Origin of the sequence: Bittarella massiliensis (ex Durand et al. 2017) (genome assembly GCF_001486165.1) — a bacterium.
Taxonomy (GTDB): domain Bacteria; phylum Bacillota; class Clostridia; order Oscillospirales; family Ruminococcaceae; genus Bittarella; species Bittarella massiliensis.
The window spans coordinates 115344-227409 of record NZ_LN908975.1 but is presented as its reverse complement, the minus strand read 5'-3'; the positions used below and the strand labels follow the sequence as shown (position 1 = coordinate 227409).

Annotated in this window: 113 protein-coding genes, 1 tRNA gene and 2 pseudogenes (2 of these 116 only partly in view); 50 read left to right on the top strand and 66 right to left on the bottom strand. The window is 62.2% G+C overall.

All coding sequences use genetic code 11. The features are described from left to right. From BN3266_RS01505 to BN3266_RS01475, 7 genes are all read right to left on the bottom strand, one after another. A protein-coding gene (locus BN3266_RS01505; RefSeq protein WP_059003216.1) for an alanine/glycine:cation symporter family protein crosses the window boundary here: on the bottom strand, positions 1–97 show its start. 1346 nt of this gene lie to the left of the window's left edge; the window shows 97 of its 1443 coding nt (coding positions 1–97); it begins with the start codon at positions 95–97; the stop codon falls past the left edge of the window. Between the two features lie 34 nt (positions 98–131). Next, positions 132–629 (bottom strand): GNAT family N-acetyltransferase, encoded by a 498-nt coding sequence (locus tag BN3266_RS01500; RefSeq protein WP_059003214.1) that lies wholly within the window; start codon positions 627–629, stop codon positions 132–134. Positions 630–811: 182 nt separating this feature from the next. Beyond that, positions 812–1321 (bottom strand): CD225/dispanin family protein, encoded by a 510-nt coding sequence (locus tag BN3266_RS13385; RefSeq protein ID WP_052537698.1) that lies wholly within the window; start codon positions 1319–1321, stop codon positions 812–814. A 63-nt stretch (positions 1322–1384) separates the two neighbouring features. Continuing rightward, entirely contained in the window at positions 1385–1816 is a 432-nt protein-coding gene (locus BN3266_RS01490) for a zinc-ribbon domain-containing protein (RefSeq protein WP_059003213.1), read from the bottom strand. Positions 1817–1974: 158 nt separating this feature from the next. After that, on the bottom strand, positions 1975–2562 hold the full coding sequence (locus BN3266_RS01485) for a hypothetical protein (protein WP_059003211.1): 588 nt from the start codon (positions 2560–2562) through the stop codon (positions 1975–1977). Next, positions 2555–2764 carry a YwbE family protein gene (locus BN3266_RS01480; protein WP_059003209.1) on the bottom strand — a complete coding sequence of 70 codons (210 nt, stop codon included), beginning with the start codon at positions 2762–2764 and terminating at the stop codon, positions 2555–2557. Before BN3266_RS01480 ends, BN3266_RS01485 begins: the two co-directional genes overlap by 8 nt. Next, positions 2761–3519, bottom strand: coding sequence for an NAD-dependent protein deacylase (locus BN3266_RS01475; protein ID WP_059003207.1), 759 nt, complete (start codon positions 3517–3519; stop codon positions 2761–2763). Before BN3266_RS01475 ends, BN3266_RS01480 begins: the two co-directional genes overlap by 4 nt. A gap of 155 nt (positions 3520–3674) precedes the next feature. On the opposite strand from BN3266_RS01475, the gene BN3266_RS01470 reads away from it, so the two are divergent. Then, positions 3675–4172: a DNA-deoxyinosine glycosylase gene (locus tag BN3266_RS01470; protein WP_059003204.1), complete on the top strand. Its 498-nt coding sequence runs from the start codon at positions 3675–3677 to the stop codon at positions 4170–4172. Between the two features lie 86 nt (positions 4173–4258). Here the strand turns inward: BN3266_RS01470 and BN3266_RS01465 are convergent, their stop codons facing one another. Continuing rightward, a complete protein-coding gene (locus BN3266_RS01465) occupies positions 4259–4438 on the bottom strand; it encodes a hypothetical protein (protein ID WP_044993048.1) in 180 nt (59 codons plus the stop codon). 179 nt (positions 4439–4617) lie between these two features. On the opposite strand from BN3266_RS01465, the gene BN3266_RS01460 reads away from it, so the two are divergent. The 7 genes from BN3266_RS01460 to gpmI all read left to right on the top strand — a co-directional run bounded on the left by BN3266_RS01460 (position 4618) and on the right by gpmI (position 11425). Then, positions 4618–5484: a pyridoxamine kinase gene (locus tag BN3266_RS01460; protein WP_021660574.1), complete on the top strand. Its 867-nt coding sequence runs from the start codon at positions 4618–4620 to the stop codon at positions 5482–5484. A gap of 55 nt (positions 5485–5539) precedes the next feature. Beyond that, positions 5540–6103: an ECF transporter S component gene (locus BN3266_RS01455; RefSeq protein WP_021660573.1), complete on the top strand. Its 564-nt coding sequence runs from the start codon at positions 5540–5542 to the stop codon at positions 6101–6103. 27 nt (positions 6104–6130) lie between these two features. Further along, positions 6131–6637 (top strand): tRNA (cytidine(34)-2'-O)-methyltransferase, encoded by a 507-nt coding sequence (locus BN3266_RS01450; protein WP_021660572.1) that lies wholly within the window; start codon positions 6131–6133, stop codon positions 6635–6637. A gap of 44 nt (positions 6638–6681) precedes the next feature. Beyond that, entirely contained in the window at positions 6682–7551 is an 870-nt protein-coding gene (locus tag BN3266_RS01445; protein ID WP_059003202.1) for a DegV family protein, read from the top strand. 177 nt (positions 7552–7728) lie between these two features. After that, on the top strand, positions 7729–8919 hold the full coding sequence (locus BN3266_RS01440; RefSeq protein WP_059003200.1) for a phosphoglycerate kinase: 1191 nt from the start codon (positions 7729–7731) through the stop codon (positions 8917–8919). 140 nt (positions 8920–9059) lie between these two features. After that, entirely contained in the window at positions 9060–9827 is a 768-nt protein-coding gene (gene tpiA / locus BN3266_RS01435; protein ID WP_059003198.1) for a triose-phosphate isomerase, read from the top strand. Positions 9828–9910: 83 nt separating this feature from the next. Further along, on the top strand, positions 9911–11425 hold the full coding sequence (gene gpmI, locus BN3266_RS01430) for a 2,3-bisphosphoglycerate-independent phosphoglycerate mutase (protein ID WP_059003196.1): 1515 nt from the start codon (positions 9911–9913) through the stop codon (positions 11423–11425). A 58-nt stretch (positions 11426–11483) separates the two neighbouring features. Here the strand turns inward: gpmI and BN3266_RS01425 are convergent, their stop codons facing one another. The 12 genes from BN3266_RS01425 to BN3266_RS01370 are packed head-to-tail and all read right to left on the bottom strand — an operon-like array spanning position 11484 to position 23588. After that, positions 11484–12926: a lipopolysaccharide biosynthesis protein gene (locus BN3266_RS01425; RefSeq protein ID WP_059003194.1), complete on the bottom strand. Its 1443-nt coding sequence runs from the start codon at positions 12924–12926 to the stop codon at positions 11484–11486. 6 nt (positions 12927–12932) lie between these two features. After that, on the bottom strand, positions 12933–13481 hold the full coding sequence (gene rfbC, locus BN3266_RS01420; RefSeq protein WP_059003192.1) for a dTDP-4-dehydrorhamnose 3,5-epimerase: 549 nt from the start codon (positions 13479–13481) through the stop codon (positions 12933–12935). A gap of 14 nt (positions 13482–13495) precedes the next feature. Then, on the bottom strand, positions 13496–14554 hold the full coding sequence (gene rfbB, locus BN3266_RS01415; RefSeq protein WP_059003190.1) for a dTDP-glucose 4,6-dehydratase: 1059 nt from the start codon (positions 14552–14554) through the stop codon (positions 13496–13498). Beyond that, positions 14551–15447 carry a dTDP-4-dehydrorhamnose reductase gene (rfbD, locus tag BN3266_RS01410; protein WP_059003188.1) on the bottom strand — a complete coding sequence of 299 codons (897 nt, stop codon included), beginning with the start codon at positions 15445–15447 and terminating at the stop codon, positions 14551–14553. Before rfbD ends, rfbB begins: the two co-directional genes overlap by 4 nt. A gap of 11 nt (positions 15448–15458) precedes the next feature. Next, a complete protein-coding gene (gene rfbA / locus BN3266_RS01405; RefSeq protein ID WP_059003186.1) occupies positions 15459–16340 on the bottom strand; it encodes a glucose-1-phosphate thymidylyltransferase RfbA in 882 nt (293 codons plus the stop codon). Between the two features lie 24 nt (positions 16341–16364). Next, positions 16365–17873, bottom strand: coding sequence for an O-antigen ligase family protein (locus BN3266_RS01400; RefSeq protein ID WP_059003183.1), 1509 nt, complete (start codon positions 17871–17873; stop codon positions 16365–16367). Positions 17874–17891: 18 nt separating this feature from the next. Next, positions 17892–18860 carry a glycosyltransferase gene (locus BN3266_RS01395; RefSeq protein WP_195891589.1) on the bottom strand — a complete coding sequence of 323 codons (969 nt, stop codon included), beginning with the start codon at positions 18858–18860 and terminating at the stop codon, positions 17892–17894. Positions 18861–18882: 22 nt separating this feature from the next. Further along, positions 18883–19875: a glycosyltransferase family 2 protein gene (locus tag BN3266_RS01390; protein ID WP_059003180.1), complete on the bottom strand. Its 993-nt coding sequence runs from the start codon at positions 19873–19875 to the stop codon at positions 18883–18885. 32 nt (positions 19876–19907) lie between these two features. Continuing rightward, a complete protein-coding gene (locus BN3266_RS01385; RefSeq protein WP_059003177.1) occupies positions 19908–20921 on the bottom strand; it encodes an alcohol dehydrogenase catalytic domain-containing protein in 1014 nt (337 codons plus the stop codon). Continuing rightward, complete coding sequence (locus tag BN3266_RS01380; protein WP_059003174.1) at positions 20914–21627, bottom strand: IspD/TarI family cytidylyltransferase; 714 nt, start codon at positions 21625–21627, stop codon at positions 20914–20916. Before BN3266_RS01380 ends, BN3266_RS01385 begins: the two co-directional genes overlap by 8 nt. A gap of 3 nt (positions 21628–21630) precedes the next feature. Further along, positions 21631–22506, bottom strand: a complete 876-nt coding sequence (locus BN3266_RS01375) for a LicD family protein (protein ID WP_059003172.1) — start codon at positions 22504–22506, stop codon at positions 21631–21633. A gap of 41 nt (positions 22507–22547) precedes the next feature. Then, positions 22548–23588: a glycosyltransferase family 2 protein gene (locus BN3266_RS01370; protein ID WP_021659730.1), complete on the bottom strand. Its 1041-nt coding sequence runs from the start codon at positions 23586–23588 to the stop codon at positions 22548–22550. Between the two features lie 230 nt (positions 23589–23818). Between BN3266_RS01370 and galE the strand changes: the two genes are divergently transcribed. From galE to BN3266_RS01350, 4 genes are all read left to right on the top strand, one after another. Continuing rightward, a complete protein-coding gene (galE, locus tag BN3266_RS01365; protein WP_044992716.1) occupies positions 23819–24832 on the top strand; it encodes a UDP-glucose 4-epimerase GalE in 1014 nt (337 codons plus the stop codon). Positions 24833–25429: 597 nt separating this feature from the next. Continuing rightward, positions 25430–26167, top strand: a complete 738-nt coding sequence (locus BN3266_RS01360; RefSeq protein WP_243148173.1) for an AAA family ATPase — start codon at positions 25430–25432, stop codon at positions 26165–26167. A 30-nt stretch (positions 26168–26197) separates the two neighbouring features. Further along, positions 26198–26542 (top strand): PAS domain-containing protein, encoded by a 345-nt coding sequence (locus tag BN3266_RS01355; RefSeq protein ID WP_021659736.1) that lies wholly within the window; start codon positions 26198–26200, stop codon positions 26540–26542. Positions 26543–26602: 60 nt separating this feature from the next. Continuing rightward, positions 26603–27379, top strand: coding sequence for a hypothetical protein (locus tag BN3266_RS01350; protein WP_059003168.1), 777 nt, complete (start codon positions 26603–26605; stop codon positions 27377–27379). A gap of 64 nt (positions 27380–27443) precedes the next feature. On the opposite strand, the gene BN3266_RS01345 is transcribed toward BN3266_RS01350, so the two are convergent. From BN3266_RS01345 to BN3266_RS01330, 4 genes are all read right to left on the bottom strand, one after another. Beyond that, a complete protein-coding gene (locus BN3266_RS01345; protein ID WP_082671577.1) occupies positions 27444–28667 on the bottom strand; it encodes an ABC-F family ATP-binding cassette domain-containing protein in 1224 nt (407 codons plus the stop codon). A 266-nt stretch (positions 28668–28933) separates the two neighbouring features. Next, on the bottom strand, positions 28934–29089 hold the full coding sequence (locus tag BN3266_RS13660) for a P-loop NTPase family protein (RefSeq protein WP_154668921.1): 156 nt from the start codon (positions 29087–29089) through the stop codon (positions 28934–28936). A gap of 319 nt (positions 29090–29408) precedes the next feature. Continuing rightward, complete coding sequence (locus BN3266_RS01335; RefSeq protein WP_021660219.1) at positions 29409–30356, bottom strand: nucleoside hydrolase; 948 nt, start codon at positions 30354–30356, stop codon at positions 29409–29411. Between the two features lie 20 nt (positions 30357–30376). Further along, positions 30377–31309: a nucleoside hydrolase gene (locus BN3266_RS01330; RefSeq protein ID WP_059003160.1), complete on the bottom strand. Its 933-nt coding sequence runs from the start codon at positions 31307–31309 to the stop codon at positions 30377–30379. 230 nt (positions 31310–31539) lie between these two features. On the opposite strand from BN3266_RS01330, the gene BN3266_RS01325 reads away from it, so the two are divergent. After that, positions 31540–32538, top strand: a complete 999-nt coding sequence (locus BN3266_RS01325; protein ID WP_059003158.1) for an NAD-dependent epimerase/dehydratase family protein — start codon at positions 31540–31542, stop codon at positions 32536–32538. A gap of 85 nt (positions 32539–32623) precedes the next feature. On the opposite strand, the gene BN3266_RS01320 is transcribed toward BN3266_RS01325, so the two are convergent. From BN3266_RS01320 to BN3266_RS01300, 5 genes are all read right to left on the bottom strand, one after another. Beyond that, positions 32624–33229: a nucleoside 2-deoxyribosyltransferase gene (locus tag BN3266_RS01320; protein ID WP_021660223.1), complete on the bottom strand. Its 606-nt coding sequence runs from the start codon at positions 33227–33229 to the stop codon at positions 32624–32626. 93 nt (positions 33230–33322) lie between these two features. After that, positions 33323–33928: a nucleoside 2-deoxyribosyltransferase gene (locus BN3266_RS01315; RefSeq protein ID WP_059003156.1), complete on the bottom strand. Its 606-nt coding sequence runs from the start codon at positions 33926–33928 to the stop codon at positions 33323–33325. Next, complete coding sequence (locus tag BN3266_RS01310) at positions 33929–34447, bottom strand: nucleoside 2-deoxyribosyltransferase (protein ID WP_059003155.1); 519 nt, start codon at positions 34445–34447, stop codon at positions 33929–33931. A gap of 243 nt (positions 34448–34690) precedes the next feature. Then, the gene (locus BN3266_RS01305; RefSeq protein ID WP_059003153.1) at positions 34691–34873 is read right to left on the bottom strand and encodes a hypothetical protein; all 183 of its coding nucleotides are present in this window, start codon (positions 34871–34873) and stop codon (positions 34691–34693) included. Next, positions 34860–38804, bottom strand: a complete 3945-nt coding sequence (locus BN3266_RS01300) for a hypothetical protein (protein ID WP_195891588.1) — start codon at positions 38802–38804, stop codon at positions 34860–34862. Before BN3266_RS01300 ends, BN3266_RS01305 begins: the two co-directional genes overlap by 14 nt. Before the next feature lie 230 nt (positions 38805–39034). Here BN3266_RS01300 and BN3266_RS01295 point away from each other — a divergent pair, with 230 nt between their 5' ends. Next, on the top strand, positions 39035–40264 hold the full coding sequence (locus BN3266_RS01295; protein WP_195891587.1) for an RNA polymerase sigma factor: 1230 nt from the start codon (positions 39035–39037) through the stop codon (positions 40262–40264). 70 nt (positions 40265–40334) lie between these two features. On the opposite strand, the gene carB is transcribed toward BN3266_RS01295, so the two are convergent. The 7 genes and pseudogenes from carB to pyrB form a co-directional block, all read right to left on the bottom strand. Next, the gene (gene carB / locus BN3266_RS01290) at positions 40335–43526 is read right to left on the bottom strand and encodes a carbamoyl-phosphate synthase large subunit (protein ID WP_021658486.1); all 3192 of its coding nucleotides are present in this window, start codon (positions 43524–43526) and stop codon (positions 40335–40337) included. Between the two features lie 3 nt (positions 43527–43529). Next, positions 43530–44648, bottom strand: coding sequence for a carbamoyl phosphate synthase small subunit (locus BN3266_RS01285; protein ID WP_059003147.1), 1119 nt, complete (start codon positions 44646–44648; stop codon positions 43530–43532). Between the two features lie 46 nt (positions 44649–44694). Then, entirely contained in the window at positions 44695–45600 is a 906-nt protein-coding gene (locus BN3266_RS01280) for a dihydroorotate dehydrogenase (protein ID WP_059003824.1), read from the bottom strand. A gap of 5 nt (positions 45601–45605) precedes the next feature. After that, on the bottom strand, positions 45606–46349 hold the full coding sequence (locus BN3266_RS01275; RefSeq protein ID WP_059003146.1) for a dihydroorotate dehydrogenase electron transfer subunit: 744 nt from the start codon (positions 46347–46349) through the stop codon (positions 45606–45608). Beyond that, complete coding sequence (gene pyrF / locus BN3266_RS01270; protein WP_438819057.1) at positions 46324–47202, bottom strand: orotidine-5'-phosphate decarboxylase; 879 nt, start codon at positions 47200–47202, stop codon at positions 46324–46326. Before pyrF ends, BN3266_RS01275 begins: the two co-directional genes overlap by 26 nt. Before the next feature lie 56 nt (positions 47203–47258). After that, positions 47259–48455, bottom strand: coding sequence for a dihydroorotase (locus BN3266_RS01265; protein ID WP_059003145.1), 1197 nt, complete (start codon positions 48453–48455; stop codon positions 47259–47261). A gap of 203 nt (positions 48456–48658) precedes the next feature. Then, positions 48659–49573 (bottom strand): annotated as a pseudogene (gene pyrB / locus BN3266_RS01260) (aspartate carbamoyltransferase); the annotation flags it as partial. A gap of 501 nt (positions 49574–50074) precedes the next feature. On the opposite strand from pyrB, the gene BN3266_RS14020 reads away from it, so the two are divergent. The 5 genes from BN3266_RS14020 (at position 50075) to BN3266_RS01235 (ending at position 53942) form a co-directional block, all read left to right on the top strand. Further along, the gene (locus BN3266_RS14020) at positions 50075–50845 is read left to right on the top strand and encodes a TatD family hydrolase (RefSeq protein ID WP_195891586.1); all 771 of its coding nucleotides are present in this window, start codon (positions 50075–50077) and stop codon (positions 50843–50845) included. A gap of 87 nt (positions 50846–50932) precedes the next feature. Continuing rightward, positions 50933–51232 carry a hypothetical protein gene (locus tag BN3266_RS01250; RefSeq protein WP_021658477.1) on the top strand — a complete coding sequence of 100 codons (300 nt, stop codon included), beginning with the start codon at positions 50933–50935 and terminating at the stop codon, positions 51230–51232. Between the two features lie 89 nt (positions 51233–51321). Next, positions 51322–51398: transfer RNA gene (locus BN3266_RS01245), tRNA-Met, on the top strand. A gap of 404 nt (positions 51399–51802) precedes the next feature. Further along, positions 51803–52477 carry a hypothetical protein gene (locus BN3266_RS01240; protein WP_059003143.1) on the top strand — a complete coding sequence of 225 codons (675 nt, stop codon included), beginning with the start codon at positions 51803–51805 and terminating at the stop codon, positions 52475–52477. Positions 52478–52670: 193 nt separating this feature from the next. Next, positions 52671–53942 (top strand): HD-GYP domain-containing protein, encoded by a 1272-nt coding sequence (locus BN3266_RS01235; RefSeq protein WP_059003142.1) that lies wholly within the window; start codon positions 52671–52673, stop codon positions 53940–53942. A gap of 69 nt (positions 53943–54011) precedes the next feature. On the opposite strand, the gene BN3266_RS01230 is transcribed toward BN3266_RS01235, so the two are convergent. After that, complete coding sequence (locus BN3266_RS01230) at positions 54012–54959, bottom strand: 2-hydroxyacid dehydrogenase (RefSeq protein ID WP_059003140.1); 948 nt, start codon at positions 54957–54959, stop codon at positions 54012–54014. Between the two features lie 138 nt (positions 54960–55097). Next, a complete protein-coding gene (gene glpK, locus BN3266_RS01225; RefSeq protein ID WP_021658472.1) occupies positions 55098–56594 on the bottom strand; it encodes a glycerol kinase GlpK in 1497 nt (498 codons plus the stop codon). Positions 56595–56853: 259 nt separating this feature from the next. On the opposite strand from glpK, the gene BN3266_RS01220 reads away from it, so the two are divergent. After that, positions 56854–58125, top strand: a complete 1272-nt coding sequence (locus BN3266_RS01220; protein WP_059003137.1) for an FAD-dependent oxidoreductase — start codon at positions 56854–56856, stop codon at positions 58123–58125. Positions 58126–58222: 97 nt separating this feature from the next. Here BN3266_RS01220 and BN3266_RS01215 read toward each other — a convergent pair whose 3' ends face one another. The 9 genes from BN3266_RS01215 to deoD (BN3266_RS01175) all read right to left on the bottom strand — a co-directional run bounded on the left by BN3266_RS01215 (position 58223) and on the right by deoD (BN3266_RS01175) (position 66405). Then, complete coding sequence (locus tag BN3266_RS01215; RefSeq protein ID WP_059003135.1) at positions 58223–59395, bottom strand: phosphoglycerate dehydrogenase; 1173 nt, start codon at positions 59393–59395, stop codon at positions 58223–58225. A 144-nt stretch (positions 59396–59539) separates the two neighbouring features. Continuing rightward, entirely contained in the window at positions 59540–60637 is a 1098-nt protein-coding gene (serC, locus tag BN3266_RS01210) for a 3-phosphoserine/phosphohydroxythreonine transaminase (protein WP_059003133.1), read from the bottom strand. A 321-nt stretch (positions 60638–60958) separates the two neighbouring features. Then, positions 60959–61435: a GNAT family N-acetyltransferase gene (locus BN3266_RS01205; protein WP_242861697.1), complete on the bottom strand. Its 477-nt coding sequence runs from the start codon at positions 61433–61435 to the stop codon at positions 60959–60961. Next, positions 61432–61992 carry an ATP-binding protein gene (locus BN3266_RS01200; protein ID WP_059003132.1) on the bottom strand — a complete coding sequence of 187 codons (561 nt, stop codon included), beginning with the start codon at positions 61990–61992 and terminating at the stop codon, positions 61432–61434. The genes BN3266_RS01205 and BN3266_RS01200 overlap by 4 nt, the downstream gene beginning before the upstream one ends. 2 nt (positions 61993–61994) lie before the next feature. Continuing rightward, positions 61995–62570, bottom strand: a complete 576-nt coding sequence (locus tag BN3266_RS01195) for a hypothetical protein (protein ID WP_059003130.1) — start codon at positions 62568–62570, stop codon at positions 61995–61997. Between the two features lie 111 nt (positions 62571–62681). Beyond that, on the bottom strand, positions 62682–63902 hold the full coding sequence (locus tag BN3266_RS01190; protein ID WP_154668918.1) for an FUSC family protein: 1221 nt from the start codon (positions 63900–63902) through the stop codon (positions 62682–62684). Then, a complete protein-coding gene (locus BN3266_RS01185) occupies positions 63895–64389 on the bottom strand; it encodes a YbhB/YbcL family Raf kinase inhibitor-like protein (RefSeq protein WP_059003125.1) in 495 nt (164 codons plus the stop codon). The genes BN3266_RS01190 and BN3266_RS01185 overlap by 8 nt, the downstream gene beginning before the upstream one ends. Positions 64390–64967: 578 nt before the next feature. Continuing rightward, positions 64968–65672 (bottom strand): purine-nucleoside phosphorylase, encoded by a 705-nt coding sequence (gene deoD, locus BN3266_RS01180; RefSeq protein WP_059003122.1) that lies wholly within the window; start codon positions 65670–65672, stop codon positions 64968–64970. Between the two features lie 28 nt (positions 65673–65700). Further along, entirely contained in the window at positions 65701–66405 is a 705-nt protein-coding gene (gene deoD, locus BN3266_RS01175) for a purine-nucleoside phosphorylase (RefSeq protein WP_044991917.1), read from the bottom strand. A 583-nt stretch (positions 66406–66988) separates the two neighbouring features. Here deoD (BN3266_RS01175) and BN3266_RS01170 point away from each other — a divergent pair. After that, the gene (locus BN3266_RS01170) at positions 66989–67369 is read left to right on the top strand and encodes a RidA family protein (RefSeq protein ID WP_021658312.1); all 381 of its coding nucleotides are present in this window, start codon (positions 66989–66991) and stop codon (positions 67367–67369) included. Between the two features lie 289 nt (positions 67370–67658). Here BN3266_RS01170 and BN3266_RS01165 read toward each other — a convergent pair whose 3' ends face one another. Genes BN3266_RS01165 through BN3266_RS01155 form a run of 3 tightly spaced genes read right to left on the bottom strand, consistent with a single transcriptional unit; the run spans position 67659 to position 69674 of the window. Next, a complete protein-coding gene (locus BN3266_RS01165) occupies positions 67659–68411 on the bottom strand; it encodes a hypothetical protein (protein ID WP_059003120.1) in 753 nt (250 codons plus the stop codon). 43 nt (positions 68412–68454) lie between these two features. Beyond that, positions 68455–69126, bottom strand: coding sequence for a rhomboid family protein (locus BN3266_RS01160; protein ID WP_059003118.1), 672 nt, complete (start codon positions 69124–69126; stop codon positions 68455–68457). Next, positions 69123–69674: an NUDIX domain-containing protein gene (locus BN3266_RS01155; RefSeq protein WP_021658309.1), complete on the bottom strand. Its 552-nt coding sequence runs from the start codon at positions 69672–69674 to the stop codon at positions 69123–69125. Before BN3266_RS01155 ends, BN3266_RS01160 begins: the two co-directional genes overlap by 4 nt. Before the next feature lie 98 nt (positions 69675–69772). On the opposite strand from BN3266_RS01155, the gene BN3266_RS01150 reads away from it, so the two are divergent. The 14 genes and pseudogenes from BN3266_RS01150 (at position 69773) to aspS (ending at position 84103) form a co-directional block, all read left to right on the top strand. Beyond that, positions 69773–70675, top strand: a complete 903-nt coding sequence (locus BN3266_RS01150) for a M14 family zinc carboxypeptidase (RefSeq protein ID WP_059003117.1) — start codon at positions 69773–69775, stop codon at positions 70673–70675. A 190-nt stretch (positions 70676–70865) separates the two neighbouring features. Continuing rightward, entirely contained in the window at positions 70866–71210 is a 345-nt protein-coding gene (locus BN3266_RS01145; RefSeq protein WP_059003115.1) for a cell division protein ZapA, read from the top strand. Then, positions 71210–72466, top strand: a pseudogene (locus BN3266_RS14490) (peptidase U32 family protein); the annotation flags it as partial. The gene BN3266_RS01145 and the pseudogene BN3266_RS14490, both read left to right, overlap by 1 nt. A gap of 73 nt (positions 72467–72539) precedes the next feature. Next, positions 72540–73301: a hypothetical protein gene (locus BN3266_RS13365; RefSeq protein WP_059003110.1), complete on the top strand. Its 762-nt coding sequence runs from the start codon at positions 72540–72542 to the stop codon at positions 73299–73301. A 28-nt stretch (positions 73302–73329) separates the two neighbouring features. Beyond that, positions 73330–73779, top strand: a complete 450-nt coding sequence (dut, locus tag BN3266_RS01125) for a dUTP diphosphatase (protein ID WP_059003108.1) — start codon at positions 73330–73332, stop codon at positions 73777–73779. Positions 73780–73803: 24 nt separating this feature from the next. Then, complete coding sequence (locus BN3266_RS01120; protein ID WP_059003106.1) at positions 73804–74388, top strand: Maf family protein; 585 nt, start codon at positions 73804–73806, stop codon at positions 74386–74388. A 242-nt stretch (positions 74389–74630) separates the two neighbouring features. Beyond that, a complete protein-coding gene (locus BN3266_RS01115; protein ID WP_021658302.1) occupies positions 74631–75650 on the top strand; it encodes a rod shape-determining protein in 1020 nt (339 codons plus the stop codon). Between the two features lie 160 nt (positions 75651–75810). After that, the gene (mreC, locus tag BN3266_RS01110; protein ID WP_059003104.1) at positions 75811–76638 is read left to right on the top strand and encodes a rod shape-determining protein MreC; all 828 of its coding nucleotides are present in this window, start codon (positions 75811–75813) and stop codon (positions 76636–76638) included. Positions 76639–76701: 63 nt separating this feature from the next. Then, entirely contained in the window at positions 76702–77220 is a 519-nt protein-coding gene (mreD, locus tag BN3266_RS01105) for a rod shape-determining protein MreD (protein WP_059003102.1), read from the top strand. A 43-nt stretch (positions 77221–77263) separates the two neighbouring features. Further along, positions 77264–79342: a penicillin-binding transpeptidase domain-containing protein gene (locus BN3266_RS01100; RefSeq protein WP_021658299.1), complete on the top strand. Its 2079-nt coding sequence runs from the start codon at positions 77264–77266 to the stop codon at positions 79340–79342. Between the two features lie 149 nt (positions 79343–79491). Beyond that, on the top strand, positions 79492–80223 hold the full coding sequence (locus BN3266_RS01095) for a nucleotide-binding protein (RefSeq protein ID WP_059003100.1): 732 nt from the start codon (positions 79492–79494) through the stop codon (positions 80221–80223). Positions 80224–80249: 26 nt separating this feature from the next. Continuing rightward, a complete protein-coding gene (locus BN3266_RS01090) occupies positions 80250–80651 on the top strand; it encodes a methylglyoxal synthase (protein ID WP_021658297.1) in 402 nt (133 codons plus the stop codon). 398 nt (positions 80652–81049) lie between these two features. Continuing rightward, positions 81050–82306, top strand: coding sequence for a histidine--tRNA ligase (gene hisS / locus BN3266_RS01085; RefSeq protein WP_059003816.1), 1257 nt, complete (start codon positions 81050–81052; stop codon positions 82304–82306). Between the two features lie 12 nt (positions 82307–82318). After that, positions 82319–84103, top strand: a complete 1785-nt coding sequence (aspS, locus tag BN3266_RS01080; protein WP_242861695.1) for an aspartate--tRNA ligase — start codon at positions 82319–82321, stop codon at positions 84101–84103. Positions 84104–84160: 57 nt separating this feature from the next. Here aspS and BN3266_RS01075 read toward each other — a convergent pair whose 3' ends face one another. After that, positions 84161–85306, bottom strand: a complete 1146-nt coding sequence (locus tag BN3266_RS01075; protein WP_059003098.1) for a GGDEF domain-containing protein — start codon at positions 85304–85306, stop codon at positions 84161–84163. Positions 85307–85523: 217 nt separating this feature from the next. Between BN3266_RS01075 and BN3266_RS01070 the strand changes: the two genes are divergently transcribed. The 7 genes from BN3266_RS01070 to BN3266_RS13030 all read left to right on the top strand — a co-directional run bounded on the left by BN3266_RS01070 (position 85524) and on the right by BN3266_RS13030 (position 89580). Further along, positions 85524–86276, top strand: coding sequence for a MerR family transcriptional regulator (locus tag BN3266_RS01070; protein WP_059003096.1), 753 nt, complete (start codon positions 85524–85526; stop codon positions 86274–86276). Positions 86277–86704: 428 nt separating this feature from the next. After that, entirely contained in the window at positions 86705–87082 is a 378-nt protein-coding gene (locus BN3266_RS01065) for a TnpV protein (RefSeq protein ID WP_002586617.1), read from the top strand. 127 nt (positions 87083–87209) lie between these two features. Continuing rightward, positions 87210–87518: an ArsR/SmtB family transcription factor gene (locus tag BN3266_RS13040; RefSeq protein ID WP_002586618.1), complete on the top strand. Its 309-nt coding sequence runs from the start codon at positions 87210–87212 to the stop codon at positions 87516–87518. A gap of 88 nt (positions 87519–87606) precedes the next feature. Further along, positions 87607–88620, top strand: a complete 1014-nt coding sequence (locus BN3266_RS01060; RefSeq protein WP_059003095.1) for a permease — start codon at positions 87607–87609, stop codon at positions 88618–88620. 18 nt (positions 88621–88638) lie between these two features. Further along, positions 88639–89016 carry a thioredoxin family protein gene (locus tag BN3266_RS01055; protein ID WP_059003093.1) on the top strand — a complete coding sequence of 126 codons (378 nt, stop codon included), beginning with the start codon at positions 88639–88641 and terminating at the stop codon, positions 89014–89016. Between the two features lie 2 nt (positions 89017–89018). Beyond that, positions 89019–89411, top strand: coding sequence for an arsenate reductase ArsC (locus BN3266_RS13035; RefSeq protein ID WP_070090297.1), 393 nt, complete (start codon positions 89019–89021; stop codon positions 89409–89411). Position 89412: 1 nt separating this feature from the next. Then, entirely contained in the window at positions 89413–89580 is a 168-nt protein-coding gene (locus BN3266_RS13030) for a cysteine-rich KTR domain-containing protein (RefSeq protein ID WP_074141147.1), read from the top strand. Between the two features lie 53 nt (positions 89581–89633). Here the strand turns inward: BN3266_RS13030 and BN3266_RS01050 are convergent, their stop codons facing one another. After that, positions 89634–91070, bottom strand: a complete 1437-nt coding sequence (locus BN3266_RS01050) for a MobA/MobL family protein (RefSeq protein ID WP_002586622.1) — start codon at positions 91068–91070, stop codon at positions 89634–89636. 234 nt (positions 91071–91304) lie between these two features. Continuing rightward, the gene (locus BN3266_RS01045) at positions 91305–91520 is read right to left on the bottom strand and encodes a helix-turn-helix domain-containing protein (protein ID WP_002586623.1); all 216 of its coding nucleotides are present in this window, start codon (positions 91518–91520) and stop codon (positions 91305–91307) included. 172 nt (positions 91521–91692) lie between these two features. Here BN3266_RS01045 and BN3266_RS01040 point away from each other — a divergent pair, with 172 nt between their 5' ends. Next, positions 91693–92367: a helix-turn-helix domain-containing protein gene (locus BN3266_RS01040; protein WP_225363674.1), complete on the top strand. Its 675-nt coding sequence runs from the start codon at positions 91693–91695 to the stop codon at positions 92365–92367. Positions 92368–92474: 107 nt separating this feature from the next. After that, positions 92475–93773 carry a tyrosine-type recombinase/integrase gene (locus BN3266_RS01035; RefSeq protein WP_002586625.1) on the top strand — a complete coding sequence of 433 codons (1299 nt, stop codon included), beginning with the start codon at positions 92475–92477 and terminating at the stop codon, positions 93771–93773. 253 nt (positions 93774–94026) lie between these two features. Here the strand turns inward: BN3266_RS01035 and BN3266_RS01030 are convergent, their stop codons facing one another. The 3 genes from BN3266_RS01030 to BN3266_RS01020 all read right to left on the bottom strand — a co-directional run bounded on the left by BN3266_RS01030 (position 94027) and on the right by BN3266_RS01020 (position 95999). After that, the gene (locus tag BN3266_RS01030; protein WP_154668917.1) at positions 94027–94437 is read right to left on the bottom strand and encodes a hypothetical protein; all 411 of its coding nucleotides are present in this window, start codon (positions 94435–94437) and stop codon (positions 94027–94029) included. Next, positions 94421–94684 carry a helix-turn-helix transcriptional regulator gene (locus tag BN3266_RS01025; protein ID WP_059003088.1) on the bottom strand — a complete coding sequence of 88 codons (264 nt, stop codon included), beginning with the start codon at positions 94682–94684 and terminating at the stop codon, positions 94421–94423. Before BN3266_RS01025 ends, BN3266_RS01030 begins: the two co-directional genes overlap by 17 nt. 175 nt (positions 94685–94859) lie before the next feature. Then, positions 94860–95999, bottom strand: a complete 1140-nt coding sequence (locus tag BN3266_RS01020) for an iron-containing alcohol dehydrogenase (protein ID WP_059003087.1) — start codon at positions 95997–95999, stop codon at positions 94860–94862. A 400-nt stretch (positions 96000–96399) separates the two neighbouring features. On the opposite strand from BN3266_RS01020, the gene BN3266_RS01015 reads away from it, so the two are divergent. Both BN3266_RS01015 and BN3266_RS01010 read left to right on the top strand, forming a co-directional pair. Next, positions 96400–97233, top strand: a complete 834-nt coding sequence (locus BN3266_RS01015; RefSeq protein ID WP_021661476.1) for a phosphatase PAP2 family protein — start codon at positions 96400–96402, stop codon at positions 97231–97233. Positions 97234–97268: 35 nt separating this feature from the next. Further along, on the top strand, positions 97269–98258 hold the full coding sequence (locus tag BN3266_RS01010; protein WP_059003085.1) for a 3-oxoacyl-ACP synthase III family protein: 990 nt from the start codon (positions 97269–97271) through the stop codon (positions 98256–98258). 73 nt (positions 98259–98331) lie between these two features. Here the strand turns inward: BN3266_RS01010 and BN3266_RS01005 are convergent, their stop codons facing one another. Then, the gene (locus BN3266_RS01005; protein WP_059003084.1) at positions 98332–99657 is read right to left on the bottom strand and encodes an ABC transporter permease; all 1326 of its coding nucleotides are present in this window, start codon (positions 99655–99657) and stop codon (positions 98332–98334) included. Next, positions 99654–100382, bottom strand: coding sequence for an ABC transporter ATP-binding protein (locus tag BN3266_RS01000; RefSeq protein ID WP_021661473.1), 729 nt, complete (start codon positions 100380–100382; stop codon positions 99654–99656). Before BN3266_RS01000 ends, BN3266_RS01005 begins: the two co-directional genes overlap by 4 nt. Before the next feature lie 226 nt (positions 100383–100608). Here BN3266_RS01000 and BN3266_RS00995 point away from each other — a divergent pair, with 226 nt between their 5' ends. Further along, a complete protein-coding gene (locus BN3266_RS00995) occupies positions 100609–101721 on the top strand; it encodes a DUF3048 domain-containing protein (RefSeq protein WP_059003082.1) in 1113 nt (370 codons plus the stop codon). Positions 101722–101790: 69 nt separating this feature from the next. Further along, positions 101791–102495, top strand: coding sequence for an ATP-binding cassette domain-containing protein (locus tag BN3266_RS00990; protein ID WP_059003080.1), 705 nt, complete (start codon positions 101791–101793; stop codon positions 102493–102495). 119 nt (positions 102496–102614) lie between these two features. Here BN3266_RS00990 and BN3266_RS00985 read toward each other — a convergent pair whose 3' ends face one another. The 3 genes from BN3266_RS00985 to rplM form a co-directional block, all read right to left on the bottom strand. Next, complete coding sequence (locus tag BN3266_RS00985) at positions 102615–103667, bottom strand: resuscitation-promoting factor (RefSeq protein WP_082671571.1); 1053 nt, start codon at positions 103665–103667, stop codon at positions 102615–102617. Positions 103668–104147: 480 nt separating this feature from the next. After that, on the bottom strand, positions 104148–104549 hold the full coding sequence (gene rpsI, locus BN3266_RS00980) for a 30S ribosomal protein S9 (RefSeq protein WP_021659011.1): 402 nt from the start codon (positions 104547–104549) through the stop codon (positions 104148–104150). Positions 104550–104566: 17 nt separating this feature from the next. Beyond that, positions 104567–104995 (bottom strand): 50S ribosomal protein L13, encoded by a 429-nt coding sequence (gene rplM, locus BN3266_RS00975; RefSeq protein ID WP_044992274.1) that lies wholly within the window; start codon positions 104993–104995, stop codon positions 104567–104569. Positions 104996–105632: 637 nt separating this feature from the next. On the opposite strand from rplM, the gene BN3266_RS00970 reads away from it, so the two are divergent. Beyond that, the gene (locus BN3266_RS00970; protein WP_059003077.1) at positions 105633–106346 is read left to right on the top strand and encodes a tRNA 2-thiocytidine biosynthesis TtcA family protein; all 714 of its coding nucleotides are present in this window, start codon (positions 105633–105635) and stop codon (positions 106344–106346) included. Between the two features lie 162 nt (positions 106347–106508). Here BN3266_RS00970 and BN3266_RS00965 read toward each other — a convergent pair whose 3' ends face one another. Continuing rightward, positions 106509–107195 carry a Crp/Fnr family transcriptional regulator gene (locus tag BN3266_RS00965; RefSeq protein WP_059003074.1) on the bottom strand — a complete coding sequence of 229 codons (687 nt, stop codon included), beginning with the start codon at positions 107193–107195 and terminating at the stop codon, positions 106509–106511. A 104-nt stretch (positions 107196–107299) separates the two neighbouring features. Here BN3266_RS00965 and BN3266_RS00960 point away from each other — a divergent pair, with 104 nt between their 5' ends. Further along, positions 107300–107842, top strand: coding sequence for an ECF transporter S component (locus BN3266_RS00960; RefSeq protein WP_059003072.1), 543 nt, complete (start codon positions 107300–107302; stop codon positions 107840–107842). A gap of 154 nt (positions 107843–107996) precedes the next feature. On the opposite strand, the gene BN3266_RS00955 is transcribed toward BN3266_RS00960, so the two are convergent. The 4 genes from BN3266_RS00955 to nuoF form a co-directional block, all read right to left on the bottom strand. Continuing rightward, on the bottom strand, positions 107997–109265 hold the full coding sequence (locus tag BN3266_RS00955) for an MDR family MFS transporter (protein WP_154668916.1): 1269 nt from the start codon (positions 109263–109265) through the stop codon (positions 107997–107999). A gap of 202 nt (positions 109266–109467) precedes the next feature. Then, entirely contained in the window at positions 109468–109809 is a 342-nt protein-coding gene (locus BN3266_RS00950) for a magnetosome magnetite crystal formation protein family (RefSeq protein ID WP_021659018.1), read from the bottom strand. Between the two features lie 196 nt (positions 109810–110005). Then, positions 110006–111742 carry an NADH-dependent [FeFe] hydrogenase, group A6 gene (locus BN3266_RS00945; RefSeq protein WP_021659020.1) on the bottom strand — a complete coding sequence of 579 codons (1737 nt, stop codon included), beginning with the start codon at positions 111740–111742 and terminating at the stop codon, positions 110006–110008. A gap of 18 nt (positions 111743–111760) precedes the next feature. Further along, a protein-coding gene (gene nuoF, locus BN3266_RS00940; RefSeq protein ID WP_059003068.1) for an NADH-quinone oxidoreductase subunit NuoF crosses the window boundary here: on the bottom strand, positions 111761–112066 show its 3' end. 1482 nt of this gene lie beyond the right edge of the window; only the last 306 of its 1788 coding nucleotides appear in the window; its start codon lies off the right edge, out of view; it ends in the stop codon at positions 111761–111763.

Genomic DNA, 112066 nt, shown 5'->3' with positions numbered 1-112066 from the left:
AGATGAGGATGAAGCTGTACAAAAAGTCGTTGGCAGCCCCCAGAAAACTGCGAAAGGCCTGGGAGACGGCGTCAAAAAAGGCGAAGAGGGCGCTCATAGAAAACTCCTTTGCAAGATGATTTGGGCAAAGCTCAGAGGGCGAGCTGGTAGATGCAGAGCCCCTCCCCCTCCATGTCGGGGAAATGGAGGGTCTCGGTGTGGGAGAAGTCGTTTTTTTCAAGCACCCGGCGCGACCCCCGGTTTTCGGCCACCACGTGGCCCACCAGGGTGATCCCCGGCAGCGCCTCCCTCGCCAGGCGGACGATCTCGCCCAGCACCTCGCTGGAATAGCCCTGGTTCCAGCAGTCCTTGGCGGTGAAGGTGCTCATGTCCCAGCGGGCGGGGTCGCCCTCGCTGGGGCGGACGGCGTAGACCCCCACAAACCGCCCGTCTGCCTTTCGCTCGATGGCGAAGGCCCAGCCGCCCGAGGCGAGGTAGTCCCGGATGAGCTGGACCGCCTCGCCCCGCTCCCGCTGCTGCGAAAAGCGCATAAAGCGGGCCACCTCGGCGTCGCTGGTCAAAGAGAACACCGCGTCGGCGTCCGACTCGGCCAGGGGGCGCAGCCGCAGCCGCGCAGTCTCTCCTGTCACTGCAAACACTCCCTTTCCGCCCGGCAAAACCGGCCGCCGGGCCCAAAAACATACCGTGTTAGTATACCCGAAAGTGCGCCGTTTTGGCAACTCCCCCGTCCTTTCAGGGACAAACGGGCGCAAAAATGCCGCGGCGGAAACCCGCCGCGGCATCTGCCGAGGGGCCCAACGGCCCCGGGTGTTTAGTAGTAGTAATAGCTGCCGCCGACCGCAGCGCTGATGACGGCCACGTAGAAGATGATCGAGACGATGATCACCACCACGCCCACGATGCCGCCGATGATGGAGAACATCTTCGACTTCTTGGCCGCGTCCTGCGCGCCGGCCAGGTCGCCCATGGCGGCCAGCTTGTCGATCTTCGAGGCGAAGACGATGCCGGGGATGCCCAGGGGCAGGCAGCAGAAGATGGTCACGATGATGGACCACACCAGGTAGGCGGTGCCGCTGACCGGGGGAACGTTGGCGTAGACCGGAGAGGCCTGGGGCTGAGGCGCGCCGTAGCTGTAGCTCGCGTCCTGCTGGGGGGCGCCGTAGTTGTAGGTGGGCTGCTGCTGAGGCTCGGGCTGAGGGGCACTCTGGTAGGGCTGCTGGGCCGCGCCGTCGCCCTCGGGGGCCTGGGGGACCGGTTCGCCGCAGACGGCGCAGAACTTGGCGCCGCTCTCCAGCTCACTGCCGCATTTGTTACATTTCATCTGCATTTTCTCCTTTCAAAAGCCACCGCCCCATTGGCGGCGGGTGTCTGACAGTCAATCTCCCTACAGAGCTCCGTCGGTGAGCCAGGAGGGGAGAACGTCCAGGTGGTAGAGGATAAAGCCGATCTTGATGGCGATGGCCAGCAGCGAGATGATGATGCCCGCCACGGCCAGGCCCCTGGTGCGGTTGCCCCGGTACCCCAGGCAGCTGGTGAGCAGACCCATGGGGCAGAGCACCACCCAGAAGGTGAACAGCCCCGCAATGGAGCTGATGAACCCGACAATGGTGCAGATGTCTTTCCAGGTGTACTCCCGCCGGGGGGTCGGCAGGTAGGGGGCGTACATCGAGTAGACCGGCGGCTGGTAGGGCGAGGGCACCGCCTCGCCCTGGTGCGCCGCCTGCGATTCGGGCTGCTCTCCGGTGAGGGAGGCGCCGCAGGCCTTGCAGAAGGCGCTGTTTTCGGCGTTGTCAACGCCGCAGTTCGGGCAAGTCAAAAAATCGACCTCCTTTTCCCCAAAGCGGGGGCGATCGCCGCCAAACCCGCTTTAGAATACCTTTATTATACACAAGGAAGGGCCTTTTCGCAACAATATTCCCGCTTTCGACAAACCTTTGTCAGAAATTTGACAGACACTTTCCCAAAGCGGCGGGGTCAGACCGCCCGCAACTCGTAAAAGACCAACTGGGCCGGGCCGATGGGCCGCTTCTGCAGGTCGCTCTTGCAGGCGTAGCTCCACTCCAGATAGAGGGCGCTGGCCCGACCCAGCTCCCCCCGAAAGCGGCGGCGGGCCCGCAGGGCGCAATCGGCCAGCTCGTCGAGTTCGGCGGGGGAGAGAAAGCCCTCGTCCCCCATCACCTCCACGTCCTCGTCGGTGATGACCACCGTCTCGTCGTGCTCCCCCCCGGTGGCCAGGTTCCAGAGGTCCCCCCGCACCGCCTCGATGACGGTGCGAAAGGGGGAGAGCTCGATCACCCCGCTCTTCTCCGCCACGAAATAGGGGTAGTAGACCACCAGGCCGCCGGGGCCCAACTCCCCCAAGAGCCCCTGGGCAAAGGTCTCCGCCTCGGCGGCGGAGGCCCCCACCAGCCGGGGCAGGTTCTGGTCGTCCCCCCGCTCGACGGCGCTGCGCACCGTCCAGAGGATGCCCTCCTCCAGCCGGGTGTCGGGGGCGAAGGTCTGCCAGGGCACGGCGGGCAGACCGCCCTGGCGCAACCTGTAAAAACCCTGCAGCTTATTCATCGCTCTCCTCCAAAATCGCCTGTACCCGACCCACCTGGTCGCCCTCCCGCAGCATCACCTTGATGCCGTGGGGGTGGGTGGCGCTGCCCGTCAATATCCGCTTGACGTGTCCCCTGGTCAGGCGGCCGGTGCGCTGGTCTTTTTTGAGGACGATGTCCACTAGGGCCCCGATGCGGATGTCCGCCCGGCGCTGCCCGTTCACAGGGCCGCCTCCCCGCCCAGGGGGCGGATGGCCTCGGTGAGGATCGGGCCGATGGAGCCCCGCAGGAGCAGGTCTGCCCGCCCGTCCTGGGGGGTGGGACTCTTGTTGATGAGCACCAGCCGGTGGCCCCGGTAGTACTGCAGCAGCCCCGCCGCCGGGTAGACCGCCAGGGAGGTGCCCCCCACGATCAGCATCTCACAGCGAGAGATGGCGTCCACCGCCCCCTGCAGGGTCGCCCCGTCCAGCGACTCGCCGTAGAGGACCACCTCCGGTTTGATGAGGCCCCCGCAGCTGCAGCGGGGCAGGCCGCTCTTCCCCAGTCCCTCCGGCCCGCAGAGGGCCCCGCAGGAGAGACAGCGGTTTTGGTAGATGGTGCCGTGCAGCTCGTACACCCGGCGGCTGCCGGCCTTCTGGTGCAGCCCGTCGATGTTCTGGGTGATCACCGCCCGCAGCTTGCCCCGCCGCTCCAACTCGGCCAGTGCCAGGTGGGCCGGGCCGGGCTGGGCGCCGGTGACCAGCATCTTCTCCCGGTAAAAGCGGTAGAACTCCTCCGGGTGGGCGGCGAAGAACCCGGCGCTGAGGATGGTCTCAGGGGGCCAGTCGTAGTGCTGGCGGTAGAGGCCGTCCTCGCTGCGAAAATCGGGGATGCCGCTCTCGGTCGAAACCCCCGCTCCCCCAAAAAAGACGATGTTGTCGCAGCCGTCGACCCAGCGGCGCAGCCGCTCGACCCCGTCTCTCTCATTGTGCTCGCTCATCCGATCCCCTCCCATGGCGTTTTTCCCATTATACCCCGGCGGGGCGGTTTGCACAATCGCCCTTCGCCAATTGCGCGGGGACAGAAAGGGGGGTATACTACTTCTATGTGAGGGCCAGGGCGAATAGACAGCCCCGGCAGAGGGAGGGCTTTTTTGTGGGACAGTTGGTGGAACACACCTTTTTGCCGGTCTGGTCGCCCGAGAGCGAGGTGCTGATCCTGGGGACCATCCCCTCGCCCAAATCGAGGGAAAACGGCTTTTACTACGGCCACCCCCAAAACCGCTTTTGGCGGGTGGTGGCCGGGGTGCTGGGGGAGCCCGTCCCCGAGGGGAACGCGGCGAAGGAGCAATTCTGTCTGCGCCGGCACATCGCCCTCTGGGACGTGCTGGCCGCCTGCGAGATAGAAGGGGCGGCGGACGCCACCATCCGCCGCCCCCGGGCCAACGACATCGCCGGGCTGCTCCAAAAGACCCGGGTGCGCACCGTCTTCACCACCGGGGCCAAGGCGCACGCCCTCTACCAGCGCCACTGTCTGCCCCAGACCGGGGTGGAGGACATCCCCCTCCCCTCCACCAGCCCCGCCAACGCCCGCTTCACCTTGGAGCGGCTGATCGCCGCCTACCGCCCTCTGGGGGAGGCGCTGGGGCGCTGACTGGCGCGGTTTTTCCCATTTTGCCAAAAAAGAGGGCCGGGTGACATGTCACCCGGCCCTCTCTCGCCCGTCCCTCGGCAGTGTAACTACCGCATCATGGTGGAGATTTCCCCCACCACGTTGCCCATGGTCTTCATGGCGCGGTTGGCTGTTTTTTTCAGCTGCCGCTTGTTGGTGTGCATCAGCTCGGTGCCAACGGTGGCCGCCACGGCGCCCAGCGCCATGCCGATGGCCACGTTGCGGGCGGTGTGTCCGCTGTGTTTCATAGAAAATGCCTCCCCACGTTCCTTCATTTGTACCTGCGGCCCCGCGCCGGCAGAGCCGGCCGAGGTCGAGATACAACTAGTATTGCCCACCCCTTTTGTGATATACTGGCTGTGTATGAAAGAGTCTCGCCGCCCGCCAAGGGCAGGCAAATTTTGGAATAAAAGGAAGGAGGCGCCCTATGGAACACCTGGTTTCCCCGCCCAAGCGGGTGCTGGCCATTCACGATTTGTCGGGGTTTGGGCGCTGTTCTCTGACCGCCATCACCCCGGTGCTCTCGGTGATGGGGGTGCAGGTCTGCCCGGTGCCGACCGCCATCCTCTCGACCCATACAGGGGGGCTGGGGGACCCGGTCATCACCGACTTGACCGACTCCCTGCTGCCGGCCCTGCGCCACTACCAGTCCCTGGGGCTGGACTTCGACTGCATCTACTCGGGCTTTCTGGGGGACAGTCGCCAGATCGAGTGCTGCAAGGCCTTTTTTGAGGCCTATCCCAAGGCGCTCAAGGTGGTGGACCCGGTGATGGGGGACCACCAAAAGCCCTACCGCACCTGCACCCCGCCGCTGCGGGCCAAGATGAAGAGTTTGGCCCGGGCGGGGGACGTGATCACCCCCAACGCCACCGAGGCGGCCATGCTGCTGGGGATGGACTTCACCCGGCCGGTCCGCTTCACCCCCCTCAGCGCCAAGAAATGGCTGCGCACCCTCTGCGCCCAGGGGGCGGGCCGGGCGGTGATCACCAGCGCCGAGATGGACGGTGGCCGCTACAACCTGCTCTTTGACGGGGAGACTTTTTTCCGCATCCGCGGGCGGTATGCCTCCGGCTCCTATCCGGGCACCGGCGACATCTTCACCGCCGTGCTCACCGGCGGGCTGCTGGCGGGGCAGAGCCTGGCCGAGGCCGCCCAGCGGGCCACCCAGTTCGTGGAGGAGGCCATCTCCCTCACCGCCGCGGCGGGCACCGACCCCCGGCACGGGGTGCTGGTGGAAGCCGCCCTCCCCAAGCTGCTGGAGCCGCTGGGCCCCTCTCGGGCCGAGCCCTTTTAGCATTCCCGGCCGCGGGGCGGCCGACCCTATCTCTGCACGAAAAGAAGGAGTAAGAATGAAGCGCAAGAGTTCGATCTACACTGTGACCCTGGTGGGGCTGATGGGGGCCATGTGCTTTGTGGCCACCTTTTTGCACATCGACATCCCCACCCCGCTGGGCAAGACCATGATCCACCTGGGCAACGTGATGTGCCTGCTGTCGGGGATGATCCTCGGCCCCCTGAAGGGCGGCCTCTCGGCCGGCCTGGGTTCGGCGGTCTACGACCTGTTCGACCCGGCCTACATCGCCGAATCGCCCATCACCTTTTTGATGAAATTCGCCATGGGCGCCACCTGCGGCGCCATTGCCAAGCGGGGCGGAAAGGGCAGCCGCGCCGCCGGGGCCGTTGTCGGCGCCGGGCTGTACGTGGTCCTCTACACCGTCAAAAACATCCTCATGGGGACCCTGCTCCAGGGCAAGATGCTCGACTCGGTGCTGGTGGCTGCGGGGACCAAGGCCCTCACCTCGGGGGTCAACGCGATCATTGCGGTGGTGGTCTCGCTGCTGCTCTACTCGCTGCTGGAACCCATCCTCAAAAAGGCCGGCATCTTTGAGCGGCTGGGGAAGACCGGCGACTGATTTGCCGAGAGGAGAGGAGGGACGGCCATGGCCGAGCTGAACATCGTGCTGGTGGAACCGCAGATCCCACAAAACACCGGAAACATCGCCCGCACCTGCGCGGCGACCAACGCCCGGCTCCACCTGGTGGGGCCGCTGGGCTTTCAAATCGACGACAAAAAACTCAAGCGGGCGGGGCTGGACTACTGGCATCTGCTGGACATCCGCCACTACGACGGCTGGGCGGACTTCACCGCCCAAAACGAGGGCCCCTTTTACTACTTCACCACCAAGGGGCAGACCGTCCACAGCGACGTTGCCTACCCGGACGGCTGCTACCTGGTCTTTGGCCGGGAGGACGCCGGGCTGCCCGAAGAGCTGCTCTTCGCCCACCCCGACGCCTGTGTCCGGCTGCCGATGCTGGCGGCGGCGCGGAGCCTGAACCTGTCAAACACGGTGGCCATCGGGGTATATGAAGTCCTGCGCCAGTGGGGCTACCCCACCCTGCACTCGCAGGGGAAGCTGACCCGCTACAACTGGGAGGACGCCCGCTAGGCCCCCTCCCCACCACGAGAACCGATTGCGAAAGGTTGTGCCAAATGGAAAAACTGCTGATCCTCACCGACACCGCTTGCGACATCCCCCAGGAGACTGCCGAGGAGCTGGGCATCCGCATCCTCCCCATCCCCCTCGAGGTGGACGGGATGGGGTATTTGGAGGGGGTGGACTTCACCAAGGAGGAGTTCTACGACGTGCTCAACCGCTGCGTCAAGATCCCCACCACCAGCCACATCCCCGCCCACCAGTTTTTGGAGGAGTACGAGCGGGCCGCCCAGGAGGGGTACACCCACGTGATCCATGTGACCATCAACTCCAAGGGCTCGAACATGTACCAGGCGGCCCTGCAGGCCAAGGCCATGTTCAAAGAGGAGCCCGACGCCCCGCAGATAAAAATCAAGGTCATCGACTCCAAGACCTACTCCCTGGGCTACGGCTTCCCGGTGACCGAGGCGGCGCGGATGGCGCAAAAAGGGGTGGGCTACGCCGCGGTGCGGGACTACCTGCTGGACTGGTTTGACACCGCCGAGGTCTACTTTTCGGTCTACACCCTCCAATTTGCCAAAAAGTCGGGGCGCATCAGCTGCGCGGCCGCCTTTGTGGGCGAGCTGCTGGGGCTGCGGCCCATCCTCCAGATCTCCCAGGGGGAGATGAACATCGTGGAGAAGGTGCGGGGGGACGCCAACGTCATCCCCGGCCTCTGCCGCTGGGCCGAGAAGCGGATGGCCGAGCGCAGCCCCTTTGTGGTCATCAGCGGGGAGCTGGACGCCCCCGGGGACGAACTGACCGAGCAGTTGGAGAAGAAATTCCACTACGGCTGCTCCGGCCGCTACAAGGCCGGGGCCAGCATCGCCATCAACGCAGGGCCCAAGGTGGTGGGGGTGCTGGTCAAGGGCGCCAAAAAGCGGTGAGCCCGGCCCTCCGGGATCCCCGAAAAAAGCCCCTCTTTCGAGGGGAAAACCGCCTTGAAAAGCCCACTGATATCGTGTAAAATAGAAAAGGACAAGCCTGCCCCGGCGGGCTGCCCTATATCTCAGTTTGTTTTTTTATTCACAATAAAAAAGAAAAGACGAAAGGGTGGCAAACACATGACCTCTCTGAACAAAAAGACCATCGAAGACATCGATGTAGCCGGCAAGAAGGTTCTCGCCCGCTGCGACTTCAACGTTCCCCTGAAAGACGGCGTCATCACCAATGACAAGCGGATCGTCGCCGCGCTCCCCACCATCAAATACCTGGTGGACCAGGGCGCCAAGGTGATCCTCTGCTCCCATCTGGGCCGTCCCAAAGAGGGCTGGGAGCCCGAGTTCTCCCTGGCCCCGGTGGCCGCCCGCCTCAGCGAGCTGTTGGGCAAAGAGGTCAAGATGGCCAAAGACGTCATCGGCGACGACGCCAAGAAGCTGGCTTCCGAGCTGAAAGACGGCGACGTGATGTTGCTTGAAAACGTGCGCTACCACAAAGAGGAGAAGAAGAACGACCCCGCCTTCGCCAAAGAGCTTGCCTCTCTGGCCGACGTCTACGTCAACGACGCCTTCGGCGCGGCCCACCGGGCCCACGCCTCCACCGCCGGTGTGGCCGAGTACCTGCCCGCCGTCTGCGGCTACCTGATCCAGAAGGAGATCAACTTCATGGGCGGCGCCCTGGAGAGCCCCAAGCGCCCGCTGGTCGCCATCCTGGGCGGCGCCAAGGTCTCCGACAAGATCGGCGTCATCAACAACCTCCTCGAAAAGGTCGACACCCTGATCGTAGGCGGCGGCATGGCCTACACCTTCTTTAAGGCCAAGGGCTTCACCATCGGCGACTCCCTCTGCGAGGACGACAAGGTCGAGCTGGCCAAAGAGATGATGGCCAAAGCCGAGGCCAAGGGCGTCAAGTTCCTGCTGCCCATCGACAACCAGGTGGGCGACCACTTCGCCGAGGACTGCGGCAAGAAGCTGGTGGATTCCGACAACATCCCCGACGGCTGGATGGGCATGGACATCGGCCCCAAGAGCATCGCCCTCTTCTGCGACGCCGTGAAAGACGCCGGCACCGTGATTTGGAACGGGCCCATGGGCGTGTTTGAGTTCGCCCAGTTTGCCGACGGTACCCTGGAGATCGCCAAGGCCGTGGCCGACAGCGGCGCCATCTCCATCATCGGCGGCGGCGACTCGGTGGCGGCTGTCACCAAGTTGGGCTTTGCCGACAAGATGAGCCACATCTCCACCGGCGGCGGCGCCTCCCTCGAGTTCCTGGAGGGCAAAGAGCTGCCGGGCATCGCCTGCCTCAACGACAAATAAATCGACAGATATCCCGCCGCCCTTGCGGCGGGGGAGCACCGCGGCCCAACCGGCCGGCTTGTGCTGTGCGAAGAGATGGCACGAGGGATTTCCTTCGTGCCATTTTCTCAGAGGAAAACCGCCAGAAAGGAATTTGCTGTATGAATAAGAACCTGCGCACCCCGGTCATTGCCGGGAACTGGAAAATGAACAAAAACCGCGCCGAGGCCAAGGCCCTGTTGGAGGAGCTCTGCCCCCTGGTGAAAGACGCCGGCTGCGGCGTGGTGGTCTGTGTGCCCTTCACCGATTTAGAGACCGCCCTGGCCGCCACCGCCGGCACCAACGTCAAGGTGGGCGCCCAGAACTGCCACTTTGAGAAGTCCGGCGCCTTCACCGGCGAAATCGCCGCAGACATGCTCGCCGAGATGGGGGTCGAGTACGTGGTGCTGGGCCACAGCGAGCGCCGCCAGTACTTCGCCGAGACCGACGAGACGGTCAACCTGCGCACCAAGGCCGCCTTGGCCGCCGGGCTGAAGCCCATCGTCTGCGTGGGCGAGCTGCTGGCCCAAAGGGAGCAGGGCATCACCGCCGAGGTGGTGTCGCTGCAGACCAAAGTCGCCCTGCAGGGGATCGACGCCGAGGGCCTGCGGTCCATCATCATCGCCTACGAGCCGGTCTGGGCCATCGGCACCGGCAAGACCGCCACTGCCGAGCAGGCCGGTGAAGTCTGCGCCGTCATCCGCGCCACCGTGGCCGGGCTCTACGGCGAAGAGGCCGCCAGCCACCTGGTGGTGCAGTACGGCGGCTCGATGAACGCCGGCAACGCCGCTGAATTGCTGGCTCAGTCCGACGTGGACGGTGGCCTGATCGGCGGCGCCTCCCTGAAGGCCGACGCCTTCAGCCAGATCGTGGAGGCCGCCAGCAAATAGGATCCCCCGCGGGGAAAGCAACAAAGAGCGGATTGCGGCCGCGCCGTCGGCGCGGCCGCAATCCATTGAAAAGGAGCACAACTATGAAAAAACCTCTGGCCCTCATCATCATGGACGGCTTTGGTATCAACGGCAGCGATTACGGCAACGCCATCAAAGCCGCCAAGACCCCCAACCTAGACAAGATTTTCTCCACCTACCCCACCACCGAGATCGGCGCCTCCGGCATGGACGTGGGCCTGCCGGACGGGCAGATGGGCAACAGCGAGGTGGGACACACCAACATCGGCGCCGGGCGGATCGTCTACCAGGAGCTGACCCGGATCACCAAGTCCATCGCCGACGGCGACTTCTTTGAAAACGAGGCCCTGGTGGGCGCCATGGACAACTGCCTACAAAACGGCAGCGCCCTGCACGTGATGGGGCTCCTCTCGGACGGCGGGGTCCACAGCCACAACGAGCACCTCTACGCCATCATCGAGCTGGCCAAGAAGAAGGGGCTCAAAGAGGTCTGGGTCCACTGCTTCATGGACGGGCGGGATGTGCCCCCCTCCTCCGGCGCCGACTACGTGAAGGCCCTGGACGAGAAGCTGCGGGAAATCGGCGTGGGCAAGATCGGCACCATCATGGGCCGCTACTACGCCATGGACCGCGACAACCGCTGGGAGCGGGTGGAGAAGGCCTACCAGGCCATGGTGGACGCCAAGGGGGTCACCGCCGACGCCCTGGAAGTGATGCCCAACTCCTATAAGGACGAGGTGACCGACGAGTTCGTGATGCCCGCCGTCTGCACCGGTTACACCGGGATGAACGCCGGCGACTCGGTGATCTTTTTCAACTTTCGTCCCGACCGGGCGCGGGAGATCACCCGCACCCTGGTAGACGAGAAGTTTGACGGCTTTGCCCGCGCCAAGGGCTGCTTTCCCCTCTACTACGTCTGCATGACCCAGTACGACGCCACCATGCCCGGGGTCCATGTGGCCTTTAAGCCCCAGTCTCTGGCCAACACCTTTGGCGAGTACATCTCCCAGAAGGGGCTGACCCAGCTGCGGATCGCCGAGACCGAGAAATACGCCCATGTCACCTTCTTCTTCAATGGCGGGGTGGAAAAGGTCTGTGAAGGGGAGGACCGGGCCCTGATCAACTCCCCCAAGGTCGCCACCTACGACCTGCAGCCCGAGATGAGCGAGCCGGAGGTCACCAAAGAGGCCCTGGCCCGGATCGCCTCGGACAAGTACGACGTGATCATCCTCAACTACGCCAACTGCGATATGGTCGGCCACACCGGCGTCTTTGACGCGGCCGTCAAGGCGGTCGAGGCGGTGGACGACGGCGTGGGCCAGCTGGTGGACGCCATCCTGCAAAAGGGCGGCGCGGTGCTGTTGACTGCCGATCACGGCAATGCCGACAAGCTCTACGACACCGACGGGTCCCCCTTCACCGCCCACACCACCAACCCGGTGCCCTTTACGGTGATCGGGTGCGGCGACTGCAAGCTGCGGGAGGGCGGCCGCCTGGCGGACATCGCCCCCACCATGCTAAAGATCCTGGAGCTGCCCCAGCCCGAAGAGATGACCGGGGAGAGCATCATCCTGTAAATTGCAGCAATCAGAGAAAAAAGGAGCTGGACAGATTTGTCCAGCTCCTTTTCATCTTCTATTCCGCAGCTGCCGAAGGGCGAAATGTCTCTTTTACAATGCGAAATGTTCCAGTAATGTCTTTTCGCTTTAAGAAAAGATAAACCACGTAGGCTCCAAGGTAGATGCCAACACCGGCCCATCCTCTGACGATCCAACTGCTCCAGATAAAGATGACCGTCATTGCCACTTCAAGAAGAATGTCTGTGCTGACCCTAATTTCCAAAATGCGGGCGAGAAACACCTCTGCCAAAATACTGCGAAATGCCAGTAGGCCTAAAATAGATACCACTGCCAAGGGCAGATCTTTCATGGAATAGACGATGATTCCGGTCGTCAAAAGACTCAAGCAAACAGAAATCAGATTCACGGCCAACATTAAGTTTTCTCGGCGCAGAGCTTTTAAATAGGTGCTGATAATCATGGACATCTTCCCCTCATACATACACATGGGGAACATCAGCGCCATATAGGATAGGCTCTCTGCATATTGGGGCAGCCAGGCAGATAAAATGACCTTCGCGGGATAGTAGGCCATTAAGATTGCCAACATGGGAACCACCAGCGTAGTGCGCAGGAAGATATAGTTATCAGCCCATTTCTCCTGCGGCGTTCTTTTGAGCAGGGGAAACATGACCACACTGACCGCACTGATAAAGAGCATCAGCATATTTGAAATGCTGAGGGTAAGAGACACCTGGCCAAAGATTTCGACGCTCCAAACCCTCTCAATAGCAAAGCGGACAATGCCAATGATCAGCATACTGGCCACATTGGCAAACATCAGCTTGACGCCAACATTGATGTTTTCCCAGGCCTCTTGAATGGACGCTGCAAAGTCCATGGCCTTGGAGATGACAATGTCGCGGCAGCTCCAGCAAATGGTCACCAGGGTAACCAACTTTGCCACCAAATCGGCCAACAGGAGGAAGCGAAAATCCCGCACACCTAGGCTGACCATGACGACAACCGAAACACCGTAAATCAACTTTTCTGCCAGCACATTTTTGGCATACTCTTTGATGCGGTTGGTCCCCTGCAAGACATACTGAAGCATTCCGCGGGGCAACTGCAGGATACAGCAGAGTGCAAGCATATAGAAGATTACTTTCTTGTTGGAATCCTCCACAAAAAATACTGCAAATACAGCTACTCCAATGGCTACTAGCGTTTCAAATGCAAACAAAAGCCAAAATTGGGAGTGAAACAGTTTCTTGTCCAGTTCCTGGTACTCTTTCCCGCCGTATCTCAAATAAATGCCGTCTGCCCAGCCCAGATGGAAAAAACCAATATAAGAACCATAAAATCCATAGAGCTGCCAATAGCCGTACTCTACTGTGCCGAGTGCCTTGGGGACCACAGCCACAATGGCCATTGATATGAGCGTACAGATGATATTGGCGACAAAGGTATATGACAGATTGGTAATTGCTCCTGCAATCTTACTGTTGAGCTTTTTCATGGCACTTTACACGAGATCGCGCAGCAGCGGATTCTTTTGGTCTTTGTCACTGAGGAGAATATCCATATCAGACGAAATGGGCCATTCAATGCCGACAGCCGGATCATTCCACATAAGGCCGCCTTCATCTTCCGGATGGTAAAAGTCATCGCATTTATAGACAAACTCTGCTTCTTCTGAAAGGACCAAAAAACCGTGAGCAAATCCCCGGGGAATATAGAACTGTTTTTGGTTCTCCGCAGACAGCAAAACCCCTTCCCATTTTCCATATGTACTGCTGCCAGGGCGCAAATCCACCGCTACATCGAACACCTCTCCCGAAATAACGCGAACAAGCTTTCCCTGAGGATGCTTTTTTTGGAAGTGAAGTCCCCGCAAAACACCCTTTCTAGACTTTGACTGGTTGTCCTGTACAAAGGTAGTGGTGATGCCATTTGCAGAGAATTCGGCGGCGCTGTACGTCTCCATAAAATAGCCGCGGGCATCGCCAAAGACAGTCGGCTCAATGACCATTACTCCGTCAATTGACGTTTTTTGAAAAACAAACTTGCCCATCCCGAATTCTCCTCTCAGCGATTCTGATACATTTTGGCGTAGTATTCCTGATAAGCGCCACTGGTGACATTTTTCATCCAGTCCATATGCTCCAAATACCAGCGAATGGTCCTTTTTATGCCCTCTTCAAAGGTCGTCTCCGGATACCAGCCCAGGTCGTCCTTGATCTTCTGGGGATCGATCCCATACCGGCGATCGTGTCCCTTGCGATCCTCTACATGGCGAATTAACGCCTCGCCCACCTCAGGATCTACATGTTCCTGAATATAGTTCAAAATCGTTTGGACGATCGCCACATTGGGGCGCTCATTATGCCCTCCCACATTGTAGACCTCGCCCAGCCTTCCCCCTTCAACGACCATGTCAATTGCCTTGCAGTGATCTTCCACATAGAGCCAATCCCGAACCTGCATGCCGTCTCCATATATTGGCAGCTCTTTGTGCTGCAGGGCGTTGTTGATCATCAGGGGGATCAGTTTCTCTGGGAACTGGTATGGACCGTAGTTGTTGGAGCACCTGGTAATATTCATGGGGAAGTGGTATGTATCCCAATACGCCTTTACAAAGAGATCCGCCGAACTCTTGCTGGAGGAATAGGGACTGTGGGGGTCTAGCGGCGTCTTTTCGGTGAAAAAGCCCTCCGCTCCCAGCGAGCCATATACTTCATCGGTGGAAACCTGGAGGAACTTGCATCCCTCTCGATACTGGTCATCCCCTATTTGCCAGGCCTTTTTGGCACAGTTGAGCAGGTTGACCGTTCCCAACACATTGCTTTTTACAAATATCTCCGGATCGCTGATGCTTCTATCCACATGGCTTTCGGCCGCAAAGTTCACTACATAGTCAATATCATATTCGGAGAACAGCTTTGAGACAAGCGCCTCGTCGCAGATATCCCCCTGTACAAACAGATGCCGCTTATCGCCCTCTATGTCTTTTAAATTTTCCAGATTGCCCGCATAGGTCAATTTGTCCAGATTGATCACCTGGATCTCCCCATGCTTTTTTAACAGGTACAGCACAAAGTTCGAGCCAATAAAACCGGCGCCACCAGTTACCAAATAGGTTTTCATAAGGTTTTCCCCCCATTTTCTCTGTTGTCAAAGTAGCACTTTAAAGCCACTTTCCAGTCCCGCATATCGTCCCCAACCGTACATCTCAACATTTGGTGATCAAGGGCAGAATACGCAGGTCTTTTTGCTGGAGTGGGGTATTCCTCGGTTGTACAGGGGTTCACTTCACAATTGACACCCGCGTCTTTGACAATTTCACAGGCAAAATCATACCAGCTACATATGCCTTTTCCCGTACAGTGGTAAATCCCATACTCCTGCGTAACCGCAATCTTGAGAAGGTGGTAGGCCAAGTCGGCCGCGTTGGTCGGATTCCCAAATTGGTCGTTGACAACCTGCAACACACCCTTTTCTCGGGCAATCTTCTCAATTGTTTTGACAAAGTTGGCGCCTGCATACCCATATAGCCAGGAGGTCCTCACAATGAAAAAGCGGCTGCAAAAACTCTGCACATACTGTTCGCCAAGCCACTTACTCTTTCCATAGACGCTCTGGGGCGCGCATTGGTCCCACTCTGAAAAGGGGGTCGTCCCCTCTCCCGAAAAGACGTAATCCGTTGAAACATGTACCAGCTTTGCCCCTGCTCGCTCCGCCTGGACCGCAATGTTTCGAGCACCGATGGCATTGACCCGCATCGCCAAATCCCGGTTGGATTCACATCCGTTTACATTGGTCATGGCCGCGCAGTTGAAGACGAGGTCGAAGTGATTTTGGGAGAAAAAGTCTTCTACCGAAGCAGCGTCAGCAATGTCCAACTCATCGGCATCAACACAGGTACACCGGGCCGCCTGCAGTTCACACGGGATCTCACCGAGTTCTGACCTGCCGCATTCTAAAATTTTTTGAAGTTCTGTGCCCAGCTGTCCACGGCCACCGGTAATCAAAATATCCATTTTTTGCCCTCCTACTTTTTGGGCTTAACTGTCTGTGCTACCTGATACAGGTACTGTCCATATTCAGACTTGCTGAGGCGATTTGCCTGTTCCAGCAATTGTTCCTTGCCAATAAAGCCGTTGCGATAGGCGATTTCCTCTAAACAGGCAATATAGAGGCCCTGTCTCGTCTGAACAGCCTCCACAAAATTGGCCGCATCCAGCATTGCCCGGTGCGTGCCGGTATCCAGCCACGCCATGCCGCGCCCAAAGAGCTCGACTTTTAGTTTTCCTGCCGCCAGGTACGCATTGTTGACTGCGGTAATCTCGATTTCTCCGCGGGCAGAGGGCTCGACCGAGCGGGCGATATTCACCACCTGATTATCATAAAAGTAAAGGCCGGGAACGGCGTAGTTTGATTTTGGCTGTTGGGGTTTTTCCTCGATTGAAAGGACATTTCCTTCATCGTCAAACTCCACTACACCAAATTCGGTGGGGTTGCTGACATGGTAGCCAAAAATAGTTGCTCCTTCGCTGCGGTTCACCGCGGCCCGCAGCCGCTCGGTAAAGGAGTAGCCATAAAAAATATTGTCCCCCAAAACCAAACATACATTGTCTTTGCCGATAAAATCTGCCCCCACAATAAAGGCGTCGGCCAACCCGCGCGGTTCACTTTGAATCGCATAAGAGATGTCCATTCCCAGCTGGCTGCCGTCTCCAAACAGCTCCTGAAAATTGCCGATGTCCCGGGGCGTGGAGATGATCAGGACCTCCCGAATGCCCGCCAACATCAGCGTAGACATGGGATAGTAGATCATCGGTTTGTCATATACCGTCAAAATCTGTTTTGACGTTGCAATGGTGGAAGGATAAAGGCGCGTCCCCGCGCCGCCGGCTAAAATAATCCCCTTCATTGTGTTCCCTCTCTGTACAGAATTCTAATGGGTGTCTCCATCTTCCTCTTTTCCCTTTTGTCTCCGATGAAAAACCGAGCCGATTTTCTGGGCGATCGGGTCACGCACCGCCTCATCGCCAAATGACAGGGCAATGTACTGAATGAGACCGCCCAGAAATAGGAAAAAGAGCAAGTCGAGATATTGTGCATAAGGGTAAATCAAAATGCTGTCTACCATGCCCACCAGTCCAAAACTGGAAATGCCGAACAAGAGGGCAGACATAATTGAGCGGTCTTTAGAAGAACATCTACACCTGAAAAATGCTCGCCAGGCGCAGGAGATACAGTACCATAAAAACAAGCAGACGAGAAGCAGTCCAACAATTCCATTGTTGAGGATCAGTTGCACAAAGAGGTTGTGCATATTCCCCGCATCGGATGTCTCGCCCGCAAAATCGGCAGGCTTATAATCCAGCCAGCGGTCAGGGGCGTTGGGGGCGCCTACTCCCAATATAATATTCTCATTCCAGGCAGCTTTCAAGCCGGTTTTCATCAGGACGAGTCGCCCTGTACTCAAATCGCCGTTAAACTCCCTTTGAGTAAGTAGGATCTCTTCGGACATATTGCCGCCTTGCTGCACTGTGATATTGTCGCGGATAACGCCAATCGTGGTCTTTCCCACTGCGCGAGATGCGCTCATTAGCGCCGCGCAGACCAAGCACACAGCAATAAAGACAGCGGCCTTGACTGGCCATCTCTTTTTCCGAATTTTATTGCAGAAAACAAGGTATAAAAATCCAGAGACCGCAGCCCCACCGTAAAGTGCCACGAGCGCACCGCGGGACTCTGAGAGCGCAACGCAAACCCACTGGAGAGCGCAGCTGACAATTCCGTAGGTCCAGGCCAGCTTTCCTCTTTTTTCGCGCAATAGCAAATAGAGAACGGTACAAACAAACCCAGCCATGGCAAACCAACCAAGCAGATTGGGATTTCCCTGGGGACCGCAAAAGCGGCCTTCTCGGCTGATCCCAATATAGTAGAGACGGGTGGCATACCCGTAATCGTGTAAATACGGAATGGAATAACCGTTCCACAGAAGCCAGAAACTTACAACCGTATTTCCAAAAAGCAGAAAAGATGTAAACCCGGCGATATGGCGAATAAACTTTTTCAGCGCTTCCCGGTCCATATCCATCTTCATCGTGTAAAACAAGAAAAACAAAACCACGATAAACGCTGCATCGGCAAGACCTGAACTGATGTCCGGCAGCCCATTCACCAAATAGGTGACACCGACTGCCACCATGAAGGCAATGAGATAGCCATTTCCGTAAAATCGGAATGTAAAGCGCTTGGTAAACAAATCGTAGAGCAATAAGACAGCCGCCCATGCCAACACATACCGCGCCGTGCCCTGATTCGATACCGCTATTGGAACAAGTCCCAACACGTAAGAGTACACCAAAAGCCCAATACAAAACAGTTCCCGATTTAGAATCGTCTTCTCTAAAACCGTTTGAATCGTCAAGCGATTTCTAGATTTCGCTTCCATCAAAACCTCTCCCTCTCGTCACTGTTTCTCACCCTTGTCGAAGAACTTTGCCGCTCCCACAGCAAACAAAAAGTCCCCCAGATAATTTTTGAAAAACGGGTAATGTCCTATCTGCGAAATCATCCCCAATGCAGAGAAGGGCCTTGCCTCTGAAACAATTCGTATCCTTTTTTCCATTACCCGAATGCGATTTTGCAGATAGGCAATATTTCTTTGCTGGCTCTTTTCAAACTGATTTTGTAAGATAGCCAGCGCACAGCGATAGTGTCGCAAATCCCTTTGCAGCGTTTCAAGCCGTTCTGTGTTGTCCCGGCGATCCTGCGCGCGCAAGTCCACGCCGACGGTATTGCTGGTGTGCAGACGATAGTGGGTGAGCACCTGATCGGTCGTATAAAATCCGCCAGATTTGACTGAAAGCAGTGTCGCCAGCCAGTCGTGGGCGATGATCTCTTTCTCTGTCCGGGCGACATCGAGCATCTCTTGCTTGAGCTCGCTGCGAATCGCCAAAGACATTCCCGCGTATGCAAAATCATTGCAGTGCTCGGGAAATGACACCTGATAAAGGGGCTTCTGTACGTATTTTTTATAGGGGGTAGAGATGATATGGTCTTCTCCATCGATGTAGGTATATTGTGAAAAGAGGCAGAGAATGGCCGGTTCTTTTTCCATCCACCCCTTCACCATCTCGACCTTCTCTGGCAGCCAAATGTCATCCTGGTCGGAAAAAATCAAGATGTCCCCACTCGCCAACTCCATGGCATGTAAAAAATTCCGCGCATACCCGAGATTTTTGGCGTTGCGTGTTATTGACCAGTTCTCCAGCCGATTCTCTTTGATGAACTGCTCTACCAACTCCACCGTTTGATCGGTGGACCCATCGTCACAGATAATCACCTCGTCCGGCCGCAGTGTTTGATCCCGAATGGAGCACAGTTGTTTGTCCAAATATTTGGTTCCGTTATAGGTCGCCATTACCACTGATACCATGGTGTGCCTCCTCATTGACAGCTTACCATTTGTCTTGCTGATGGTGGGCATAAACTCTCATATAAGCGCTGGGAAAGCAGAACAAGAAGGTGTACATTCCCTTTTGTTTGAACGAATAGCACCCATTTCTCCAAAGCATGGCGAGATGTTTTCTGCCCCAGCTGACAGCCGCCCGTTTGGCGGCCTTCGCCGTTTCATCCCACCTGCCTAAGCTGAGGGCAAGGCGGTCAACAATGTGTTTGTAAGCCCAAATCAACCGAAATTCAGCTGCCGAAAGAAGGTGCGGATAGTTTTGACGGACAAACTGCTCATTTTCAGTGTAGGCCTCTACTACATTCCAGTCCTTCTCTGAAAATGCCCCTGTGGTGATGCTTCCCTCGCGGCGCCAGTACCGGTATTTCACGGCGGTATCTACCGCTACACGCTCTGTTTTTGCCACCAACTTGACCATGACAAAACCGTCTTCGGTGGTCTTTCCCACTGGGAAGCGGATCCCCTCAAAGAGGTTTTTCTTGTACAACTTGTTGACGGCATTCACACTGATACTCTGGCCCCGCAAGACCTCGCCCAGCGCCTCTTCCGCAGTGAAAACGCCCTTCAGCTCCCGCTTCGCCTGGGAAATCGCCGTTCCGTCGGCAAAGTAATCACAGAGTCCGCAGACAGAGAGATCGGCGTTCCCCTCCTGTAAAAGGCGATAGAGGCTCTCGTACATGTCCGGGGCGATCTCGTCGTCGCTGTCCACAAAGCCCAGGTATTCTCCCCGGGCGGCGTCGATCCCCGCGTTGCGCGCATCGCTCAAGCCGCCGTTTTTTTTGTGGATCACCCGCACCCGCCGGTCTCCCTGCGCGTAGGCATCGCACATCTGCCCGCAGCGGTCGGGCGAGCCGTCATCCACCAAAATCAGTTCAAAGTCGGAAAAAGTTTGGTTGAGAATGGACTGCACACACCGGTCCAAATAGGCCTCCACCTTGTAGACGGGCACGATGATGCTGATGGTGGGGGTAGCCTCTTCCATTGGCAAACGCTCCTTTCCCCTGGATGTTTTTTCTACATCCTCCACTCGAACACCGTTTTAAAGGGGGTGTTCAGGTCGGTGCGAAAGACCCGCTCGATGTCTCCCATCTGGCAAACCGGGTCGTCGATGCTGATGATGCGGTTGAGGCGGTTCTGCACGGCGGGGTCGCCCATCAGGCGGATGGCCTCGACAAAGTCCTCCCGCCCGGATCGACTGCTGCCGGCCAGGGTGAGCCCCTTTTCCAGCACGTCGCGGGTGTTGATGGCCACCTTGTTCTCGCTGACACCCAGCAGGATGACCGCCCCCTGGGGCTCGATGGTGCGGATGATGTCGTCGATGGCGTAGTAGCTGCCCTCGCCCCCCGCGCACTCAAAGGCGTGGTCCACCGAGAAGCCCTGCGGCAGGTCGTCGGCGAAGTGGGTGGCCCCCACAAAGGAGAACATGGACAGCTTGCGGGCGTTCTTCCCCACCACGTGCAGTTCGATTTGAGGGAAGAGGGAGCGGAGGGTGCAGGCCAACACAAAGGCCATGCTGCCGTCCCCCCAGATGCCGACGCGGTCCCGACGGGCGTGGGCCAGCCGGTCAAACCGCCGGGCCGCCTGGACGGTGACGCTGACAAACTCGGTGATGGCGGCAATGTGATCGGGCACCCCATCGCAGGAGACCAGCCGGTCCGCCGGCAGGTCGATATACTCCCGCATAAAGCCGTCGTACCCGCTGGAGAGGAACCGGCTGTCCCGCCGGTAGTTTTCAGAGATGATGGGGTCGGGGCTCTGAGGGCTGTTGGGGATGGCCACCACCCGCGCCCCCGGCGCAAAGGTCCCGGTGGGATCCTGCAACACCCGCCCGCAGCACTCGTGGATCAGGGCCATAGGCAGCTTTTTGCGGAGCACATCCTGGCTGCGCTGCCCCAGAAAATACCGCTGATCGGCATGGCAGAGGGCCATGAATCGGGGACGGAGGATCACCTTGTCCGCCAGGTCGGTGGAGGCGTACTCGATGGAGAACACCCCCGGGCTGACCAGCTGATAGATGTGGTTAATCAACGACCTGTCCCCCCACCATGGCTTGGGCGATCTTGTAGTCGCTGACCGTGGTGATCTTCAGGTTGGAGACATCCCCCTCCACCAGCCGCACCGGGGTCTGGCGCACCACACAGATCTTGCAGGCGTCGGTGAGGATCGCCTTCTCCTCCTCGTCGAGGCTCTGGTAGAGCTTTTTGAGCAGGGAGATGCGGAAGCTCTGGGGGGTCTGCCCCTGGTACATCAGCCGCCGGTCGGGGATCTGGGAGATGGTCTCGCCGTTTTCGGAGACGACGATGGTGTCCACCGCAGAGACCACCGTGTCGCAGGCGCCAAAGGCGCGGGCGGCCTCGATGTTCTCCTCGAGGATGCGCAGGGTGACAAAGGGGCGAACGGCGTCGTGGGTGACGATGAGGTGGTCGTCCGACTGGCCCCAGTCCGCCTCGATTTTGTCGACGATGTTGAAGATGGTGCTGTTGCGGTCACCCCCGCCGGGAACCAGGGTGACCCGCTCTTTCTGGGGCACCTGGCGCTCCAACAGGTCCTGCATGTGTCCCACCCAGTCGGGGTGGACCCCCACGTAGACCCGGTCCATCCTGTCGCAGAGGAGGAATTTCTCCAGGGTGTGCAGGATGATGGGCTTGTCCCCCAGGGGGAGAAACTGCTTGGGCATGTCCGCAATGTTCATCCGGGAGCCGGTGCCGCCGGCCAAAATCGCGCCAAAAATCATGATTCAATCCTCCGTGCAGTAGTAAATTCCCTTGTACTGCTGGTAGCCGTGCTCCAAATCGCAGAAGAGGCAGTCGTGGTGGGCCACCTGTTTCTCTTTGGGGGGCAGCTGCATGTAGTCGCCAAAGGCGATCGTCAGGTACTGGTCATACCCCACCGGCAGGGGCATGGGGTGCCCCTCAAACGCCCGGTAGACGGCGCTGTCAAAGGCCGCCCGGGGATACTCGTTTTGCATGTAGTGGGGACCGGCGCAGAGCTCGGTGATCTTTTCACACTGGGCGATGGGGTACTGGGTCATCTTCCGCTCGGCCAGCTTCCAGAGTTTGTAGCGAAGCCCTTTAAAGGGGACACAGGTCAGGGCGACCCTCGCCAGCGCCGCCACCTTCTTGCCGTGGTTGGTGGGCACCTGCTGGGCGCAGTAGAGGGAGTAGAGCAGGGCCCAAAACTTCTGCCGCTTGCGCTTCCCCGGGTCGCTGGGACAGCCGTCCAGGGGGAGGATGTCCAGCACCACCCCGTGGGGGATGTCCATCTGCTTTTGGTAGGGTTTGATATAGGTGGTCTCGTTGTCCTTGATGGTGATGAAGAGATTGCCGTCCACCCGCTCCCGGGTGGGATAGCAGATGCTGTACCGGCGGGTGTCGGCCTTCTGGGGCCAGACTTCCTTGAGGCGCTCGTAGTCGGGGCGGGGCATAAAGACGTCCACGTCGTCGTCCCAGGGGATGAATCCCTGGTGGCGCAGCGCCCCAATGCAGCAGCCGCCGCAGAAGTAAAAGAGCAGCCCGTTTTCATCGCATATTTTTTTGAAATAGAGGGCCATCTCCAACCCCTTTAGCTGGAGCTCCCGCAATTTTTCCGGGGTAAAGGTATAGCTTTCGCCCATCCTCTCGCCTTCCTCTCTATATTGGCCGCCTCAAATCCCCTCTAGACCGGCTGAAAGGTCTTGCCGGCGAACTGAAAGATCCCCTGCAAAAAGCCGAGTCCATAGGAGATGTGGAGGATGAAGTGCACCCACATCAGCCGCAGCTTGTTGACAAAGCCCTTCACCCGCTTGTTGGAGAAGGAAAAGTAGATGTCCAGCAACAGATAGAGGCCCATCACCCCGCCAAAAACCCAGCGGGCCGGCGAGAAGAAGAGGGAGAGGAGCCCGAACACGGCGATAAACAGCACAAAGCTGATGGGCACCAGATGGGAGAGACGGGCAGGTTTTTTGTGCTTTTTGATGACCGCCACCTTCCAGACGCCGTACTCGTAGTACTGCTTGAAGACCTTGCGGTAGCTGTCGCGGGGGTAGTAGCGGCTCTTGATAGCGGGGGTCATGTACACCTTGCCCCCGTGGGCGTGCAGCCGCATATTGAACTCGTCGTCCTCGCTGCGGGGGAAATCCTCGTCGTAGAGGCCCAAATCGAGGATGGTCTGGCGCTTGTAGGCGCCGAGAAAGACGGTGTCCACATAGCCCTCGTAGTCCGCAATGTGAAATTTCCCTCCGCCCAGGGCAAAGGGGGAGTGGTAGGCGGCCGCCACCACCTTCTGCACCGCGTTTTTGCCGCAGGCGATCATCGGGCCGCCCACGTTGTCGGCGCCGGTCTTTTTGAGGGTGGCGATGGACTGGGAGATGTAGTCGTCGGCATATTCCGAGTGGGCGTCCAGGCGGACGATATACTCCCCCACAGCGGCGCGGATGCCGATGTTGAGGGCCAACTGCACCGTCCTGCCCGGATTGTGCAGGCAGTGGATAAAGGGGTACTTCTCCTGGTACTGGGCGATGATGGCGGTGGTCTTGTCCTCCGAGTCGCCATCAACAAACAAGACTTCCATCCGCTCACGGGGGAAGTCCTGCTTCAGAATAGACTCTATGCAGGGGCCGATATAGGCCTCCTCATTTAAGATGGGGACGACCACAGAAACCTCAATGGCAGGGTCTGCCTGAGATCCTGTCTCTCTCTGCTCGATCAGGTCTGTCATGGTTTTCCTCCACAAACTGTCTTTTTACACGAAAAAGGGCAAATTTATTTATCAATTATACTCTAAGCCCCCCTCAAATTCAATAGGACAGGCCCGCTTTCCCCTCTGGATGCCCGTTTATTCAGGGTTTCTTCACATTTTAAGCGGCTGGACAAACCGCCCTCCGACCACTATAATATAGGCAGTTTTCCATCTGCCAAAACCGGATGAAAGGGAAAGAAGGACATCTTATGAAACTGCTGATCACCGGCGGCGCCGGTTACATTGGGAGCCACACCTGCGTGGAACTGCTGAATGCGGGACACGAGGTGGTGATCCTGGACAACCTCTGCAACTCCAGCCCCAAGGTGGTGGAGCGCATACAGGAGATCACCGGCAAACCGGTGACATTCTGCCAGGTCGACTTGCTGGACTACGCCGCCACCGAAGCGGTCTTTCGCGCCCACCAGTTCGACGGGGTCATCCACTTCGCCGGGCTCAAGGCGGTGGGGGAGTCGGTGGAGAAACCGCTGGAATACTACCACAACAACCTGACCGGCACCCTGCACCTGCTCAAGCTGATGCAAAAGTACCAGGTCTTTACCCTGGTGTTCTCCTCCTCCGCCACGGTGTACGGCTCGCCGGCCACCGTCCCCATCACCGAGGACTTCCCCCTCTCGGTGACCAACCCCTACGGCGCCACCAAGTTGATGACCGAGGAAATTCTGCGGGACCTCTACCGGGCGGACCCCCGCTTCTCCCTGGTGATCCTCCGCTACTTCAACCCCATTGGCGCCCACGAGAGCGGCCGCATCGGGGAAAACCCCAAGGGCATCCCCAACAACCTGATCCCCTACATCACCCAGGTGGCGGTGGGCAAACTGCAGTACCTGAACGTGTACGGGGAGAATTACCCCACGGTGGACGGCACCGGGGTGCGCGACTACATCCACGTGGTGGACCTGGCCAAGGGCCACATCAAGGCAGTGGAGAAGCTGGCGGGCAAGGCCGGGGTGCACATCTACAACCTGGGCACCGGCAACGGCTATTCGGTGCTGCAGGTGGTGGACGCCTTTGAAAAGGCCAGCGGCCAGAAGGTCCCCTACAAGATCGCCCCGCCCCGGGCCGGCGACATCGCCGAGTGCTGGGCCGACGCCTCCAAGGCCAAGGCCGAGCTGGGGTGGGAGGCGGAGTACGACATCCAGCGGATGTGCGTCGACTCCTGGCGGTGGCAGAGCCAAAACCCCAACGGCTACGACGACTAGACAAAAAAGCTGCTTCAAAAGGGCCTCTTTGGGGCCCTTTTGCTTTTTGCACAAAAAACAGGCCGAAGGATTGTTCAATAAAAATATTGATTTTCGTGCAGTCAAATTATATATTATAGGTAAGAAAAGGGTTTCGTACCAAACCTCCTTTGGTTGTATACCAAAACAGATAATAGGTGAGGAAATTCGCGTACCATGGCCCTTCAAAACGGAGCCTTATCCACCGTTCAAGGCAAATGTGCAGTGCGCACAGGAGGTATTGTCCAATGGGTAGGTTTCAAATCTGAAAGACAGGCAACCCCAGTTGATTTCAAACTCCGCCCATAGCTTGTCTTTGCAAACAGATGCAAAAAGGAGTTTGCAGGTGTGCGTAAGAAAGAGCGGGACCGCCGTTTGGAACTGCTCAGGGCCATTCCCCCAAAAGGGTGGTCAAGTTTGGCAGCCTGATTTCTGAAATCGGACGAATTGGAAAAGAGGGCCCCGTACGGGGCCCTCTTTTTTTGTCCCCTCTCTCCCCCTTCGCCCCGCCCGCCGCGATTGCGCAACAGGGCGGGCAGGGGGTATAATGGGCCCAAGGGGGGAAGGGCTGTGAACGAACTGTTTGTCGCCGAGGTGGCGCTGGATCGGGCCGCCCTGCGGCAGGTGGGCGGCTATCTGACCGACCTGCCCTGCCTGCGGGAGCTGGGGGCGCTGGCCTTTCACCGCCCAGTCACCTATTTTGTGGGGGAGAATGGGACCGGAAAGTCCACCCTATTAGAGGGGCTGGCCGTGGCCCTGGGCCTCAACCCGGAAGGGGGCGGGCGCAACTTTCACTTTGCCTCTAAAGAAACTCACTCCCCCCTGCACCGCTGTCTGACGGTGACCAAAGGCCCCTACCGCCCCCAAACCAGCTACTTTCTGCGGGCAGAGAGCTTTTACAACCTGGCCTCCGAGGTGGACCGGTTAGAGGAGATCGGGGCCCCCGGCCTCTTTGACAGCTACGGGGGGCGCTCCCTGCACAGCCAGTCCCACGGCGAGGCCTTTCTCTCCCTGGTGTTGGGCCGCTTTCCCCCGCGCGGGCTCTACCTTCTCGACGAGCCGGAGGCAGCCCTCTCCCCCTCCCGGCAGCTGGCCCTCTTGCGGCAGATCCACCTGCTGGCGGAAGGGGGCAGCCAGTTCATCATTGCCACCCACTCCCCCATCCTGATGGCTCTGCCCGGCGCCGCCATCCTCTCCTTTGAGGAGGGGGGTGCCATCCGCCCCACGGCCTATCGGGAGACCAGCCACTACCAGGTCACCCGCGCCTTTTTGGAGGCGCCGGAGAGGATGCTGCGGGAACTGCTGGACGGGGAATGACCCCGCCCAAAACACAAGGAGGAATACGCGATGGAAAAATTGGAAATGCTGGAAGCCATTCTCGACAGCTACCCCTACCGGGTGGTATTTGTGGACTGCGACCACGTCATCCGCTACCTGAACCGGGCCGCCAAATACCACTACTATCAGGTGCGGGGGTACCGGGACCTGATTGGCCGCTCCCTGTTTGACTGCCACCAGGAGCTCTCGCGGGAGCGCATCGAGGCGGCGGTGGAAAAATTGCGCCGCCACGGCAACGAGATCTACCTGGGGGTGACCCCGGACAACCAGCGCTACTACATCAACCCGGTGCGAAACGAGGAGGGGGAGCTGCTGGGGTACTTCGAGCGCTTTGAGCTGAACTTGCAGAAATAGCGCGGCGCACTGCCGCCGGGTGCGGCGGGACGGTGCCTTTGTCAGAGAGGAGAAGACCCTATGAAAAAACATCTGATTACCCTGTTGTGTCTCACCCTGGCCCTTTTGATGACCGGCTGTGGGGAAAAGAGCGAGGCCTTTTCTTTCCCCGACGAGGGAAGGAAGTACATCGACACGGCAGAGTTGCCCCGCGTCTATGCCGACCCGGCCGGCTACCGAGGGAAATACGTCAAGCTGGTCGGCCGCGCCATCAGCACGTTGGAGCGCCATACCGGCGAATCGTCCTTTCTCTTTATCCCCGAAGGGTGCAGTTCCCCCATTGCCGTCCACTCCGCCGACCCCTCCCTGCAGATAGAGGAGGGGGACATCCTCCTGGTTGACGGGAAGTTTTGGTCCACCAAAAACACCGGCACCGACCTGCCCCACCTCGCGGCGGCCGGTCTGACCCACTCCACCTACAAAGACGCCATCCGCCCCACCCTCAAAGAAATCGACCCCGCCCTCACCCAGACACAGGAGGGCTGTTCGGTCACCGTCGAGAAGATCGAATTTGCAGAAGAGGAGACGCGGCTCTACCTGCGCATTCAAAACACGGGCCGGGCCAGCATCTCCTACCAGGCCGGGTACTTGGCGCAGGACGGAGCCCAGTACGCCGAAACATACAACGCCGAGGCCCACTACGAGGTCCTTCCCGATGACATTTTGCCCGGCGTCACCGCCACCGGGGTAGTGGTTTTTCCCGCTCTGAAGGACCCTGGAGCACTGCAGATCCATCTTCAAATCCTGTCTGAAGACTACACCGTAGACTTCGAGCCCTTTGTCTTCTCCCTCTCCTGACAAACTGCAAAAAACCATCCCCGGCAGAAGGTTCTGCCGGGGATGGTTTTTTTGTAAATGGGGGTCACTCCCCTTCCTTGAGGGCGCGCAGTTCCTCCGCCGCCTCCCGGTAGGCCTCTTCCAGGGCGGCTTTTCTCTCCAGCGGCGCGGCGGAAATCTCCACCGCCAACTGGCTCAACCGCATCTCCAGCACCGTTTTGCGCAGGGCGGCGCTCTGCCCTGCCCTGCGGGCGGGCCTCTCCTGCTGACGGCGCCAGTCGGCCAGCCCGCCCGCAAAAGCGGTGAGGCCGCCCTCGCCGACACAGAGCAGCCGGTCGGCCACCCCCTCCACAAACGCCTCGTCGTGGCTGACCAGCAGCAGGGTCCCGGTATAGCCCTGGAGCAGGGATTGCAGGGCCTCCACCGCGGGGAGGTCCAGGTAGTTGGTGGGCTCGTCCAGAAAGAGGAGGTTGCAGCCGCCCACCAACAGCTTGCAGAGGGCGACCTTCATCCGCTCCCCGCCGCTGAGCACCGCCAGGGGCTTGTTGACCGCCTCCCCCCGAAAGAGGAGCCGCCCCAGCACCGTGCGCACCAGGGTGGGGGACTGAAGGGCCCCTTCAAGGGCGTTTTCGAGGACGGTGCGCCCCTCGTCCAGCTGTTCAAACCCCTGGCGCAGGAACCCCAGTTTGGCCTGGGGCGAGAGGCGGCACTCGCCGGCCAGAGGGACCATCTCCCCCGCCAGGGTGCGCAGCAGGGTGGTCTTGCCCGCCCCGTTGGGGCCGATGAGGGCGGTTTTGCTGCCGGTCGGAAGGGTGAAGACAGCCCCCTCAAAGAGGGGGACACCGGCATATCCCACCGCCAGATCCGCGGCGGTGAGGGCGGTGCGGGCCCGCAGGGGGGCCGGGTCGATGCGCAGGGCGATGCCGTCTGCCTCAAAGGGCTTTTCCACCCGCTCCATCCGCTCGATGCGCCCCTCCAACACCTTTTTGCGGCGGGCGATCTTGGCCGATTTCTGGGTGGCCTCCCGCTTGTGGAGGCGAGCCTCGGAATTGCCCATCCGGCTGGGGGCCTTCCTCACGCCGTCGGCCCGGCGGGAGACCTGGCGGGCGGCGGCCAGCAGCCGGGCCCGCTCGCCGGTGTACTCCTCCCACTGCTGCTGGGCCCGCTCCTCCTCCTGGGCCCGCTGGCGGCGGTAGGCGGCGTAGTTGCCGGGATAGACCCCCACCCGGCCGTCCCGCACCTCCCAAATGGTGTCGCAGAGGGCGTCCAACAGGGCCCTGTCATGGCTGACCAGCAGCAGCGACCCCACCTCTGCCAGCCGTCGGCGGATCTCCGCCTGCCCCCGCTCGTCCAGGTTGGCGGTGGGCTCGTCGCAGAGGAGGAGGGGGGCGCCCTCCTCCAGGGCGGCGGCCAGCTTGACGCCTCTCTCCTATCCACATCTAGCTGTGTATCATCCTCGACCTGGAAGGGCTCGTAGCCGGCGGCGATGAGTTCGGCATCAAAGTCGGCCCGGGCGCGCTTCATGGCGTCCTCCATGGTGCCCTCGACAATGGTGAAGCTGTCTCTTATACACAGCTAGATGTGTATAAGAGACATGCCACACCCGTTCTCCCCCACGATCCCGATGTGGTCCCCCGCCAAAACCGTCAGTTCGGGGATGTCGAGAAGCCGCCGCTCCCCGATAAAATAGGCCAGCCCGCAAATCGAGACCAGCACGTTTCGTTCAGACAAATGAAAAACCTCCCTTGCAGGGTCACCTGCAAGGGAGGAAAAAGACAGAGGGCGCGCGAAAAAAGGGGGACTTGCCTCCACCGCACACCGTGCTGTTTTCCCCTTTGCCGCGCAGGTGACCAAACGGCCCCCCATTGAGAGAGGGCGTTTTGTCCGTTTTCAGTGGTTGCGCACAAAGGTCAAAACAGTCTCATTCGCGGTGTGGTTACCTCGCCTTTCTTCGTTTCTTCGAATACGAGTATACCAGACATCTCCCCGGGTTGCAAGGGGAGAAAAAGGGCAGGTCCCGGCGCCATTCTGCCGGGGCCCGCCCTCGATATCAGCGGTTTAAATTGGTCAGGCTGTTGACGATCAGGTCGATGAAGCGGGGACGGTCCACATCCTCGCCCATCTTGGTGTTGGGGGGGAAGTGGCGGTCCTCGGTGTGCTTGTAGGTGATGACCGTCTTGCCCTCGGTGAGGATGCCGCGGGTCTCCACATCCACGTGGACATCCACCGTCTGCACCACCGATTCGTCCATCACGTAGGCCGCGGTCACCGCATCGCAGAGGATGCCGCCGGGGCGGCCGTTCTTCTCGGCGTAGCCGACCCGCTCGCCGATGAGCGCGGCCGCCACCTCCGCCACCGGGCCGCCGGCGGCGCGGATGCGCGCCAAATCGTCGGCGGTGACATAGGCTTTAAAGCAGATGTCCAGCCCCATCATCGCCATGGGGATGCCACTGGCAAAGACGATCTTGGCGGCGTGGGGGTCGGCCCAGATGTTGAACTCGGCCGCGGCCGTCCAGTTGCCCAGGCCCTTGGCCCCGCCCATGATGGAGATGCGCTTGACATAGTCTTTTAAGTTGGGGTATTTCAACAGCGCATTAGCCACGTTGGTCAGGGGGCCGATGGCCACGATCTCCAGTTCGCCCTTGCAGGCCACCGCCTGCTGGTAGATGAAGTCCCAGGCGTACTGGTCCTCCACCTGCTTGTGGGGCTCCGGCAGGGTGACCGAGCCCAAACCGCCCGCGCCGTGGACGTTGCCGGCGGTGCGCTCCCCGCAGAAGAGGGACTGGCTGGCCCCTTTGAGGACGGGGATGTCCTCCCTGCCGGTGAGCTCGCACAGCTGCAGGGCGTTTTTCTCGCAGAAGGACAGGGGTTTGTTGCCGCAGACCGGGGTGATCCCCTTGATGTCAAAGCGCTCGTCCCCCAGCAGCATAAACAGGCAGATGGCGTCGTCGGTGCCCGGGTCGCAGTCCAGGATAATGGGGCGTTTGTTCTGTTCCATTCTCTTCTCTCCTCCCTTTCTCAGGCGTTTTTCAGCAGTTCGCGCACCGCGTCCACATAGCCCTGGCGGTCCACGTCCAGCACCACGGTGTGGATGTGGGGGCGGGCGGTCTGGTGCAGCCCGGTGCGGGCGTCACAGACGCTCATCCCGTCGCAGAGGTCGGAGGCGCACTCGATCTGGATGTCCGCTTTGACGGTGGTGAAGAGCTCGGGCTTTAACAGGTAGATCACCGGCACCGTGTCGAAGATGAGGGTGCGCTCGCCGGGGAACTCGCCCCAGCCGTCGTTCAGGGAGTGGTGGGTGATGCTGTAAAACGCCTTGGCGCAGGGGTTGTCAAAGCCCTTCCAACTGTCGTTGTCGGCGGGGGTGATATAGGCATTCGTGCAGACGTCCAGCCCGCACATGGCCACCGGCAGCCCAAAGGAGAAAACGGCCTGGGCCGCCTCGGGGTCGGCGTAGAAGTTGAGTTCCGCCGCGCCGGTGGTGTTGCCGAAATACATGCCGCCGCCCATGAGGACGATCTCCTCCACCTTCTCCCGCACCAAGTCGGGGTGTTGGAGCATCAGCTTGGCGATGTTGGTGAGGGGGGCCAGGGGGATGAGGGTCACCTTTTCCTCGCTGGAGCGGAGCACGTCCACCATGAACTCGACAGCGGACTTCTCCTGCAGGGGACCCACCTCCTCGCTCAAATCGGGGATGGGCAGCCGGTGCCCTTCGGGGTTGCCGACCCAGCGCTGGCGGACCAGGGGGTTTTGCGAGCCCCGGGCCACCGGGATGTCGGTCTTCAGGTAGCGCACCAGCTCCAGGGTGTTCTGGGTGGTGTTCTCGATGGGCTGGTTGCCCATACAGGTGGTGATGCCCAGCACCTCCAGCTCGGGGCTGGCGACGGCCAGGGCGACCGCGCAGGCGTCGTCTCCGCCGGTATCGCAGTCAAATAACACTTTCTTGCTCATTGTGCAGACTCCTCCATTTCTTGGTATATGGCCTTACCAAATCATTATACTTTAGAATCAGGGGCGCGTACAGGGGATGGGGGCGTAGAAGATGCGCCGAAAAAAACAGCCAAAACGCACAAAAGCCGGCGGCCAGATTCTCCGGCCGGAGGGGCGGGCGTTTTACAAATTGTCCATCTATTGCTCACATAGACGGGATATACTAACAGCAGATGAAAGGGGTGCGCGCGATGAAAACACTGTACATTGTAACCGGCGCCTACGGCCACCTGGGCAACGTGGTGGTGCGGTTGCTGGCCAAACGGGGCGAGTGGGTGCGGGGGTTGGCCCTGCCGGGCGACCCGGCTGTCTCCCTGCCCGATGGGGTCGAGGTGATCCGCGGCGACGTCTGTTGCCCGGCCAGCCTCCACCCCCTCTTTGAGACCGAGGAGCCCTGCCGCCGGGTGGTGATCCACGCGGCGGGGATCGTGAGCATCGCCTCCAAGTACCAGCAGAAGGTGTGGGATGTCAACGTGGGCGGCACCGCCAACCTGCTGGCCTTCTGCCGCCAGTACGGGGTGGAGAAGATGGTCTATGTCAGCTCGGTCCACGCCATCCCCGAGCGGCCGGAGGGGCAGGTGGTGGTGGAGACCGACCACTTTGACCCCGATCTGGTGGAGGGGCTCTACGCCAAGACCAAGGCGGAGGCCACCGCCCTGGTGCTGGAAGCCGCCAAGGACGGGCTGCCCGCGGTGGTGGTGCAGCCCTCGGGCATCGTGGGGCCCTGGGACTTTGGCCACGGCCACCTGAACGCCCTGGTGGCCGACTGCGCCCGCGGCAAGCTGCTGGCCGGCGTGGAGGGCGGCTATGACTTTGTGGACGTGCGGGACGTGGCCGCCGGGGTGATCGCCGCCGCCGACAGGGGCCGGGTGGGGGAGTGCTACATCCTCGCCAACCGCTATTTCACCGTGCAGGAGTTTTTGGAGCGCTGCCACCTGGCCACCGGCTGCAAACCCATCCGCCACACCCTGCCCCTCTGGTTTGCTCGGGCCACCGCCCCCCTGTCGGAAATCTACTACAAAATCCGCAAGGCCCCGCCCCTCTACACCCGCTACTCCCTCTACACACTGGAGACAAACGCCGTCTTCTCCTGGCAGAAGGCAGCCGACGAACTGGGCTACCGCCCCCGCCCCATGGAGGAGACCCTGCGGGACACCGTTCACTTTATGCGGGTACAGGGCCGCTTTTGACAGCCATCCACAAAAGGCCGCCGGTTTTTGACCGGCGGCCTTTTTGCGCGCGTTTTCGGCGGGCCCGCAGGCCGGGCAGCGCCGGTTACTCCTCGACCTGGAAGGGCTCGTAGCCGGCGGCGATGAGTTCGGCATCAAAGTCGGCCCGGGCGCGCTTCATGGCGTCCTCCATGGTGCCCTCGACGATGGTGAAGGGCACGCTGAACATCAGGTTGAGGGGATAATCGAAGTCCTCGATGGTGCAGCCGTTCTCGTCGACCCACTTGCCCTCTTCGTTCTGGTGCTTGGCGCCGGTGAACCGCTCGACCATGGGGCGGGCGTCGTCCACAAAGGCGTAGCAGCGCTGGCCCAGGGCATAGGCGGCCCCGCACTCGACACAGGTGCCGGAATCGGGCTCCTGCCCGCGGCGGAAGTCGTTGAGGTTGGCGATGATCATGTCCGAGCGGCGGACGTGGTTGATGTCGTGGATGAAGCCGCGCTTCTCCTTCTCCTCGCGGGAGTCGTCCTTGGGGACATAGTCCTTGAACTCGTCGTCCCGGGCGGGGTTGGGGGGATAGATGCCGTCGATGCCGTACTTGTGGCTCAACTCCACATAGTGGGCGCCGATCTCGTCCCCGTTGGGCCAGAACATGTCCGGCCCGGCCAGATAGGCCACCGGACGGCGGACAACGCCGTTTTTGTCGATAAACAAGTCAAACTCGCCTCCTGTTCCGGAATCATCTCCCCGGCCGCACCCCTTGTGCGCCGGGGGGAGGGAAAGGCCCGCAAAAAGGGCCCGGCAAAACTACTCCTCGACCTGGAAGGGCTCGTAGCCGGCGGCGATGAGTTCGGCGTCAAAGTCGGCTCGGGCGCGCTTCATGGCGTCCTCCATGGTGCCCTCGACAATGGTGAAGGGCACCCCGAACATCAGGTTGAGGGGGGAGTCGAAGTCCTCGATGGTGCAGCCGTTCTCGTCCACCCATTTGCCCTCTTCGTTCTGGTGCTTGGCGCCGGAGAACCGCTCGATCATGGGGCGGGCGTCGTCCACAAAGGCGTAGCAGCGCTGGCCCAGGGCATAGGCGGCCCCGCATTCGACACAGGTGCCGGAATCAGGCTCCTGCCCGCGGCGGAAGTCGTTGAGGTTGGCGATGATCATGTCCGAGCGGCGGACGTGGTTGATGTCGTGGATGAAGATCTTCTTCTCCATCTCCTCCGAGCTGTCGTCCTTGGGCTCGTACTCTTTGAACTCGTCCTCTCTGGCGGGGTCGGGGGGGAAGATGCCGTCGATGCCGTACTTGTGACTCAATTCCACGTAACCGGCGCCGATCTCATCCCCGTTGGGCCAGAACATGTCGGGGCCGGCCAGGTAGGCCACCGGGCGGCGGACAACGCCGTTTTTGTCGATGAACATCTAGCAGCCCTCCTTTTCCATGTCCTCTTTGGCCCGGAGCAGGGCGTCGCGGAAGGTCCCCTCCACCATGGTGGCGTGACCGGAGATCATCAGGTTCAGGGGGCCGCCCTCCAGAGTGAGGCCGTCCTTGTCGCGGCGGCGGCCCTGCTCGTCGAGGTAGGTCTCCTCGGTGAACTTTTCGCCGCAGCTGCGCAGGTCGTCCAGGTAGACATAGATCTTCTTGCCCCAGATATAGCCCACGCCAATTTCAAAGGAGGTGCCGGAATCGGGCTCCCACCCGCGGAAGTTGTTCATATCGGCCACGATCAGGTCGCAGTTTTTGATGGATTCGATGTTCTTTTCAAAGATCACCTTGGCGGTGTCCTGTTTGGTCTTGCAGCCGCTGAAATCGTAGTCGGCAGCCACCGACGGCTCAAACCCCAGCTCTTCACAGATGGCCTTGTTGGCGGCGAAGATCTCTTCGCTGTTGGGGAAAAAGCACTCTGGCCCGGCAATGTACACCTTGGGCTTCTTGTTCATGCTACACACTCCTTCTTCTTTTCCTTCGGTTTCTTGACCCATAAAAGAAATACAAGTTCAGTATACCTGTCCCCTTCTGGCAAAGTAAATGCACGAAAGGGCCAAAGAAAAAGGAAAATTCCCGTCACTTTGATGAAAACGATTTCGCAAGCGTTTGCCGAAAGCGCTTTCTCCCAAACGCACGAACCCCCTGCACCGCTGTATATGCGGCGCAAGGGGTCCATTTTTGCGGGGCGCTCAAATCTAGGGGCGGTCGCTCTCCCGCTCTTTTTTGCGCCCGTGCAGGGCAATGGCGAGGGCGCCGGCAGCCAGGGCCGCCAGGAGGGCCAGGATCAGCAGACTGTCCAGGGGGCAGCCCCGCATCCACCAGAGGACGGCGGCCAAGCCGGCCCCGGCGGAGAAAAACAGCAGGTCACACCACTTCATGTTCTTCCTCCTCTTCTCTGCGCTCCCACACCAGCCGCAGGGCAACATAGCCGCCGGTGATGACGGTGCCCAACAGGGCCAGCCAGTGGACGATGCAACTGCCGGGCGCGTGGCCGGTGTGAGCACCGCCGCCGAAAGGTCCCCGCTCCCCGGTGTAAGGGACGCCGCCCGCCTGGGTGGTCTCCCCCAGCTCCGCCGTCTGGCCGCCGCCATTCGGGCCAGGGGCGTCGCCCCCTTCCCCCTCGCCGGGGGTGGGAGAGGGCGGAGGCGCAGGGGTGTCCCCCTCCTCCTCTTCCACCAGCTGGTACCAAAGGAGGATGGTGGTGGTGTTCCCCTGGGCGTCCGCCGCCCCCCAGCGGATGAGGTAATCCCCCGGGTGCGCGGTGTCGATGGCGGCGATGGGGCGGCCCGAGAGGTCGCTCATCTCCACCGGGAAATAGGTGAGGCCGTCGTCGGGCGCCGGCAGGCCGCTGACGATTTGATAGCGCCCCTCCATCAGCTCCCTGGCCTCTTCATCGGAAAGGCTGCCGCCGTAAAGCGGCTCCCGGCCGATGAGGACGGTGACTTTGTCCCGGATGAGGGCGTGGCGCAGCCCCTCCTCGTCGGTCTCGACGACAGGCGGCAGGGGGTAGAGGCCCCCTTCCCCGCCGTCGGGGGAGTTGGTGTCGGGCCACCCGTCCGGGGCGGGGCGTCCGTTCTCGCCCTGATCGCCGCCGGAGGCGCTGTCGCTGCCGTTTTCCCCCTGGCCGCCCGAGCCACCGCCGGAGGAGTTGTCGCCGCCATTTTCCCCCTGGCCGCCGCCGGAGGAATTGTCGCCGCCGTTCTCCCCCTGGCCGCCCGAGCCACCGCCGGAGCCGCCGTCCGGGTGGTCGGGCACGATCACCACCGGCGGCTGCGCCGCCTCGATGATGCGGTAGGTCAGGTGGATGGTGGTGGTGTTCCCCGCCTCATCGGTCACCGTTTGGGTGATCACACAGCTGCCCACCTCCCCAGTGGGGAAGGATCCGCCCCGCAGGTCGCCGCTCATGGAGACCGGTCCCCGGGAAAGGGCGTCGGCCGGCCAGGGGAGGGAGGAGGTGATCTGGTAGCGCTGTGCCAGCCAGGCCTCTGCCTTCTCCCCCGTCAACAGCCCCCCAAAGGAGGGGTTGGGGCGGACATACTCCACCACCTCGTCGCAGATGTCTCGGTGCAGGCGGTTGGGGTCTGTCTCGTCGGGTTTGAGGGTGCCGTCGGGCAGCTCGTCCGGGAGAGGGGGGAACCCGTTCCCCTCCCCGCCGCCGGGGGTCACCACCGGCGGCTCGATGCCGCTGTCGTAGACAAAGTGGTAGGTCAGATGGATGGTGGTGGTGTTTCCCGCCCGGTCGGTGGCGGTGCGCTCCACCAGATAGGTGCCCTGGCGGGCGGTGTCCATGGTGTCGGTGGGCACCCCGCCCTTGGAGATGGTCAGCTCACCCCAATCCAGGGCGTCGTCCGGCGCGGGCAGGGTGGAGGTGACCTGGTACCGGCGGGCAAAGAGGGCCTCCATCTCCGCCTTTCCGTAGCTGCCGCCGCCGGCGGCCGGGGTGGTGATCAGCTCGGTGATCTCGTCGTAGATGTCCCGGTGCATCTTCCCCTCGTCGTCAACGGAGGGGTCGGGCTGCTCGTCGGGCAGCTGGTCGTTGGGGACATCGGGGTGATAGCCCGGCTCCCCCTCGCCCGAGGGGGTGGGGCCACCCACGTCGGGGGAGCCGCCGCGGAGGATGTAGAGGAAGCACTCCTTGGGCAGGGCGGCGTTGCCGTCGTCGTCCACCCCCTTGAGGGAGAAGGTCAGCTTGTAGCTGCCCGCCGGCAGCTCCACCGCCACCGGCTGGGTGGAGCGGCTGCCGCTCTGCACCGGGAAGGAGGAGGCGGTGAGGCCCAGGCGCTCCAACTTCCAGCTGATTTGGTCGTCCGGCAGCTGCACCCGATTTTGCGGCTGCCCGCTCAAATCGGTGTACGGGGGCAGGGCGTTGTGGGCAGCCGGGGTCTTGACGCCGTTTGTAGAGAGGTGGGTGATGGGGGCGTCGTCCCCCGCGATCATGTCAAAGGCCGTCTGCGGGACCAAGCCGCTGGGCAGCTTCTCCCCGTAAAAGACAAGGCTGTCGTCGGCCACGATGACAGGGGCTACGTCGGTGCGGGTGACGGTGAGCACCTTGTCGTCTGGCGTGACGTTGCCGGCCGCGTCCACCGCCCGGAACTGGTAGGTGCCCAGAGCATTGCAGTCGTTTAGCGCCTGGTAGTCGCGGGAGGAGGCGCCGGTGTCCCCCGGCTTGGCCCCGCCCGGGGTCAGGGTATAGGTGGTCATGTCCTCCCAACTTGTGGCGCCGGGGCGCTTGACCTGGATCTTCCAGACGCCCGAGACCCCGTCCTGCGCCCGCAGGGCCAGGGTGGAGCGGTCGGTGAGGGCCAGGGTGGGGGCGGTTTTGTCGATCCCCAAGCTCTCGCTCATGATGCCGGTGGTCCCCCACTTGGAGAGAGGGCGGCTGCCGTCCTGCTGGGCGTAGAAGCTGGTGGTGGTCTTGCCCTCTTGGGTGAAGGTCTTGCCCATCCTATCGGCGAGAACGCCGTCGAAGTAGGCCAGGTCGTAGTCGTTTGTCTGGATGTTCAAATCCACATTGCTGGTGTACCAGCCGTTGCTGCCCGCGGTGCCGGTAAGGGTGTAGTTGACATCGCCGGGAAAGACGCCGCCCTTCACCATGTCGGGGCCGATGTCGTGCAGGATATACGCCGACCGGTAGCTGCCAAAGGGGTCGTCCTCCACCTTGAGCCCCAATTTGAACTGGGTCTCGGGGTCGCCGGTGACCTTGATTTTAAAGGTGGCGGAGATCTCGTCGTTGCCCACAAAGTTGAGGGCGATCTTCTTGGTTCCGCTGATTTGGGTGGTCTCGAACCCCTCGCTGACAAAGCCCGCCTGGTCGCCGAGAGAGAGGAAGGCGGGGATGGTCTCGCCGGCGGCGGCCAAATCGCCGTTTTTGAGGGTGACCCGGACCACCGCCTCCTGCCCCCGGCCGATGCCGCCGGTGATGACCCGGGTCTGATCCTTGGGGTCGAGGTACTCCACCTTTACAAATTCGGGGGCAAAGTGGTCGTAGCCGATGGAATTGAGGGTGACGCTCGACTGACTCTTGCTGAGAACGCTATCCACCTTGCTCTTTCGGGTAAAGTTCCAGTTCGACAGTAAGATGCTGAGACGCTGATTGGTGTCGAGTCCCAGCGGCGGGTACCCGTCCGCAGATTTGTTTTGATTGCTGGAAGATATTGTTTCCCCCGCAAACTGGGCGGACATGACTTGACTTTGGGCGTCCCAGGCGAGGACACTGCTTTTATTGCTGCCATACGCGTTCTCCCCACCGTTGTGCCAGGCATACCCACTCGCTACGCCCGGTCCGGTGGTGCCGTAGTTCAAATCGCCGCCTACGGCAGTAATGCCAAGGCCTGACCAAATTCCATTGAACTTGACATCGTGAGTGGAAACCAGCGCCAAAAGCCGTGTTGCGCCAGTTTGATCCTCCAGCAGGTAGAAAAGGTTATTCGCATCCAGCCTGTCGCTGTCCAAAGCGGCCATCGGTGAGATGGAATAGGAGATGCCCATCTTCCAACTGGCTGTCAGCGGAACTCTCCACTTTGAAGTGATATTGCCAGAGCACCCTTTGCCGGAAGTCTTTTCCCCATAGTTTCCCTGGTAGTCCTGGTCATAGGCATTCCTTGTACCGGAAATAAAGTCGAACGTTCCTCCTACCGGTGACAGGGTACTACCGGACACTCTAAATGTCTGCGCCATTTTATCCATGCTGATGTTTTGGTGAAAGCCCTGCACCAGCACATCGCTGGCCTCTTTTGCCGACCCCTCCGCCAGCCCTGTCGTCGGGAGGGCAGCGGTGGCAAAGCAGACCGCCAGCGCCGCGGCTGTCACCCTGCGCGCCCCCTGTCGCCAACCTCTGTTTTCCCGTTTCATCTCTATTTCACGCTCCCTTGTGTTCTTTTGCAGGTTGATTCTCAATAAGAAGGTCAAAACAGAGAAAAAGGGGTCAACTTTTTCAAAATTCCCACAAAAAACTTTTCCAATGCACCATTTATACCCCTTTGTGATATACTGAGTGAGCAGTTTTTGTCGAAAAAACAGGAAAGAAAGGGGCAGTGCCGGTGGTTAGGTTGGATCACCGCTCCCTGGGGGAGCTGGCGCGCCGTGCCGCCGAGGGGGACAAGGCGGCCTTTGATGCGCTCTACCGGGCCACCGCGGAGGCGCAGTACTTTCAGGCGGTTGCCCTCTTGCGGGACGAACACCTGGCCATGGACGCGGTGCAGGAAAGCTACCTGGCCCTGCACCACGCCCTGCCGGGCATCGAAAAGCCGCAGGCGGTGGTGGCCTACCTCAACCGCTGCACCTTTCAGTGCTGCCGGCGGCTGTTGCGAAAGGAGGAGCAGGCGGTCTCGGTGGAGGAGGAGACCCTGGACCGCCTGCCCCAGCGCGCCAGCACGGAGGAGTTGGGCCGGCGGGAGGCCGCCCTCGCCCTGCAGCAGGAGTTGGCGCGGCTGCCGGAGGAGCAGCGGCTGATCGTCATCCGCCACTACTACCAGGGAGAGCGGCTCGCCGACATCGCCACCGAGATGGGGATGTCCCTCTCCACCGTCAAGCGCCAACTGCGGCAGGCCAAAGGCCGGCTGCGCCGGGGGCTGGGGCAGCTGGCGGTGGTGCCGCTGGGATTGGCCCTGCCGCGCCAGTTGCAGACGGCCGCCCACACCCTGGGCAGCCGGGCAGCCCTGCCCCCCGCCCCGGTTCGGGGGCAGGTGTCGGCTTGGGCCGTGGGGGCCAGCGCCACCCTCACCGCCGCCGCTGCCCTGCTGGCCGCCCAGATGCTGGCGGCCCCGACCCTCACCGCCGACGTGCCGGGAGAGGCGTCCGTGCGCACGGCGGTGTTGGAGGCGGCGGTCCACGGCCGCCCGGTGGACGGGGTGCTGGTCGAGGGCCCAGGAGGCGAGACCGCCTGGATGGCGGAGCCGGAGGGCGGGCGCTATACCCTCCCAGTGGGGGAGAACGGGCGCTACACCCTCACGGCCTTTGCCGGTGAGAGGGCGGTCTGCTCGGCGGCGGTGACGGTGGGCTGCATCGACCGGGAGGGGCCGGTCCCCCGCAGCGCCGCCCTGCAGGAGGGGCGCTTGTCGGTGGCCCTGGAGGAGGACCCGGCAGGGCTTGACGCGGAGGGTTGCTACCTCTGCCAGGGGGAGGCGCGCTACCCCCTGCGGCTGCAGGGGGAACAGCTGGTGTTGGAGCAGACCCTGCCCAGCGGCGACTACCTGCTGGTGCTCACCGACAAGTTGGGCAACCGGTCCGAGACCCCCCTGTCCCTCGCTTCGCCCCCGGCGGAGCGGTAGAGGCAAAAACCAGCCGGGCGGAGGAATAACTCCTCCGCCCGGCTGGTTTTTGATTTCTGCGGGAGACCCGCTAGATCTTGGTGATGTCCACCACCTCGATGCCCTCGACGGTGCGGCCGCTGGCCAGCATCTTGGAGAGGACGTCAGCGGTGTCGATGGCGGTGAGACAGGGGATCTGCCGCTCCACCGCCTTGCGGCGGATGCGCACCCCGTCGCGCTCGGGGGTGCGGCCCTTGGCCGAGGTGGAGATGACGTAGTCGATCTTGCCGCTCTCCAGCAGGTCCAGCACGTCGGGCGAGCCCTCGCCGATCTTCTTCACGGCGGTGGTGGGGACCATGTTCTTGTTCAGCCGCAGGGCGGTGCCGCCGGTGGCGTAGAGGTCAAAGCCCATCTGGCTGAAGCGGTCGGCGATGGGCACCACCTCGTGCTTGTCCTGGTCGCGCACGGTGATGAGCACCCCGCCGTGGTGCTTGAACTGGTATCCGGCGGCGCAGAGCCCCTTGAAGAGGGCCTCCTCGTAGGTCTTTGCCACCCCCAGCACCTCGCCGGTGGACTTCATCTCGGGGCCGAGCTGGGTGTCCACGTCGTGCAGCTTTTCAAAGCTGAAGACCGGCACCTTGACGGCCACAAAGTCCTTTTCGGGGAAGAGGCCGGTGCCGTACCCCATCTCCGCCAGGGACTCGCCCAGCATGCAGCGGGTGGCCAGGTCGACCATGGGGACCCCGGTGACCTTGCTGATGTAGGGGACGGTGCGGGAGGAGCGGGGGTTTACCTCGATGACATAGACCTGCCCCTCGTGCACCACGTACTGGATGTTCATCAGCCCCACCACCCCGAGCTCCCGCGCCAGGCGGCCGGTGTAGTCGACGATGGTCTCCTTGATGGAGGGGGAGAGGGTCTGGCTGGGGTAGACCGAGATGGAGTCGCCCGAGTGGACGCCCGCCCGCTCCACGTGCTGCATGATGCCGGGGATCAGGTAGTCCCTGCCATCGCAGATGGCGTCCACCTCGGTCTCGGTCCCCATGAGGTACTTGTCGATGAGGACCGGGTTTTCCAGCTCGTGGGCGGTGATGATGCGCATGTACTCCACCACGTCGGCCTCGGAGTGGGCGATGATCATGTTCTGCCCGCCCAGCACGTAGGAGGGGCGCAGCAGCACCGGGTAGCCCAGCTCCCCGGCGGCCGCCACCGCCTCTTCGGTGGTGAAGACGGTGTGCCCCTGGGGCCGGGGGATGCCGCAGCGCTCCAACAGGGCGTCAAAGCGCTCTCTGTCCTCGGCTTCGTCGATGGCGTCGGGGGAGGTGCCGAGGATGGGGACCCCCATCTCCTTGAGGGATTTGGTCAGCTTGATGGCGGTCTGCCCGCCGAACTGCACCACCACCCCGTCGGGCTTCTCGGTCTGCAGCAGGGCCTTCACGTACTCGGGGTTGAGGGGGTCGAAGTAGAGCCGGTCGCCGGTGTCGAAGTCGGTGGAGACCGTCTCGGGGTTGTTGTTGGCGATGATGGCCTCGTATCCCTTCTCCTTCAGGGCCCAGGCGCAGTGGACGCAGCAGTAGTCAAACTCGATCCCCTGGCCGATGCGGATGGGTCCCGAGCCGAAGACCACCACCTTCTTCTTGCCGCTCTGCTCCCGGGCAATGTGCTCGGCGGCCTCGTTCTCGTCGCCGTAGGAGGAGTAGAAATAGGGGGTCTCGGCGGTGAACTCGGCGGCGCAGGTGTCCACCATCTGGTAGCCGGGGAGCCACTGCTCCGGCAGCTCTTTGCCGGAGAGGCGGGCGATGGTCGCGTCCAAAAAGCCCAGCTTCTTGGCGCGGCGATAGCTCTCGGCGTCCAGCTGGCCGGCCTTCAGAGCCAGCTCCATCCGGGCCAGGTTTGCAAACTTGGCCAAAAACCACTTGTCGATCTTGGTGATGTCAAAAATCTGGTCGAAGGAGATCCCCCGCTTGATGGCCTCGTAGACCACGAAGAGGCGCTCGTCGTCGGTGACCGAGAGGAGGCGGACGATCTCCTCGTCGCTCTGCTCCTCCAGCTGGGGGAGGGTGAGGGTCTCCATCCCCAACTCGATGGAGACCACCGCCTTCATCATGGCCTGCTCAAAGCTGCGGGCGATGGCCATCACCTCGCCGGTGGCCTTCATCTGGGTGCCCAGGGTCTTTTCGGCGTAGACGAACTTGTCAAAGGGCCAGCGGGGGAACTTGACCACGCAGTAGTCCAGGGTGGGCTCAAAGCAGGCGCAGGTCTTGCCGGTGACGGCGTTGGGGATCTCGTCCAGGCTGTAGCCGATGGCGATCTTGGCCGCCACCTTGGCGATGGGGTAGCCGGTGGCCTTGGAGGCCAGGGCGGAGGAGCGGGAGACCCGGGGGTTGACCTCGATGACCGCGTACTCAAAGCTGTTGGGGTAGAGGGCGTACTGGACGTTGCAGCCCCCCTCGATGCCCAGGGTGGAGATGATGTTGATGGCCGAGGAGCGCAGCATCTGGTACTCTTTGTCGGTCAGGGTCTGGGAGGGGGCGACCACCACGCTGTCGCCGGTGTGGACCCCCACCGGGTCGATGTTCTCCATGTTGCAGACGGTGATGACGTTGCCCTTGCCGTCGCGCACCACCTCGTACTCGATCTCCTTCCAGCCGGAGATGCACTTCTCGATGAGCACCTGGGTGATGGGGGAGAGGCGCAGGCCGTTCCCGGCGATCTCCCGCAGCTCCTCCTCGTTTTGGGCAATGCCGCCGCCCGAGCCGCCCAGGGTGTAGGCGGGGCGGACGATGACCGGGTAGCCGATCTCGGCGGCAAAGGCCAGGGACCCCTCGACGGTGGTCTCCACCTGGGAGGGGATGCAGGGCTCGCCGATAGAGAGCATGGTGTCCTTAAAGGCCTGCCGGTCCTCGGCCTTTTTGATGGTCTCGGGGTTGGCGCCCAGCAGCTTGACGCCCTCCTCCTCCAAAAAGCCCTCTTCGGCCAGCTCCATGGCCAGGTTGAGCCCGGTCTGTCCCCCCAGGGTGGGGAGGATGGAGTCGGGCCGCTCCTTGCGGATGATCTTCTTGATGATCTCGGGGCGCAGGGGCTCGATGTAGATCTTGTCGGCCATGGCCTTGTCGGTCATGATGGTGGCCGGGTTGGAGTTGACCAAGATCACCTCCAGCCCCTCCTCCTTGAGGGCCCGGCAGGCCTGGGTGCCGGCGTAGTCGAACTCGGCCGCCTGGCCGATGACGATGGGGCCGGAGCCGATGACTAAAACCCGCTTGATGTCGCTTCTCTTTGGCATGGCTTATCTGTCCCCTTTCGCGTCTTTGATGCGGTCGATGAATTCGTCGAAGAGATAGGCGGTGTCCTTGGGCCCGGCGCTGGCCTCGGGATGAAACTGCACGGTGAAGCAGTTGTAGCGCTCGTAGCGGATGCCCTCCACCGTGCCGTCGTTGGCGTTGACGTGGCTGATGCGCCCCAGGTTGGTGTCAAAGCTGTCACCCTCTACGGCGTAGCCGTGGTTTTGGGAGGTGATGAAGGTGCGGTCCAGATCCCGGTCCTTGACCGGCTGGTTGGAGCCGCGGTGGCCGTATTTCAGCTTGCAGGTGGCGGCGCCGGTGGCCAGGGCGGTGAGCTGGTGGCCCAGGCAGATGCCGAAGATGGGCACCCCCGAGGGCAGCAGCTTGGCGATCTCGGCGATGATGGCGGTGTTCTCCGCCGGGTCGCCGGGGCCGTTGGAGAGCATGATGCCGTCGGGCCGCAGGGCCAAGATCTCCTCGGCCGAGGTGTGGCCGGGCACCACGGTCACGCGGCAGCCCCGGTTTTGCAGGGAGCGGACGATGTTGCGCTTGTAGCCGTAATCGCAGAGGACCACGTGGTAGTCCCCCTCGCTCCCCTCGGCCTTGGGGAAGGAGGCGGGCGCGGTGCAGGAGACGGCGGCCACCGCGTCGGCGATGGTGTAGGCGCGGATCTGCTCGAGGAGGGCGTCCTTCTTCGACTCGTCGTAGGCGGTGGTGATGGCCCCGTTCATCACCCCGGACTCCCGCAGTTTCTTGGTGAGGGCCCGGGTGTCGATGCCGGCGATGGCGATGACGTTTTGCGATTTGAGAAAGGCGTCCAGGTCCATGGCCACCCGGAAGTTGGAGGGGGTCTCGCACCACTCGCTGACAATGTAGCCCTTGACCCAGCTGCGGCCCGACTCCATGTCGTCGTTGTTGATGCCGTAGTTGCCGATGAGGGGATAGGTCTGGGTGACGATCTGCCCGTAGTAGGAGGGGTCGGTGAGCACCTCCTGATAGCCGGTCATGCCGGTGTTGAAGACCGTCTCGCCCACCGTGGTCCCCTCAGCCCCAAAGGAGACGCCGGGGTAGACCGAACCGTCCTGCAGGACCAGCCAGGCCCTCTTGGTTTCATTCTGTTGCATGTGATGCCTCCCTGTATAAAGCGGTGTTTGTATTCTTATTTGTATATCACCGGTCGGTGCGGGCCAGGCCGCGGATCTCACTCACCGCGGCAAATCCGTGGCGTTCCAGGTACCGGTCGATGCCGTCGATGATGTCCAGGCAGATGTCGGGTTTGACGAAGTTGGCGGTCCCCACCTGCACGGCGGTGGCCCCGGCCAGCAGAAATTCCAGGGCGTCGCTGGCGGAGGCGATCCCCCCCAGACCCACCACCGGGATTTTGACCGCCCCGCAGACCTGATATACCATCCGCAGGGCAATGGGGCGGATGGCCGGGCCGGAGAGGCCGGCAAAGAGGTTGGCAAAGACCGGCTGCCGCCGCTCCACGTCGATGGCCATGGCCTGGAAGGTGTTGACCAGGCTCAGGGCGTCGGCCCCGGCGTCCTCGCAGGCCTGGGCCATCTCGACGATGTTCTCGGCGTTGGGGGAAAGCTTGACCATCAGCGGCTTTTTGCAGACCTTGCGCACCGCCGACACCACCTGATGGGCCGACTGGCACTGGATGCCGAAGGCCATCCCCCCCGCCTTGACGTTGGGGCAGGAGATGTTGAGCTCGAGGATGTCGATGTCCGCCTCGCTCAAGAGGGTGGCCCCGTCCAGATAGCCCTGCAGGTCGCTGCCGCCCAGGTTGGCGATGACCGCGGCCCCGCAGCGGCGCATGAAGGGGAGGTCGTCCCGGAGGAAGGCCTCGACCCCGGGGTTTTGCAGGCCGATGGAGTTGATGACCCCGCTGGGGGTCTCGCAGATGCGCTGCCCCTCGTTGCCGTACTTGCCCCCCATGGTGAGCCCCTTGGAGGAGATGCCCCCCAGCCGGCCCACGTCGAAGAAGGGGGCGAACTCCTGCCCAAAGCCAAAGGTCCCCGAGGCGGCGATGACCGGGTTTTTCAGCTCCACCCCGCAGAGGTCGGTTCGCAGATCGCTCACAGGATCACCTCCTCGGCCCGAAAGACCGGGCCCTCTTTGCAGACGCACTTCGCCCCGTGGGCGGTCTTGCAGGTGCAGCCCAGGCAGGCGCCCACCCCGCAGGCCATGTGCCGCTCCAGGGAGAGTAGGCAGCGGACCCCGGCGTCCAGGCAGGCCCGGCCCAATTTCTCCATCATCACCTGGGGGCCGCAGGTCAGCACCCAGTCGTAGTCGGCCACCGAGAAGAGGTCGGTGACAAACCCCTTCTGCCCCTCGCGGCCGCTGTCGGTGGCCACCGCCACCCGCTGCACCGCGCCCTGCAGGCTCTCCAGCTCGTAGCTCTGGTCGCGAAAGCCGCAGAAGAAGTCCACCTGGCAGTTTTGCAGGGACTTGGCGGTGTAGACCATGGGCGCCAGGCCGATGCCGCCGGTGACCACCGCCACCCGGCCGCTGACCTCGCCCACCGGGAAGCCGGTGCCGGCGGGGCCCAACAGGGAGACCTGTCCCCCCGCCGGCAGCTGGGAGAGGAGGCGGGTGCCCCGCCCCCGCACCTCGTAGAGGAAGGTGACCGTCCCCTCGCCGGCGTCGTTCACGCTGATGGGGCGGGAGAGGAGGGGGTCGTTCCCCTCCCAGCCGCGGACCATGTAGAACTGGCCGGGGGCCGGCTGGGGAGCGCCCCCCAGATCGACCTTCATCTTGTAGACGGTCTCGGTCACCCGGTCGTTTTGTAGGATCTTATTTACCGTATACGCTGCAGGCACTGGCGATCTCCTCTCTGGCGCGGAGGACCTCTTTGCGGGAGGCCTCGGCGAACTGTCTCTCATCCCCGTCCTTCTTGTAGGCCAGCAGCACCCCGCGGGAGGAGTTGACCACCCCGCCGTTGCCCCGGCAGAGATAGCGGGCGATGTCCTCGGCCTTGCCGCCCTGGGCGCCGTAGCCGGGGATCAGGAAGAAGGTGGAGTCCAGGGCGGCGCGGATGGTCTCCGCCTCCAGGGAGGAGGTGCCGCCGATGACCGCCCCCACCGGGGAGTAGCCGTAGGTGCCGATGTAGGGCTTGCCCAGCTCCTGCACCTTTCTGCCGACGATGTCGTAGAGGGGCTCCCCCTCGCTCTGCAGGTACTGAAAGTCCTCCCGCCCGGGGTTGGAGGTGCGCACCAGGATGAAGAGGCCCTTGCCGCTTTGCTCCACATAGGGGAGGTAGGGGGTGACGCTGTCGAGCCCCATATAGGGGCTGAGGGTGACGAAGTCGGCCTCAAAGTCGCCGGTGAAGTGGGCCTTGGCGTACATCTCGGCGGTCTTGGCGATGTCGCCCCGCTTGACATCGGCAATGGCGACCAGCTCCCGCTCCCGCAGGTAGGCCAGGGTGTCCTTGTAGGCGCGCAGCCCGTCAAGGCCCAGGGACTCGTAGTAGGCGATCTGCACCTTGAAGCAGCCCGCCACATCGGCGGTGGCGTCGATGATCTGCCGGTTGAAGGCAAGGACCGCCTCCCCCGGGGTCTGGTACTGTGCGGCCAGCCACTGGGGCACGTAGGAGATGTCGGTGTCCAGCCCGACGCAGATGGGGCCGCGGGCCGCCACCGATTCGTACAGTTTGTCGGCAATACAGATGTTCACAGCAGGTTCCTCCTTGTTTTACAGTCCGTTGTATTTTATCTGTTTATTTCAATTTGTCATTCCCCGTCCCGGGTGTAGGTGACCCTTCCCGCCTTGACAGTGCACTCCACCCGGCCGGTGAAGGTCTTGCCGTCAAAGGGGGTGTTTTGGGATTTGCTGTGCAGCTTGGCCGCCTCGACCCGGTAGGGGGCCGCCTCGTCCACCAGGGCCAGATCCCCGTCAAAGCCGGGGCGCAGCAGGCCCTTGTTCATCCCCAACAGCTGGGCGGGGGCTTGGCTCATCATCCGGGAGAGCGCCTCCAGCGGCAGCCCGTTTTCCCGGCAGAGAACGGTGTGGCAGACCGAAAAGGCGGTCTCCAGCCCCACCATCCCCGGCGACCCGGCGGCCTTGTCCGCCTCGGTGTGGGGGGCGTGGTCGGTGGCGATGGCGTCCACCTCCCCTTTCAGGCAGGCCTGGATGAGGGCCTCCACATCGGCCCCCTGGCGGATGGGGGGATTGACCCGGTAGCCGCTGTCTTTGAAATAGAGGTGGTGGGGGGCCACCTCGCAGGTCACCCAGACCCCGGCGCCCTTGGCGGCGGCGATGGCGGCCATGGCCTCCCGGGTGCTGACGTGGCACAGGTGCAGGTGGGCGCCGGTGTGGGCGGCGAGGGCGATGTCCCGCACGGTGGCCAGGTTCTCCGCCAGCCGGTAGTCGTAGGGGGAGATCTCCATCTCCTCGGCGTGGGAGAGGACGGCCATCCCCTTTTCCCGGGCAATGCGCATGGCCCGCTCCATCACCGCGGCGCGGGCGACCCCCCGGCCGTCCTCGCTGATGCAGCGCACCTCGGCGGTGAGGCCCTTCAGGTGCTCGGTGGTCTCGCCGTCAAAGTGCTCGGTGACGCTGACGCACTGGTGCAGGTCCACCAGCCCGACGGCCCGGGCCCGCTCCATCGCGTAGCGGACCCCCTCCATGGAGGAGCAGACCGGGTCGGTGTTGGCCATGCAGTTGACGGCGGTGTATCCCCCGGCGGCGGCGGCCTGGCTGCCGGTGGCGATGTCCTCCTTCTGGGTGTAGCCCGGGTCGCGGAAGTGACAGTGCAGGTCCACAAAGGCGGGCAGCACCGTCTTCCCCCCCGCGTCCAGCACCGGGCAGCCGGCGGGGACGGCCAGCTCCCGGCCGACGGCCTCGATCAGGCCGCCGCGGATGTAGAGGTCGGCGCGCAGCCGCCCGTTCGCGTCGCAGAGGACGCCGTTTTTCACCAGCAGGTCCATCGGTCTCTCCTCTCTCAATCGGCCAGTTGGTCGCAGTACCAGCAGCGCAGCCGGCCGCCCTCCTCCACAAAGCGGGGGGGCTGGGTGGGCTCGGCACAGGCCACGCACTTGGGGTTTTGACAGCGGTGGCCGGGGTGGTCCCCCGCCGGGGTGCGGGTGGGTTCCAGGTGGTTGCGGGCCCCGGTGACCGGGTGGCCGTCGGTGACCCCCAGCACCTTGCAGAGAAGGGCCATCCGGGCGAACATCCCGTACTGGGCCTGCTTGAAGTACCAGGCGCGGGGGTCGGCGTCCACCTCGGTGGCGATCTCGCTTACCCGCGGCAGGGGGTGCAGGACGATGGTGTCGGCCCCCGCCCCGGCCATCTTGGCCGCGTCGAGGATGTAGCAGTCGCGCAGCCGCTCGTACTCGGCCCGGTCGGCAAAGCGCTCCCCCTGCACCCGGGTCATGTAGAGGACGTCCAGCCGGCCGATGCACTCCTCCATGGTGCGCACCTGGTGGAAAGCCGCCCCCGCCGCCTCCATTTGGGCAATAATATAGTTTGGCAAAGACAGTTCTTCAGGCGAGATGCAGTAGAAGGTGACGCCTTCGTACCGGCACATGGCCTCGATGAGGGAGTGAACTGTTCTGCCAAACTTCAAATCGCCGCAGAGGCCGATGGTCAGGTGGTCCAGTCGGCCTTTTGCGGTGCGGATGGTGTAGAGGTCGGTGAGGGTCTGGGTGGGATGCTGGTGCCCGCCGTCCCCTGCGTTGATGACGGGGATGCCGGCGTAAAGGGTGGCCGCCCGGGGCGCCCCCTCTAAAAAGTGCCGCATGGCGATCGCGTCGGCATAGGAGCTGACCATGCGGGCGGTGTCGGCCACTGTCTCCCCCTTGGAGGTGGAGGAGGCCGCCGCGCTCTGCACCCCAAAGACACGGCCGCCCAGGCGGAGCATGGCCGCCTCAAAGCTGAGGCGGGTGCGGGTGCTGGGCTCAAAAAAGAGGGTGGCCAGCAGCTTGCCGTCACAGGCGTGGGCGTAGGCTGCCGGGTCTTTGACGATGTCGTCGGCCAGGGCAAAGAGCTCGTCCAACTCCCGGGGGGAGAAGTCGGACGGGGAGATGAGATTTCTTCCTGCAAGCATGGGCATTTCCTTTCTGCGCAGCGGCAGGGCCGGAGGTCTTTTGCAAACAAAACCGGCCCTGTCTCAACAAAGGCGGCCGTCACCAGCCGCTCGCGTTCCTGTCGGGCGCCCTTTATAAAGGAAAGGCGGCGGACAAAAGAAAAGGAAGAACAAAACCCGGTTTTGTTTTTCCCTCCTGTCCGGCGCAGAGCGCCACATATTAAGTTGTATTTTAGCAAGTCGTGCCCGATTTTGCAACGGTGTGGAAACCTTTTTCCCGGGGAAAATGCGGTAAGGACAACCGCTTTTTTTGTGAAAAGTTCCAGAGTGTTTGCAAATTGTCCGGTTTGGGTTGCGCCCCTCCCCTTTTTCCGATATAGTGTAGACAGCTATTTCCCTTTTTCAGAGAGGGGCATTTTGGCAAGTCAGCGGCTGGCGCGGCTGTTCCCCCAGGGGAACGGACCGCCCGGCCGCTTTTGGGTGGACCGGGGGACCCGGCTGCCCGGGAGAGGAGATTTCCCTGTGAAACTGCAACATCTGTTTGACTCGCACGCCCACTACGAGGACGCTCTGTTCGGCGAGGACCGGCACCGCATCCTCGCCGGCCTGCCCGACCAGGGGGTCGAGTGGGTGCTCAACTGCTGTTCCGACCTGGGGGTGGCCCCGCTGGTGGTGGCGCTGACCGAGCAGTACGACTTTGTCTACGGCTCGGTGGGGGTGCACCCCCACTGGGTGCTGGAGACGCCGGAGGACTATCTGGACCAACTGGAGCGGCTGGCCCGCTCGCCCAAGGTGGTGGCCCTGGGGGAGATGGGGTTTGACTACTTTTTCGACGAGCCCCGGGACCTGCAGGAGCGCATCTTCCGCGGGCAGATGGATCTGGCGCAGCAGCTGAAACTGCCGGTCATCATCCACGACAGGGAGGCCCACGAGGACACCTACCGGGTGTTGGAGGAGTACAGGCTGCCGGGGGTCGTCCACCGCTTTTCCGGCAATGTGGAGGGGCTGCGCCGGGTGCTCGACTGGGGGATGTACGTGAGCTTCAACGGCGACATCACCTGGCCGGAGTACAACGAGACCGCCCTCAAGGTGCTGGCAGCCACCCCCATGGAGCGGCTGCTCATTGAGACCGACGCCCCCTATATGCCCCCCAAGGTGCTGGAAGGGCAGCTCTGCGATTCCGCCATGCTGCCCCACATCGTCGAGGTGATCGCCCAGGTCAAGGGGCTCGACCCGCAGGAGGTCTGTGACATCTCCGCCAAAAATGCGCGCGAAATTTATGGTATAAATTAACAAACTGTACACAGGCGGGTATTGTTTTTTTGGGCTGCACATACTATAATGAGTTTAACCTACTGAAGGTGAAAGGGAGGAACGACTATGAAATTCAGCAAGCTGCTCTCGACCTTGGCGGTGCTGGCTTCTGCCGCGGGGGTCATTTACCTGGCATACAAGTTCTTCAAAAAACACTGTGTCTGCTGCTGCGACGACGACGGCTGCGAATACCTGGACGCCTACACCGACGAGTTCGGCGAGGACGACGAGTATGCCGACGAGTGCGGCTGCTGCTGTGGCGAAGAGGACGAGGACTGCTGCTGCGACGAATGCGCCGCCGAAGAGGCCCCGGCCGAGGAGAGCGACGCCCCCGCAGAGGAAGAGGACGAAGAAGAGAAATACTAGTCGAAATGTTTTTGGTCAACACCCGCATTTGGGTGTTGACTTTTTTTTGTCCTGTGATATAATAAATCTTGCACTTGAGAAATAGATATCGCGGAGTGGAGCAGTCTGGTAGCTCGTCGGGCTCATAACCCGAAGGTCGTAGGTTCAAATCCTGCCTCCGCAACCATGTGTTTACACCATCAGCACAGCGCTGGTGGTGTAATTTTTTTGCCGGCAAAGCCCCCGTCCCGCCGGTGGGGCGCTCCCCCAAAAAGCGTTCGCTGCAATCGCCGGGCCAAGCGGACCGCCAAGGGCCGAAGGGCGTTGGGAAGAGGATGCCGCAAAAGGGCAATCCCGCCCGTTTGCAGGCCGCAGGGCAGACGGGTGAAAAAATCTCGGTGCGCCTTCACACGCCCGCCGCCACCAGTCCCCTATGGGGGCGGTTCGATCCCCCGGCTTTGCCGGTGGGGATGGCCGGTCGCCCGGCAAAACCCGCTCTACAAAACCACGCTCCTCTTCTCTTGAAATATCACTCCATTCTTCCTTTTTCGACAAGTTTCTGCTACACTGTTGAAAAAGGGGGCTTATATGATGAAAAAATTGCTGAGTGGAGCCATCGCCGTATGTCTGATCTGTGCCGCGCTCGTGGGGTGCGGCAAAGGTGGGGAGACCGCCGCCTCGGTCATTGCGGATCTAAAGGAAAAGGGCGTTCCCATCTCCTATTCCATCGTCTATGACGACGCGACCGACCCCAACGGCGAAGGGCCGCACGATTACAAGGAAAAGGGCAACTTTGCCGACAGCCGTCTGGAGACGGCGTACGACGAAAGCGAACCCGAGAGCGGCTCTGTGGAAATCTACAAAAGCGAGGCCGCGGCAAAAGCCCGCGCCGACAAGCTCAACTCTTTCAGCGTCCTGGACCTGCTGCAGTACCAAATCGTCAAGGGCAACGTGCTCATCCGTCTGAACAGCGCCTTTACCGAGGAGCAGGTGGCGGACTACACCGACGCCATCGGCGGCACCCTGTACCACTCTCCCTCCGCCTCGGTGCACCAAAGCCAATACGCCTACGGCAAATTCTTTGTGGAGCACGCAAAACAGCTCAAAGAGGGGATGACGCTGGCGGAGGCCACCGCCATCATGGGCTTTGCGCCGCGCACCTCCGCCAACACCTCCATCTGGTTTGACGAGGGCAGCAACAGCACCGTAATGGTCATTGTCGAGAGTGGCGTGGTCAAGACCATCAACGCCATTTTGGAAGAATAGGGGAAAAAGGGCACGGACAGGGCAAAAAAGGGCGCACCCAGGTGCGCCCTTTCCAGTGAACAGGGAAATGCGGTCTCCCGCAACATTCCGTCGCCCTCCTTTCGCAAATCCCTTTTATTTTAAGGGGAAAGCTGTATACTAACGGAGAGAGCATTTTAAAACACCCCGATTCGCGGGGGAAGGGTGGCGACGGATGGAGATCATCAGCAGCAAACACGTGGTGGACATCGTCTGCCGGACCCTCGGGCGGGTCGACCGGCGGCTCACCGGCCATGGGGAGCGGGTCGCCGGGCTGGCCCTGCAACTCCTCCTCACCCAAAAGGGGGAGGCACTCTCCCGCAGGGAGATGGATCTGGTGTTGGCGGCCCTCTTTCACGACGTGGGGGCCTACAAGACCGACGAGATCGACGGCCTCCTCTCCTTTGAGCGGGAGGGCGGCTGGGACCACGCCGTCTACGGCTACCTCTTTCTCAAAAACCTCTCCCCTTTGGGGGCGGTGGCCGACGCCGTCCTCTACCACCACTGCCCCTACCGGGAGCTGCGGCAGATCGACACCCCCCACCGGATGGGCGCCGCCCTCATCTGCCTGTGCGACCGGGTGGACGTGCTGGTGCAGGCGAGGCGCAAGGCGGAGATCCCCGCCCTGCTGGCGCGGGAGCGTGGCAATCTCTTTGACCCGCTGCTGGTGGACCTCTTTTTGCGCGCCGACAGCGAGCGGCAGCTTTTGGACCAGGGGGAGGGCGCCCTCTGCGCCCCCCTCTGGGTGGCGGCCTCCCGCCTCTCCTTTGACGAGGGGGAGAAGCGCGCCTTTTTGCAGATGCTCGCCTACTCCATCGACTTTCGCAGCGAGTGCACGGTGCTGCACACCATCACTACCGTCAGCGTCAGCCTTGCCATCGCCCGGCTGCTGGGGCTTGATGAGGACACCCGGCGGTGCATCTACTACGGAGCCCTCCTCCACGACCTGGGCAAGGTGTCCACCCCCGTCTCCATCCTGGAAAAGCCGGGGCGACTCACCGGGGAGGAGATGGCTGTCATGCGGGAACACGCGGCGGTCACCGGCGAGATCCTGGGCGGATTTGTTCGCGACGACATCTACCGCATCGCCGTGCGCCACCACGAAAAGCTGGACGGTTCCGGCTACCCGCTGGGGCTGCGGGGGGAGGAGTTGAGCCTGCCCGAACGGGTGGTGGCGGTGGCGGACATCGTCAGCGCCCTGGCCCGGGCGCGCAGCTACAAGGAGGCCTTTGACCGGGAGCGGGTGCTGGCCATCCTGGGGCAAATGCAGGCGGCCGGAGCCATCTGCCCGCAGGTAACCGCCCTCGTCTGCAACCACTACGACCGGCTGATGGAGAGCGCCCGCGCCGGCAGCGCTCCCGTGCTGGCCCTCTACCAGGGGGTACTGCGGGAGTATCGCGCCCTCTCGGCCGAGATTCGGGCGGTCTCAGGCCCCGACCCGGCCTGAAAGCACCGCCCTCTCTTCCCCCACCGTACAAAAAAACACCGCCCCGTCTGGGGCGGTGTTTTTTTGTCGCTATAAAATAGTGTTGACCTGCTCTCCGGCCAGCCATTTCTCGATGTTTTCAAAGACGATCTTGCACCGGGCCTCCATCGACTCGCGGGAGGCAAAGGCCACGTGAGGGGTGACCAGGATGTTTTTGCAGTGCAGCAGGGGGTGATCGGCGGGCAGGGGGGGCTCCACCTCAAAGACGTCGATCCCCGCGCCGGCGATGGCGCCGCTGTCGAGGGCTTCCGCCAGGGCCTGTGAATCCACCACCGGGCCGCGGGCGGCGTTGAGGAGGAGGGCGCTGGACTTCATCAGCCCCAGCTTCTGGGTGTCGATCAGGCCGCGGGAGGAGTCGTTGAGGGGGCAGTGCAGGGAGACGATGTCCGACTCCCGCAGGAGGGTCTCAAGGGAGACATACTCCACGATCCCCTTGGCGTTTTCCTTGGGGCGGGGGGCGTAGGCCAGGATCTTGCAGCCGAAGGCGGCAAACAGCTGGGCGGTGCGCAGGCCGATGGCCCCCGTGCCCACAATGCCGACGGTCTTGCCGCCCAGCTCACTGCCCACCAGGCCGTCTTTGGTGCCGCCGGTCCGGCACCGCTGGGACACCTGGGGCAGGTTGCGCAGCAGGGAGAGGGCCATACAGACGCAGAGCTCGGCCACCGCCTGGGTGGAGTATCCGGCGGCGTTGCTCACCGCGATCCCCTTGGCGCGGGCGGCCTCCAAATCCACGTGGTCGACGCCGGTGAAGGCCACGTCGATGAACTTCAACCTGTCGCAGGCGGCGATGACCTCGCCGGGCAGGGGCATGTTGGCCAGCATGACGATGTCGGCATCCTTGGCCCGCTCGATCATCACCGAGGGGTCGGTGTCCTTGGGGTAGGCGGCAAAGGTATGGCCCGCCTCCACCAGAGGTTTGGCGCAGGCGTTCAGGGTCTCGTCAGAGATGCCCAGGGATTCCAGCAACACGATATTCACAGGGAAAGCACTCCTTTTTTGCAATTTGTATCTATCATACCATCCCTTGCCCAAAAACTGCAAGGGGCGGTGCGCGCCGCCAACCTCCTCAGGCCCGATCGATAGAGGATATTGCTTTGGCAAAAAGCAGTTGTTTTTTTACTCCTCCCCCCGAAATGCCCGCGCGGCCGCCACCGCCCGGGACCAGCCCTCCAGCCGGCGCGCCCGGCCGGCCTCGTCCATCCCGGGCTCAAAGATGCGGGCCAGCTGCCAGTTGCCACGGATCTCCTCCTGGCTCTTCCAGTAGCCCACCGCCAGACCGGCCAGATAGGCGGCCCCCAGGGCGGTGGTCTCGATGCAGGCGGGCCGGTGGACCGGCGCGCCGATGATGTCGGACTGAAACTGCATCAAAAAGTCGTTGGCGCAGGCGCCGCCGTCCACCCGCAGGGCCTGCAGTTCCAGCCCGGCGTCCGCCTTCATGGCCCCCAGCACGTCGGTCACCTGGTAGGCGATGGATTCCAACGTGGCGCGGATGAAGTGGTATTTGCTTGACCCCCTGGTGAGCCCGAAGACTGCGCCCCGGGCATAGGGGTCCCAGTGGGGGGCCCCCAGGCCGGTAAAGGCGGGCACCACATAGACCCCGCCGGTGTCGGGCACCTTTTGGGCCATGTACTCGCTGTCCTCGGCCGACTCCACCAACTTCATCTCGTCGCGCAGCCACTGGACCGCCGCGCCCCCCACAAAGATCGAGCCCTCCAGGGCGTAGGTCACCCGGTCTCCCAGCCCCCAGGCGATGGTGGTGATCAGCCCCTGGCTGGAGGAGACCGGCTTCTCCCCGGTGCAGAGGAGGAGGAAGCAGCCGGTGCCGTAGGTGTTTTTGGCCTCGCCCGCCGCAAAGCAGGTCTGCCCGAACAGGGCCGCCTGCTGGTCCCCCGCCGCCCCGGCGATGGGGATCTCCCCGCCGAAGATGGAGGGGTCGGTGAACCCGAACACCCCGCTGGAGGGGCAGACCCGGGGCAGCATGGAGCGGGGGATCTGCAACTTCTCCAAAATCTCATCGTCCCAGTCCAGGGTGTGGATGTTAAAGAGCATGGTGCGGGAGGCGTTGGAGAGATCGGTCAGGTGGCAGCGCCCCTTGGTCAGGTTGTAGATCAGCCAGCTGTCCACCGTCCCAAAGGCAAGCTGGCCGGCGTCCGCCTTCTGCCGCGCCCCCGGCACCGTGTCGAGGATCCAGCGCACCTTGGTGGCGGAGAAGTAGGCGTCGATGGGCAGCCCGGTCTTGGCGCGAAACCACCCCTCCAACCCCTGGGCCTTCAACTCGTCGCAGAAGGGGGCAGTGCGGCGGCACTGCCAGACAATGGCGTTGTAGACCGGCTCGCCGGTCCGCCGGTCCCAGACCACCGTGGTCTCCCGCTGGTTGGTGATGCCGATGGCGGCCACATCCCGGTGGGTGGCGCCGATTTTGTACATGGCCTCCTGCGCCACCCCGATCTGGGTCGACCAGATCTCCATGGCGTCGTGCTCGACCCAGCCCGCCCGGGGGAAGTGCTGGGTGTACTCCTTCTGCGCCAGGGAGACCATCTTCCCCTCGCGGTCAAACAAAATGCAACGGGAACTGGTGGTCCCCTGGTCCAGCGCCATGATGTAACGGCTCATTGCCGCCTCTCCCCTTCCTCTGGCCCGGCCCCGCAGGTGGGGGACCGGCGCAGAGCGGCCCTCCCCGCGCCGGACGCGGGGAAAAGCCGCCGTTTTTTCAAGTATAGCGGTCCCTCTGCGGGGGTGTCAACGGCGGCGGGGCAGTTTTGGCACAAGGCACAAATCCCCCTGGGCAAACCGGACAAATCGGCCACCGCCCCTTCGGCAAATTGCGCGGGGGTACCGGCGCATACTGGTGGGGAATGGGAGGTGCCTGCAAATGGAAAAGACAGTTGTGATCGCCGGGGGCGGCTGGGGCGGCTGCGCCGCAGCCTGCAGCGTCCGCCGGGCCGGGGCGCGGGCGGTGCTGTTGGAGCGCACCGACATGCTGCTGGGGACTGGGCTGGTGGGGGGGATCATGCAGAACAACGGCCGCCTCGCCGCAGCGCTGGAGATGGAGGCCCTGGGGGCGGGGGAGCTCTTCGCCCTCACCGACCGCTGCGCCCGGCACCGGAACGTCTCCTTCCCCGGCCACGCCCACGCCACCCTCTACGATGTGGGGCTGGTTCCGGGAGAGGTGCTCCGGCACCTGCGCTCCCTGGGGGTAGAGGTGGTCTTTCAGGCCCGGGTGAGTGGGGTCGAGCGAGAGGGGGACTGCCTGCAGGCGGTGCTCTGCAGCGACGGCCGACGCTTCCCCGCCGACGCCTTTGTCGACGCCACCGGCACCGCCGGGCCGATGGTCAACTGCCAGCGCTACGGAAACGGCTGTGCCATGTGCATCCTGCGCTGCCCCAGCTTCGGGGGGCGGGTCAGCCTCACCGGCCTCTGCGGGGTGGCCGAATGGGTGGGGGAGAAGGCGGGCGGCGGGCCCGGCGCCATGAGCGGTTCCTGCAAGCTGCACAAGGGCTCCCTAAGCCGGCTGCTGCAGGAGAAGCTGGAGCGGGACGGGGTGGCGGTGATCCCCCTGCCCCCGCCGCTGCGGGAGGACCACCTCGCCCAAAAGGCCTGCCAGCAGTATGCGCAGGCCAGCTACCGCGACAACCTCGTCCTGCTGGACACCGGCCACGCCAAGCTGATGACCCCCACCTTCCCCCTGGAAAAGCTGCGGCAGGTGCCGGGGTTTGAAAACGCCCGCTACGAGGACCCCTACGCCGGGGGGAAGGGGAACTCCCTCCGCTTTTTCGCCATGGCCCCCCGGGACGACGCCCTGCGGGTGGAGGGGGTGGAGAACCTCTACTGTGCCGGCGAAAAGGCCGGGCTGTTGGTGGGGCACACCGAGGCCATCGTCACCGGCACCCTGGCGGGGCACAACGCCGCCCGCCAGTTGACAGACCGACCGCCGCTGGTCCTCCCCCGCGCCCTGGCGGTGGGGGAGGCGATCGCCTATGTGAGAGAGCAGATGGCCACCGGCGAGGGCCGGCGGAAGAAATACACCTTTTCCGGCTCGGTCCTCTGGGAGCGGCTGGGGCAGCTGGGCCTCGGCTCGGTGGACGGCGGAGAGATCGCCGAGCGGGTCGCGCGCACCGGTTTGACCGGCGTCTTTGCAGAATAGAATATTCCTATTTGTATAATCACAATAAAATACAACAAAAGGGCCGGAAGGAACATTCCTTTCGGCCCTTTTCGCGCGGTCATTTCCGCTGATCCCTCTATTCGCAGCGGGGCAAGACCCGCACCCGGACGACCCCTTCGATGGCCCGGATTGCCCCCTCTACCGGCTCCGGCAGCTCGTCGGCCAGGTCCAGCATGGTGTAGGCGTATTCGCCGCGGGACTTGTTGACCAGGTTTTCGATGTTCAGCCCCGCCCCGCTGAGGGCGCTGGAGATCTGGGTGATCATGGCGGGGATGTTTCTGTGGATGACGCAGACCCGCACCCGGCCCGAGCGGGCCATCCGGCAGGTGGGCAGGTTGACCGCGTTCTTGATGTTCCCGTTTTCCAGGTAGTCCATCAGCTCCCGGGCGGCCATCACCGCACAGTTGTCCTCGCTCTCGGGGGTGGAGGCGCCCAGGTGGGGGAGAACGACGACCCCCTCGACCCCCAGCAGTTCCTCCTGGGCAAAGTCGGTCACGTAGCAGGCGACCTTTCCCCCCTCGACGGCCGCGAGGAGGGCCGGGGTCTCCACCAGTTCGCCCCGGGCGAAGTTGAGCAGCCGCACCCCGTCCTTCATCTGCGCCAGGGCGGCGGCGTCGACCATCCCCTTGGTGTCGGCGGTGTAGGGGACGTGCAGAGTGATGTAGTCGCTTTTTTGGTAGACCTCTTCCAGGCTGACGGCGTGGGCGATCTGGCGGGAGACCTTCCAAGCGGCCTCCACCGACATGTAGGGGTCGTAGCCGATGACCTCCATCCCCAGGTGGCGGGCGGTGTTGGCCACCTGGATGCCGATGGCCCCCATCCCGATGACGCCCAGGGTCTTGCCGCCCAGCTCGGGGCCGATAAAGGCCTTCTTCCCGGCCTCCACCCGCTTCTGCAGATCCGCCTCCCCCTTGAGCCCCTGCACCCAGGCGAGGGCGGCGGGGATCTTGCGGGAGGCCAGCAGCAGGGCGCAGAGGACCATCTCCTTCACCGCGCCGGCATTGGCGCCGGGGGTGTTGAAGACGGCGATCCCCCGGCGGCTGCACTCCTCCACCGGGATATTGTTCACCCCCGCGCCCGCCCGGCCGATGGCGGCCAGGCAGGGGTCAAAGGGGTACTGGTGCAGGTCTGCCGAGCGGCAGAGCAGGGCGTCGGGCCGCTCGGCGCCGTCGTCCAGGACAAAGTGGGCGGGGTCAAAGGCGCGAAGGCCCGCGGGGCTGATTTGGTTGAGGGTTTTTACAGTATACATCAATATGCGCTTCCTCTCTCATCTGTCTGATTTTGGGGTGCTGTGTTTGCCGCACCGGCGACCGGCGCGGCGGGGTGAGGTGGGGTGCTGTCGGGGGACAAAAAGGGGGCGCTTCGCCCTGCGGCCAAGCACCCCCTGCCAAATTTAGCGGTGATCCGACTCAAACGCCTGCATAAACGCCACCAACTTTTTCACGCCCTCGATCGGCATGGCGTTGTAGATGGAGGCCCGCATCCCGCCCACCGAGCGGTGTCCCTTGAGGTTGACCAGCCCGGCCTGCTCCGCCTCTTTCACAAAGGCGGCGTCCAGCGCCGGGTCGCCGGTGACAAAGGGCACGTTCATCAGGGAGCGGTCCTCCCCCTGTACAGTGGGGGAGAAGAGACGGCTCTGGTCGAGGTAGTCGTAGAGCAGCTCCGCCTTCTCGCGGTTTCGCTGCGCCATCTGCGCCAGGCCGCCCATGGGGCCCTGCAGCCAGTCGAGGACCAGCTTGCAGATGTAGATGGCGTAGGTAGGCGGGGTGTTGTACATGGAGCCCGCCTCGGCGTGGGTCTTGTAGTCAAACATGATGGGGGTCTTTTCCATGGCGTGGCCGATCAAATCCTCCCGGATGATGACCACCGTCAGGCCGGCGGGGCCCATGTTCTTCTGGGCGCCGGCGTAGATGAGGCCGAATCGGGAGATGTCCACCGGCTCGCTGAGGATGGAGGAGGACATGTCCGCCACCAGCGGCACGCTGCCGGACACCGGCAGGGTGCGGGGGGAAAAGGTGGTGCCGTAGATGGTGTTGTTGTAACAGATGTGCAGGTAGTCGGCCGCTGGGTCGAGCTGGGCGGGGTCCACCTGGGGGATATAGCTGTAGGTGCGGTCCTCTGAGCTGGCCACCACCCGGCACTCGCCGTAGACGCGGCCCTGCTGCCAGGCTTTTTGGGCCCACTGGCCGGTGATGACATAGTCGGCCTTGCCTGAACGGGTGAGCAGGTTTAGAGGTACCATGGCGAACTGGCTGGACGCGCCCCCCTGCAAAAACAGGACCCTGTACCCCTCGGGGATGGAGAGCGCGCGGCGCAGAGAGGCCTCGCAGTCGCCGATGATCTGCTCAAAGGCACTAGATCGGTGGGACATCTCCATAACTGACTGGCCGGAAGACCCGTAACAGAGCATCTCTGAAGAAGCCCGCTCCAATACCCACTCGGGCAGCATAGACGGGCCTGCGCTGAAGTTGTACACGCGGTTGGTTGCCATTGATGTCCCTCCTAAAAAAGTGATGGAGTGCGCGGCTCCGCCCGCTCCCGACGGGGCGGGGATGGCGGGGCCGGTCCTCTGTCCCGGGCGGCCTTTCCGCCCGGGGGTTGTTCCCTATTATACGGTGGGCCGATTCCACCGTCCATCCGCTTTCTCCCTAAAAAAGCCCTCACATTTCGCCCGCATTCCAGACAATTCGTTCACAGTCTGTGCAAATCTGTCCTTCACAGACGGACTTTCCCGTTTGACCCCCATCTCTGTCCGCAACAAAAAGACAGCCCCCCCGAGGGAGGGCTGTTTTTTCCCGGGCTGTCTTTTTTATCACGGCGTCCGCCGCAGCCGCATCACCGCTTCGCCCCCGGTGTCCCGCTCGCCCGTGGACACAAAGCCAAAGGACTCGTACAGGGCGAGGGCCTGCCGGTTGTCGTCAAACAGGCTGAGGTAGATGCTGTCGCACCGGTACTCCGCAAAGAGCCGCTCCAACAGCAGCCCCAAAAAGGCGCGGCCGTAGCCCCTGCCCTGGTAGGCGCGGTCGATGAGCAGCCGGTCCAGCCAGATCCGCCGATGGTTGCGAAAGCGGCCGTACATGGCAAAGCCCACCACCTGCCCGCCGTCGCAGAGGGCCACCGGCCGCCAGGTGGGCTCCTCCGCCGCCTCGGCCAGGCACTGGGCGGTGGTCTCGATAAACCCCTCCTGCCCGGGGGCCACCCGCAGGGCGAGCACCGCGGGCAGGCATTCTGCCGTGACCGGCCGGATCGCCAGCGCCCCTCCACCGGCCCCTTCTCTCCCCGGCCTCACAGCGCAAAGGCCTCGCAGATGCGGTCGGCCGCCTCCTCGGGGGAGAGGGCGGTGTTGTCCAGCCGCAGGTAGTGCGGCCAGTCGATCTCCCCCGGCAGGGAGTTCAGCCGGTGCGCCCCCTCCAACTGGCAAAACAGGGCCTCCGACTGCCGGAGATCGCGCTTGGAGGGCTTGTGGAGCAGCCGGTTTTCGCTGCGGTTTCGCGCCAGCCGCACCGCCCGGTCCGCCGCCAGCTCCACCAGATAGACGGGCGCGCCCCGCCCCTCAAACAGCGCCCGCACCCGCTCGATATAGGCCCGGTCCTCGGGGGCATCAAAGGCCCACATATAGGTGAAGATCAGCCCGGCGGCGTCGGTCTGGGAGAAGGCGTCGAACACCTGCCAGCGGAACTGGTCGCTCAAGGGTCCCCAGATGTCGGGCCGGTCGGGGAAGAGGTGGAGCAGCGGCTCCAAGCTCTCGTGGTTGTGAAAGAGGCGCAGGCCGGTGCGCCGCTCCAGGGCCTGGCCCACCGTCATCTTTCCCACCGCGTGGGGGCCCGTCAAAATCACCAGTTTCACCGCTACACCTCCCGGCAGGGGGTCCATTCCCAGCTGCCCTCCATGGCCGAGTCCAGCCTCGCCCCGCAAAACTGGCAGTTGCCCCCGTGGACGGCGGGGATGGGGCCGCCGCAGCGGGGGCAGACCTCCGGCGTCTCCCCCTGTCCAAAGCCCGGGGCCTGGTAGCGGTAGTCCACCTCAAACTTGCGCTCCCGCTGGCCGTCCTTCACCCCGCACTGAAAGGTGATGACCCGCCGCTCCGCCCGCCGGTCGTAGCCGCTGATGACCGTCTTGCGGACGGTGCCGCCGGGGCAGGCGCGGCGCACCGCACTCTCGGCCAATTCCTTGGCGCGGGCGATGTTGAAGCCGGTGAAATCCCGCTGGATCTGCGGGCCGTAGATGCTGTCGCCATTTTGCAGGGAGCGGGGCTCGGGGGGGAGTTCGCCCTCCTGCCCCACCGCCGCGCGGATGACGTCGGCAGCCAGACCGACCGCCGAGTGGCGCACCCCCCACCAGAGCCGCTGCAGCCCCTTCACCGCCGCAAAAAGCAAGATAGCAACCGCCACCAGGGCCAGCAGGACCCAACCCCATCCGGGCATCGCCGCACACTCCTCTCCCGCACCCAAGCCTCTGCGGCCGGGCGCGCAGGCGGCGCCATGCCGCCCGCTCTTTTCTCTATGATACCACAGCCGGCCGCCCTTCGGGAAGGGTCAGCGGCCGCCAAAGACCCGTTTTTCCAGGGCGCGCACCGCCCGCTCCCCCGTCAGGCCGTCGGGGGGCCAGAAGGGGACGGAGGCGGACATCCCCAGCCGGCGGGCGATCTCGGCCAGGGCCGGGCCGTAGCCCGCCGCCGGACTGTGCAGCCAGACCCAGCGCTCCCCCGGCTCCCCGCTGGGATAGCCATCCGCCCTCACCTCGCCGTCCGCCCCCTGCCGGACGGCCTCGGCCTGCTTTTCGGGCAGGAGGGCGAGCCAGCCCAGCACCGCCCCCTCGCCCCTCGCCCCGCCAGGGGAGAAGCGGTAGTGCCGGTGGGGGAGGGCGCGGGTCGCCCGGCGCAGCGCCTCCTCCCCCGGCCGCAGGCCGGGGCCATAGCTGATCTGCAGCCCCTCCCGGTCGAGAAAGTAGCAAAACCCGGCGGCCCCGACCCCGTCCAGGAGGGAGCGGGCGGCCCGCTCCCCCTCCGGCGAGAGGGGGACCGACCACAGAACGTCGTCCCCCGTCTGTGTGCAGACCGCCGCGCCACCCAGCACGGCCAGGGGGGCGGTGAGAGGGACCCCCGCCAACCGGCCCAGCGCCACCGAGGGGGAGAGGGCGGTGCAGACGGCCAAGGGGGTCCCCCTCTCGCAGAGCCGGGTCAGCCGCACCCGCACCGCGGGGGAGAGCGTCCCTCCCGGCGCCAACTGCCCTTCCAGGTCGGCCGCCAACAGGCAATCGCCGCCCCGGCGGGGCAGGCGGATGCCGCCCACCGCCAGCGCCACCAGAATGCCGATGAGGGTGTCCACAATTCGGTTGAAGGCGAAGAGATAGGGGTTTTCATCCCCGCCGTGACTGACGGTGACGCTCATAAACACCACGCAGGAGAGATAGGCGGACCCCGGCTTTTTGAGGACCACCGTCAGGGAGAGCAGGGGGATGAGACAGGCCGCCACCAGGGCGTACCACCCCAGGGCGGGGATGGACGGGAACCAACTGCGCTCCGCCGCCAGCACCAGCATCCCCGCCAAGCCGCCCAGAAAGGTGGCCACCGTTCGCTCCCGGGCCTTTTGGGTGCTGCTCTGCCAGCTGGGCTGCAGGCAGAGCACCGCCGCAATGGCCGAGTAAAAGGGGATCCCCCCGCCCCGGAAGGCGTCGATCGCAAAACAGAGAAAGACCGCCACCGCGGTCTTGACCATCCGCATCCCCACCCGGGGCGGGGCCAGCCGTTCACGCACGGTACCAGCCCTTGAGGACACAGCTGTCCAGCAGGTGCCCCTCCATCGCCCGGTAGAGTTCACCGTAGAGAAAGCCCTGTTCCAGGGGGAGGAGGCAGTCCAGGGCGTAGACGCGCAGTTCGTACTGGTGGGGGCAGTCGGGCGGCGCCATGCCGCCGTAGCCGGTGCAGTCCTCCAACGGCAGGCCCTCGCTGATCCAGCTGTTGACCCCCTGCACAAAGTCGCGGGCGGAGACGCTCTCGTTCTCCTCGAGAAAGTCGCGCTGCAGGTTGGCCGCCGTCCAGTGGATCCAGGAGAAGCCGGGGGTCACCGCAAAGGCGTCCCGGTCCTCCAGCACCAGGGCGTAGCTCTGGGTGCCCTGCGGCGGCTCGCAGATCTGCAGGGGGAGGGAGTAGGTGGGCACCTCCCCCGGGCCAAACTGCTCCCCCCGCTTGCCGAAGCGGTCGGCAATGACCCCCTCCACCACGCCGCTGCTGATCACAACCATCGTGCCCACTCCCTTTCCGGCGCTGCCGCGCCCTGTTTTTCCGCCCTCTATTATACCCCGCCGACTCTCAAAAGAGAAGGGGGCGGACGGCGGCGAAGCAGAGAGCAGGGCGAGAACGAGGCAGGGAGTCGGAGCGAGGGGAAGACACGGCAGAGACAAAGTGGGACGAAAGAAAGGCAAAGGGAGGGGAGGACTGGGCGGAGCAGGGAAAAGGAAGTGGGACAAAACGAGAGCAGCGTGCGGTGGAGCGGGGCAAAACGGGGCGGGACGAGGGGAGGTAGGGCAAAATCGAGACGGGAGCAGAGCGAAGGGCAAGGCGGGGCAACGCGAGATGGGCGAAAAAATCGCAGGGGGAGGCGGGAGTGGGGCGGCCGCAGGGCGAGGGCAAAACGCGGCAGGGGGAGGAGGCGCCCTGCCGGGCGACCCGTGCCCTCCCCCACCGGCACCACCGCTTCTCCCCCGGCGGGGCGAGGGGCGGAGGGGGGGAAAGCGGGATGGAGGAGAGCGGGAAAAGGGCGGCGAGGGGAAACAAAAAAAGAGGCGCGGCCGGATGGCCGCGCCTCTTGGCAGGCGGAAAACTAATCCTGGAATTTGATGACGGTGTCCAGGGCCAGCTGCAGCATGGTGTTCAGGGTCAGCTCGCGCTCCTCGGGGGTCAGGTTTCCACTGGGGTGGTCGGTGACGGTGAGGATGGTCAGGGCGCGAACGTGCTCGCGGGCGGCGATGGTGTACAGGGCAGCGCCCTCCATCTCGCCGGCCAGAACGCCGTACTCGGTGAAGCGGTCGGACTTCTCGTCGTGCTCGCCGTAGAACATGTCGCCGGAGGAGATGTTGCCGACCTTCACGTCGACGCCGGTCTCTTTGGCGGTGTAGTAGGCAGCGCGGATGAGCTCGAAGTCAGCGGTGGGGCAGTAGATGCCCTTGAAGACATGGTGGTTGAAGTCGTTGTCGGTGCAGGCGCCCATCCCCAGGACGACGTCTTTCAGGCCGACATGATCCTGCATGGCGCCGCAGGTGCCCACGCGGATCAGGTTCTTCACGCCATACTCTCTGATCAGCTCGTTGGCATAGATGCTGATGGAGGGAATGCCCATGCCGGTGCCCATGGCGGAGACTTTCTTGCCCTTGTAGGTGCCGGTGAAGCCCCACATACCGCGCACGTCGTTGAATTTGACGGGGTTCTCGAAGAAGGTGTCGGCAATGTACTTCGCTCTTCTGGGATCGCCGGGGAGCAGGATGCTTTCAGCAATATCGCCGGGTTTGGCGCCAATATGTAAACTCATAATCGAATTCCTCCCTTTTTATGTTGTCTTAAAACGCGATAGCGGTGTCGAGGGCGACCTCGAACATATTCTTGAGGCCCTTCTCTTTCTCTTCGTAGGTCAGGTCTCTGTCGATGAACGGGCCATCGCTGACCGACAGCATAGTCAGGGCTCTGCAGCGGTACTTGGCGGCGATGGTGTACAGGGCGGCGCCCTCCATCTCGCCGGCAATCACGCCGTACTTCTTCCACATCTCGGAATCCTCTTTTTTGTTCTCGCCGTAGAACATATCGCTGGACAGGATCAGGCCGGTGTAGGTCTTGATCTCTCTCTCCTTGGCGATCTCGTAGGCCTTGTTGAGCAGCTCAAAATCGGCAGTGGGAGCAAAGTCGCCGTTGAAGATGTGGCGGTTGATGCCGCTGGTGGTGCAGGCGCCGGTGCCCAGGATCAGATCCATCAACTGCATATCGGGCAGCATGCCGCCGCAGGTGCCGATGCGGATGAGGGTCTTGACGCCGTAGAATTTCATCAGCTCGGTGACATAGATGGAGACCTGGGGCATGCCCATGCCGGTGCCCATGACCGAGACCTTCTCGCCCTTGTAGGTGCCGGTGAAGCCCAGGGCCCCACGGACCTCGTTGAACTGCTCGGCGTTCTCGAGCATGTTTTCGGCGATGTATTTCGCCCGGAGCGGATCGCCAGGCAGAAGAATGCGGGGCGCGATCTCAGCTTTTGGATTGATATGCGGTGTAATCTTCATCTCCATTGATTGTTTTCCTCCCTTTGCGGTTTGTTTTTTCCCAAACGGCAACAAACTCCCGGAGGGGCAGATCCCCCCTGGGCAGCAGACCGTTTACCCGGTGCCGCACCCGTTTTCCGGCCCGCCGGCCCCCGGCTAGCAAGGGGCGCTCTTTTCGGCCCGCAAAGGGCATAAAAGGGGCGGAAAGCCGCGCAAAACGCTTCCACACGACTGTCTGGATTGGTACAACATCCTACTGTGTATGATACAACATTTGCCGGCATTTGTTAAGAGAAGTTTTGTTTCCATGGGGCGATTTGTGCCTTTCCATAACAATCCCCTTTTAAATTTATGCACTTCTCCTAGAAGATTCAAAAACGCAACCGCATGCACAAATCCTCCCCTCCACTTTTGGCCCTTTTTGCAGAAAAAAATTTCCCTGTGTGGACGGCCGTCCTTTCCCTGAGGGGCAATTTTTGCTATACTTTTTTTAAACACCGGCGCCGCGGCGGAGAGGGGATGGACCCCCGCCCCCGGGGCCCGGGCGAGACGGGCGACCGGCTGACGGCCGGCGCCAGAAGAGAAAGGGAGAATCGTTATGGAGCGCAAAACCGTACTCACCGAACAGGCGCCGGCCCCCATCGGGCCCTATGTGCAGGCCGTCATGACGGGGGAGAGTCTCTACATCTCCGGCCAGCTGGGCATCGACATGCAGACCGGGGAGATGCCCGCCGGGGTGGCCGAACAGGCCGAGTGCTCGCTGAAAAACCTCTGCGCCATCCTCGCCGCCGAGGGGATGAGCACCGCCAACCTGGTCAAGACCACCATCTTTTTGACCGACATGGGCAACTTTGCCGCGGTCAACGAAGTCTACGCCAAGTACTTCGACGGGGCCTTCCCCGCCCGCTCCTGCGTGGCGGTGGCCGCCCTGCCCAAGGGCGGTCTGGTGGAGATCGAAGCCGTCGCCGTGCGCGGCTGATCCCCGCGAAAAAAGGCCCCCGCCTCAAGGCGGGGGCCTTTTCTATTTGTCGCTTTGGCACCCCCAGTTCCCGATTTTACCGGGAGTGTCAAATCGCTCTCGCAGAAGACCGCCTGAAAGGAAGGGCACAGAAGACGCAAAGGCGGCAGAAAATAGCGCCTATATCACCGGTGACAGTGCGCGCCATGCGATAAAATTCCAATGCCCCTCGTGGGGTCCCCCCTGTGCGGCCCCTTTTTAGGGCCGGTGCGCACCGCCTTTTTCGCCAAAGGGGTTGACCGCGGCGGCGCTAGAGGAAGAGATACCAGCTGCCAAAGAGGAGGAGCGCCAGGGCGGCGTCCTGCGTCTGCCCGCTCAGCGCCACCAGCACACAGGCGAGCGCGAGGGCGGCCACGGCCAGCGCCCGCACCGGCCTTTTCGCAGGGCACCGGGAGAGCAGGCGGCCGCTCACCCCGCCCAAAAAGCCGGAGACCAGAAGGCCGGGGCGGGCCAGGTACACCCCCCACAGGGGAAAATGGTACTGCCGCACAAAGGCGGCTGTCAAATCCGGGGAGAGGGCGATGGCCGCAAAGCCCAGCGCCAGGGCGGCCAGGGCGACGGCCACCCCTTTGGCGGGGGACACCGCCTTTGCGGGGGCCCGCCAACAGCTCCCCAGCGCGCAGGCCGAGAACCAGAGCCAGATCGGCCTTGCCAACAACAGCGCGCTGTGAAAGGACATCAGCGGATTGAGGAGGGGGGTGTTTGCCAGCTCGGTAAACGACCCCAGATACCCCGTCAGTGGGGGGAGGGCGAGGAGGAGCGCCAGCAGGCATTGCCACCGCCACCCCTCTCTCCCCCTGGACACGGCCCGGGAAAAGGCGGAGACGAGGAGGGCGCAGAGGAGGTGCAGCGCCACCCACTTGACGACCTGACTCCCGGGAAGGACATAGGGGCGGAGTGCAAAGACGTCCCCCACCGCCGCCACGGCGACGAGCCACCCCGCCAAGAGGAGGAAAACCCGCTGTGCCAGGTTTTCTTTTCTGTTCTGTACAGCACCGTTCATCCCCGTATCCCCCTTTTGCGCTCTCGATCCGTCGGCAGCCGCCCTACTGTCCCCAGGGGCCCCGCTGCCGGTTTTTCTGGTACTGGCGAAAGGCCCTGCGGCTCTCCCGGTATTTCCAGCGGCTTTTGATGCGGCCCCAGAAGTCCCCTCCGAAAAAGAGGATGAGGTTCAAAAAGGCCATGACGATGGACAGCCGGGTCGACCAACTGCCGCCGATGAGGGCGATGCAGTAGTAGAACGCCCCTAAAAAGCCCAGGTACTTCACCTTGATGGGGAGGAGGAAAAAGAGGTTGACCTCGTACTCGGGGTAGACCAGGGCAAAGGCCAGGAAGATGGACATGTTGAGGTAGGCGCTCCACCCCAGGCCGGTGATCATCCCCGAGAGGATGGCCCCCACCGCCCCCACCAGGTAAAAGACGTTAAACTTGAAGCTGCCCCAGCAGGCCTCCAGCCCGTCGCTGAGGACGCAGTAGAAGTAGAGACTCAAGAGGATCCAGACGGTGTTTCCCTGGGGGACGATGAGAAAGCTCACCAGCCGCCAGGCCTGCCCCTGTAAAATCAGTGCCCGGTCAAAGACCAGATAGCCTGAAAAGCCGACCTGGGGCAGCAGCAGGTCGATGAGAAAGACCACCAGCATCAGCCCGGAGAGGTACCACATCAGCCGGGGGATGCAGAAGCGGCCGGCCTTTCGCTCCAGCTTGTCCAGCCAGTTCATCGCCTGCCCTCCCCCAAAAGCCCCCGCAGGGCCGCGGCCTTGAGGATGGCCGCCTGAGTCTTGCCGTCCACCAGTTCGCCCGAGAGGATCTGCTCCGCCGCCCGGCGCAGGGGGAGTTTCTCCACCTCCAAGAACTCGTCCTCGTCCAGGTTTTGCTGGGTGAAGGAGAGCTCCTCCGCCAGGTAGAGGTGGATCACCTCCGACGTGTAGCCGGGGGAGGGGTAGAAGCGGCCCAAGTCGGTGTAGCGGCCGGCCACCGCCCCCAGCTCCTCCTCCAGTTCCCGCTTGCCGCACTCCAGCGGGTCCTCGCCCGGCTCCAACTTGCCGGCGGGGGACTCCCGCACCACTTCTTTGTAGGGGTAGCGGAACTGCCGCACCAGATAGGTGTTCTCCCCGTCAAAGGGGACCACGCAGACCCCGCCGTGGTGGTAGACCACCTCCCGCCGGGTGCGCTTGCCGTTTTCCAACACCACCTCGTCGTCGCAGACGGTGATGATGCGGCCGGAAAACACCGTGTTTTGGGCCGCGGTCGTCTCGTTTAATTTCATGGGACAATCCCTCCATCGCGCATCGAGCTCGGCGGCCAGCCGCCCCCCGCCGGGCAAGTTGCGCCCAGAGGGCGCATATACTGCAGGGAGGTGACGTCATGACCGACCTGTTTTACAAGGAATATCCACAGTATACCACAACCATGGCCCGGTTTGCCAGGATCGCCATCCGCTACCCGGCCGCCAAGGTGTTCTCCATCGGCCGCAGTTGGCTGGGGCGGGAAATCTACGCCATCGGGGTGGGCAACCTGCAGAGCGCCACCTGCATTGTGGGCGGCACCCACGCCACCGAGTACTACGGGGTGCTGGGGTGCTTCCGCTTCTGCGAAGAGGTGCTTGAGAGTTTGGAGAGCGGCACCTTCCCCTATGACACCCCCATGGGCAAGGCCATCGGGGAGCGGGGGCTCCTCTTCATCCCCTGCCTCAACCCCGACGGGCTGGAGCTCTGGGTGGGGGGCGTAGACACCGCCGGCCCCCTGCGCACCTTTGTCTTCGCCCACTGCGGCGGGGACTTGAGCCACTGGCAGGCCAACGCCCGGGGGGTGGACCTCAACCACAACTTCGACGCCGGCTTCGACATCGCCCGCCGCCAGGTGGAGCAGACCGGCATCTACCTGCCGGGGCCCACCAAGTACGGCGGCCCCTTCCCCTTTTCCGAGCCGGAGACCCGGGCCCTGGCCGACTTCTGCCGCCTCTACGCCCCGCGGCAGGTGGTGGCCCTGCACAGCCAGGGGGAGGAGATCTACTACCAGTACGGCCCCCGCACCCCCAAGCAGAGCGCCCTCGTCGCCCAGATGCTGGCCTCGGTGGGGGGCTACCGGGTGGCCCAGCCGGGGGGGACCGCCTCCCACGCCGGGTTCAAGGACTGGTTTATTCAGGAGACCGGCCGCCCCGGCTACACCCTGGAAGTGGGGCTGGGGGAGAACCCGCTGCCCCTGGACGGCTTTGAGGGGGCCTATCAAAAATTGGGGCCGATGCTGGCCGTCCTCTCCATCGCCTAGGCGGACATTTTTGCCCCCTCTCCCTTTGCAAAAACTTCACACATCTGCGGCAAACTGTGCTATGATAGATTCGACCCATTTTGTCTGGGTCCGATTCAATCTGTCATGGCATTTTTGCCGTTGCGGGGAAAAGAAAAAGGCACAGCAACACCCCGCCATACAGGGACGCGCAACAAGGAGGAGACGGGCAATGAACAAAGTCAAAATCACCATCTGCGGCATTGACTACGTGATCGCCGGGAACGAGGACGAGGAGTACGTGCTGAACCTGGCCCGGAAGCTGGACGCCGAGCTGAAGAAGATGATGGCGCAAAACCCCCGCATCTCGGTGATGACCGCCGCGGTGCTGGCGGCGCTGGACCACCTGGACGAGAGCGTCAAGGCCCAGGAGAGCACCGACAACATGCGGCTGCAGATCAAGGACTATTTGGAGGATGCGGCCAAGGCCCGCATCGAGTGCGAGGAGCAGAAGCGGGAGATCGAGCGGCTCAAGCGGGAGATCGCCTCCCTCAAGACCCGGCTGGACATCCAGTGATGGCGCCCATCGAGATCCTCGCCCCCGCCGGGGGGCCCGCCCAGGCCCGGGCGGCCATCCTCAACGGGGCCGACGCCATCTACCTGGGGGCCAAGCAGTTCAGCGCCCGCAGCGGCGCCCAGAACTTTGACGAGGAGGAGCTGGGCCGCACGGTGGACGACTGCCACGGGCGGGGGGTCAAGGTCTACCTGGCCCTGAACACCCTGCTGCGCCAGAGCGAGCTGCCTCAGGCCCTGGAGGTGGTGCGCCAGGCCCACCGGGCGGGGATCGACGCCCTCATCGTGCAGGACCTGGGGCTCGTCTCCCTGGCGCGCCGGGCCTTCCCCGACCTGCCCCTGCACGGCTCCACCCAGATGAGCATCCACTCCCCGGCCGGGGCGCGGCAGTTGGCGCGGCTGGGATTTTCCCGCGCCATCCTGGCGCGGGAACTCTCTTTAATGGAGATCGCCGCCATCGCCCGGGAGGGGGCGCTGGAGCTGGAGGTCTTTATCCACGGGGCGCTGTGCATGTCGGTTTCGGGCCAGTGCCTGATGAGCGCCGTCATCGGCGGGCGCTCAGGCAACCGGGGGGACTGCGCGGGCACCTGCCGGCTGCCCTTCTGCGCCGTCTCCTCGCCGGAGGAGGCGTCCGCCCTCCCCGGAGGGGCCTGCGACCGCTACGATTTGAGCCTGAAGGACCTCTGCGGCATCGACCACCTCCCCCAGCTACAGGCGCTGGGGGTCGCCTCGGTGAAGATCGAGGGGCGGCTCAAGCGGCCGGAGTACGTGGGGCAGGTCACCGCCGCCGTCTGGCGCGCCCGGGCGGGGCAGGGGTATGACAAGGCCCTGCTGCGAGACCTCTTCTCCCGCAGCGGGTTCACCGACGGCTACCTGACCGGCGCCATCGGGCCGCAGATGTTCGGCCACCGGCGAGAGGTCGACGCCAGGGCCAGCCAAAAGGCCCTCTCCCGGCTGGTGGCCGAACCCCTCTTCCCCCGGCGGGAACGGGGGGACAAGCTGCCCCTGCGCGCCCGCTTCACCCTGCGCCGGGGGGAAGGGCTCACCCTGACCGCCCAATGTGGGGAGGCGCAGGCCCAGGGCTCGATCCCCGCCCAGGAGGCAAAAGCCAAGCCCACCGGGCGGGAGGCCCTGATGCGCTGCCTGGAAAAGACTGGCGACACCCCCTTTTCCCTGGCCGAGGGCGACTGCGCGGTGGAGGAGGGGCTCTTTGTCCCCGTCTCAGCCTGCAACGCCCTGCGCCGGCAGGTCTACGGGGAGCTGGCCGAGCGCTGCGCCGCACCGGCTCCCGCGCGGCGGGAGCTGCCGCAGGGGGCGCCCGGCCCGGCGGCAGTTGGCCGCCCGGTTCGAGGCGGTGGAGCAGCTGTTGGCGGCGAGGGAGGTCTGGCCCCTGCTGGACGAGATCCTCCTCCCCCTGCGGGTGCTGGAGGACCGGCGGCTGGCCCCCTTCCTGGACGAGCTGCTGCCCAAACTCACCGGCTGCCTGCCCCGGCTCCTCTTCACCGGCGAGGGGGAGGAGGCCCAGCGGGCCCGCCGCTGGGCGGCCCGGGGCCTGCCCCGGGTCGAGGGGGACAACCTGGCCCACCTGGAACTGCTGCGCGGCTGCGGGGCAGAGGTGACGGCCGGCCCGGGGCTGAGCTGTTTCTCCGGCCCCGCCGCCCTCGCCCTGCAGGGGATGGGGGCCGTGCGGGCGACCCTCTCGCCCGAGGTACAGGCCGCCGAGATCGCCCAGTTCCCCCAGACGGTCTTTCTGCGGGCCCTGGGTTACGGGCGGCTGCCGGTGATGAACCTGCGGGCCTGCCCCCTGCAAAACCGGGGCGGCTGCGCCGCCTGCCGCCGGACCGGCGGGGTGGTGGACCGCACCGGCCGCCTTTTCCCCCTGCTGTGCCAGGGGGGCTGGTCGCAGCTGCTCAACTGCCTTCCCCTGGACATGGGCGACCGGCGGGACGCCCTGGCCCTGGCCGACAGCGAGCTGCTCTGGTTCACCGTCGAGGCCCCGGGGGAAATCGCCCCCACCATCCGCCGCTACGCTGCCGGACAGCGCAGCACCCCCCAGGGCAGGTACACCCGGGGGCTCTATTTCCGGGCGGTCTAGCGCCCGCCACAAGCGAGGAGAGAAGCCATTGGACAAGTTGCAGATCAAACGGCTGCGGGAGGGGGCAAACCTCCCCCGCCGCGCCACCGAATCCAGCGCCGGGTACGACCTGTGCGCCTGCCTGCCCGAGGAGGGGGAGATCACCCTTGCGCCCGGCCAGGCCCACATCTTCCCCACCGGGATCGCCGTGGGGATGCCCCACGGCCAGATGGTGGGGCTCATCTACGCCCGCAGCGGGCTGGCCGTCCGCCACGGGGTGGTGCCCACCAACTGCGTGGGGGTCATCGACGCCGACTACACCGGCGAGCTGCTGGTCTCGCTGCAAAACACCTTTGACACCCCCTACACCGTCCGCCACGGGGACCGCATCGCCCAGCTGGTGCTGACCCCCATCTTCACCCCCCCCATCCAGGAGGTGGAGGAGCTGGCGACCACCGGCCGGGGCGAGGGGCGCTTCGGCTCCACCGGAAAGCGCTAGGGCGCCGTGAGAGAGGGAAACGGGATGTACGACTGCAAACACCTGCACCTGGTGCTGGCCTCCTCCTCGCCCCGGCGGCAGGAGTACCTGCACCTGATCACCGACGACTTTGCCGTCCGCGTCAGCGGGGCCGACGAGACCCTGCCCCGCCCCATGCCCCCGCAGGAGGCGGTGGCCCACCTGGCCCACATCAAGGCCCAGGCGGTGCTGGAGGAGCTGGGAGGCGGCCACACCGTCCTGGGCTGCGACACCCTGGTGGACCTCGACGGCAGGGCCCTGGGCAAACCCCACGGCGAGGAGGGGGCCCGCGCCATGCTGCGCGCCCTCTCGGGGCGGGACCACTGGGTGCACACCGGGGTCTGCCTGCTGCAACAGGGGGAGGATCGCTCGTTTGTGGAGAGCTGCCGGGTGACCTTCCGCCCCCTGGCCGACTGGGAGATCGAGCGGTACCTGGCCACCGGCGAGCCCTTCGATAAGGCCGGGGCCTACGGCATCCAGGGGGCGGCAGCGGCCTTTTGCCGGCGGGTGGAGGGGGATTACTTCACCGTGTTGGGGCTGCCGGTGGCCCATCTCTGCCAGGCGCTGCAGGAGCTGCCCGCGCCAAAATAAGCAGATTTTTGCCCCCGGCCGCTTGCCGGCTGCCCAACCGGGGCATTCTCTCTGGGAAAAAGGGGCCGGCAGGGCCAAATTGTTGGAAAATCTTCATAAAATTCAGTTGAGGTTTGCCCGGCCAGCGTTTATAATAGGAAAAGATATGGCCTGCCTGCATTTTGGCAGGGAGAACCAATTTTTTTGACAACATCAGGCGCCCGCCCGCACTCTTCGGCGCGCGCTTTGAAAGGGGTATTTCCATGTTTTCACGCGATATCGGCATCGACCTGGGCACCGCCAACACCCTCGTCTTCATGCGGGGCAAGGGGATCATCATGCGGGAGCCCTCGGTGGTCGCCGTGGACAAAAAGACCGACACCGTCCGCTTCGTCGGACAGGAGGCCAAAGACGTCATCGGCCGGACCCCCGGCTCCATTGTGGCCGTGCGCCCGCTCAAAGACGGCGTCATCGCCGACTTTGACATCACCACCAGCATGCTGCAGATCTTCATCAAAAAGGTCTTTAACGGCAAGATGTTCGCCCGCCCCCGCATCATCATCTGCATCCCCTCCGGCGTCACCGCGGTGGAGCGCCGCGCCGTGCGGGAAGCCGCCCTCAAGGCCGGCGCCAAGCAGGTGTCGGTGATCGAGGAGCCGATGGCGGCCGCCATCGGCGCCGGGCTGCCGGTGGCCGAGGCCATGGGCAGCATGGTGGTGGACATCGGCGGCGGCACCAGCGAGGTGGCCGTCATCTCCCTGGGGGGCATCGTCTCGGCCAAATCCGTCCGGGTGGGCGGGGACGAGTTCGACTCCTCCATCATCAACTACGTCAAGCGGGCCTACAACCTGCTCATCGGCGAGCGCACCGCCGAGATGATCAAAATCGAGATCGGCTCGGCCTCTTCCTACGAGGGCGAGGGCGAGGTGGAGATCAAGGGCCGCGACCTGGCCGACGGGCTGCCCAAGAACATCTCCCTGAGCGCCAAAGAGGTGCGCGAGGCCCTGGCCGCCCCCCTGCAGGAGGTGGTGGACGCCATCAAGACCACCCTGGAAAAGACCCCTCCCGAGCTGGCCTCCGACATCATCGACCACGGCATCACCCTGACCGGCGGCGGCGCGCTGCTGCGGGGGCTGGACGAACTGGTGACCCGGGAGACCGGGATGCCGGTGCACATTGCCGAAAACCCCCTGGACTGCGTGGCCGAGGGGACCGGCAAGGTGCTGGAAAACCTGGATCTGCTCAAAGAAGTGCTGTCCGACGACGGCGACAGCAGCTACTGATCGGGCGCGCCCCCTTTGAGGGAAGGGGCCGCCGCGGATCGGCGATCCGGCAACCCATGTAAACGGATAGGCGGGAAATGGCGGCCAGGGCGACGAGCGCCCGCTGTCGGCCCGCCTATTTTAGACCGTTTTCCACAACCCGTCGGTAGGAGGGAAGGCCATGCGTGACTTCTTCAAGACCACCCGCTTCAAGGTAATCCTCTGCGTTTTGGCCCTTCTGTTGGGCTTTATGATCCAGGCCGCGTACAGCGGCACCCTCAGCTCGGTGGCGAGCAAGGCCATCGGCTTTGTCTCCACCCCCTTTCAGGCCGTCTCCTCTGCGGTGACCGGCTGGTTCGGCGGCTTCTTTGACCGGCTGACCCTGGCCGACGAGCTGCTGGAGGAGAACACCCAGCTCCAGCAGCAGGTGCGCCAGCTGCAGGGGCAGCTGGCCGACCTGGACCGCTACAAGAGCGAGAACGAGACCTACCGGGAGATGCTGCAGATCCAGGAGGAGCACCCCACCTTTGAGATGGAGGCGGCCAGCGTCATCGCCCGGGATTCCAGCAGCCGCTTCTACTCCTTTAAAATCGACCGGGGCAGCGACCAGGGCATTGCCCTGCAGGACCCGGTCATCACCCAGGCAGGGATGGTGGGGATCATCAGCGAGGTGGGGCCCAACTACGCGGTGGTCACCACCCTGCTGGACCCGGCCTTCAAGGTGGGGGCCACCGCCACCGCCAGCCGGGACCCCGGCATGGTGGAGGGGGATGTGGGCCTCGCCCAGGAGGGGAAGACCAAGCTGCGCTACCTGGCCCCCACCTCAGAGGTGAAGGAGGGCGAACTGGTGATGAGTTCCGATTTGGGGGGCACCTATCCGGCCGACCTGCTCATCGGCACCGTGCTGGAGGTGCAGATGGAGTCCTCCGGCATCTCCAAATACGCGGTGGTGCAGCCGGCGGTCGACCCGTCGGAGGTGACCTCGGTGATGGTGGTCAAGGCCTACTGATCCCGCCGCCGGACAAAACCGCCTGCAAGATCACCGACTTGTGAAGGGAAAGGGGGGCGAGAGATGCCCACCAAAAAGGGGAAAGAGCGCTTTCTCAAGTGGCTCTTTTACGCCCTGCTGCTCTTTTTCTGCTACATCGTGCAGACCACGCCGGGGCTGCTGGCCATCGGCTCCATCCAGCCGGTGCTGGTGGTGCCGGTCTGCCTGGCGGTGGCCGTCCTCGAAAACGAGCTGGCGGGCGCCATCTTCGGCGCCCTGGCCGGGTTGATGTGGGACCTGTCCGCCTCCCGCATCTCGGGTTTTTTCGGGATCATCCTCTGCGTTCTCTGCGTGGCGGTCAGCTTCTGTTTCCTCTTCTGGATCCGGCAGAACACCGTCAACTTCACCCTCGCCTGTGCCGCCGCCCTGCTGGTGGCGGTGGGGCTGGACTACCTCTTCAACTTCTTGATCTTCTACCAGGGGGGCAGCCTCTACCTGCTGCTGCACACCCTGCTGCCCATGGCCGGGTACACCCTGGTCTACTGCCCGCCCCTCTTCTGGCTGGCCCGGCGGATCGCCCGCCGCTACGCCGTGGAGGAGTAAGCCCCGCCTGCCCGTCGGGCGCGCCGAAAAGGAGGGACCTTCCTTGCGAAACCTGCTGAAAAACCGCCTCTTTTACCTGGCCATCCTCATCCTTCTCGTGGGGGGGCTCTTTTCGGTCTCCCTGTTTAAGACCCAGATCGTCAGGGGGGCGGAGTACGCCGAGCTCAACCGCTCCACCTCGGTCTACACCAACACCACCGAGGCGGCGCGGGGGGAGATCGTCGACCGCAACGGCGTGGCTTTGGCGCGCAACCGCATGTGCTTCAACGTGCAGTTCAACCGCCTCTACCTGCCCGCCGACCAGCTCAACGCCACCATCCTCGCCATGATCGAGATCTTGGAGCAAAACGGCGACAGCTGGAACGACACCCTCCCCATCACCCTCGCCGAACCCTTCGCCTTTGCCCCCTACCAGGTGCCCGACGGGGAGGACCAGCCCTCTGACGAAAAGGTGGAGGCCACCATCGCCAAGGTCAAGCGGCAGAACAACCTCAACGTCTACGCCACCGCCGAGAACGTGATGGACAAACTCATCGACACCTACGACCTGCAGGAGTACGACCGGGCCACCGCCCGCAAGATCGCCGGGGTGCGCTACGAGATGGTGGAGCGGGGCTACTCCAACGGCACCCCATACACCTTTGCCGAGGACGTGTCCATGACCACCGTCACCATGGTGCAGGAGAAAAACGTCACCTACCCCGGGGTGGACATCGTCGAGGACACGGTGCGGGAATACCCCAATGGCACCCTGGCCCCCCACCTGCTGGGCTACATCGGCCCCATCTCCGCCGAGGAGTACACCGAGCTCTCCCAGCAGGGGTACAAGCTCAACGCCACCGTGGGCAAAGACGGCGTTGAAAAGCTCTACGAGTCCTATCTAAAGGGCACCCCGGGCAAGACCCAGGTCTCCCGGGACAAACAGGGCAACATCCTCTCGGTGGAGGAGGTGCAGCAGCCGGTGGCCGGCAACACCGTCCGCCTCACCATCGACGCCCGGCTGCAGGCCACCGTGCAGGAATTGCTGGACGCCAAAATCAAGGAGATCGCCGCCACCAAGGGGGTGGACAAGGGGCGGGACGCCAACGCCGGCACCGCCGTGGTCATCGACACCCGCACCGGCGAGATCCTGGCGGCCGTCAACTCCCCCACCTACGACGTGAACACCTTTCAAAAAAACTATACCGAACTGCTGGAGGACAGCCGCCGCCCCCTCTACAACCGGGCCTTTAAGGGCACCTACACCCCCGGCTCGGTCTTCAAGCCCGCGGTGGCCCTGGCGGGGCTCAGCGAGGGGACCATCACCCCCTCCTCCACCGTCTACTGCGGCCACGTCTACACCTATTACAGCGACTACCAGCCCCAGTGCCTCGGCACCCACGGGAACATCAGCCTGACGAGGGCGCTGCAGGTCTCCTGCAACATCTACTTTTACGACGTGGCCCGCCGGGTGGGGATCGACCCCATCGGCAAGATCGCCAACCAGTTGGGCCTGGGGGTCAAGACCGGGGTCGAACTGGCCGAATCCTCCGGCCAGATCTCCAGCCCCGACGTCAAATCCCAGCTCAACCCCACCGAGAAGTGGGGCCCGGGCGACGTGATCCAGGCCGGTATCGGCCAGGGCTACACCACCGTCACCCCGCTGCAGCTGGCCAACTACGCCGCCACCATCGCCAACCACGGCACCCACTACACCCCCCATGTGGTCAAGAGCATTGAGCGGCACGACGGCAGCGAAACGGTCTACGAGACCCCCGTTCAGTCCACCAAGGTGGATGTTTCGGAAGAGGACTTTGCCGCCGTTGAGGCCGGGATGGTGGCCGTGGCAAAGGTGGGCAGCGGCCGCTCCGGCTTTGCCAACTACACCTATACGGTGGGCGCCAAGACCGGTACCCCCCAGGTGCCCGGCGGCAGCCCCAACGCCGTGTTCATCTGTTTCGGGCCGGTGGGCGACCCCGAGATCGCCGTCTGCATCATCATCGAGCACGGCGGCGACAGCGTCTATCTGCCCACCCTGGCGCGGGACATCATGAACGCCTACTTCTTCCCCCCGGAAGAGGAGAGCGCCGCAGACGGGCAGGAGGGCGCCCCTGCAGCCGACCCCCAGCAGCCCCAGGGCTGACCGGGGAGCCCGGCAGGCGGTCCCCTTTTTTAGGGGGAGCGCAGAAAAATTTGACGGAACCAATTTCGCTATGCTACAATGCTAATAGGGCTTTTCTTGAAAAAATTGGGCAAAAACTATAATTTTATGGCAAAAAGGACAGGGAAGCGATGGGAGAACTGATGCTGGTCACCTCCGGCAAGGGCGGGGTGGGGAAATCCACCGTCTCGTTTTACACCGGGCTGACCCTCGCCCTGCGGGGGCGAAAGGTCCTCATCATCGAGCTGGACACCGGCCTGCGCTCTTTGGACGTGATCGCCGGCATCTCCGAGCAGACGGTCTACCACCTGGGGGACGTGACGGCCGGCCGGGTCAAGCCGAGCGAGGCCATCGTCTCCTCCCCCCTCTGCAAAAACCTGCAGCTTCTCTGCGCCCCCTTCTCCCCGGAGGACCGCATCGAGCCCCACCGGCTGGCCTGGCTCTGCCAGGGGCTGGACCGGTTTTACGACTACACCTTTTTGGACGCGCCCGCAGGCATCGGCTACGGCTTCAAGGTGGGCTGTACCGCCGCCCGCTCGGCGCTGATCGTCGCCACCCCCGACCCCATTTCCGCGCGGGACGGGGGTGTGGTCTGCGACCTGCTGGCGGAGGCCGGCATCACCCGCCGCCGCCTCATCATCAACCGGGTGGACGCCAAGGCCGTGGCGCGGGGCCCCATCTCCGACCTGGACGAGATCATCGACACCGTGGGGGCCCGGCTGTTGGGGGTGTTGCCCGAGAGCACCGCCCTGCACCTGGCGGCCGTGTCTGGCCGCGCCCTGCCGGAGGGGGAGGCCGCCACCGCCTTTGCGAACATCGCCAGGCGGTTGGAGGGGGAGCAGGTCCCCCTGGCAGTACAGTAGAGAATAAATAGACGGGAGGGTCTACTTTGAACATAGCGCTCATCGCAAACGACTCCAAAAAAGAACTGATGGTTCAGTTCTGTATCGCCTACTGCGGGATCTTGAGCCGCCACGACATCTGTGCCACCGGCACCACCGGCCGCCTGGTGGCAGAGGCCACCGGCCTGCCCATCCAGAAGTATCTGGCCGGGGCCCAGGGGGGCCAGCAGCAAATCGCAGCGCTGGTCGCCTCCAACGAGATCGACCTGGTGCTGTTCTTCCGCGACTCCATCACCCAGCGCAAAAATAGGGAAGGGGACGACAACCTCTTCCGGCTCTGCGACGTGCACAACATCCCGGTCGCCACCAACATGGCCACCGCCGAGGTGCTGATCCACGGCCTGGACCGGGGCGACCTGGACTGGCGCAACATCGTCAACCCCAAATAGGCCTTTCCCCGGCAAGAAACCGCTTTTTTTGCCCCGGGGCCTTGTGCTTTTGCGGGGTTTGGATTATACTGAAAACCGACAGAAAAATGGCTGCGAACAGGAGCAGTAGGCGCGATCACGCCCGCCGAGAGAGTCCCTCCACCGGCTGCAAGGGGGACCGGGCCGCCGCGCTGAACGACGTCCTGGGAGCCGGTCCCCCGCAATCGCCTGCGGCGAGAGGGGGTCCCGCTTGACCCCCGTTACCGGGTCTCGAGTGGGAGAGGGCGCAGAGAGTACCCCCTCCAACAAGGGTGGCACCGCGAGTACGAACCTCGTCCCTTTGGGGATGGGGTTCTTTTTATGTTTCGTCCGCCCCATCAAACCGCCCGTGAGAAAGGAAGGAAACCAACATGGCAAAACTGATCACCACCGCCCCCCGCGGCACCCAGGACGTGCTGCCACAGGAGAGTTACAAGTGGCACTTCATCGAGGGCAAGCTGATGGACCTGGCCCGCCGCTACGGCTTCTCGGAAGTGCGCACCCCCACCTTTGAGCACACCGGCCTCTTCGACCGGGGGGTGGGCGACACCACCGACATCGTGCAAAAGGAGATGTACACCTTTCAGGACAAGGGGAGCCGCTCCATCACCCTGCGGCCGGAGGGGACCGCCGGGGTCGCCCGCTGCGTGCTGGAACACGGCCTGCTCAACAACCCCCTCCCCCTGAAGCTGAACTATCTCATCAACTGTTTTCGCTACGAAAAACCCCAGGCGGGCCGCTTCCGCGAGTTCCGCCAGTTCGGGGCCGAGGTGTTCGGCAGCCAGGACCCGGCGGTGGACGCCGAGGTGATCGCCCTGGTGGCCGACATCTTCACCACCCTGGGCATCTCCGACATCGCCCTGGAGCTCAACTCCATCGGCTGCCCCAACTGCCGGCCCGCCTACCACGAAAAACTGCGGGCCTATTTCGCCCAGCACATCGACTCCCTCTGTCCCACCTGCCGGGAGCGGCTGGAGAAAAACCCCCTGCGCATCCTCGACTGCAAAAACGACAGCTGCAAAGAGGTGGCCAAGGGCGCGCCGCTGGGGATCGACAACCTCTGCGACGAGTGCGCCGACCACTTCGCCTCCCTCAAGGAGCGGCTGACGGCCATGGACATCCCCTTCACCGTCAACCCCCAGATCGTCCGCGGGCTGGACTACTACACCAAGACGGTCTTTGAGTTTGTCTCCACCTCCATCGGCGCCCAGGGCACCGTCTGCGGCGGCGGTCGCTACGACGGCCTGCTGGAGACCCTGGGCGGCCCCTCCACCCCGGCCATCGGCTTTGCGGTGGGGCTGCAGCGGCTGCTGGCGGTGATGGAAAACGACGGCGCCTCCCTGGGTGAGCCCCCCGCCTGTGACATCTTCCTGGCCTCCATCGGCCAGGGCGCCTCGGTGGAGGCGCAGAAACTGGCCCTGCGGCTGCGCCGGGCCGGGCTGCACGCCGAGAGCGACGTGCAGGGCCGCAGCTTGAAGGCGCAGATGAAGTACGCCGACAAGCTGGGCGCCCGCTACACGGTGGTGTTGGGGGACGACGAGGTCAAGACCGGGCAGATCAAACTGAAGCGGATGGACGACGGCCAGGTGGAGGAGACCACCCTGGAGGCCCTGCCCGCCCTGCTGTGTGAAAAATAGGAGGAATTGCTGATGGAGACCATTCACGGCTTTAAGAGGACCAGTTACTGCGGCGAAGTCACCGCCGCCCAGATCGGCCAGCAGGCGAGTGTCTGCGGCTGGGTGCAGAAACAGCGGGACCTGGGCAACCTGATCTTTATCGACCTGCGCGACCGCACCGGCATTGTCCAGTTGGCCTTTGACGACGGCACCGACCGCGGCATCTTTGAAAAGGCCTTCTCCGCCCGGGCGGAATTTGTGCTGGCCGTCACCGGCACCGTGCGGGAGCGGGAGAGCAAGAACCCCGACCTGAAAAACGGCGACATCGAGATCTACGTCACCGAGTTGCGGGTGCTGGCCAAAGCCAAGACCCCGCCCTTTGAAATCAACGACTCCATCAACGTCAAGGACGAGGTGCGGCTGCGCTACCGCTACCTGGACCTGCGCCGCCCCGAGGTGATGGCCCCCCTGCTGGCCCGCCACAAGATCGTCAAGGCCGCGCGGGACTACTTTGACCGCAACGACTTTTTGGAGATCGAGACCCCCATGCTCATCAAGTCCACCCCCGAGGGGGCGCGGGACTACCTGGTGCCCAGCCGGGTGCACCCCGGCGCCTTTTACGCCCTGCCCCAGTCCCCCCAGATGTACAAACAGCTACTGATGCTCTCGGGCTTTGACCGCTACATGCAGGTGGTCAAGTGCTTCCGGGATGAGGACCTGCGGGCCGACCGGCAGCCCGAGTTCACCCAGATCGATTTGGAGATGTCCTTTGTCGAGGAGGACGACGTCATGTCGGTCAACGAGGGCTTTATGAAGTACGTCTTTCAGGAGATCCTGGGCCGGGACATCCCGACCCCCTTCCTGCGGATGCCCTACCGCGAGGCCATGGAGCGCTTTGGCAGCGACAAGCCCGACACCCGCTTTGGGATGGAGCTGTGCGATTTGGGCGGGGCGCTGAAGGACTGCACCTTCAAGGTCTTCTCCGGCGCGCTGGAGGCCGGCGGCCGGGTGATGGCCATCAACGCCAAGGGCCTCTACGGCGAGCTGAGCCGCAAGCAGATCGACAAGCTGACCGACTTTGTCAAGACCTACCGGGCCAAGGGCCTCGCCTTCACCCGGCTGGGGGAGGACGGCACCGCCAGTTCCAGCTTTGAGAAGTTCCTCACCGAGGAGGAGGTGGCGGCTGTCCGCCAGGCGGCCGATCTGCAGCCCGGGGACGTGCTGCTGGTGGTGGCCGACCAGAGCGAGGAGACGGTGCAGACCGCCCTGGGCGCCCTGCGCTGCGAACTGGCCGAGAAACACGGCCTCATCGACCCCAATCGCTTTGACTTCCTCTGGGTCACCGACTTCCCCCTCTTCGAGTACAGCGAGGAGGAGGACCGCTATGTGGCCAAACACCACCCCTTCACCGCCCCCGCTCTGGAGGACGTGGACAAGATCGAGAGCGACCCCGCCCACGCCCGGGCCCGCGCCTACGACATGGTGCTCAACGGCTGCGAGGTGGGCGGCGGCTCCATCCGCATCTCCGACCCCGCACTGCAGGACCGGATGTTTGCGGCCCTGGGCTTCACCGCGGAGGAGGCGCACCGCCGCTTCGGCTTCCTCATCGACGCCTTCTCCTACGGCGTTCCCCCCCACGGCGGCATGGCCTACGGCCTCGACCGGCTGGTGATGCTGATGCTGGGCAAGTCCTCCATCCGCGACGTCATCGCCTTCCCCAAGGTGCAAAATGCCAGCGAGCTGATGAGCGGCGCCCCCGACGTGGTGGACCCCAGCCAGTTGGAGGAGCTCTCCATCGCCCTGGTGCAGCCCGAATAGATTCCCCCTGCCCATCAAAAAAGAGTGCCGGTATCCGGCACTCTTTTTTCTCTTCCTTCAATTGGGGCGGGGGAAATCGGCTTCGAGAGGGGCGACCCCCTGCTTTTTGGCGTTTTTGACCCGGTACATCTCCTCGTCCAAGCGCCGCAAAAAATCGCCTGCGCTCATCCCCTCCCTCTCACAGCAGAGGGAGCCGGTGCTAAAGGAGAGCTGCCCGCCCCCGCCGGGCTGGCTGTTGAGGGCGGCCCGGGCCTGTTCCAACCGGCGGAGCAGCCCCTCTGTCCGCTCCTCTCCGTCCCGCCAGACCACGACAAACTCATCGCCCCCGTACCGGGTGGCCACCATCCCCTTGCGCTCGCTCCGGCGGATGACCTCTGCCATCCGCACCAGCATCTGGTCGCCGCACAGGTGCCCGCAGGTGTCGTTGATGGCCTTGAGCCCATCCAGGTCGATCATCACCCCACAGACCTTCCCCGAGCCGGCGCCGTCAAACCAGCGGCCCAGGTATTCGTCCAGCAGTCGCCGGTTGCCCAGGCCGGTGAGGGCGTCGGTGTAGATCAGACTGCCCTGGGAGACCTGGTAGAGCATGAGGGTGGAGAGGGCGTAGGTGCAGATGAGGGAGACGCTCCGAACGGCGATCTGCACCAGTTCCGCGCAGAGGGGGAGGACGGGGAAGAGGAGGAAGGGGAGGAGGGTCTCCCGCTTGACCCAGTTGCGGCTTCTGTAAAGGAGCAGCATCACCGCGGCGATGGAGAGGTAGTTGAGGAGGGTGAAGGTCCACATCGCCGCATAGCCGATGACGATGGTCCCCTCCTCCGAGATGGAGAACATCCACCCGCAAAAGCAGTTGACCAAGACGATGGCCGCATCCGCGGCAAAGAGGGCGGTGTAGAGGGCAGAGTGCCCGTCCGCCGCGCCGGGGAAGAGGGTGTGCAGCACAAAGCGCGCCCAGGTCCAGACGATGGCGGCGTTCACCACAAAGTAGGCACTTTTGACTGCGGCGATGGCAACGCGCGCCCAGGGGCGGCCGTAGAGGGCCAGATAGGCCACGTCCAGTGCCAAAAAGGCCAGCACCAGCAAAACGATCTGGAAGTAAGCGCGGTTTGCCCTGTCGCCCCTCTCCCTCCCCCGCAGGCCAAACAGCAGGATGGAGAGGTTGGTCATGGACAGAACGTCCAGGGCGATGCTGCAGTCGATCCTCATCGGTCTCTCCCCCTTTCGCCTCTCTCGGGCGCTTGCCCGATAGCCCTTTGTTTTACCCATTATACCGCCGCTGTCCACCGCCGCGCAATCCACCCCGCCTCCATAGGGATGGTTTTGAAAAATTTTTTAGCCGCCCCCTTGACCTTGCCCCTACGTCATAGGGTATGCTAAAGCCAGACCGGTCAAGACAGAACAGCGACAAGGAGGCAGATACAGGATGGAGGGAGAAACTCTGTGGACGGTGGCCCAGGTGGCCCGACAGGCGGGAATCACGGCGCGCACCCTGCACCACTACGACCGCATCGGCCTGCTGCGCCCCGGCCTAAAGACCGAGGCGGGCTACCGGCTCTACGGACAGGCCGAGCGGGAACGGCTGCAGGAGATCCTCTTTTTGCGGGAACTGGACTTTCCCCTCGGCGAGATCGCCGCTATTCTGGACCACCCCGCCTACGACCGAAAGGAGGCCATGCGCCGCCAGCGGGAACTGCTGCTGCTCAAGCGACAGCGGCTGGACGGGCTGCTCGCCCTGCTGGACCGGGCGGTGGAGGGGGATGCCTCCCCCAGTTTGGAGGAATTTTCAATGGACAAAATCGATCGGGCCAAAGAGGCCTATCGCGAGGAAGCACACGCCCGCTGGGGCGACACCGACGCCTATCGGGAGAGCCAGCGGCGCACCGCCGCCTACACCCCCGACGACTGGGCCGCCCTCGCAGGGGAGATGGAGGCGATTTTCGCCGCCTTCTCCCGGCTGATGGCAGAGGGCGTCGCCCCCGACAGTCCAGAGGCCGCCGCCGCGGTGCGGCGCTGGCAGGACTTCATCACCGCGCACTACTACCCCTGTACCGACGAGATACTGGCCGGCCTGGGCGAGATGTACGCCGCCGACCCCCGCTTTGCCGAGAGCATGGACAAAGCCGGCGCAGGCACCGCCGCCTTTGTGGCCCGGTGCATTGCCGCCAAGGCCCGGTAACTGCCGGATCGCCTAGAATAAGAGAGGGCGCTTCGCCGCTGTGCGAAGCGCCCTCTCTTTCTCCCTTGCTGTCCTTTTGCGAGACGACAGCCGACAGTCCCCGACTGGGCCGGGGAGAATAAAGAAATTTTAGAGCCAGGCAGCAGGCGAAGCGAGAAATAAACGGGAATTTGAATATCAGTAAATTATGACCTCTCAACAGAGGTTACAGTGTTTTAATAAAATCCTCCAAAAGCCTTGAAAATAAAGGATTTATCGCAATGTGTCTGCCTTATCTCTTTATACGGTTACACACAAGTTTACTCTTTCCCTCATTGCTCATAAGGGCAAATACAAGGGCAAGAAAATCTCATAACAAGATATAACAAAGTGTGGCAATCGGAGAACTGTGATGTATGTGCGAATATATTATAACGGAGGATTTTTCAATGGACAAGTACATTTACGATGATAAAAATGGTCTGTGGTATGAACTGCAAGGAGATTATTATATCCCATGTCTTATCTTACCAGCCGAAAAAGAACAGCCTATTGGTTTGTGGGGACAGCGGCACTTGCGGTATCTGAAAGAATACCGCCGAGCCACCTACATAACCTTGTTCACAAGCGGCAGACTGAACAATTACCTTGCTGACATCGACAGGCAGGCGCAGGAACGCATGGAAAGGCTCACAGAGCAGATGAAACGGGTGCAGGGTATTACGGAGCAGTTAAAGGCGGAAAACGCTTTGGAATGGACACAGAGAATGAATAACATACGGGCGTGTGCAAAGGAGATTGTGGAAAAAGAAATCATCTTTGCATAAGAAGACAGCGGTAGGATTTAGTTTTCCTACCGCTGTTTCACTTAAATCAAAAAAATATATTGACATTTTTCTATGTGTTGCATATAATAACACATAGACATTTATCTATAGGAGGTGATTGAGAGAGATGGATGAAAAAAGAATTGCGGCAATTTTCAAAGCGTTTTGTGATGAAAACCGCATTAGGATTATAAAACTGCTGCGTTCAGGTGAAAAATGTGCTTGCAAGTTGCTAGAAGAAATCAATGTCACGCAGCCTACGCTTTCCCACCATATGAAAATTCTTTGTGACGCTGAAATAGTTGTCGGGCGCAAAGAGGGAAAATGGACACACTATTCTATTTCAGAAAAAGGTGTGGAGCAGGCAAAAGAATGTTTGCGGCAGTTGACAACACTTGATGTTGAAAGCGAAAACAAGTCGTGCTGTGAAAAGTGAGGAAGTTTATTGATTGCTTTTCCGCACGGCTTATATTCGGGACGATAAATCGACATATTTCAATATAACTATATGAAAGGGGCTTTTTATGGAGACACTAAAAACAATTTGGGACTTTTTTAAAAATGAAGTCCTCGGTATGAACTGGCTGAATCGTCTCATTGAAACAATTTTGAACGCTTGCGGTTTAGATACCACGGGCAAAATAGGAGCGAGTATTCAGTTTTTCATCTATGATACCATAAAAATTATGGTACTGCTTGGCGTTTTGATTTTGATTATCTCGTATATTCAAAGTTATTTCCCGCCCGAAAGAGCAAAAAAGATACTCGGCAGATTTCACGGCATATGGGCGAATATCATCGCAGCTCTGCTCGGTACGGTAACACCGTTTTGCTCGTGTTCCTCTATTCCGCTGTTTATCGGATTTACAAGCGCAGGCTTACCACTTGGAGTTACATTCTCCTTTTTGATTTCTTCGCCGATGGTTGACCTCGGAAGCCTTGTCTTACTGATGAGTATTTTCGGCTGGAAAGTTGCTGTTTTATATGTAATATTCGGTTTAGTAATCGCTGTGGCTGGCGGAACGATAATTGAAAAGCTGCACCTCGATAATCAAGTGGAAGAATATATCCGAAACGGTCACTCAATTGATGTTCCGCAGGAGGAGCTGCATTTCAAAGACCGTATGAAATTTGCGTGGGAACAGGTTGTTGAAACCGCTAAAAAGGTTGCTCCTTATGTTCTGATTGGCGTGGGCATTGGTGCTTTCATTCACAACTGGATTCCTGAAGAATTTATTGTCAAAACGCTTGGCGACAACAATCCGTTCGGCGTAATTATTGCGACAATCGTCGGTATTCCGATGTATGCGGATATTTTCGGTACAATCCCGATTGCAGAGGCTCTGCTGGCAAAGGGCGCTTTGCTCGGCGTTGTGCTTTCCTTTATGATGGGCGTTACAGCGCTCTCGCTCCCTTCAATAATTATGCTTCGCAAAGCAGTTAAGCCGAAACTGCTTGGTATTTTCATTGGAATATGTGCTGCTGGTATTATTATTGTAGGCTATCTTTTCAACGCAATACAATATTTAATTGTTTAATTTTAGGAGGTTATTATTATGGCATTATTTAACTTTGGGAAGAAAAAGGAAGAAGAAAAGAAAACACCTGCTTGCGCTTGTAGCTGCGGTTGTGCTGCCAGCGAAGCAGAAAGCATTACAAACGATTGCTGTCCTGATTTGAAAGAGGGAGAAATCTGCTGTATCAAAGTGTTAGCAGGTTGCAAATCCTGCCACGAACAATTTGAATACGCAAAACAGGCGGTAAAGGATATGGGACTTTCCGTAGAGGTCGAATACATTACCGACATGCAGAAAGTAATGGAATACGGGGTTATGAGTATGCCTGCCCTTGTTGTCAATGAAAAGGTTGTTGCTATGGGCAAGGTTTTGAAAGCCGTTGATGTAGTTGCTCTGCTGCACAAGCTGGGGTTTTAATGATGGATAAGAAAAAGGTAGCCTTTATTTGTGTGCATAACTCCTGCCGCAGTCAGATTGCAGAAGCACTTGGAAAACATTTGGCGGGAGATAAGTTTGATTTCTATTCTGCTGGAACAGAAACAAAACCACAAATCAATCAGGATGCTGTGCGGCTTATGAAACAGCTTTATGGGATAGATATGGAGAAAAGCCAGTATAGCAAGACGATTGATAAAATTCCCACGCCTGATATTGCGATTTCAATGGGGTGTGATGTCGGCTGTCCCTATATCGGTAGAGCGTTTGATGATAATTGGGGACTTCCCGATCCGACGGGCAAAAGTGATGAATGTTTTATACAGGTCATTGAGAGAATATCTCAAAAAATAAAAGACTTGAAATTAGAAAAGTAACATGAAAGCCACAGAATGGATATATTGCCCTATCTGCGGCAATAAAACTCGCACAATGATACGGGAAGATACAGAATTAAGAAACTTCCCTCTCTACTGTCCGAAGTGCAAAAAGGAAACAAGCATCAATGCTCAGGATATGAAAGTCACGCTTGCAGAACACAAATAAGATTTTTATGTATGCCGCCGCATGGGTGATACCATAGCGGCGGTTTTTCGTGCCTATCGGCTGTCTCTGTCAAAGGATTTCTTTCTCTGTCTCGGCTGGTTTCTCTGCTTACCCTCCGCCTGAAGCTGACGCAGGCGTTTCAGCACGCTCTCTCGTTCAGGCGGCTTTGCCTGCTCTTTTTTGGCGGGTTTCTGTTTTTCCCTGACCTGTTGCTCCCATGCGGCAAGGTCACGATTGAACTGCTCCACAACAGCCTCCGCCTTACGGTAGGTTGCCATGTACGCCTGCACATCGGGATAACCGTCCTCTTTCAGAACATCGGGCAGTTTATCCAGCTTTTCAGCGATTTCCTTTTCTGTCCGCTGTATCTGCTCTGTGAGCGCCTTGCGCTCCTTACCCTTGAAAATCCCTTTTGTATCGGCAAGCTGTTGTTTCAGCTTCGGAAGTACCGTATCCTGCAAATGCCGGATTTCTTTCGCCTTATCCTGCGCCTTTATCATCAGCTTTTGCATGGTACGGAACTCTGCCATATCTATTTCAAGGACAGGCTTCGGCGGCATATCGTGTTCACGGATTAAGTTTTGCAGGAAGTCCTTAGCCTTGTTTACGATACTGCGGAACAGACCCGGCAGCCAGCCCTTGCTTTTGATAGACTGGCTCGCCTTTTCGTGTATCTCTGTCTGCTTGACTTCTAAAATCTTTGCTTCGGAGATACCTGATAATAACGCCATATCCGCTGTCCTGTTCCATTCCTGCCTTGCGGCATTATCGGCTTTGATTTCGTCCTCTTTGGGATTATTTTTGCCGATTTTCTTGGCCGGAAGATAGACGCTGTTTTTATCAAATACCTTTAAGTGCTGCTCAGGATCGGAGATATGGCAGTTAATAAGTTCTGTATACACTTCCTTTATCTCTCGGAGAAAAGGCTCTCCCTTAAAGCGTGTATCTTTGGTAGTAAACAGATGGCTTTCGTATACCTCGCCTTTTTTGATGACGGTACAGCCTTTCCGTATCTGCCCGTCCTCCCCCGTGATTTCCTTTTTGGTGCGGACACGCTTTCCAGTCTCGTCAAAGAACACGCTGCGGGAAGCAACCTTTACATCAGGTTCGGGGAGCAACCTCCTCTCGCTGAAAATCAGATGGATATGATAATTTGTCTTGCGCTTGTTGTGGTGGAGGGCGGACACGCACTCCACACCGTACCGCCTGCGGAACTCCTCTGTAAAGTCCGTGAGTACCTGCTGCGGCTCGTATTGCGTATAGATTTCGGGCAAGGCGATAATCAGTTCCCTTGCTTCGATACATTTGCCCTCTGTGCCGCTGCGCTGAAACTCCTGCTGGCTTTCCCTTGCAAGGTTGCTCCAAAAGGTGCTGTCGGCGGTGCGGTAGGTGGCATAGAGATTTTCCTGCCTTGCATGGCTTGTAATATACGATATTCGCCCTTTGACATTGGGCAGTTTTGACATCTGGATAAAACTGTGTCTCGGCATACATCATCTCCGTTTTCTGTTGTCAAGGTGCGTCCTTTTTTTGCAACCGTTTACGGTTGTGGCTGTCGCTGCGGCAGCGGTGACAGCCCCGTATCATACGCCGCAGGCGGTTGATACGGAAGCCCCCTGCAAGGGCGAAATACCCGGAGTACAAATCGAAGATTTGTGCGAGGGGTGTATTTCGCTCTCAAACGCCGAGGGCTTAGGGTTACTTTCCGAAAAGAGAATGGATGGTCATTCCACTCTGCGGACATCATCGGGCTTCAGAAGATTTCTTCCCTGATTGACCGTCAGAAACCGTTCCAGCGTGTCCCTGCGGATAATGGTCTTGCGCCCCACTTTGAGGACGGGCAGCTTTCCCCATTCCACCAGCTTCCGCATGGTGTTCCTGCCGATACCCGTACATTCTGCGGCTTCCTCTATGGTAAGTCCCATTTTGACTGCGCTCATTCTATCAACCTCCTTTTAGAATACTCATTTTGCAACTACTGTTTTATCATTATACTTATTCTGCCATCTCTTGTCAACCTATTTTGCAACCATTCATAGTTTATTTACAACTTTCATTGAGATAAAGGTTGCAAAATAAGTATCGGCGTGTTATACTGATACCAGTCAGGAGGTGAACACCTTGAAAAAAGAAACCACATTCACCGCAAAACAGGTCGGTAGGAGGATTAAGGAACGCCGCACAGAGTTAAACATTACCATGCCGGAACTTGGCAGGCGTGTAGGCGTGAACAAATCCACCATTCAGCGGTATGAAGCGGACGGAGTTGATCCGAAGCGCACAATGGTTATCAACGGTCTTGCGGAAGCGTTGCTCACAACTCCCGAATGGCTGACAGGTCTTTCCGATGATAAGGAATATGACACCTATACTCTTTGCCAGCGGGATATTGAGGAACACATCAGGAAATATCTGGACACAGTTTCCTATACAGTAAAGGGCGAGCCGCACCAGCAGCTTCTCACGACATTTCTCGGCAAGATGGTTGACCTGTATACGGTTATGACCTGCTACTTTGCTGATGCTATGGAGGAAGTTGACCGTGTGGCGGAGGACAAAGGGCTGAAAGAGTCTCTTGGACGGTACGCCATAGAGTCCGGGGCAATCATGGAACAGGTATACCGCAAGAAGATGGAAGTACCGATTGAGGATATGAAACGGTTTTTAGACGGGATTTTACATATCCACGATGAGGGGCGCACAAGAATGTCGATGGGCGCACTTTTCGGGATAGTGGAGGAAGCCGAAGAAAGGCTTTCCGAAAAAGAAAATTCCGTGGCACCTTGACAAGTAAAGACGCCAGTTGACTTTCACTGGCGGAAGTGACACAATTACTTTACGCACACCATATGTCACAGTCCCGATTGCCACGGATAGAAAGGAGTTTTTTATCTATGGCAAAAGGTTCTGTAAGAAAGAAAGGCAAAAAGTGGTACGGACGCTTTTATATTGAAGATGAAAGCGGCAGAAAAGTGCAGAAAGAGTTTGCAGGCACAGAGAGCAAGGCGGAAACAGAAGCCATGCTCCGCAAAGCGATAGCGGACTATGAGGAAAAGCAGTTTGTCGGGAAAGCGGAAAACATCACGGTAGGCGATATGCTGGATATGTGGGTAGAGGAAGAACTGAAACCCGGCAACTTAAGCAACGGGACGGTCATGTCCTATCAGGGAACGGTCAACCGTATCAAGCAATATCCCATTGGCAAACGCAAGCTGAAAACCGTGACCGCCGACCATTTGCAGGCGTTCATTGATTTTCTGAGCTACGGTGGGACAAACCCGGACGGGACAACTTCAAAGCCCATGAGCAAAGGATATATGCTCCTGTTCTCGGCGGTGTTGCAAAATTCCTTCCGCTTTGCGGTTTTCCCGAAAAAACTGATTACCTTTAACCCTATGCAGTATGTGAAGCTGAGGGGCAGGAAGCAGGAAACGGATATTTTCTCGGACAGTGAGGAAGATACTTCCAGTATTCCTACTATCACCCATGAACAGTTCCAAAAGCTGGAGGAATTTCTCAAGGCAAAAGATAATCCCGCCTTGCTGCCTGTGCAGATAGCGTACTACACGGGGCTTCGTATCGGGGAAGTATGCGGCTTGACTTGGCAGGATATTAACCTTGAGGAACAATATCTCACGGTACGCCGAAGCATGCGCTATAACGGAACAAGGCACACAACCGAAGTGGGAACGACAAAACGGAGCAAAGTCCGCACCGTTGATTTCTGCGACACGCTGGCGGCAATCCTGCGGGCGGCGAGAACAGAACAGCGCAAAAACCGTTTCCGCTACGGGGAGTTTTATCACCTGAACTACTACAAAGAAGTAAAGGAAAAAGGGCGCACCTATTATGAGGTTTACAGCCTGCAAAGGACAGAGGAAGTCCCGGAGGATTACAAGGAAATCTCCTTTGTCTGCCTGAGAGCAGACGGGGCGTATGAAGCGCCGAGTACGGTAGGGATTATGTGCAGGGCGGCAAAGAAGAAAGTGAAAGGGCTTGAAGATTTCCATTTCCACACGCTCCGTCACACCTACACAAGCAATCTGCTTTCCGGCGGCGCAAAGCCGAAAGATGTGCAGGAACTTCTCGGACACTCCGATGTCAGTACCACAATGAACATCTACGCTCACTCTACAAGGGAAGCGAAGCGCACTTCCGCAAGGCTGCTGGATAAGGTGGTCGGCGGGGAATAAAAAGTTGCCCTTGTTTCGGCTCGTAAGGGCAAAAACAAGGGCAAACAGATAAGGTTTGAATGAAAAACAGGCGTGAAGCCTTGAAAAATCAATGGTTTTTGAGGATTAGATAGTTAAATGGGAATTTACAGCAACAAAATATTTTCCCAGTGCGCAGTTGCCCGTTTACAGGCTGTGGGGCAGGCGACACAGGCGAAAAACCTTCCCTGCCTCTCGGGTGGCCTGCCGGCGTCATCCCCTTCTAGGGTTTGACTTACAGGTCCGCACGCCGGAGGAGGTCGGCCATCTGCCGCAGCAGGGCCGCCTTCTCCCGCGCCCGCTGCAGCTCGGCGTCGCTGCAGCGCAGCCAGTCAAAGGCCTTGATTTCCTGGATGGTCCGCTCCAGCCGCCGTTTTTCCGCCGCCAGCTCCTCCAGGGAGAAAGGGGTGGCGGGCGACGCCTCGTCCCCCTCTACTGCGGCGGCGAGGCGGTAGACCCCCGGCCGCAACAGCTCGATCTCCCCCTGTTCCTTCATCTGGTGCAGCACCGAGCGCAGGGCCGCGCTGTCCGACGGCACGGGAAAGCCCCGCCGAGCCAGCTCGTCCCTGACCTCGGCGTTTTCGTGCGCCCGGCCGTCGGCGTACACATGGCGGGCAGCCCGCCGGATCTCACCTGCCATCGACATGGATATCCCCCTCCCGCAAAAGGGCGTGGGTCAGCTGCTCCTGACTCACCCCGGCAAAGGCCGCCACCCTCTCCACCGTCGAGTGCAGCGGTTCAAAGGCCAATCCCTGCTCATAGCGGTAAACCTGTTGGCGGGAGAGCCCCACCTTTTCCCCCAGCTGCTCCTGCGACAGGTGCAGCGCCGCGCGGATCACCGCCAAATTCTTGCCAAAGTACCCCGGCTCCCGCGCCGTCTTCTTCTCTGCCATCCGGCTTCCCCCCTCTGTTCGTTTGCCCCATTATAACGCCCTGTCCTCCCTCCGTCTACAACGCCCGTTTTACATTTTCTACGAATTTTCCCTTTTTTCGTTCTTTTTTTGCGCGGCCGTCCGCCGGAAGGCACAAAAAAGCCGGGCGATCTCGCCCGGCCCCAAAGGATGGCCGCTATTTGACAAACATGGTCCGGAGCAGCTCCACCGCCTCGTCCGCCGTGTAGCCGCCGGGGGTGCGGTGAAAGTTGGAGACTGCCTCGAAGCGGCTGCGGCAGCCCTCCACCTCCTGCGCCGTCATGGTGCAGCCGGTGCGGCAAAACCGCTGCAAAAGCCGGCAGACCGCCCGCTCGTCCGGCTCGCCCAGGGCCTTTAAAAAGGGGCGGAACAGTTCCCGTGAACAGCTCTTGGCCCGCTGGATAAAGGCCGGCAGGAAGACGCCCGACGCCGTTCCGTGGGGGATGCCGTAACGCTCGGTGAGCAGATAGCCCAGCCGGTGGGGAAAACAGGTGCCGCAGCGGTTGAGGGAGAAACCGGCGCAGAGGCAGCCCTCGCTGATCTGGTCGCGCAGCTGGGGCTGGATCTCCACCGCCGCGCCCCGGGCGCTGTCCTCCCAGGCGTCGGCCAGACGGCAGAGCCCCTCGTAGAGTAGCTCGATCCCCCGCAGGGCAAACATCCGGCTCACCCTGTCGGCATTCTGGGCAAAATAGCTCTCCACCCCGTGGCAGAAGGCGTCCACCGCTGTGGAGACGGTCTGCCGGTAGGGGAGGGAATAGGTGTACTTGGGGTCGATGAGGGCCAGGCGGGGGAAGGTGTCCTCCCGCCCGACACTCTGCTTGCGACCGATCTCGTCGATGGTCAGCACCGCCGTCTGGTCCAGCTCGCTGGAGGTGCCGGCGGTGGTGGGGACGCAGACCACCGGCAGGGCGGGGGTCTGCCACTCCCTGTCGTAGAGGGCGCTCTCGTCCAGTTGGGGATTGGCGGCAAAGATGGACGCCGCCTTGGCCGCGTCCATGGCCGAACCGCCCCCGATGCCCACCACAAAGTCGGCGCCAAAGGCCCGGGCCGCCTCGCCCGCCCGCTTGCAGGTAGAGACAAGGGGGTTTTCCCCCACCTGGGAAAAGACCTCCCACTCCACCCGGTGCATCTTCAGGGCGGTGCACACGTCCTCCAGGGCGCCGCTCTTGGCCGCCCCGCTCCTGCCGGTGACCAGCAGCGCCCTGTCCCCCAGAGACGCCAGCTGCTGGGAGTGCAGCAGCACGCACCCGCTCTCAAAATACACCTGGACCGGCATGTAAAAATTCACCGAACGCATCACAGCAGATTCCTCCTCTCGCCGCGCGACCCGCCCTTGGGCGGCGGCGCGGTCATTCGCGGCCATCGTATCCCCAGGTGAAATCGGACCGCCGGACAGGGACAGCCGCGGTCCACCCACCGGACGACCGGCCGTTTCGGCATGACGGCTGCACCGCGGCACCAATCCCGCAAGCGCCGAGCGCATAGCCGCATTGGCCCATGAGGCGGGGTGCATACGGCGTCTGCGCGTCTGCCCGGCCGCCCCCGGTATGATGCCACTTTGTTGCCATTATACCACACCCCCCGGCGCAGGAGGGGGAATTTTGGGAAAGGACCGATCTTTCCCCTTTCTTTTTTTGAAAAGCCATCGCCCCTGTGGTATCATAATAGCAGTCTGTTTTTGAAAAGGGGAACCGCTTTTGGAACTGTCCATCCTGCACTTTATCCAGCGCTTTGCCACCCCGCTGCTGGACAACGTCTTCCTCGCCATCACCGTTTTGGGGGAGCCGGTGGCCATTTTGGTGCCCATCCTGGTCATCTACTACTGTTACAACAAGAAGATGGGGCTTTTTTTGGCCTTTTCCAGCCTCACCTCCCAGGGGGTAAACGCCGGGATCAAAGCCCTTGTCGGCAGGGGACGGCCCATCGGCCAGCCGGGGGTCCGCAGCCTGCGCACCCAGACCGCCGGTGGCTCCTCCATGCCCAGCGGCCACACCCAGGGGGCCGTCACCCTGCTCTACTCCATCTACAAATTCGTCAAGCAAAAATCCATGCTGGCTGTGGCGGTGGTGATCGGGGTGGCGGTGGCCCTCTCCCGGCTCTACCTGGGGCTGCACTGGCCCACCGACGTGGTGGCTGGCTTCCTGCTGGCAATGCTGGTGTCCGAGGTCTGCTACCGGCTCTTCATCACCACCAAGCGCCCCTGGCTCCTCTTTACAGTGGCGGCCGCGGCCCTCTTTTTGCTGGCCTGGCCCACCAAGGGGAGCGCCGCGTTTTACAAGCTCACCGGCGCCTTTGTGGGGCTGGCCGCCGGCGCCTGGTTTGAGGACGCGGCCGTCCGCTTCACCTGCGAGACCTCCCTGCTCAAAAAGCTGGCGCGGGTTCTGCTGGGGGCCCTGCTCCTCTGGCTGCTGGATTGGGGGCTCTCCCTGGTCCTGCCCCAGACGGCTGTGGGGGGCGCTCTGCGCTACGGCACGATGGTCTTTGCCGCCGTCGGCTTCATCCCCCTGCTCTTCAAAAAAATGCGTCTCTAAACTGCCAAAACAACTGATGGGAAAGGACAATAATCATGGGAATTCAAATCATCGGCACCGGAAAATACCTGCCCGACCGGGTCGTCACCAACGACGACCTGGCGCAGATCGTGGACACCAGCGATGAGTGGATCACCACCCGCACCGGCATCAAGACCCGCCGGGTCGAGACCGAAAAGGCCACCTGGCAGATGGCGGCCTGCGCCGCCAAAGAGGCGGTGAAGGACGCCGGGGTCGCGCCTGCCGAAATCGACCTGGTGGTCTGCTCCACCGTCACCGGCGACTACCTCACCCCCGCCACCGCCTGCCTGGTGGCGGGGGAGCTGGGGCTCGACAGCCCCTTCTGTCTGGACGTCAACTCCGCCTGCGCCGGGTTTGTGGCCGCCGTCGACCTGGCCCAGCACTACCTGGCCAGCGGCCGGTACCGCTGCGCGCTGGTGGTTTCCAGCGAGATGCTCACCAAGCTGACTGACTTTTCCGACCGCGGCACCTGCGTCCTCTTCGGCGACGGGGCCGGGGCGGTGGTCCTGCGCGCCGCCGACAGCCTTTACGAGAGCTTTGCCGGGTCGGACCCCAGCGGCGGCCGCCATCTCTTTGCCCGGGGCGTCGCCCCCACCAGCCCCTTCCGCCAGCAGCCCTTTGACCCCCTGGGCGACGGCTGGGGCCCGTCGGCGGGCCATGCCCTGCACATGAACGGGCGGGAGGTCTACAAGTTCTCCACCCGCGTCCTCCCCCTCTGCGTCAAGACCGTCTGCGAGAGGGCGGGGCTGCCGCTGGAACAGCTGGACTGGGTCTTTCCCCACCAAGCCAACCGGCGCATCCTCGAGACGGCGGCCCAGAACCTGGGGCTGCCCTTTGAGCGCTTCTACCTGAACATCGACCGCTACGGCAACATGTCCAGCGCCTGCATCCCCATCTGCCTGGCCGAGGCCAGCAGGGAAGGGCTCCTCAAGCGGGGGGACAAGATCTGCCTGGTGGGCTTTGGCGGTGGGCTGGTCTACGCCGGCTGCCTGGTGGAGTGGTGACCCCCTCTCTCCCGCACAAAAAGGGCGCTGGACCATCTGGTCCAGCGCCCTTTTTTGTCGCCTGCGGCGATTTTTAACGGCCGCTCTTTTTGCCGAGGGCGGTGAAGGCGGGTTTCTTTCCCGCGCTCTTTTTCTTGCCAAACTGCAGCTTGGCGGTGAGGATCTTGTCGCTGGAAAAGAGCCGCACAGCCAGAAACATGCAGACTGCGAAGAAGACCACCTGATACCCCAGCCCAAAGAAGAAGAGGGGGTAGTTGCCAAACATCATGTTGGGGATGGCCATGAAGGTGTGGGTGAAGGGGATGGCGTAGACCAGGAACCGCGCCACCGTGGGCAGCCCGTTGACATCGGCCAGCAGGCAGATGAAGTAGGGGATCATCACCATCACCATCACCGGCATGATGGCTGTCTGGGCCGCCTTGATGTCCTGCGCCAGGGAGCCCAGGAGGATGGAGATGGTCAGCGCCGTGAGGATGGTGGCGAACAGCTGCACCCCGATGAGGAGGTACTGCCCGGTGGAGAGGGAGAGGCCCAGGGCCTTCAGCACCTCGCCGGCGGCGTTCTGGCCGCTGCCCCCCATCAGCTTGCCCATGTAGCCCGAATAGCCCACCATGAACACCGCCGCGTTGAGGAGGGAGACCAGCCCCGCGGCGATCATCTTGGAGGAGAGGATGCTGGTGCGCTTGATGGGGGCCGAGAGGAGGGTCTCCAGGGTCTTGTCATTTTTCTCGTTGACGATGGTGGAGACCACCATCTGCGAGGCGAACATCAGCAGCAAAAAGACGATGATGGGGACCATCATGGTCTGGCTGCTGAGAAAGCCGGACACCGTGCCCGCCGACACCTGCTGGGTGTGTTCTCCCACGGCGGTGTAATCCTCTGCCTGCACCGGCTCCAAAATGGGGCCCGGGTCGGCGATGCCCGCCTTCTCCACCAGGGTGCGGGAGAGGATCGCCCCCAGCTGCTGCACCACCTGGCTGTCCACCCCGGCGGAGATGTTGGCGGTGACGGCCGCGCTCTTGATCTCGCTGTACAGCTGGATCTTCTGGGCCACCGGCTTTTCGGCCAGGATCCCCGCGCCAAACCCCTCGGGGATGACGATGGCGCTCTGCCGGCCCAACTCCCGGGCGTAGTCGATGGGGTTTTCATAGGCTTTCGTGGTGCGGTGCACCACAAAGCCCGACTGCTCGAGCCCCCCCAGCAGTGACCGGGTCAGCTCGCTGTCGTCCAGGTCGATAACAGCCACCTCGCCCGCGTTTTTGGCGGCCTCCTCGGTGACCGAGCCCATAAAGTTGCCCAGCAGCACAAAGATGCCCGCGCAGAGGACGATGGAGAGGACCGACTGCAGGGTGATCATCTCCCGCAGCTCTTTTTTCAAAAGGATCCAAAACTTTCTCATCGGCCGCTCACCGCCCTCTCAAATACCTCTTCCAGGTTTTGCGCCTGATAGCGCTCCAACAATTCCTCGCAGTTGCCGGTGACGTGGAGGATCCCCTTGTCGATGATCCCCACCCGGTCGGAGAGGAACTCGATCTCCAGCATGTTGTGGCTGGAGAGGAGGAAGCTCATCCCCTCGGCGGCCAGCCCCTTGATCATCCGCCGGATCTCCAGGGCGTTGATGATGTCCAGCCCGCTGGTGGGCTCGTCGAGGATGGCCAGGGCCGGGCGGGTCATCACCGCCCGGGAGAGGAGCAGTTTGCGGGTCATTCCCCGGGAATAGGTGCCGATCTTGTCGCCCAGCCGCTCGCCCAGGCCGCAGCGCTCCACCGCGTATTCGACGCAGGCCTTTGCCCGCTCCCGGTCGGCCACAAACAGCCCCGCCATGAACTTGAGGTACTCCATCCCGGTCATGGACTTGTAGGCCCCCGCCTCGTCGGGCAGGTAGGTGATGGATTCCCGCACCTTCTCCGGCTCGGCGCGCAGGCTGTGCCCGGCCACCACCGCGTCCCCGTCGGTGGGGGTCAGCAGGGTGGCAATCATCCGAATGGTGGTGGTCTTGCCGGCCCCGTTGGGGCCGATGAGGGCAAAGACCTCGCCCTTGCCCACGTCAAAGCTGATGCCCTTGACCGCCTCTACCTGGCCGTACCGCTTTCGCAGTTGGCGCACTTCTAGTGTCTTCTCCATACGCTCTCCTTCTTCTCTTCTCCCCAGCGGGGCAAACATGCAATGGCCGCCTTTGGCGGCTTTTATCTGCGGATTTAGAGACAGTATAGCATATCTACCCCCTGCGGCGCCACCTTCAGCGCTGGTCATTTTTCTCCTTTAACCCCTCTTTTTCTCATTTTTTTGCAAAGGGCGGGGGATGGGCGTATAATAGAGCCACCAAACTTCACATTTGGAGGAAACAAGAATGAAAAAGGCACTCTGCACGGCCCTGGCCTGTCTTCTGGCCCTGGGGCTTTTCGCCGGCTGCAACAAGGACGAGAGCGCGGTCGCCGCGGGCGGCTCCATCTCCTCCCCCCAGGTCGACCTGCGGCCGACCAACCCCCTCACCGGGCTGCGCGTCGACGACGACTACGCCGCCACCCACCGGCCGGTGGGGGTGATGATCAACAACCTAAAGGCCGCCCTGCCCCAGTACGGGCTGGCGCAGGCCGACATCCTCTACGAGGTGGTGGCCGAGGGGGGGATCACCCGGCTGCTGGCCATCTACTCCGATGCGCGCCAGGTGCCCAAAATCGGCTCGGTGCGCTCGGCCCGGCCCGTCTATATCGAGTTGGCCACCGGCCACGACGCCACCCTCATCCACTACGGCACCAGCACCCAGGCCGACGCCCTGCTGCAGAAAAACGGCATCAAGACGGTGGACGGGATGGCCCTCTCCACCGTGGCCTTCTCCTTTGACGAGGTGCGGCACAAGACCTACTCGCGGGAGCACTGCACCTTCACCTCGGGCGAGCTCATCCAAAAGGGGCTGGACAAAAAGTCCATCAGCCTCTCGGGCGCGCCCCGCTGCGGCTTCTCCTTCTGCGAGCAGTCCAAGTTCAGCGGCGACCTCTACGCCCCCAGCTACGGCAAGGCCGACGAGGTCTCCTTCCCCTTCTCGGGGTATGTCAGCGACACCCTGCGCTACAACGCCGCCACCTGCAGGTACGAAAAGTACCAGTTCGGCCAGCCCCACATCGACGCCGCCACCGGCGAGACCCTCTCCTTTGACAACGCCCTGCTCCTCTACACCTCCATTCAGGTCATCGACCAGATCGGCCACGTGGACGTAGCCCTGGACAGCGGGACGGGCTACTACTTCACCCGCGGCCAGTACGAGCCCATCCGGTGGAAAAAGGGCGGGGTCAGCGACCCCCTCACCTTTACCAAAGAGGACGGCTCGCCCCTGACCCTCAACGCCGGCAAGACCTATGTGGCCGTCGTCAGCGACAAAAACGAGTCCTCCCTCGACATCGCTCCCGGCAAGACAGAGGCGCCCGAGACCACCTCTTCCGGGGCCTCCTCCGCAGCAGAATAATTGTGCCTCTCCCCGTTGCGCGGGGGAGAGCGGGGCATACTATCTCCAAAGAAAAAAAGGAGAGATGGTATGTCCCGTTTGCTTTCTGTCAACCACCTGACCAAAATCTACGGCTGCGGCCCTCGGGAGGTCCGCGCCCTCTGGGACGTCAATTTTGCCCTGGAAGAGGGGTCTTTCACCGCCGTGCTGGGAGAGGCCGGCTCCGGCAAGTCCGCCCTGCTGGACATCTTGGGCGGGCTGGAGGCCCCCACCCATGGCCGCTACCAGTTCCGGGGGGAAGAGGTGACCCGGATGGGGGAGTGCTGCCTCGCCCGGCTGCGGGGGGAGATGGGCTTCGCCCTGCAGTGGGCCCCCCTGGAAAAGGGGGCCAGCCTGTTGGAGGACGTCTCCCACCCCCTGATGAGCCGGGGCATCCCCACCGCCCGGCGGCGGGAGATGGCCCTGCGCGCCCTCGCCAAAGTCGGCCTTGAGGGGCGCGCCGGCAGCCTGCCGGACAGCCTGAACGACAGCCAACTGCGGCGGGCCGTCATCGCCCGGGCCATCGCCGCCGAACCGTCCCTGCTGCTGGTGGAGGAGCCGGGGGAGAGCCACACCGACGCCCACACCGACGTGGGGGCCGTTCTCCGCCAGCTGGGGAGAGAAGGGCTCTCCATCGTCCTCTTCACCCGCGACCAGCAGCTGGCCGCCTGCGCCCCCCGGCAACTCCTGCTGCAGGGGGGACGGCTGGTGGGAGACATCGCCACCCCCCCGCAGCGCGGCACCCGGCTGGCCTGACCGGCCACACCGATACAAAAAGGGCCCGACGGCCCTTTTTTCGCGCGCAGCCGCCGGACACAAAAGCAGAGGGCGCGCCCGGCCGGTCCGGCGGGCGCGCCCCCTGTCATTTGTTTTGCTCAGTCCAAAAAGTAGACGTCCAGCGCCCGCTTGCCGTGGGCGCAGCTCTGGGCATAGGTGGCGTAGAGCAGGTCGAAGTCCACCCGCCCCTCCTTCATGGCCGAACCGGTCTCCCCGGCAACGGCGTACCCGTAGACAAAGGAGCCGTCGCTGGAGACGATGTACATCCGCGTCCCATAGGGGATCTTGGACGGGTCCACCGCAACGATGCCGGGCACCGGTTTGCGCCCGCTGGCCGTCCCCTGGCCGGGCTTGACGCTGTAGCCGGTGGTGATGGCCCCCTTCATCACCCGGGAGTAGGAGAGGGGGATGCCGTCGTCGCCGATGGGCACGTCGCCAAAGCGCAGGGTCGAGACCATCGCCCGCTCCTTGCCTTTGAGCACCACCTCGTCCACCGGCTCCACCGTGATCTCCTCGGCCACCACCTGGGGCTCGCCCTCAGGCGTCCCGTCCACCAGGCGGGTGCGGGTGGTCACCAACTTCTCCCCGTTTTGCCCCTCCGACTGCAGCTGGGTGCGCCCCGGCCCCAGAAGAGAGGTCTCCTCGTATTGGGTGCCGTAGGGCACCTCTTCGGTGTGCTGGGCCTCGGCATAGGTCACCCGGGAGATGGAGATGACCGTTCCATCCTCCACCAGTTCGCCCCGGGCGGGGGCGACCACGTCCTCCTCCCCCAGGGGGATGTCGGCGGCTTCCAGCACGCTGCGGACGGTGGACGCGGTGGTCCAGACCACCGTCTCACCGCCCTCGGCCTGTACCGCCACCGGGAACGCTCTCTGGATGGTGATCTTCTGCAGTCCCCCCGCGGCGTGGGACTTGGCAGTCACCAGGTCGCCGGGCCCCACCGAGATGCCCTGCTTTTGCAAGATCGACTCGGGGGCGCTGCCCACACAGAGGACGGCGGTGGTGCGGCTGCTGTCCGAGACCAGGACCACGTCGGTCTTGGCGGTGACCAAGGTCGAGACGATCAGCAGCGCCAACAGGAGGCTGGCGCAGAACAGCGCCCGGCTGCTCTGCCCCACCCGCTTTATAATCATTCGTGCATTCTGTATCATAGATTCTCCTTTACCAAAGCAAATCGCTTCCTTTGCCAAAGTACGTCTCAGTATACCCGAAGGCCATTTTCCCAGTCAAACCGGGCTTTGGGCCGTTTCAGAAGGAAAAATCCCCTCACCTGGAAGGATTCCCGTTTAGCCCCCCAATCATTCTCGTTTCCTCTGCCATGGTCCGTTTTTCGCTGTAACCATTTTGTAACATTTAGCGCAAAAATGCGATTGTTAAGCCATTTGGAAAAAACAGACCGGTTCCTGTCGAACGATTTTTCCGCATCTTTGGAAACCTGTCCCTCTATTTCTTCCCCTCAAATTATCCTAACAGGATATTTTCGTATTTATAGTACATTTTGTTTTTCAAATTTTTTTCGCCCATTTTGTCATTCATAAATATGGAATATTTATTCATATATATCCTGCCAAAAAGGCGCAAAAAAATCAGCACAGGCAATTCGCCTGTGCTGATCGAAAGCGGAGAAAAAACTATCTCTTGGAGAACTGGGGAGCGCGACGGGCGGCTTTGAGGCCGTACTTCTTGCGCTCTTTCATTCTGGGGTCACGGGTCAGGAACCCGGCCTTCTTCAGGTCGCCGCGCAGCTCGGCGTCGAACAGGAGGAGGGCGCGGGACAGGCCGTGGCGGATGGCGCCAGCCTGGCCGGAAACGCCGCCACCGGAGACGGTGCAGACGATGTCAAACTTGCCTTCCAGGCCGGTGAGGGCCAGGGGCTGCTTCACGATGACCTTCAAGGTCTCGAGACCAAAGTAGTCGTCGATGTCGCGGCCGTTGATGGTGATCTTGCCGGTGCCGTTGTCGTAGACGCGCACTCTCGCAACCGAATTCTTTCTTCTGCCGGTGCCGTAGTAGTAGGGAGTTTTATCGTACATGGATGCGTTCCTCCTTGTTAACCGTTGTAAGCTTCAGGCTTCTGAGACTGGTGCTTGTGTGCGTCGCCCTTGTAGACGCGCAGGCGGGTCATTGCCGCGCGGCCGATGGTGGTGTCGGGGACCATCCCCTTGACCGCCAGGGTCATAGCGCGGTCAGAGTGGGCCTTCATAAAGGTGCGGTAGTTGACCTCTTTCAGGCCGCCGACCCAGCCGCTGTGGTGGCGGTAGAACTTCTGATCCAGCTTGTTGCCGGTGAGGATCGCTTTGTCGCTGTTGATGATGATCACGTGGTCACCGCAATCGACATGGGGGGCAAAGGTGACTTTGTTCTTCCCTCTGAGCAGGTTGGCGGCAATGGCGGCAGTGCGGCCCATCGGTTTGCCAGCCGCGTCGATTACATACCATTTGCGGGTGATTTCGGCGGGTTTCGGCATGGTAGTAGACATGGTCTTTCCTCCTGAATTTTGGTTTCATTCGCTTGTATGAAATGGCCGATCGGCCGGTTACACAAACGTGCAAGTATCATTATAGCCACCCACACCGGCGCTGTCAACACCAAAATTCGATTTTTTCAATCTGCATCTTCACACCTTCTATTTCCACCCGTATCCTCCCTCATCCTCTCGATTTCGAAACCTCCATTTCACTTTAAAAGCTGTCGAGCATAGGAAGTTCCGTTCCTGCCGGCCTCGTTGGGGAGGGGGGACCGCTGGCCGCCCTGCAGCGCATGGCCTCTTGACACCCCCATGCCACAGACGCTCCTCGGCGGGGCAGCGGGGCGAGGGGGCAGCGACGGCTTGGCGGTAGGACAGCTCCAGTGGAGTGGGCCTGCTGCCGGGCAGGTCTTCTCCGGGCGGGAAGTACATTGGCTGTAGAGGCAGGGCGGCCGCCCCCGTCCGTCCCCCGCGCTGCCCACCAAACGCCCCCCTGGAGGGATGCGCCCACGCTCTTTCTCCCGCCGCGATGGGGGTGTAAAAAAAGCACTAGGAAAATCGCGCCCCAGGCCTTATAATAGGAAGCGCCTGCGGGGGAGGGAGCATTGCCTCCCCACACCGGCAGACCGACACGGGGGAGGGAGCGCTCATGCAAAAACTCATGGGGGCAATGCGCAAGGCCATTCAGGATTACGGGATGCTGTCCGACGGCGACCGGGTGGCCGTCGGGGTGTCCGGCGGCAAGGATTCGCTGGCCCTGCTGGCCGGGTTGGCCGGGCTGCGCGATTACATCGGCATCGACTACCAGGTGGTGGGGATCACCATCGACATGGGCAACCCCAAAGTCCCCACCCCCGACTGGGGCAGGGTCGAGGCCTTCTGCCGCGCACTAGGGATCCCCTACCAGGTCAAGCGCACCGAGATCGGAGACATCATCTTCAACGTGCGGCAGGAGAAAAATCCCTGTTCCCTCTGCGCGCGGATGCGGCGCGGCTCCCTCCACGACGCGGCCAAGGCCGCCGGCTGCAACAAGGTGGCCCTGGGCCACCACAAGGACGACGCGGTGGAGACCTTTTTCATGAACCTCTTCAACGAGGGGCGGCTGGGCTGTTTTCAGCCGGTGACCTACCTCTCCCGCAAAGACCTCACCGTCATCCGCCCCCTGGTGCTGGCCGACGAATTCCTGGTGAGCTCGGCGGCTCGGCGGCTGGACTTCCCGGTGGTCAAGAGCAGCTGTCCGGTGGACGGCCACACCAACCGCGAGCGGATGAAGGAGTACATTCGCCAGCAGGAACGGCTGGACCGCGGCTTTAAGGACCGCATCTTCGGCGCCATCTGCCGGACCCACCTGGACGGATTTTGATCCCTCGTTTGCAATATCTATATCTATTTATACTTATTGTATTATATTTTCGCCTTTAGAGCCCTGCGGGCAGTCTCTGCCGCAGGGCTTTTCTTTTTTTGTGAGGGGGAGGGAACAGGCGGCGCCCGGAAATCCTCTCCCCAGGCGCCGCCCATCTTCCTCTTATATATAGGAAAGGGGGTCGTCCCCTTCCTCAGCTTCGAGGAGTTCAAATCGGTTTTTGCAAAAATCGATCAGTCCGTCCCGCCGCATCCTCGACAGCTCTCGGGAGAGGGCGCTGCGCTCCACGTGCAGGTAATCGGCCATAGCCGCCCGGTCCAGGGGCAGGGTGACGGCACTGCGCCCCGCCCGCTCCGTCTCCCGGCGCAGGTAGGCCAGCACCTTCTCCCGCACCGTTGGGCGGAGCAGACAGTCGATCCGCTCATGAAGCAGCAGCCCCTTCTCCGCCGCGATCCCCACGTAGTTGCGCAGCAACCTGTCCGCACCGGGGCAGCCCCTTTGGCAGCCGGCAATCAGCCCCTCAAAGGGGAGGTGGAGCACCTCCGCCCCCTCAGTGACCCGCACCGTCACCGGGCTCGGCCTTCCCGGCCTGGCTGCCAGGAGGATGCCGATCGCGTCCCCCGGTTTTAGCAGCGCCAGGATGACCGAACGCCCCTGGGCGTCCCCCTTCACCGCCTGGGCCCGCCCCGACAGCAGCAGCCCAAAGGAGGAGACCGCCTCCCCCTCACCCAAAATCCGCGCCCCCGCCGGGTAGTGCCGGGAAATCGCCCCCACCCCCTGCAGGAGGGCGACAAGCTCCCCCTCATCGACCCCCGCAAACAGCTCGGTCTCCGCCAGTGCGACCTTCATCTGCCGCCCCTCCTTTTTGTTGCGTGTGCAACATATCTTCTTTTCCCATTGTAGTACAATGGGCCCAAAAAGGACAGCCCCACAACCAATTGGAGGTATTCTTAATGGACAAAGCCGTTACCCGCATCACCCGAACCGCCCTATTCACCGCCCTGTTGGTGGCCCTGCAGGCCGCCACCCTGCCCTTCGGCAACACCCTGGTCACTGGCTCGGTGGTCAATCTGCTGCTGATCCTCGCCGCCCTCTTTCTGGATCTGCCCGCCGCTACGGCAGTAGGCCTTCTCTCCCCGGCAGTGGCCAAATTTCTCGGCATCGGTCCCCTGTGGGCCCTCATCCCCTTTATCGCCCTCGGCAATCTGGTGTTGATCTTTGTCTGGCGGACAATCGTTCACAGGTGGGGGCAGGGCTGGCGCGCGCTGGGCGGGGCCGCCCTCCTCGCCGCACCCGCCAAGACCGCGACCCTCTATCTGGGCATCGTGCAGTTCGCCATCCCCATCCTCCTGAAGCTGCCGGCCCAGCAGGCAGCGGCGGTCTCCGCCCTCTTCTCCCTGCCCCAACTGGTGACTGCCCTGGTGGGCGGGGCGGCGGCAGCGGCTCTCTTCCCCGTCCTGCGCCGGGCCATCCCCGAGCCGCCCTCTCGCGACTGACCCGGCGCTGCAAAAAGCGGCAGGACACCCCTCTCCCGATGGGGCCCTGCCGCACAAAGGGGGAGGGGAGGGACCCGCAGACATGCCGCCCCGCTTCCCGCTCCCTCGCACTTTTCTCCCCGGCCCTTGGCCTTCAGTCTTTAGACTTCAGCCCTCAGCCCTCCTCCGCCTCTTTTAGAGAAGGGGCTTTTGCCGCCCTTGTGCGGTAGATGGGCAGGTCCCGGGTGGGCATCCCCTTGAGAAATTTCCAGAACAGCACGCAGGCCACCGCCGCCAGGGTGCACCAGACCACCCAGGGCAGGTAGTGCAGGGCAGGGGTCTCCGCCAGGTCGTAGAGGTACCCCGAGAGAAAGTTCCCCAGCACCGTGCCCGCCGCCAGCGACGTGCCCTGAAAGCCGTAATAGGCCCCCACCTTTCCCGGCTCGGCGAAATCGGTCACCTGCATGTTCCGCACCGGCTGGTAGATCATCTGCCCCAGGGTGAAGATGACCGTCCCCACGTAGAGGGCGGGGAGGGCGGGCACGAACCCCATGATTGCAAGCCCTACCCCGTAGAGGATGTTGGCCAGGGCCAGCGACTCGTTGGCGTGCAGGTGCCCCTTGCACCACTTGACCAGGGGCAGTTGCACCGCCACCCCGATGACCGAGGCCAGGGTGTAGATAAAGCCCACATAGGCGTAGCTGGGGTCGATGGCCTTGATCCGGGTGGGGATGGTCAGGTCCTTCTGGCTCATGAGACCGGTGGTAATGGCGGTGATCAGCAAAAAGAGGATGTAGGTCTTGTTTTTCAGGCAGGTGCGCACCGTCTCCATGGCGCTGGTCTGGGCGGGGGCCGCCCCGTTTTTCCCATCGGCCTTCAGGTCGGGGAGAAGGAAGATCGACAGGGCGATGGTCAGGGCAAAGACCCCGGCCGAGACGATGCAGACCCAGCGAAAGCCCATCACCATCAAAAAGGTACCCACGGCGGGGCCGACGATGTTGCCGCAGTTGTTGAGCATCTCCCGCATGGAGAAGAGGGCGGTGCGGTTTTGGTCGTTTGCCAGCAGGTCGTAGTAGGAGTAGCAGGAGGGGACAAACAGCGCGCCCCCCAGTCCCACAAAGAAGCTGGACAGAAAAAAGCCCCAAAAGTCGCTCATGAACCCGCAGAGGAAAAGGCCGAACATCCGGATGGCGGCGCCGATGACCATGGCCCGCTTGCAGCCGATCTTGTCGCCCACCGCCCCCAGGAAGATGCTGGTCAGGTCCTGCCCCAAAAACCGCACCCCGGTGATGTAGCCCACCATGGCCGTCGCCATCCCCAACCCGTTGACCAGGTAGTTGTTGAGAATGGGGATCAGCATAAAAAAGCCGATGCCCATCACCAAGGTGTTGGCGTGCATCAGCAAAACAACGATTTTGTACCGCTTTTCACCCACTGTTTCCACTCCTTTTCCGCCGCCTTTTGCTTTCTAAACTTGTATCAATTATAGCACAAGACTCCTCCTTCTCCTAGGGGGCAGAAGCCACAAACCCTGTATTGTTTTTCATACAAGATGTGGAGAAAGTGCTGCCTGCGGGAAAGGCGAGGCAAAACGGGCAAAACGAGAGGGCCCCGGCGCAATTGCCAGGGCCCTCTTTTCGGTTTTTCTATTTGATGATGTGGATCTGCCCCACCAGCGGCAGCTCTCTGGCCTGCCCTTGGGCAGCATAGATGATCCCCATGATGGAGAGCACCAGGGTGAAGATCCCCACGATGCCCAGGGCGAGGCCGGAAAAGATCCGCACCAGGGGGATAAAGTGAAACACCCTTTGCAGGATGCCGCTCCCCACCTCGACGATAAAGAGCACCAGCCCTTGGTTGACGTGAAACTTGGTGTAGGGCGACTGCTGGTACACCAGCAGCGGCACAAAGAAGAGAACGCCCAGATAGGACATCCAGGCCAGACTCTTGGTCTGGTTGACATCGGCAGGGGAAAATTGCTGATTCATAGCGGGATACCGCCCTTTCTCACAGTTGTCGCCCCGGGGGCCGGGGTCAAAATACTGTCACCAGTATAGCACTGTGTCCCCCTTTTGACAAACCCGTTTTGGTTGGGTATTCCACCTCTTTTCCCCTTTTTCACAGGGGGCGGCAAAAGAGGGCGCCCCCGGTGGGGACGCCCTCTCGTCGCTTCTTCTCTTTTGCTTACAGCCCGCGCTTTACGTAGGTGGTGTGCAGGATGTGGTGGGCTTTCTCGCTGCCCGGCTCACCCAGGTAGGTCTCGTAGACCTCCTTGATGATCGGGTTGTCGTGGGATTTGCGGATGGCTTTGGCCTCGTCCTCGTCGTAGAGGGCCTTGGCGCGCAGGGCCTTCAGGTCTACATTGTTGCGGACCGAGGCGTGCTGTACCGGCTGACCGCCGCCGTTGACACAGCCGCCGGGGCAGCCCATGATCTCGATGAAGTGGTACTGCTTCTCGCCCGACTGCACCTTTTTCAGCAGCTCGTCGGCGTTCTTGGTGCCCGAGGCGACCGCCACGTTGATGTCCATCCCGGCCACGTGGTAGGTGGCCTCTTTGATGCCCTGGGTGCCGCGGACCTCTTTAAAGGCCACGTCGGCCAGCTCCTCGCCGGTCAGGGTCTCCACCGCGGTGCGCAGGGCCGCCTCCATCACGCCGCCGGTGGCGCCAAAGATGACGCCGGCGCCGGTGGACTCGCCCAGGGGGTTGTCAAACGCCTCGTCGGGCAGCAGGGTGAAGTTGAGGCCGGCGCGCTCGATCATCCGGGCCAGCTCGCGGGTGGTGAGGGCCACGTCCACGTCGGGGACCCCCGCCGCGGCCTGGTTGTCCCGGCCCACCTCAAACTTTTTGGCGGTGCAGGGCATGATGCTCACCACAAAGATGTTCTTCGGGTCCAGCCCCTCCTTCTCGGCGTACCAGGTCTTGGTGATGGCGCCGAACATCTGCTGGGGGGATTTGCAGGAGGACAGGTTCTCGATCATCTCGGGGTAGTAGTGCTCGCAGAACTTGATCCAGCCGGGGGAGCAGGAGGTGATCAGGGGCAGCTTTCCGCCGTTTTTCACCCGGTCGAGGAACTCGTGGGCCTCTTCCATGATGGTCAGGTCGGCGGAGAAGTCGGTGTCAAAGACCCGGTCAAAGCCCAGGCGGCGCAGGGCGGCCACCATCTTGCCCTCCACGTTGGTGCCGATGGGCATCCCAAAGGCCTCGCCCAGGGTGGCGCGGATGGAGGGGGCGGTGTTGACGATGACGGTCTTTTCGGGGTCGGCCAGGGCCTGCCAGACCAGGTCGGTCTGGTCCTTCTCGGCGATGGCGCCGGTGGGGCAGGCCACGATGCACTGCCCGCAGGAGATGCAGGAGGTGTCGCCCAGGTTCAGGTCAAAGGCACAGCCGATGTGGCTGTCGAAGCCGCGGTCGTTGGGGCCGATGACCCCGACTTTCTGCATCTGGCAGGCGGCCACGCAGCGGCGGCAGAGGATGCACTTGGAGTTGTCGCGGTACATGTGGGCGGCCGAGTCGTCGATGTCGTACTCGACATTCTCGCCGTCGTAGTAGCTCTCGTCCTCCACGCCCAGGTCCTTGGCCAGCTTCTGCAGTTCGCAGTTGCCGCTGCGCACGCAGGACAGGCAGGCGCGCTTGTGGGTCGAGAGGATCAGCTGCAGGGTCTTTTTGCGGGAATCCAGCACCTTGGGGGTGTTGGTGTAGACCTCCATCCCCTCGTTGACCGGGGCGCAGCAGGAGGCGACCAGGGTGCGGGCCCCCTTGACTTCCACCACGCAGATGCGGCAGGCGCCGATCTCGTTGATCTCTTTGAGGTAGCACAGGGTCGGCACCTGGATGCCGGCGAGACGGCAGGCTTCCAAAACGGTGGCGTCTTTCGGCACCGACAGGGGCATGCCGTTGATTTTAATGTTCACGTTTTCCACTGTTTGCACACTCCTTCACTACTGAATCGAAATGGCGCCGAATTTGCACTTCTCGATGCAAGCGCCGCACTTCAAGCACTTCTGCGGGTCGATGACGTGGGGCTGCTTGACCGAGCCGGTGATGGCGTCGGCCGGGCAGTTGCGGGCGCAGAGGGTGCAGCCTTTGCACTTCTCGGGGTCGATGGTGTAGGTGAGGAGGGCTTTGCAGACGCCGGCGGGGCACTTTTTGTCCACGATGTGGGCCACGTACTCATCCCGGAAGTAGCGCAGGGTGGAGAGCACCGGGTTGGGGGCGGTCTGCCCCAGGCCGCAGAGGGCGTTGTC

What these genes read in the sequence shown, in the direction of transcription:
- BN3266_RS13385 (WP_052537698.1), bottom strand. Translation starts at nt 1,321, where the DNA reads ATGAAATGTAACAAATGCGGCAGTGAGCTGGAGAGCGGCGCCAAGTTC.
- BN3266_RS01485 (WP_059003211.1), bottom strand. Translation starts at nt 2,562, where the DNA reads ATGAATAAGCTGCAGGGTTTTTACAGGTTGCGCCAGGGCGGTCTGCCC.
- BN3266_RS01475 (WP_059003207.1), bottom strand. Translation starts at nt 3,519, where the DNA reads ATGAGCGAGCACAATGAGAGAGACGGGGTCGAGCGGCTGCGCCGCTGG.
- BN3266_RS01465 (WP_044993048.1), bottom strand. Translation starts at nt 4,438, where the DNA reads ATGAAACACAGCGGACACACCGCCCGCAACGTGGCCATCGGCATGGCG.
- BN3266_RS01460 (WP_021660574.1), top strand. Translation starts at nt 4,618, where the DNA reads ATGGAACACCTGGTTTCCCCGCCCAAGCGGGTGCTGGCCATTCACGAT.
- BN3266_RS01455 (WP_021660573.1), top strand. Translation starts at nt 5,540, where the DNA reads ATGAAGCGCAAGAGTTCGATCTACACTGTGACCCTGGTGGGGCTGATG.
- BN3266_RS01450 (WP_021660572.1), top strand. Translation starts at nt 6,131, where the DNA reads ATGGCCGAGCTGAACATCGTGCTGGTGGAACCGCAGATCCCACAAAAC.
- BN3266_RS01445 (WP_059003202.1), top strand. Translation starts at nt 6,682, where the DNA reads ATGGAAAAACTGCTGATCCTCACCGACACCGCTTGCGACATCCCCCAG.
- BN3266_RS01440 (WP_059003200.1), top strand. Translation starts at nt 7,729, where the DNA reads ATGACCTCTCTGAACAAAAAGACCATCGAAGACATCGATGTAGCCGGC.
- tpiA (WP_059003198.1), top strand. Translation starts at nt 9,060, where the DNA reads ATGAATAAGAACCTGCGCACCCCGGTCATTGCCGGGAACTGGAAAATG.
- gpmI (WP_059003196.1), top strand. Translation starts at nt 9,911, where the DNA reads ATGAAAAAACCTCTGGCCCTCATCATCATGGACGGCTTTGGTATCAAC.
- BN3266_RS01425 (WP_059003194.1), bottom strand. Translation starts at nt 12,926, where the DNA reads ATGAAAAAGCTCAACAGTAAGATTGCAGGAGCAATTACCAATCTGTCA.
- rfbC (WP_059003192.1), bottom strand. Translation starts at nt 13,481, where the DNA reads ATGGGCAAGTTTGTTTTTCAAAAAACGTCAATTGACGGAGTAATGGTC.
- rfbB (WP_059003190.1), bottom strand. Translation starts at nt 14,554, where the DNA reads ATGAAAACCTATTTGGTAACTGGTGGCGCCGGTTTTATTGGCTCGAAC.
- rfbD (WP_059003188.1), bottom strand. Translation starts at nt 15,447, where the DNA reads ATGGATATTTTGATTACCGGTGGCCGTGGACAGCTGGGCACAGAACTT.
- rfbA (WP_059003186.1), bottom strand. Translation starts at nt 16,340, where the DNA reads ATGAAGGGGATTATTTTAGCCGGCGGCGCGGGGACGCGCCTTTATCCT.
- BN3266_RS01400 (WP_059003183.1), bottom strand. Translation starts at nt 17,873, where the DNA reads ATGGAAGCGAAATCTAGAAATCGCTTGACGATTCAAACGGTTTTAGAG.
- BN3266_RS01395 (WP_195891589.1), bottom strand. Translation starts at nt 18,860, where the DNA reads ATGGTATCAGTGGTAATGGCGACCTATAACGGAACCAAATATTTGGAC.
- BN3266_RS01390 (WP_059003180.1), bottom strand. Translation starts at nt 19,875, where the DNA reads ATGGAAGAGGCTACCCCCACCATCAGCATCATCGTGCCCGTCTACAAG.
- BN3266_RS01380 (WP_059003174.1), bottom strand. Translation starts at nt 21,627, where the DNA reads ATGATTTTTGGCGCGATTTTGGCCGGCGGCACCGGCTCCCGGATGAAC.
- BN3266_RS01375 (WP_059003172.1), bottom strand. Translation starts at nt 22,506, where the DNA reads ATGGGCGAAAGCTATACCTTTACCCCGGAAAAATTGCGGGAGCTCCAG.
- BN3266_RS01370 (WP_021659730.1), bottom strand. Translation starts at nt 23,588, where the DNA reads ATGACAGACCTGATCGAGCAGAGAGAGACAGGATCTCAGGCAGACCCT.
- galE (WP_044992716.1), top strand. Translation starts at nt 23,819, where the DNA reads ATGAAACTGCTGATCACCGGCGGCGCCGGTTACATTGGGAGCCACACC.
- BN3266_RS01355 (WP_021659736.1), top strand. Translation starts at nt 26,198, where the DNA reads ATGGAAAAATTGGAAATGCTGGAAGCCATTCTCGACAGCTACCCCTAC.
- BN3266_RS01350 (WP_059003168.1), top strand. Translation starts at nt 26,603, where the DNA reads ATGAAAAAACATCTGATTACCCTGTTGTGTCTCACCCTGGCCCTTTTG.
- BN3266_RS01335 (WP_021660219.1), bottom strand. Translation starts at nt 30,356, where the DNA reads ATGGAACAGAACAAACGCCCCATTATCCTGGACTGCGACCCGGGCACC.
- BN3266_RS01330 (WP_059003160.1), bottom strand. Translation starts at nt 31,309, where the DNA reads ATGAGCAAGAAAGTGTTATTTGACTGCGATACCGGCGGAGACGACGCC.
- BN3266_RS01325 (WP_059003158.1), top strand. Translation starts at nt 31,540, where the DNA reads ATGAAAACACTGTACATTGTAACCGGCGCCTACGGCCACCTGGGCAAC.
- BN3266_RS01315 (WP_059003156.1), bottom strand. Translation starts at nt 33,928, where the DNA reads ATGTTCATCGACAAAAACGGCGTTGTCCGCCGCCCGGTGGCCTACCTG.
- BN3266_RS01310 (WP_059003155.1), bottom strand. Translation starts at nt 34,447, where the DNA reads ATGAACAAGAAGCCCAAGGTGTACATTGCCGGGCCAGAGTGCTTTTTC.
- BN3266_RS01305 (WP_059003153.1), bottom strand. Translation starts at nt 34,873, where the DNA reads ATGAAGTGGTGTGACCTGCTGTTTTTCTCCGCCGGGGCCGGCTTGGCC.
- carB (WP_021658486.1), bottom strand. Translation starts at nt 43,526, where the DNA reads ATGCCAAAGAGAAGCGACATCAAGCGGGTTTTAGTCATCGGCTCCGGC.
- BN3266_RS01285 (WP_059003147.1), bottom strand. Translation starts at nt 44,648, where the DNA reads ATGCAACAGAATGAAACCAAGAGGGCCTGGCTGGTCCTGCAGGACGGT.
- BN3266_RS01265 (WP_059003145.1), bottom strand. Translation starts at nt 48,455, where the DNA reads ATGGACCTGCTGGTGAAAAACGGCGTCCTCTGCGACGCGAACGGGCGG.
- BN3266_RS01250 (WP_021658477.1), top strand. Translation starts at nt 50,933, where the DNA reads ATGAAATTCAGCAAGCTGCTCTCGACCTTGGCGGTGCTGGCTTCTGCC.
- BN3266_RS01240 (WP_059003143.1), top strand. Translation starts at nt 51,803, where the DNA reads ATGAAAAAATTGCTGAGTGGAGCCATCGCCGTATGTCTGATCTGTGCC.
- BN3266_RS01235 (WP_059003142.1), top strand. Translation starts at nt 52,671, where the DNA reads ATGGAGATCATCAGCAGCAAACACGTGGTGGACATCGTCTGCCGGACC.
- glpK (WP_021658472.1), bottom strand. Translation starts at nt 56,594, where the DNA reads ATGAGCCGTTACATCATGGCGCTGGACCAGGGGACCACCAGTTCCCGT.
- BN3266_RS01220 (WP_059003137.1), top strand. Translation starts at nt 56,854, where the DNA reads ATGGAAAAGACAGTTGTGATCGCCGGGGGCGGCTGGGGCGGCTGCGCC.
- BN3266_RS01215 (WP_059003135.1), bottom strand. Translation starts at nt 59,395, where the DNA reads ATGTATACTGTAAAAACCCTCAACCAAATCAGCCCCGCGGGCCTTCGC.
- serC (WP_059003133.1), bottom strand. Translation starts at nt 60,637, where the DNA reads ATGGCAACCAACCGCGTGTACAACTTCAGCGCAGGCCCGTCTATGCTG.
- BN3266_RS01195 (WP_059003130.1), bottom strand. Translation starts at nt 62,570, where the DNA reads ATGCCCGGATGGGGTTGGGTCCTGCTGGCCCTGGTGGCGGTTGCTATC.
- BN3266_RS01185 (WP_059003125.1), bottom strand. Translation starts at nt 64,389, where the DNA reads ATGGTTGTGATCAGCAGCGGCGTGGTGGAGGGGGTCATTGCCGACCGC.
- deoD (WP_059003122.1), bottom strand. Translation starts at nt 65,672, where the DNA reads ATGAGTTTACATATTGGCGCCAAACCCGGCGATATTGCTGAAAGCATC.
- BN3266_RS01170 (WP_021658312.1), top strand. Translation starts at nt 66,989, where the DNA reads ATGGAGCGCAAAACCGTACTCACCGAACAGGCGCCGGCCCCCATCGGG.
- BN3266_RS01165 (WP_059003120.1), bottom strand. Translation starts at nt 68,411, where the DNA reads ATGAACGGTGCTGTACAGAACAGAAAAGAAAACCTGGCACAGCGGGTT.
- BN3266_RS01160 (WP_059003118.1), bottom strand. Translation starts at nt 69,126, where the DNA reads ATGAACTGGCTGGACAAGCTGGAGCGAAAGGCCGGCCGCTTCTGCATC.
- BN3266_RS01155 (WP_021658309.1), bottom strand. Translation starts at nt 69,674, where the DNA reads ATGAAATTAAACGAGACGACCGCGGCCCAAAACACGGTGTTTTCCGGC.
- BN3266_RS01150 (WP_059003117.1), top strand. Translation starts at nt 69,773, where the DNA reads ATGACCGACCTGTTTTACAAGGAATATCCACAGTATACCACAACCATG.
- BN3266_RS01145 (WP_059003115.1), top strand. Translation starts at nt 70,866, where the DNA reads ATGAACAAAGTCAAAATCACCATCTGCGGCATTGACTACGTGATCGCC.
- BN3266_RS01120 (WP_059003106.1), top strand. Translation starts at nt 73,804, where the DNA reads ATGTACGACTGCAAACACCTGCACCTGGTGCTGGCCTCCTCCTCGCCC.
- BN3266_RS01115 (WP_021658302.1), top strand. Translation starts at nt 74,631, where the DNA reads ATGTTTTCACGCGATATCGGCATCGACCTGGGCACCGCCAACACCCTC.
- mreC (WP_059003104.1), top strand. Translation starts at nt 75,811, where the DNA reads ATGCGTGACTTCTTCAAGACCACCCGCTTCAAGGTAATCCTCTGCGTT.
- mreD (WP_059003102.1), top strand. Translation starts at nt 76,702, where the DNA reads ATGCCCACCAAAAAGGGGAAAGAGCGCTTTCTCAAGTGGCTCTTTTAC.
- BN3266_RS01095 (WP_059003100.1), top strand. Translation starts at nt 79,492, where the DNA reads ATGGGAGAACTGATGCTGGTCACCTCCGGCAAGGGCGGGGTGGGGAAA.
- aspS (WP_242861695.1), top strand. Translation starts at nt 82,319, where the DNA reads ATGGAGACCATTCACGGCTTTAAGAGGACCAGTTACTGCGGCGAAGTC.
- BN3266_RS01075 (WP_059003098.1), bottom strand. Translation starts at nt 85,306, where the DNA reads ATGAGGATCGACTGCAGCATCGCCCTGGACGTTCTGTCCATGACCAAC.
- BN3266_RS01070 (WP_059003096.1), top strand. Translation starts at nt 85,524, where the DNA reads ATGGAGGGAGAAACTCTGTGGACGGTGGCCCAGGTGGCCCGACAGGCG.
- BN3266_RS01065 (WP_002586617.1), top strand. Translation starts at nt 86,705, where the DNA reads ATGGACAAGTACATTTACGATGATAAAAATGGTCTGTGGTATGAACTG.
- BN3266_RS13040 (WP_002586618.1), top strand. Translation starts at nt 87,210, where the DNA reads ATGGATGAAAAAAGAATTGCGGCAATTTTCAAAGCGTTTTGTGATGAA.
- BN3266_RS01060 (WP_059003095.1), top strand. Translation starts at nt 87,607, where the DNA reads ATGGAGACACTAAAAACAATTTGGGACTTTTTTAAAAATGAAGTCCTC.
- BN3266_RS01055 (WP_059003093.1), top strand. Translation starts at nt 88,639, where the DNA reads ATGGCATTATTTAACTTTGGGAAGAAAAAGGAAGAAGAAAAGAAAACA.
- BN3266_RS13035 (WP_070090297.1), top strand. Translation starts at nt 89,019, where the DNA reads ATGGATAAGAAAAAGGTAGCCTTTATTTGTGTGCATAACTCCTGCCGC.
- BN3266_RS13030 (WP_074141147.1), top strand. Translation starts at nt 89,413, where the DNA reads ATGAAAGCCACAGAATGGATATATTGCCCTATCTGCGGCAATAAAACT.
- BN3266_RS01050 (WP_002586622.1), bottom strand. Translation starts at nt 91,070, where the DNA reads ATGCCGAGACACAGTTTTATCCAGATGTCAAAACTGCCCAATGTCAAA.
- BN3266_RS01045 (WP_002586623.1), bottom strand. Translation starts at nt 91,520, where the DNA reads ATGAGCGCAGTCAAAATGGGACTTACCATAGAGGAAGCCGCAGAATGT.
- BN3266_RS01035 (WP_002586625.1), top strand. Translation starts at nt 92,475, where the DNA reads ATGGCAAAAGGTTCTGTAAGAAAGAAAGGCAAAAAGTGGTACGGACGC.
- BN3266_RS01030 (WP_154668917.1), bottom strand. Translation starts at nt 94,437, where the DNA reads ATGTCGATGGCAGGTGAGATCCGGCGGGCTGCCCGCCATGTGTACGCC.
- BN3266_RS01025 (WP_059003088.1), bottom strand. Translation starts at nt 94,684, where the DNA reads ATGGCAGAGAAGAAGACGGCGCGGGAGCCGGGGTACTTTGGCAAGAAT.
- BN3266_RS01020 (WP_059003087.1), bottom strand. Translation starts at nt 95,999, where the DNA reads ATGCGTTCGGTGAATTTTTACATGCCGGTCCAGGTGTATTTTGAGAGC.
- BN3266_RS01010 (WP_059003085.1), top strand. Translation starts at nt 97,269, where the DNA reads ATGGGAATTCAAATCATCGGCACCGGAAAATACCTGCCCGACCGGGTC.
- BN3266_RS01005 (WP_059003084.1), bottom strand. Translation starts at nt 99,657, where the DNA reads ATGAGAAAGTTTTGGATCCTTTTGAAAAAAGAGCTGCGGGAGATGATC.
- BN3266_RS01000 (WP_021661473.1), bottom strand. Translation starts at nt 100,382, where the DNA reads ATGGAGAAGACACTAGAAGTGCGCCAACTGCGAAAGCGGTACGGCCAG.
- BN3266_RS00995 (WP_059003082.1), top strand. Translation starts at nt 100,609, where the DNA reads ATGAAAAAGGCACTCTGCACGGCCCTGGCCTGTCTTCTGGCCCTGGGG.
- BN3266_RS00990 (WP_059003080.1), top strand. Translation starts at nt 101,791, where the DNA reads ATGTCCCGTTTGCTTTCTGTCAACCACCTGACCAAAATCTACGGCTGC.
- BN3266_RS00985 (WP_082671571.1), bottom strand. Translation starts at nt 103,667, where the DNA reads ATGATACAGAATGCACGAATGATTATAAAGCGGGTGGGGCAGAGCAGC.
- rpsI (WP_021659011.1), bottom strand. Translation starts at nt 104,549, where the DNA reads ATGTACGATAAAACTCCCTACTACTACGGCACCGGCAGAAGAAAGAAT.
- rplM (WP_044992274.1), bottom strand. Translation starts at nt 104,995, where the DNA reads ATGTCTACTACCATGCCGAAACCCGCCGAAATCACCCGCAAATGGTAT.
- BN3266_RS00970 (WP_059003077.1), top strand. Translation starts at nt 105,633, where the DNA reads ATGCAAAAACTCATGGGGGCAATGCGCAAGGCCATTCAGGATTACGGG.
- BN3266_RS00965 (WP_059003074.1), bottom strand. Translation starts at nt 107,195, where the DNA reads ATGAAGGTCGCACTGGCGGAGACCGAGCTGTTTGCGGGGGTCGATGAG.
- BN3266_RS00960 (WP_059003072.1), top strand. Translation starts at nt 107,300, where the DNA reads ATGGACAAAGCCGTTACCCGCATCACCCGAACCGCCCTATTCACCGCC.
- BN3266_RS00950 (WP_021659018.1), bottom strand. Translation starts at nt 109,809, where the DNA reads ATGAATCAGCAATTTTCCCCTGCCGATGTCAACCAGACCAAGAGTCTG.